General features: G+C 65.5%; 101 protein-coding genes, 1 tRNA gene and 3 pseudogenes (2 of these 105 only partly in view). 55 read left to right on the top strand and 50 right to left on the bottom strand.

What is annotated here, in order from left to right; all coding sequences use genetic code 11:
* Positions 1 to 2,163, top strand: partial view of an HWE histidine kinase domain-containing protein gene (locus JD971_RS09110; protein WP_236672020.1) — the 3' portion only. 372 nt of this gene lie to the left of the window's left edge; only the last 2,163 of its 2,535 coding nucleotides appear in the window; its start codon lies beyond the left edge, outside the window; its stop codon occupies positions 2,161 to 2,163.
* Positions 2,156 to 2,695, top strand: a complete 540-nt coding sequence (locus JD971_RS09105; protein WP_202082793.1) for a hypothetical protein — start codon at positions 2,156 to 2,158, stop codon at positions 2,693 to 2,695. The genes JD971_RS09110 and JD971_RS09105 overlap by 8 nt, the downstream gene beginning before the upstream one ends.
* Positions 2,696 to 2,722: 27 nt before the next feature.
* On the opposite strand, the gene JD971_RS09100 is transcribed toward JD971_RS09105, so the two are convergent.
* The 3 genes from JD971_RS09100 to JD971_RS09090 are packed head-to-tail and all read right to left on the bottom strand — an operon-like array spanning position 2,723 to position 6,248.
* Positions 2,723 to 3,592, bottom strand: a complete 870-nt coding sequence (locus JD971_RS09100; RefSeq protein ID WP_236672019.1) for a CoA ester lyase — start codon at positions 3,590 to 3,592, stop codon at positions 2,723 to 2,725.
* A gap of 32 nt (positions 3,593 to 3,624) precedes the next feature.
* The gene (locus JD971_RS09095) at positions 3,625 to 4,593 is read right to left on the bottom strand and encodes an agmatine deiminase family protein (protein WP_202082790.1); all 969 of its coding nucleotides are present in this window, start codon (positions 4,591 to 4,593) and stop codon (positions 3,625 to 3,627) included.
* A gap of 32 nt (positions 4,594 to 4,625) precedes the next feature.
* Positions 4,626 to 6,248: a M28 family metallopeptidase gene (locus JD971_RS09090; protein ID WP_236672388.1), complete on the bottom strand. Its 1,623-nt coding sequence runs from the start codon at positions 6,246 to 6,248 to the stop codon at positions 4,626 to 4,628.
* Between the two features lie 218 nt (positions 6,249 to 6,466).
* On the opposite strand from JD971_RS09090, the gene JD971_RS09085 reads away from it, so the two are divergent.
* Positions 6,467 to 6,928, top strand: coding sequence for a hypothetical protein (locus JD971_RS09085; protein ID WP_202082788.1), 462 nt, complete (start codon positions 6,467 to 6,469; stop codon positions 6,926 to 6,928).
* A gap of 401 nt (positions 6,929 to 7,329) precedes the next feature.
* Positions 7,330 to 9,640 (top strand): annotated as a pseudogene (locus JD971_RS09080) (CDC48 family AAA ATPase).
* A 44-nt stretch (positions 9,641 to 9,684) separates the two neighbouring features.
* Here the strand turns inward: JD971_RS09080 and JD971_RS16595 are convergent.
* Entirely contained in the window at positions 9,685 to 10,362 is a 678-nt protein-coding gene (locus JD971_RS16595; protein WP_236672018.1) for a mechanosensitive ion channel family protein, read from the bottom strand.
* 1 nt (position 10,363) lies between these two features.
* Here JD971_RS16595 and JD971_RS16590 point away from each other — a divergent pair, with 1 nt between their 5' ends.
* On the top strand, positions 10,364 to 10,546 hold the full coding sequence (locus JD971_RS16590; protein WP_236672017.1) for a hypothetical protein: 183 nt from the start codon (positions 10,364 to 10,366) through the stop codon (positions 10,544 to 10,546).
* 312 nt (positions 10,547 to 10,858) lie between these two features.
* Here JD971_RS16590 and JD971_RS09070 read toward each other — a convergent pair whose 3' ends face one another.
* Together JD971_RS09070 and polA are read right to left on the bottom strand one after the other, a co-directional pair.
* Positions 10,859 to 12,175, bottom strand: coding sequence for a sensor histidine kinase (locus tag JD971_RS09070; RefSeq protein ID WP_202082786.1), 1,317 nt, complete (start codon positions 12,173 to 12,175; stop codon positions 10,859 to 10,861).
* Between the two features lie 31 nt (positions 12,176 to 12,206).
* Entirely contained in the window at positions 12,207 to 15,089 is a 2,883-nt protein-coding gene (polA, locus tag JD971_RS09065; RefSeq protein WP_202082784.1) for a DNA polymerase I, read from the bottom strand.
* A 265-nt stretch (positions 15,090 to 15,354) separates the two neighbouring features.
* Between polA and JD971_RS09060 the strand changes: the two genes are divergently transcribed.
* The gene (locus JD971_RS09060) at positions 15,355 to 15,627 is read left to right on the top strand and encodes a hypothetical protein (RefSeq protein ID WP_202082782.1); all 273 of its coding nucleotides are present in this window, start codon (positions 15,355 to 15,357) and stop codon (positions 15,625 to 15,627) included.
* A gap of 115 nt (positions 15,628 to 15,742) precedes the next feature.
* Here JD971_RS09060 and JD971_RS09055 read toward each other — a convergent pair whose 3' ends face one another.
* From JD971_RS09055 to JD971_RS09040, 4 genes are all read right to left on the bottom strand, one after another.
* On the bottom strand, positions 15,743 to 16,237 hold the full coding sequence (locus tag JD971_RS09055; RefSeq protein ID WP_236672016.1) for a gluconokinase: 495 nt from the start codon (positions 16,235 to 16,237) through the stop codon (positions 15,743 to 15,745).
* Positions 16,234 to 17,184: a serine hydrolase gene (locus tag JD971_RS09050; protein ID WP_202082780.1), complete on the bottom strand. Its 951-nt coding sequence runs from the start codon at positions 17,182 to 17,184 to the stop codon at positions 16,234 to 16,236. Before JD971_RS09050 ends, JD971_RS09055 begins: the two co-directional genes overlap by 4 nt.
* Positions 17,185 to 17,386: 202 nt before the next feature.
* Entirely contained in the window at positions 17,387 to 19,288 is a 1,902-nt protein-coding gene (locus JD971_RS09045; RefSeq protein ID WP_202082778.1) for a M1 family metallopeptidase, read from the bottom strand.
* An 88-nt stretch (positions 19,289 to 19,376) separates the two neighbouring features.
* A complete protein-coding gene (locus tag JD971_RS09040; RefSeq protein ID WP_202082776.1) occupies positions 19,377 to 19,544 on the bottom strand; it encodes a hypothetical protein in 168 nt (55 codons plus the stop codon).
* 115 nt (positions 19,545 to 19,659) lie between these two features.
* Here JD971_RS09040 and JD971_RS09035 point away from each other — a divergent pair.
* Positions 19,660 to 19,734 (top strand) — tRNA-Thr (locus JD971_RS09035).
* A gap of 111 nt (positions 19,735 to 19,845) precedes the next feature.
* Here the strand turns inward: JD971_RS09035 and JD971_RS09030 are convergent.
* Both JD971_RS09030 and JD971_RS09025 read right to left on the bottom strand, forming a co-directional pair.
* Positions 19,846 to 20,139, bottom strand: a complete 294-nt coding sequence (locus tag JD971_RS09030) for a GNAT family N-acetyltransferase (RefSeq protein ID WP_202082774.1) — start codon at positions 20,137 to 20,139, stop codon at positions 19,846 to 19,848.
* Between the two features lie 70 nt (positions 20,140 to 20,209).
* The gene (locus JD971_RS09025) at positions 20,210 to 20,863 is read right to left on the bottom strand and encodes a YggS family pyridoxal phosphate-dependent enzyme (RefSeq protein WP_202082772.1); all 654 of its coding nucleotides are present in this window, start codon (positions 20,861 to 20,863) and stop codon (positions 20,210 to 20,212) included.
* A 40-nt stretch (positions 20,864 to 20,903) separates the two neighbouring features.
* On the opposite strand from JD971_RS09025, the gene JD971_RS09020 reads away from it, so the two are divergent.
* A complete protein-coding gene (locus JD971_RS09020; protein WP_371809519.1) occupies positions 20,904 to 21,488 on the top strand; it encodes a thiamine phosphate synthase in 585 nt (194 codons plus the stop codon).
* 67 nt (positions 21,489 to 21,555) lie between these two features.
* Positions 21,556 to 23,925, top strand: a pseudogene (locus JD971_RS09015) (DNA translocase FtsK 4TM domain-containing protein).
* On the opposite strand, the gene JD971_RS09010 reads toward JD971_RS09015, so the two are convergent.
* Complete coding sequence (locus JD971_RS09010; protein ID WP_202082768.1) at positions 23,922 to 24,392, bottom strand: Lrp/AsnC family transcriptional regulator; 471 nt, start codon at positions 24,390 to 24,392, stop codon at positions 23,922 to 23,924. The pseudogene JD971_RS09015 and the gene JD971_RS09010 overlap by 4 nt on opposite strands.
* A 139-nt stretch (positions 24,393 to 24,531) precedes the next feature.
* Between JD971_RS09010 and ald the strand changes: the two genes are divergently transcribed.
* Complete coding sequence (ald, locus tag JD971_RS09005; RefSeq protein ID WP_202082766.1) at positions 24,532 to 25,647, top strand: alanine dehydrogenase; 1,116 nt, start codon at positions 24,532 to 24,534, stop codon at positions 25,645 to 25,647.
* Between the two features lie 71 nt (positions 25,648 to 25,718).
* The gene (locus JD971_RS09000; protein ID WP_202082764.1) at positions 25,719 to 27,497 is read left to right on the top strand and encodes a diguanylate cyclase; all 1,779 of its coding nucleotides are present in this window, start codon (positions 25,719 to 25,721) and stop codon (positions 27,495 to 27,497) included.
* Here the strand turns inward: JD971_RS09000 and JD971_RS08995 are convergent.
* The 3 genes from JD971_RS08995 to JD971_RS08985 are packed head-to-tail and all read right to left on the bottom strand — an operon-like array spanning position 27,494 to position 30,503.
* A complete protein-coding gene (locus JD971_RS08995; RefSeq protein ID WP_236672015.1) occupies positions 27,494 to 27,916 on the bottom strand; it encodes a thioesterase family protein in 423 nt (140 codons plus the stop codon). The two genes, JD971_RS09000 and JD971_RS08995, sit on opposite strands and share 4 nt — an antisense overlap.
* On the bottom strand, positions 27,913 to 28,410 hold the full coding sequence (locus tag JD971_RS08990) for a DUF2939 domain-containing protein (protein WP_202082760.1): 498 nt from the start codon (positions 28,408 to 28,410) through the stop codon (positions 27,913 to 27,915). Before JD971_RS08990 ends, JD971_RS08995 begins: the two co-directional genes overlap by 4 nt.
* Positions 28,410 to 30,503, bottom strand: coding sequence for a S9 family peptidase (locus JD971_RS08985; protein ID WP_202082758.1), 2,094 nt, complete (start codon positions 30,501 to 30,503; stop codon positions 28,410 to 28,412). The genes JD971_RS08990 and JD971_RS08985 overlap by 1 nt, the downstream gene beginning before the upstream one ends.
* 198 nt (positions 30,504 to 30,701) lie before the next feature.
* Between JD971_RS08985 and JD971_RS08980 the strand changes: the two genes are divergently transcribed.
* The 8 genes from JD971_RS08980 to arfB all read left to right on the top strand — a co-directional run bounded on the left by JD971_RS08980 (position 30,702) and on the right by arfB (position 39,631).
* Positions 30,702 to 32,516, top strand: coding sequence for an aminopeptidase P family protein (locus JD971_RS08980; RefSeq protein ID WP_202082756.1), 1,815 nt, complete (start codon positions 30,702 to 30,704; stop codon positions 32,514 to 32,516).
* 222 nt (positions 32,517 to 32,738) lie between these two features.
* On the top strand, positions 32,739 to 33,272 hold the full coding sequence (locus JD971_RS08975; protein ID WP_202082754.1) for an EF-hand domain-containing protein: 534 nt from the start codon (positions 32,739 to 32,741) through the stop codon (positions 33,270 to 33,272).
* A 39-nt stretch (positions 33,273 to 33,311) separates the two neighbouring features.
* Positions 33,312 to 34,049: a response regulator gene (locus JD971_RS08970; protein ID WP_202082752.1), complete on the top strand. Its 738-nt coding sequence runs from the start codon at positions 33,312 to 33,314 to the stop codon at positions 34,047 to 34,049.
* A 4-nt stretch (positions 34,050 to 34,053) separates the two neighbouring features.
* Complete coding sequence (locus JD971_RS08965; RefSeq protein WP_236672014.1) at positions 34,054 to 35,478, top strand: ATP-binding protein; 1,425 nt, start codon at positions 34,054 to 34,056, stop codon at positions 35,476 to 35,478.
* Between the two features lie 55 nt (positions 35,479 to 35,533).
* Positions 35,534 to 37,315: an aminodeoxychorismate synthase component I gene (gene pabB, locus JD971_RS08960; protein WP_202082750.1), complete on the top strand. Its 1,782-nt coding sequence runs from the start codon at positions 35,534 to 35,536 to the stop codon at positions 37,313 to 37,315.
* The gene (locus JD971_RS08955; RefSeq protein ID WP_236672013.1) at positions 37,312 to 38,523 is read left to right on the top strand and encodes a pyridoxal phosphate-dependent aminotransferase; all 1,212 of its coding nucleotides are present in this window, start codon (positions 37,312 to 37,314) and stop codon (positions 38,521 to 38,523) included. The genes pabB and JD971_RS08955 overlap by 4 nt, the downstream gene beginning before the upstream one ends.
* Positions 38,520 to 39,218, top strand: a complete 699-nt coding sequence (locus JD971_RS08950; protein WP_202082748.1) for an RluA family pseudouridine synthase — start codon at positions 38,520 to 38,522, stop codon at positions 39,216 to 39,218. The genes JD971_RS08955 and JD971_RS08950 overlap by 4 nt, the downstream gene beginning before the upstream one ends.
* Positions 39,215 to 39,631 (top strand): alternative ribosome rescue aminoacyl-tRNA hydrolase ArfB, encoded by a 417-nt coding sequence (gene arfB, locus JD971_RS08945; RefSeq protein ID WP_202082746.1) that lies wholly within the window; start codon positions 39,215 to 39,217, stop codon positions 39,629 to 39,631. The genes JD971_RS08950 and arfB overlap by 4 nt, the downstream gene beginning before the upstream one ends.
* On the opposite strand, the gene JD971_RS08940 is transcribed toward arfB, so the two are convergent.
* Complete coding sequence (locus JD971_RS08940) at positions 39,628 to 39,834, bottom strand: hypothetical protein (protein ID WP_202082744.1); 207 nt, start codon at positions 39,832 to 39,834, stop codon at positions 39,628 to 39,630. The two genes, arfB and JD971_RS08940, sit on opposite strands and share 4 nt — an antisense overlap.
* 10 nt (positions 39,835 to 39,844) lie before the next feature.
* On the bottom strand, positions 39,845 to 40,156 hold the full coding sequence (locus JD971_RS08935) for a hypothetical protein (protein WP_202082742.1): 312 nt from the start codon (positions 40,154 to 40,156) through the stop codon (positions 39,845 to 39,847).
* A 108-nt stretch (positions 40,157 to 40,264) separates the two neighbouring features.
* Between JD971_RS08935 and JD971_RS08930 the strand changes: the two genes are divergently transcribed.
* Genes JD971_RS08930 through recQ form a run of 5 tightly spaced genes read left to right on the top strand, consistent with a single transcriptional unit; the run spans position 40,265 to position 47,752 of the window.
* A complete protein-coding gene (locus tag JD971_RS08930; protein WP_202082740.1) occupies positions 40,265 to 41,317 on the top strand; it encodes a metalloregulator ArsR/SmtB family transcription factor in 1,053 nt (350 codons plus the stop codon).
* Positions 41,314 to 42,261, top strand: a complete 948-nt coding sequence (metF, locus tag JD971_RS08925; protein ID WP_202082738.1) for a methylenetetrahydrofolate reductase [NAD(P)H] — start codon at positions 41,314 to 41,316, stop codon at positions 42,259 to 42,261. The genes JD971_RS08930 and metF overlap by 4 nt, the downstream gene beginning before the upstream one ends.
* Positions 42,258 to 43,319, top strand: a complete 1,062-nt coding sequence (locus JD971_RS08920) for a homocysteine S-methyltransferase family protein (protein WP_202082736.1) — start codon at positions 42,258 to 42,260, stop codon at positions 43,317 to 43,319. The genes metF and JD971_RS08920 overlap by 4 nt, the downstream gene beginning before the upstream one ends.
* Before the next feature lie 18 nt (positions 43,320 to 43,337).
* Positions 43,338 to 45,965 carry a methionine synthase gene (gene metH, locus JD971_RS08915; protein WP_202082733.1) on the top strand — a complete coding sequence of 876 codons (2,628 nt, stop codon included), beginning with the start codon at positions 43,338 to 43,340 and terminating at the stop codon, positions 45,963 to 45,965.
* A 5-nt stretch (positions 45,966 to 45,970) separates the two neighbouring features.
* On the top strand, positions 45,971 to 47,752 hold the full coding sequence (gene recQ / locus JD971_RS08910; RefSeq protein WP_236672012.1) for a DNA helicase RecQ: 1,782 nt from the start codon (positions 45,971 to 45,973) through the stop codon (positions 47,750 to 47,752).
* A gap of 6 nt (positions 47,753 to 47,758) precedes the next feature.
* Here the strand turns inward: recQ and ribA are convergent, their stop codons facing one another.
* The 8 genes and pseudogenes from ribA to JD971_RS08870 all read right to left on the bottom strand — a co-directional run bounded on the left by ribA (position 47,759) and on the right by JD971_RS08870 (position 56,045).
* A complete protein-coding gene (ribA, locus tag JD971_RS08905) occupies positions 47,759 to 48,838 on the bottom strand; it encodes a GTP cyclohydrolase II (protein WP_202082731.1) in 1,080 nt (359 codons plus the stop codon).
* A gap of 11 nt (positions 48,839 to 48,849) precedes the next feature.
* Positions 48,850 to 49,644: an exodeoxyribonuclease III gene (gene xth / locus JD971_RS08900; protein ID WP_202087502.1), complete on the bottom strand. Its 795-nt coding sequence runs from the start codon at positions 49,642 to 49,644 to the stop codon at positions 48,850 to 48,852.
* Positions 49,645 to 49,942: 298 nt separating this feature from the next.
* Positions 49,943 to 50,596 carry an outer membrane lipoprotein carrier protein LolA gene (locus JD971_RS08895; RefSeq protein WP_371809518.1) on the bottom strand — a complete coding sequence of 218 codons (654 nt, stop codon included), beginning with the start codon at positions 50,594 to 50,596 and terminating at the stop codon, positions 49,943 to 49,945.
* A gap of 102 nt (positions 50,597 to 50,698) precedes the next feature.
* On the bottom strand, positions 50,699 to 50,866 hold the full coding sequence (gene rpmG / locus JD971_RS08890; RefSeq protein ID WP_066764720.1) for a 50S ribosomal protein L33: 168 nt from the start codon (positions 50,864 to 50,866) through the stop codon (positions 50,699 to 50,701).
* Positions 50,867 to 51,052: 186 nt separating this feature from the next.
* Positions 51,053 to 51,367, bottom strand: coding sequence for a hypothetical protein (locus tag JD971_RS08885; RefSeq protein WP_202082727.1), 315 nt, complete (start codon positions 51,365 to 51,367; stop codon positions 51,053 to 51,055).
* A gap of 105 nt (positions 51,368 to 51,472) precedes the next feature.
* On the bottom strand, positions 51,473 to 51,724 hold the full coding sequence (locus tag JD971_RS08880; protein WP_202082725.1) for a GlsB/YeaQ/YmgE family stress response membrane protein: 252 nt from the start codon (positions 51,722 to 51,724) through the stop codon (positions 51,473 to 51,475).
* Between the two features lie 171 nt (positions 51,725 to 51,895).
* Positions 51,896 to 54,082 (bottom strand): M13 family metallopeptidase, encoded by a 2,187-nt coding sequence (locus JD971_RS08875; protein WP_202082723.1) that lies wholly within the window; start codon positions 54,080 to 54,082, stop codon positions 51,896 to 51,898.
* Positions 54,083 to 54,243: 161 nt separating this feature from the next.
* Positions 54,244 to 56,045, bottom strand: a pseudogene (locus tag JD971_RS08870) (ABC transporter transmembrane domain-containing protein).
* Between the two features lie 210 nt (positions 56,046 to 56,255).
* On the opposite strand from JD971_RS08870, the gene JD971_RS08865 reads away from it, so the two are divergent.
* From JD971_RS08865 to JD971_RS08850, 4 genes are all read left to right on the top strand, one after another.
* Positions 56,256 to 57,500 carry a polyhydroxyalkanoate depolymerase gene (locus JD971_RS08865; protein ID WP_202082721.1) on the top strand — a complete coding sequence of 415 codons (1,245 nt, stop codon included), beginning with the start codon at positions 56,256 to 56,258 and terminating at the stop codon, positions 57,498 to 57,500.
* 229 nt (positions 57,501 to 57,729) lie between these two features.
* Positions 57,730 to 62,376 (top strand): glutamate synthase large subunit, encoded by a 4,647-nt coding sequence (gene gltB / locus JD971_RS08860; RefSeq protein ID WP_202082719.1) that lies wholly within the window; start codon positions 57,730 to 57,732, stop codon positions 62,374 to 62,376.
* A gap of 13 nt (positions 62,377 to 62,389) precedes the next feature.
* Positions 62,390 to 63,826 (top strand): glutamate synthase subunit beta, encoded by a 1,437-nt coding sequence (locus JD971_RS08855; protein ID WP_202082717.1) that lies wholly within the window; start codon positions 62,390 to 62,392, stop codon positions 63,824 to 63,826.
* 8 nt (positions 63,827 to 63,834) lie between these two features.
* Entirely contained in the window at positions 63,835 to 64,305 is a 471-nt protein-coding gene (locus tag JD971_RS08850; protein WP_202082715.1) for a GNAT family N-acetyltransferase, read from the top strand.
* Here JD971_RS08850 and JD971_RS08845 read toward each other — a convergent pair.
* On the bottom strand, positions 64,274 to 64,735 hold the full coding sequence (locus JD971_RS08845; RefSeq protein ID WP_202082713.1) for an Lrp/AsnC family transcriptional regulator: 462 nt from the start codon (positions 64,733 to 64,735) through the stop codon (positions 64,274 to 64,276). The genes JD971_RS08850 and JD971_RS08845 overlap by 32 nt on opposite strands.
* A gap of 109 nt (positions 64,736 to 64,844) precedes the next feature.
* On the opposite strand from JD971_RS08845, the gene phhA reads away from it, so the two are divergent.
* Positions 64,845 to 65,729 carry a phenylalanine 4-monooxygenase gene (gene phhA, locus JD971_RS08840; protein WP_202082711.1) on the top strand — a complete coding sequence of 295 codons (885 nt, stop codon included), beginning with the start codon at positions 64,845 to 64,847 and terminating at the stop codon, positions 65,727 to 65,729.
* Positions 65,726 to 66,835: a 4-hydroxyphenylpyruvate dioxygenase gene (gene hppD / locus JD971_RS08835; protein WP_202082709.1), complete on the top strand. Its 1,110-nt coding sequence runs from the start codon at positions 65,726 to 65,728 to the stop codon at positions 66,833 to 66,835. Before phhA ends, hppD begins: the two co-directional genes overlap by 4 nt.
* 12 nt (positions 66,836 to 66,847) lie before the next feature.
* Here the strand turns inward: hppD and JD971_RS08830 are convergent, their stop codons facing one another.
* Complete coding sequence (locus tag JD971_RS08830) at positions 66,848 to 67,525, bottom strand: uracil-DNA glycosylase (RefSeq protein ID WP_202082707.1); 678 nt, start codon at positions 67,523 to 67,525, stop codon at positions 66,848 to 66,850.
* Between the two features lie 79 nt (positions 67,526 to 67,604).
* On the opposite strand from JD971_RS08830, the gene JD971_RS08825 reads away from it, so the two are divergent.
* The 10 genes from JD971_RS08825 to JD971_RS08780 all read left to right on the top strand — a co-directional run bounded on the left by JD971_RS08825 (position 67,605) and on the right by JD971_RS08780 (position 77,371).
* Positions 67,605 to 68,225 (top strand): ribonuclease D, encoded by a 621-nt coding sequence (locus tag JD971_RS08825; protein WP_202082705.1) that lies wholly within the window; start codon positions 67,605 to 67,607, stop codon positions 68,223 to 68,225.
* A gap of 69 nt (positions 68,226 to 68,294) precedes the next feature.
* Entirely contained in the window at positions 68,295 to 68,942 is a 648-nt protein-coding gene (locus JD971_RS08820) for an LPS export ABC transporter periplasmic protein LptC (RefSeq protein ID WP_202082703.1), read from the top strand.
* Positions 68,939 to 69,517, top strand: coding sequence for an LptA/OstA family protein (locus tag JD971_RS08815; RefSeq protein WP_202082701.1), 579 nt, complete (start codon positions 68,939 to 68,941; stop codon positions 69,515 to 69,517). Before JD971_RS08820 ends, JD971_RS08815 begins: the two co-directional genes overlap by 4 nt.
* Before the next feature lie 142 nt (positions 69,518 to 69,659).
* Positions 69,660 to 70,730, top strand: coding sequence for a GDP-mannose 4,6-dehydratase (gene gmd, locus JD971_RS08810; RefSeq protein WP_202082699.1), 1,071 nt, complete (start codon positions 69,660 to 69,662; stop codon positions 70,728 to 70,730).
* Between the two features lie 24 nt (positions 70,731 to 70,754).
* The gene (locus tag JD971_RS08805; RefSeq protein ID WP_202082697.1) at positions 70,755 to 71,888 is read left to right on the top strand and encodes a glycosyltransferase family 1 protein; all 1,134 of its coding nucleotides are present in this window, start codon (positions 70,755 to 70,757) and stop codon (positions 71,886 to 71,888) included.
* Complete coding sequence (locus JD971_RS08800) at positions 71,885 to 72,877, top strand: GDP-mannose 4,6-dehydratase (RefSeq protein ID WP_202082694.1); 993 nt, start codon at positions 71,885 to 71,887, stop codon at positions 72,875 to 72,877. The genes JD971_RS08805 and JD971_RS08800 overlap by 4 nt, the downstream gene beginning before the upstream one ends.
* Complete coding sequence (locus tag JD971_RS08795; RefSeq protein ID WP_202082692.1) at positions 72,874 to 73,680, top strand: glycosyltransferase family 2 protein; 807 nt, start codon at positions 72,874 to 72,876, stop codon at positions 73,678 to 73,680. The genes JD971_RS08800 and JD971_RS08795 overlap by 4 nt, the downstream gene beginning before the upstream one ends.
* An 85-nt stretch (positions 73,681 to 73,765) precedes the next feature.
* Complete coding sequence (locus JD971_RS08790) at positions 73,766 to 74,722, top strand: GDP-L-fucose synthase (RefSeq protein WP_202082690.1); 957 nt, start codon at positions 73,766 to 73,768, stop codon at positions 74,720 to 74,722.
* A gap of 27 nt (positions 74,723 to 74,749) precedes the next feature.
* On the top strand, positions 74,750 to 75,967 hold the full coding sequence (locus tag JD971_RS08785; protein ID WP_202082688.1) for a WcaI family glycosyltransferase: 1,218 nt from the start codon (positions 74,750 to 74,752) through the stop codon (positions 75,965 to 75,967).
* An 18-nt stretch (positions 75,968 to 75,985) separates the two neighbouring features.
* A complete protein-coding gene (locus tag JD971_RS08780; RefSeq protein ID WP_202082686.1) occupies positions 75,986 to 77,371 on the top strand; it encodes a lipopolysaccharide biosynthesis protein in 1,386 nt (461 codons plus the stop codon).
* A gap of 3 nt (positions 77,372 to 77,374) precedes the next feature.
* Here the strand turns inward: JD971_RS08780 and JD971_RS08775 are convergent, their stop codons facing one another.
* A complete protein-coding gene (locus JD971_RS08775) occupies positions 77,375 to 78,616 on the bottom strand; it encodes a glycosyltransferase family 4 protein (protein ID WP_202082684.1) in 1,242 nt (413 codons plus the stop codon).
* Positions 78,617 to 78,739: 123 nt separating this feature from the next.
* On the opposite strand from JD971_RS08775, the gene JD971_RS08770 reads away from it, so the two are divergent.
* From JD971_RS08770 to JD971_RS08735, 8 genes are all read left to right on the top strand, one after another.
* Positions 78,740 to 79,201 (top strand): hypothetical protein, encoded by a 462-nt coding sequence (locus tag JD971_RS08770; protein WP_202082682.1) that lies wholly within the window; start codon positions 78,740 to 78,742, stop codon positions 79,199 to 79,201.
* On the top strand, positions 79,198 to 81,450 hold the full coding sequence (locus JD971_RS08765) for a right-handed parallel beta-helix repeat-containing protein (RefSeq protein WP_202082680.1): 2,253 nt from the start codon (positions 79,198 to 79,200) through the stop codon (positions 81,448 to 81,450). Before JD971_RS08770 ends, JD971_RS08765 begins: the two co-directional genes overlap by 4 nt.
* Positions 81,451 to 81,608: 158 nt before the next feature.
* The gene (locus tag JD971_RS08760; RefSeq protein ID WP_202082678.1) at positions 81,609 to 82,145 is read left to right on the top strand and encodes a glycosyltransferase; all 537 of its coding nucleotides are present in this window, start codon (positions 81,609 to 81,611) and stop codon (positions 82,143 to 82,145) included.
* A gap of 9 nt (positions 82,146 to 82,154) precedes the next feature.
* Positions 82,155 to 82,814 carry a glycosyltransferase family 4 protein gene (locus tag JD971_RS08755; protein WP_202082676.1) on the top strand — a complete coding sequence of 220 codons (660 nt, stop codon included), beginning with the start codon at positions 82,155 to 82,157 and terminating at the stop codon, positions 82,812 to 82,814.
* Positions 82,815 to 82,948: 134 nt separating this feature from the next.
* On the top strand, positions 82,949 to 84,091 hold the full coding sequence (locus tag JD971_RS08750) for an acyltransferase (protein WP_202082674.1): 1,143 nt from the start codon (positions 82,949 to 82,951) through the stop codon (positions 84,089 to 84,091).
* Between the two features lie 77 nt (positions 84,092 to 84,168).
* Positions 84,169 to 85,599: an O-antigen polymerase gene (locus JD971_RS08745; RefSeq protein ID WP_202082672.1), complete on the top strand. Its 1,431-nt coding sequence runs from the start codon at positions 84,169 to 84,171 to the stop codon at positions 85,597 to 85,599.
* Positions 85,600 to 85,609: 10 nt separating this feature from the next.
* Positions 85,610 to 86,743: a glycosyltransferase gene (locus JD971_RS08740; RefSeq protein ID WP_202082670.1), complete on the top strand. Its 1,134-nt coding sequence runs from the start codon at positions 85,610 to 85,612 to the stop codon at positions 86,741 to 86,743.
* Positions 86,740 to 87,306 (top strand): putative colanic acid biosynthesis acetyltransferase, encoded by a 567-nt coding sequence (locus tag JD971_RS08735; RefSeq protein ID WP_202082668.1) that lies wholly within the window; start codon positions 86,740 to 86,742, stop codon positions 87,304 to 87,306. Before JD971_RS08740 ends, JD971_RS08735 begins: the two co-directional genes overlap by 4 nt.
* Positions 87,307 to 87,315: 9 nt before the next feature.
* Here JD971_RS08735 and JD971_RS08730 read toward each other — a convergent pair whose 3' ends face one another.
* From JD971_RS08730 to JD971_RS08680, 11 genes are all read right to left on the bottom strand, one after another.
* Positions 87,316 to 88,494, bottom strand: a complete 1,179-nt coding sequence (locus JD971_RS08730) for a hypothetical protein (protein ID WP_202082666.1) — start codon at positions 88,492 to 88,494, stop codon at positions 87,316 to 87,318.
* On the bottom strand, positions 88,478 to 90,682 hold the full coding sequence (locus JD971_RS08725) for a polysaccharide biosynthesis tyrosine autokinase (protein ID WP_202082664.1): 2,205 nt from the start codon (positions 90,680 to 90,682) through the stop codon (positions 88,478 to 88,480). The genes JD971_RS08730 and JD971_RS08725 overlap by 17 nt, the downstream gene beginning before the upstream one ends.
* 57 nt (positions 90,683 to 90,739) lie before the next feature.
* Positions 90,740 to 91,441: a polysaccharide biosynthesis/export family protein gene (locus JD971_RS08720; protein ID WP_202082662.1), complete on the bottom strand. Its 702-nt coding sequence runs from the start codon at positions 91,439 to 91,441 to the stop codon at positions 90,740 to 90,742.
* On the bottom strand, positions 91,438 to 91,707 hold the full coding sequence (locus JD971_RS08715) for a hypothetical protein (RefSeq protein WP_202082660.1): 270 nt from the start codon (positions 91,705 to 91,707) through the stop codon (positions 91,438 to 91,440). The genes JD971_RS08720 and JD971_RS08715 overlap by 4 nt, the downstream gene beginning before the upstream one ends.
* 33 nt (positions 91,708 to 91,740) lie before the next feature.
* Complete coding sequence (locus tag JD971_RS08710) at positions 91,741 to 92,799, bottom strand: O-antigen ligase family protein (RefSeq protein WP_202082658.1); 1,059 nt, start codon at positions 92,797 to 92,799, stop codon at positions 91,741 to 91,743.
* Between the two features lie 151 nt (positions 92,800 to 92,950).
* Entirely contained in the window at positions 92,951 to 93,208 is a 258-nt protein-coding gene (locus tag JD971_RS08705) for a hypothetical protein (protein WP_202082656.1), read from the bottom strand.
* A gap of 270 nt (positions 93,209 to 93,478) precedes the next feature.
* On the bottom strand, positions 93,479 to 94,927 hold the full coding sequence (locus tag JD971_RS08700; RefSeq protein ID WP_236672010.1) for a sugar transferase: 1,449 nt from the start codon (positions 94,925 to 94,927) through the stop codon (positions 93,479 to 93,481).
* Between the two features lie 135 nt (positions 94,928 to 95,062).
* Positions 95,063 to 96,097 carry a DNA polymerase III subunit delta gene (gene holA / locus JD971_RS08695; protein ID WP_202082654.1) on the bottom strand — a complete coding sequence of 345 codons (1,035 nt, stop codon included), beginning with the start codon at positions 96,095 to 96,097 and terminating at the stop codon, positions 95,063 to 95,065.
* 30 nt (positions 96,098 to 96,127) lie between these two features.
* Positions 96,128 to 96,643: an LPS assembly lipoprotein LptE gene (lptE, locus tag JD971_RS08690; RefSeq protein WP_371809748.1), complete on the bottom strand. Its 516-nt coding sequence runs from the start codon at positions 96,641 to 96,643 to the stop codon at positions 96,128 to 96,130.
* Entirely contained in the window at positions 96,643 to 99,168 is a 2,526-nt protein-coding gene (leuS, locus tag JD971_RS08685; protein ID WP_202082650.1) for a leucine--tRNA ligase, read from the bottom strand. The genes lptE and leuS overlap by 1 nt, the downstream gene beginning before the upstream one ends.
* Positions 99,169 to 99,187: 19 nt before the next feature.
* The gene (locus JD971_RS08680; protein ID WP_202082648.1) at positions 99,188 to 99,640 is read right to left on the bottom strand and encodes a DUF3576 domain-containing protein; all 453 of its coding nucleotides are present in this window, start codon (positions 99,638 to 99,640) and stop codon (positions 99,188 to 99,190) included.
* A 375-nt stretch (positions 99,641 to 100,015) separates the two neighbouring features.
* Here JD971_RS08680 and JD971_RS08675 point away from each other — a divergent pair, with 375 nt between their 5' ends.
* Both JD971_RS08675 and phbB read left to right on the top strand, forming a co-directional pair.
* On the top strand, positions 100,016 to 100,870 hold the full coding sequence (locus tag JD971_RS08675) for a hypothetical protein (RefSeq protein WP_236672009.1): 855 nt from the start codon (positions 100,016 to 100,018) through the stop codon (positions 100,868 to 100,870).
* 126 nt (positions 100,871 to 100,996) lie between these two features.
* Complete coding sequence (phbB, locus tag JD971_RS08670) at positions 100,997 to 101,719, top strand: acetoacetyl-CoA reductase (protein ID WP_202082646.1); 723 nt, start codon at positions 100,997 to 100,999, stop codon at positions 101,717 to 101,719.
* Between the two features lie 64 nt (positions 101,720 to 101,783).
* Here the strand turns inward: phbB and dut are convergent, their stop codons facing one another.
* From dut to rpsT, 8 genes are all read right to left on the bottom strand, one after another.
* Positions 101,784 to 102,230, bottom strand: coding sequence for a dUTP diphosphatase (gene dut, locus JD971_RS08665; protein WP_202082644.1), 447 nt, complete (start codon positions 102,228 to 102,230; stop codon positions 101,784 to 101,786).
* On the bottom strand, positions 102,227 to 103,465 hold the full coding sequence (coaBC, locus tag JD971_RS08660; protein ID WP_202082642.1) for a bifunctional phosphopantothenoylcysteine decarboxylase/phosphopantothenate--cysteine ligase CoaBC: 1,239 nt from the start codon (positions 103,463 to 103,465) through the stop codon (positions 102,227 to 102,229). Before coaBC ends, dut begins: the two co-directional genes overlap by 4 nt.
* Positions 103,466 to 103,486: 21 nt before the next feature.
* Positions 103,487 to 105,040 (bottom strand): 2-polyprenylphenol 6-hydroxylase, encoded by a 1,554-nt coding sequence (ubiB, locus tag JD971_RS08655; protein ID WP_202082640.1) that lies wholly within the window; start codon positions 105,038 to 105,040, stop codon positions 103,487 to 103,489.
* A 4-nt stretch (positions 105,041 to 105,044) separates the two neighbouring features.
* Positions 105,045 to 105,782, bottom strand: a complete 738-nt coding sequence (locus tag JD971_RS08650) for a class I SAM-dependent methyltransferase (RefSeq protein WP_202082638.1) — start codon at positions 105,780 to 105,782, stop codon at positions 105,045 to 105,047.
* 62 nt (positions 105,783 to 105,844) lie between these two features.
* Positions 105,845 to 106,657 (bottom strand): bifunctional DNA-formamidopyrimidine glycosylase/DNA-(apurinic or apyrimidinic site) lyase, encoded by an 813-nt coding sequence (gene mutM, locus JD971_RS08645; RefSeq protein ID WP_202082636.1) that lies wholly within the window; start codon positions 106,655 to 106,657, stop codon positions 105,845 to 105,847.
* A gap of 20 nt (positions 106,658 to 106,677) precedes the next feature.
* The gene (locus JD971_RS08640) at positions 106,678 to 107,133 is read right to left on the bottom strand and encodes a hypothetical protein (RefSeq protein ID WP_202082634.1); all 456 of its coding nucleotides are present in this window, start codon (positions 107,131 to 107,133) and stop codon (positions 106,678 to 106,680) included.
* 5 nt (positions 107,134 to 107,138) lie between these two features.
* The gene (dnaA, locus tag JD971_RS08635) at positions 107,139 to 108,698 is read right to left on the bottom strand and encodes a chromosomal replication initiator protein DnaA (RefSeq protein ID WP_236672008.1); all 1,560 of its coding nucleotides are present in this window, start codon (positions 108,696 to 108,698) and stop codon (positions 107,139 to 107,141) included.
* Between the two features lie 469 nt (positions 108,699 to 109,167).
* Entirely contained in the window at positions 109,168 to 109,428 is a 261-nt protein-coding gene (gene rpsT, locus JD971_RS08630) for a 30S ribosomal protein S20 (RefSeq protein ID WP_202082632.1), read from the bottom strand.
* A gap of 316 nt (positions 109,429 to 109,744) precedes the next feature.
* Between rpsT and JD971_RS08625 the strand changes: the two genes are divergently transcribed.
* From JD971_RS08625 to JD971_RS08610, 4 genes are all read left to right on the top strand, one after another.
* Complete coding sequence (locus JD971_RS08625) at positions 109,745 to 110,515, top strand: HesA/MoeB/ThiF family protein (RefSeq protein ID WP_202087493.1); 771 nt, start codon at positions 109,745 to 109,747, stop codon at positions 110,513 to 110,515.
* Positions 110,516 to 110,572: 57 nt separating this feature from the next.
* The gene (locus JD971_RS08620; protein ID WP_202082630.1) at positions 110,573 to 111,448 is read left to right on the top strand and encodes an MBL fold metallo-hydrolase; all 876 of its coding nucleotides are present in this window, start codon (positions 110,573 to 110,575) and stop codon (positions 111,446 to 111,448) included.
* 84 nt (positions 111,449 to 111,532) lie between these two features.
* On the top strand, positions 111,533 to 112,522 hold the full coding sequence (gene nadA, locus JD971_RS08615) for a quinolinate synthase NadA (RefSeq protein ID WP_202082628.1): 990 nt from the start codon (positions 111,533 to 111,535) through the stop codon (positions 112,520 to 112,522).
* 172 nt (positions 112,523 to 112,694) lie between these two features.
* The gene (locus JD971_RS08610; RefSeq protein WP_202082626.1) at positions 112,695 to 114,041 is read left to right on the top strand and encodes a DUF2254 domain-containing protein; all 1,347 of its coding nucleotides are present in this window, start codon (positions 112,695 to 112,697) and stop codon (positions 114,039 to 114,041) included.
* Here JD971_RS08610 and JD971_RS08605 read toward each other — a convergent pair.
* Positions 114,038 to 114,364, bottom strand: a complete 327-nt coding sequence (locus tag JD971_RS08605) for a hypothetical protein (protein ID WP_202082624.1) — start codon at positions 114,362 to 114,364, stop codon at positions 114,038 to 114,040. The two genes, JD971_RS08610 and JD971_RS08605, sit on opposite strands and share 4 nt — an antisense overlap.
* Positions 114,349 to 115,014, bottom strand: a complete 666-nt coding sequence (gene lipB, locus JD971_RS08600; RefSeq protein ID WP_236672387.1) for a lipoyl(octanoyl) transferase LipB — start codon at positions 115,012 to 115,014, stop codon at positions 114,349 to 114,351. The genes JD971_RS08605 and lipB overlap by 16 nt, the downstream gene beginning before the upstream one ends.
* A gap of 62 nt (positions 115,015 to 115,076) precedes the next feature.
* Here lipB and JD971_RS08595 point away from each other — a divergent pair, with 62 nt between their 5' ends.
* Positions 115,077 to 115,343 carry the 5' end (the start) of a glycerophosphoryl diester phosphodiesterase membrane domain-containing protein gene (locus tag JD971_RS08595; RefSeq protein ID WP_202082620.1) on the top strand. The gene runs 582 nt beyond the window's last position, so only the first 267 of its 849 coding nucleotides appear in the window; it begins with the start codon at positions 115,077 to 115,079; its stop codon lies off the right edge, out of view.

Genomic DNA, 115,343 nt, shown 5'->3' with positions numbered 1-115,343 from the left:
TCCTCCACCGTGCGCAGCATGATCCAGCGGATCGACGGGGCGCCGACGCTCAACGCCCTGCTGCGCGACGGCGCGCGGCAGTGCCGGATGCTGACCGGTTTCGACCGTGTCATGGTCTATCGCTTTGCCGAAAGCGGCAGCGGCGAGGTCGTGGCAGAAGCGCTCGAAAACGGGATCGACAGCTTCATGGGGCTGAATTTCCCGGCGACCGACATTCCCCAACAGGCCCGCCGCCTTTACGTGCGCAACACGTTCCGGATCATCTGCGACGTGAACGAGGCCTCCGTCGCCATCGAACCACGCAATCAGCCGCCGGTCGATCTTTCGCTGTCGCTGCTGCGTGCGGTGTCGCCGATCCACATCGAATATCTCAAGAACATGGGCGTGTCCGCCTCGCTGTCCATCTCGATCATCGTCGATGGCAGGCTATGGGGTCTGTTCGCCTGCCACCATCACGAACCGCGCCTGCCCAGCTTTGCCGAACGCAGCGCCGCGGAGCTGTTCGGACTGATGTTCTCCCTCGTGCTCGAACGCAAGCTGCGCGCCGAGGAAATGGCGTATGAGGACGAGGCCCGCAAGGTTTCCAACCGGTTGATGTCCGCCGCCGCGCGCGACAATGACCGGCTTTACGACGCCGACTGGATCGGGGAGATCATGCTGGACGCGATCCCCGCCGATGGCGTCGGCGTGATGGTCGACGGCGAAATCTCGCTGAGCGGGATGACGCCGAGCGAGGAGCAGTTCAGGACGCTGATCGGCGCGCTCAACCAGAAATCGAAGGGTGAGGTTCTCACCACCACGCGCATTTCCGAAATCCTCGACGAGGCGCGCGAATACGAAGGGCGCGCGGCCGGCCTGCTTGCCGTGCCGATCTCGCGCCGACCGCGCGATTACGTCGTGATGTTCCGGGCCGAGCAGCTGCGCTCGGTCCGCTGGGCCGGCAATGCGGAAAAAAGCGTCGAGTACGGACCCAACGGCCCGCGCCTTTCCCCGCGCAAGAGTTTCGAGGAATGGTCCGAACTCGTCCGGGGCGAGGCGCGCCCGTTTACCCCGGCGCAGATCCGCATCGCCAATTCGCTGCGCACGACATTGCTGGAAGTCGTGCTCCGCCTCACCGAGGCGGCGAGCGAGGAACGCCGGCAGGCGGGCGAGCAGAAGAACCTGCTCATCGCCGAACTCAACCACCGGGTGCGCAATATCCTCGCGCTCATCCGCGCGCTCGTCGGGCAGACCGGGCGCGAGGCGGACGATATTCACAGCTTCACCCGCACGCTCGATTCGCGGATTCAGTCGCTCGCCCGCGCGCACGATCAGCTGACCGCGGATCAGTGGGGCCCGGCCCATTTGCGCGACCTCATCACGACGGAGGCCTCGGCCTATCTCCACGGGCAGGCGGAGCGCATCGAGATGGTCGGCCCGGAGGTGACGATCACGCCGGACGGTTTTACGGTCATGGCGCTCGTCGTGCACGAGCTGACCACCAATTCGACGAAATATGGCGCGTTGAGCGACAGCGGCAAGGTGTGCGTCGAATGGCGCGTCGAGGATGACGGCGCGCTGCTCGTCGACTGGGTCGAAAAGGGCGGGCCGGCGGTCATGCCGCCCAAACGGCGCGGTTTCGGCACGACCATCATCCGCGATTCGATTCCGCACGAGCTCGGCGGCGAGGCCGAGGTGCATTATCGCACCGCCGGGCTGGAGGCGCAGTTCCGCATTCCCGCCCGCTACATCGACAATGCCGAACCCTCGCGCCAGGGTGCGGCCCGCCCATCCTATTCCAGCGATGCGGGCAAGGCGACTATCGCGGGCAAGCGTATCCTGCTGGTCGAGGATAGCGCGCTGATCGCGCTCGACGCGGAGGACAAGCTCATCGACCTCGGCGCAAGCGAGGTCGTCCTCGCCGCGAGCAACAAGGCCGCGTTGCGCGCGATCGAGGCGGATGGCATCGACATCGCCATGCTGGACTTCAACCTCGGGCGGGAAACCAGCACGCCGACGGCGGAACGCTTGCGCGATGCGAAGATTCCCTTCATCTTTGCATCGGGTTACGGCGGCGAGGACACCGTGCCGGTCGAGTTTCGCGGCGTTCCGATGGTCGTCAAACCCTACGCCGCCGATCAGATATTGCAGGGATTCGCACAGCTTGGTTCCAACGATGAATAGATTGCGCCGCGCATGGGCGGCGGCATTCGCCCTCTTGTTCGCCACGTTCGCCTTTCCGGCGTTCGCGGCGGTGACGGTCCATTTTCAAAGTTTCGACGGATCGGTGCTCTTCGGGCGCTATCCGCACACCTTCGTCGTCATGGAAGGCACGCTCGACGCGACGGGCGCGCGGATCAACGAGAATTACGGCTTCACCGCAAGATCGGTCACGCCGGCTGTCCTGCGCGGACCGGTCGAGCATATGATCTATGTCGAGAAGCAGAAATATGTCGAGGAGACGAACCGGCATATCTCCATCACGGTGGACGACGCGACCTATTGGCGCATCCGCCGCGAAGTCGATGCGTGGCGCAATATCGAGGGTGACGGATACGACCTCAACCGCCGCAATTGCATTCATTTCGTCGGTGCGATCGCGCGGATCGTAGGCGCGGAGGTGGACTACCCGTCCAGCCTCCTGCGCAAGCCAAGGGCGTGGCTCAACCGCGTGGTCGCGCGCAATCCGCAATTGCACGGGCGCCAGTTCGACTGATCCTCAACCGGGGTACGCGCGCGCCGCCTATCGCGGTCCGAAGGCGTCCCGCATGGCGATGATGTGCCGCGCCTGTTTCAGATGCGGCATGTCGAGCATCTTTCCATCGAGCGCGACGACGCCTGCATCCGGCTCCGCATCGAAGGCCGCCACGACCGCCTCGGCATGGGAGATTTCGTCGGCAGACGGGCTGTAGGCCTCGTTGATCGGCTCCACCTGCGCGGGATGGATCGCCATCCGGCCCGCAAACCCCTCCCGCCGGGAGGAGAGCGAATCGGCCCGCAACCCCTCCAGATCGCGAAAATCGGGCCAGATCGCATCGATCGCGGCGACCCCTGCTGCCTTCGCCGCGAGGAGCATCATCGCCCGCACGGTCCGATAGGTCAGCGCCAGCCGCCCGTCCTCGCCGCGATTGCCCGCCGCACCGAGATCCGCGCTCAAATCCTCCGCTCCCCAGGTCAGCCCGAAAAGACGCGGCACCGCCCGCTCCGCATAGAGCGGAAGACGCAGCGCAGCCCCGGCCGTTTCCGTCGCCACCGGCAGGGTCCGGATCGACCCCGGCGCCAGCGAATCGCGAAGCTCCAGCACGTCGAGGCAATGGGACAGGCGGACAAGGTCGTCCGGTCCCGCGGCCTTGGGCAACATGATGCCCGCCGGCCCGCCCCGCACCACGGCGGCCAGATCGGCGAGCGCGTGTTCGCTGTCGAACGGATTGATGCGCACCCAGACCGCCGCACCGCCGCCGCGCGCATCGCGGAGCACTTCGGCCGCCATGGCACGGGCCGTATCCTTGCGCGCGGGCGCAACCGAATCCTCAAGATCGAGGATGATCGCGTCGGCACCCACCGATTGCGACTTGGCGATCTTCTTCTCGCTGTCCGCGGGCACGAACAACATGGATCGAACCGGGCGTGGCATGGGCATATCCGTCATGGGGTGGGCATCTGCTGGCTGGCGCAGTGGAAACCACCCCCGCCCGAAAGGACCGCGCCGCCGGGCAGGCCGACCGTCGCGCGATCCGGGAACAGCGCGGCAACCGCGGCCACCCCGTCGCCATCGTGGACGCTGCCGAAGGTCGGCACGACGACGAGATGGGTGGTGATGCAGAAATTCATGTAGCTGGCCGGTTCGACGAAATCGCCGTCGCTGATCAGGCCCGGCGACGGGACGTCGGCAATGTCCAGCCCGAAGGCGCGGGCGCGGTCCCGCGCATCCTCGTAAATCGCGCGATTGGGATCGTCTGCCCCCGTCGGCACGGGCAAGGCCAGCCGCCCCGGCGCGACAAAGCGGGCCAGATTGTCCACATGCCCATCGGTATGATCGTTCAGCAGCCCGTCACCGAGCCAGAGCACACGCTCGAAACCGAGGTCGCGGTTCAGCCGGTCCTCTATGTCACCCCGCGACAATTGCGGATTGCGATTGGGGTTGAGCAGGCATTGCTCCGTCGTGACGACAAGCCCGGTGCCGTCGGTGTCGATGGCCCCTCCCTCCAGGATCCAGTCGGCCACAACCGGCTCCATCCCGGCGTCGCGCGCCAGCGCCGCGCCGATGGTTTCGTCGCCCGCCATGCGATATTTGCCGCCCCAGCCATTGAAGCCGAACCGCCGCGCCCCGCGCCCGCCGGCGCCGTCCGACACGATGAGCGGCCCCGTATCGCGCAGCCATATATCGCCATATTCGCGCCGCTCCAGCGTAACGGCGGCCGACACCAGACTGCGCGCGCGCGCGTCGTTCGCCGCGTCGCGCACGAGCAGGCGCACCGCCTGCCCGCTTTCGGCGACGGCATTGGCGAAGGCGGCGATTTCCTCCTGCGCGCGGGCGAAAGCGGTAGGCCACTCCCCCGCATCATGGGGAAAGCCGATCCACAACCAGTCCTGCGGATGCCATTCGGGGGGCATCCGGTGCGTGTCATCCCTCATCGCGGCGTGGCTCAGCAACCGGTATCCGACGCGGCGCAGCTTTCATCGCGGATGCGGCGAAACTCGTCCCCGTCGAGCCAGTTCGGCCACGCGCCGGTATTCGCCAGCGACCGACCGAGCCGGTAGAACAGGCGCAGATCCTGCTCCGCCCCGTCCCAGTTCCAGTCGGGATCATATTCGTCCTGCGGCCCGTGATACCGGTTCTCGGTATAATCGGCCGCGGCCGCCGCGCCCGCCGCGGTGCCACCCTCGATCAGGTCCTCGCCCGATTCGACGTAGAACATCGGCACGCCGCGCTTTGCGAGGCTGAAATGGTCGGAGCGATAGTAATAGCCCTTTTCCGGGGTGGGTTCGGGCGTCGCCGTCCGGCCCAGTTCGCCGAGCGCATCGTCCAGATACGCGTCGAGCTGCGACTTGCCCCCGCCGACGACCACCACATCGTTCGCCGGCCCGGCCAGCGACAGCGCATCCATGTTCACCCCGCCCACCGTATGGTCGAGCGGGAAGACAGGATTCGCCGCGTAATATTCGCTTCCCAAAAGGCCCGATTCCTCCGCCGTGACCGCGACGAAGGCGATGGAGCGTTCGGGCGCGCCCGCCTTCACATGCGCCTCGGCTAGCGCGACGAGCGCGGCGGTGCCGGTGGCATTGTCGATCGCCCCGTTGCAGATGTCGTCGCCCGTTTCATCCGCCTTGCACCGGCCCAGATGGTCCCAGTGCGCGGTATAGAGCACGACCTCGTCCGGGCGCTCGCTTCCCGGAAGGACGCCGATGACATTGTTCGATTCGAAGCGCCGGATCGCGCTGTCGAAACCGAAGCTGGTCGTGACGCCGAGCGGCACGGCGGCAAAGCCCTTGCGCTTGGCCGCGGCGGTCATCGCGGCGAGATCCTGCCCCGCCATGGTCATGATCCGCTCCGCCATGGGCTTCTGGACCCAGCCGTTCGCCCGGGTCTGGCTCGCGCCGTCGTCGGCGGTCTGCGCATAGGCCTGCGCACCGGTCCAGCTCGATTCGACCACGTTCCAGCCATAGGCCGCCGGGAACGTGTCGTGCACGATGAGCGCGGCGGTCGCGCCCTGCCGCGCGGCTTCCTCGAATTTATAGGTCCAGCGCCCGTAATAGGTCATCGCCCGCCCGCCGAACGGCCCGTCGAGCGTGTCCGCATCATAATCGGGATCGTTGACGAGAATCAGCGCGGTCTTCCCGGTCATGTCGATGCCGGCATAATCGTTCCACCCCTTTTCGGGCGCGTTGATGCCGTATCCCACGAACACGATCTCGCTATCCTCGATCCGCGTTTCGGGGGTTACGCGGTAGCTGACCGCGACGTAATCGTCGCCGGGGGCAAGCTGCATGGACTGCCCGCCGCGCTCCACGATCATCGGCGAATAATCGGCGCCGGTCATCTCGACGAGCGGCACTTTCTGAACCCAGCTGCCATTGTTACCGGGTTGCAAGCCGGCCTTTGCAAAGCGGTCCTCCAGCAGCGCGATGGTCTTGCGCTCCCCCTCGGTGCCGGGCGCGCGCCCCTCGAACGCATCGCTGGAGAGGGTGCGCGTGACCGCCTTCATCGTGTCGATCGAGATTTCGGGCGCGCCATTGCCGGCCATCGCGGGGGCCGATCCGCTTTCCATCGTGGCGCAGGCGGCGAGCGAGGCGGCAAGCGCAGTCGATGCCGCCCATCGCCCGGCGTGCCGGCCCAGTCGTGCCCACGCCGCACACCCGAAGTTCGTCCGCGAAATCATTGCCATGTCGATACCGATCCTCATAAATCCTCGGCCGAGAGTGGCAGAGCAGGCCGCACCGGGCAAGCATGTCGCGCCCCGTCATGCCCGGTGCTATATCGCGCATCATGAAAGCCACCGTCATTCGCCAGATTGCGATCCTCGCCGCAATCGTGCCCGCCGCGTCCCTGCTCTTTGCCTGCTCCGCGCCGGAGGAGGCCGCCACCGCGCCATCCGCCGCCGACCCCGCGCAGACCGCTGCGGACGAAAGCGCCGCGATCTTTGCCCGGAATTTCCGCGCGATCGGGACCGATCCCTACTGGGCCGCGCATGTGACGGACGGACGGTTGCGCTACGTCACGCCGGAGGACCAGGAGGGCGTGACCGTGGACGTGACGCAGATTTCGCCTGCGGACAAGCTCGACATGATCGAGCTCAGCGGGACGATCGGCGACATCCCCTTCACGCTCAGCGGGCGGATCGAACCGTGTAGCGACGGGCTTTCGGACCGCGAATACCCCTATGGCGTCACGTTGCAGACGGACGACGAAACCATGACCGGCTGCGCCCGCCCTACCGACAGCCTGTGACGCCCTATGACGCAATGCAGCAATTCGTGTCGCGCAAGCGAAGTCGGCAGAATGATGCGAGCGCGAATTCCATTATAACGCACTGTTTTGTTGGTAAGATGCATAATTTGCAACATCGCTCGATCATTTCGCATTTGCACAAAGAAACGCGCTGGCCTATCTCGAAATGGCCTTACAGGCATCCTCTCCCAAAACTTAATGGCCCGGTCGGCTTGTCCGCCCGGGCCTTTTTTTGTCCTGACGTCACGTCCGGCCCATGCGCCCCGGCGCCGTGATCGAACATCGATTCGTGGCCTCTGCGGATTGCAAGGGCGGAACCCATCCCCATCTGATCCTTTGAACCCCGTAACGGGTGCTGGGCGACGCCTGTGCGGCGCGCCCTCAACGACAAGGAGCCTTTCATGGCGGATGCAGACGCGGGCACCGATACCCGCGAAGTGAAATTACAGGTCGCGGCGGCACGGCAGGAGGAATCGGGCCATGGCATCGCCCGCATCCCGCGCGACGCGATGGCGACGCTCGGCGTGACCGAGGGCGACATCATCGAGATCACGGGCAAGCGCACGACCCCTGCGCGCGCGCTGCAACCTTACCCCGAGGATGAGGGGCTGAACGTCATTCGGCTCGACGGGCTGGAACGCGGCAATGCCGAGGCCGGTTCGGGTGAGCATGTCGTGGTGAAAAAGGCCGAATCGCGCCCCGCCACCCGCGTGGTGTTCGCCCCCGCGCAAAAGGAAATGCGCCTGCAGGGGCCGGGACAGGCGTTGAAGCGCAATTTCTTCGGCCGCCCGCTGGTTGCCGGCGATCTCGTCGCGACGCGCGGACAGAAGCGGGTGAAGGACATGCCGCCTGAAATCGCGCGCATGTTCAACGCGCCCGCCTTTGCCCTCACGCAGATCCGCCTCACCGTCGTCAGCACCACGCCCAAGGGGATCGTGCACATCGACGAGAATACCGAGGTCGAGCTGAAAGCCGAGTTCGAGGCCCCGCGCGATGGCCGCGCCGAGGTCAATTACGACGATGTCGGCGGCATGGAGGAAACCATTCGCCAGCTGCGCGAAATGGTCGAGCTGCCGCTGCGCTACCCCGAATTGTTCACGCGTCTTGGCGTCGATCCGCCCAAGGGCGTGTTGCTGCACGGCCCGCCGGGCACGGGCAAGACGCGGCTCGCCCGCGCGGTGGCCAGTGAAAGCGATGCGAATTTCTTCACCATCAACGGCCCCGAAATCATGGGCTCCGCCTATGGCGAGAGCGAGAAGCGCCTGCGCCAGGTGTTCGAGGAAGCGCAGAAGAACGCCCCCGCCATCGTCTTCATCGACGAGCTGGATTCCATCGCGCCCAAGCGGAACAACACGCCGGGCGAGGCGGAAAAGCGGCTCGTCGCGCAATTGCTGACGCTGATGGACGGGCTGGAGGCGCGCTCGAATCTCGTCGTGATCGCCGCCACCAATCGCCCCGACGCCTTGGACGAGGCGCTGCGCCGGCCGGGCCGGTTCGACCGCGAGATCATCGTCGGCGTGCCGGATCAGACCGGGCGCGAGGAAATCATCGTCATCCACACCCGCGGCATGCCGCTGGCCGAGGATGTCGACCTCAAGGAACTCGCCCGCACCACGCATGGCTTCGTCGGGGCCGATATCGCCGCCCTGGCGCGCGAAGCCGCGATCGAGGCGGTGCGCCGCATCATGCCGAAGCTCGACCTCGACGCGCGGACCATCCCGCCCGAGGTGCTGGACAATCTCTCGGTGGAGCGCCGCGATTTCTCCAATGCGCTCAAACGCGTGCAGCCCTCCGCCATGCGCGAAGTCATGGTGCAGGCGCCGACCGTGGGCTGGGCCGACATCGGCGGCGTCGACGAGGCGACGGAGAAACTGCGCGAAGGCGTGGAACTGCCGCTGAAAAACCCGCAGGCGTTCAAGCAGCTCGGCATCCGCCCGGCGCAGGGGTTCCTCCTCTACGGCCCGCCCGGCACCGGCAAGACCCTGCTGGCCAAGGCCGTCGCGAAGGAAGCGGAGGCGAATTTCATCTCGATGAAATCGTCGGACCTCCTCTCCAAATGGTTTGGCGAGAGCGAGCAGCAGATCAGCCGGCTCTTTGCCCGCGCGCGGCAGGTCGCCCCCTGCGTCGTGTTCATCGACGAGATCGACAGCCTCGTGCCCGCACGCGGATCCGGCGGCAGCGAGCCGCAGGTGACGAGCCGGGTGGTCAACACCATCCTCGCCGAAATGGACGGGCTGGAGGAATTGCAGTCGGTCGTCGTCATCGGCGCCACCAATCGCCCGACGCTGGTCGACCCGGCCCTGCTGCGTCCCGGCCGTTTCGACGAGCTTGTCTATGTCGGCGCGCCGAGCGAGGACGGCCGCCTGCATATCCTCAAGATCCACACCGCGAACATGCCTCTGGCCGATGATGTCGACCTCACCCATGTGGCGGCGGAAACCGAGCGGTTCACCGGCGCCGATCTGGAGGATGTGGTGCGGCGGGCCGGCCTCAACGCGATCTCGCCGCGACGGGGGCGAGGTGCGCGTCGTCGAAATGGAGGATTTCCGCGAGGCGCTGAAGGATTCGCGCGCCACGGTGACGCAGAAGATGGAGCAGGAATACGCCAAGATGCGCGGCGAATTGAAACGGCGCGCGGCGGAGACCGGACCCATCGGCTTTATCTCGCCCGGCATGCTGACCCCGACGCGGGAAAACAAGCACGAGGATTGACGGCAAGGGATGAGGGGCGGTCGCCGGCGGCTGCCCCTTTGCCCCTACCCCGCCGAGGGCATCGCCGCGGCAGAGGGCGGGCCGCTCGCGCCGTCGATGCGCAGCGGTTCGGCGGCGAGCAGGCGATTGCGCACGATCGCATCCGGCATTTCGGCAGCGATCCACTGGATGAGCGCCTCGCGTATGTCGCAGCGCAGGTCGAACAGGGTCGGCGAATCTTTCGCGGTCATCAAAAACCGCACCTCGATCGCGTCGCGGGTCAGTTCGGTCACCTGCATATGCCGGACGCGTTTGTCCCAGCGCGCGTTGCTTTCGACCAGCTCCATGAACTTTTCGCGGATCGGATCGAGCTTCGTCATCGGATCGACGTAGAACATCACCGTGCCCAGCAATTGGGAGGTGGTCTTGGTCCAGTTCTGAAAAATCTCGTCGAGGAACTTGGAGGTCGGCACGACGAGCCGCCGCTCGTCCCACACCTTCACCACCACATATGTCGTGCGGATCTCCTCGATCCAGCCCCACTCGCCGCCGATGATGACGGCATCGCCGATGCGGATCGGCTCGGTCAGGGCGAGTTGCAGCCCCCCGATCAGCGATTTGAGCGCCGGTTGCGCCGCCGCACCCACGGCCAGCCCGGCAAGGCCCGCCGACGCCACCAGCGTCACCCCGATGTCGCGCACGACGGGAATCGACAACAGTACCAGCCCAGCCGTGATGAACACGATGAGCGCGGTGCCCAGCCGCGAAAAAATCTGCAATCGCGTGCGCCGTGCGCCGGGCACTCAGATTGTCCTCCACCGAAATATCGGTGCGCAGGATCATCGCCGCGATCAGCGCATGAAACAGCGACAACGCGATCCAGCCGAGCAGCGCCGGCAACACGAATCCGGCGATCGCCTCCCATAAAAGCGCGAGTTCGGGAATTTCCCCCGCGACGAAGACCAGCGCCACCGCCACCGCGGCATAGCGCGTGGGCTTCCGCATTTTTTCGAGCACGAGATTGTCGGCGGCGCTCCGGCTGGAACGCACCACCTTGCCCAGCAGGCCGAACGCCAGCCGATGCAGGACCAGCACACCCGCCACGGCCAGAACCAGTATGATGAGGTCCTGCCCCCATTCGACGACATGGGGCGGCAGGTTTGCAAACGGTGCGCGCATGGTTTCGAAATCCATGCGGGCGATGCTACGCATGGCTTTGCTGCAATGCAATATGGCGGTTCAGCCGTGCGGGATCCGCATGTTCACCTCGGCGCCGCGTTCGTCGAAATCGCGCTTGATACTGCCGTTGAGCTGCCGGGCGCTGCTTTCCATCAGCATGCTGCCGAACCCGCGCCGCTCGCCCGGTTCGGCGGGATGCGGACAGATTTCGCGCCATTTGAGGTGCAGTTCGCGCGTGTCGGACCCGGCGCCCGTATCGTCCAGGGACCAGTCGATCTCGATCCGCCCGCCCTCCTGCGACCAGGCGCCATATTTGACCGCATTGGTGGCAAGTTCGTGCAGGACGAGCCCGATCGGCGTCGCCTGCCGCATGGTCAGCCGCACCGGCGGGCCGGTGACATCCACCGGATTCTCGTCGGAGCGATAGGGCGCCAGCACCTTCTCGATCAGCGTGACGAGCTCCGCCTCGCTGTCGTCGCCGCCCTGCGTCGCCTCATGCGCGTCGAGCAGGGCGCGGATGCGGGCGGCGATGATTTCGGCGGTCTGCTGCGCGCCGGTCTGGCCCCGCGCGCTCATCTGCACGATGGCGAGGATGACCGCGAACAGATTCTTGACCCGGTGGTTCAACTCGTGAGCGAGGAGGTCGGCGCGGTCCTTCGCCTCGGCCAGTTCCTCCGCGCGGGAGGCGCGCTCCTCGCTCTGCGCCGCGCGGATCGACTGCGCAAAGCCCAGCACCAGCGCCGCCACGATTCCCAGCATCAGCGCCGAAAGCAAAGGCAGGACGCGATCCTCGTTGACGGCGGCATCCTCGGTCGCCTGCGACAGGATGGCCTGCTCGGTCGCTTCCATCTCGCTCAGCGCCTGGCGGAGCGCCTTCATCTCCTGCATGCCCTCCCGCGACAGGATGACCTGCTGCGCGTCGAGAATGCGGCCCTCGCGAATCATGCCGACCGTCCGGTCGAGCTCGGCAAACTTGGCCGCGCCATGCGCCTCGATCCGGGCGAACAGGGCGCGCTGCTCCGCGCTGCCTTCGGCGCGCACGAGCCGGTTCAGCCTGCGTAGCGCGCGGGGATAGAGCGCCCGCCCCATTTCGTAGGAGGCGAGGTAATCCCGGTCGAGCGTGATGAAATAGCCGCGCTGCCCCGTTTCGGCGTTGAGCGCCGCCCGGTCGAGATCGCGCAGCGCGCTCATCACCTGCATCGTGCGTTCGGCCTGCGCGCGTTCCTCGCGCTCGCTCGTGATCGTGTTCCACACCAGGAACAGCGCGCCCATCAACCCGATCGCGACGAGCAGGAACACCACGCGCGACGCGATCTTTCCCCCGCGTGGCGAGGGCGGCGCGTCGCCTTGTTCCGCCGGCGCGGCCAGCCTGCTCATGGCGTCCCTCTCCTTCGCCGGCGCGGATGGATCAATGCGCCGCGCCCCAGCTCGTCCCCGATCCTATATCGACACCCAGCGGAACGTCCAGCGTGACGGACGGTCCCGCCGCCTCGGCCATGACACGCTCGATCACGGGCGCGGCGGCCGCCACGTCGCCTTCGGGCAATTCGAAGACCAGCTCGTCATGCACCTGCAGCAGCATGCGCACATGGGGAAGGCCCGCCTCGCGCAGCGCGGGCAGCATGCGCACCATCGCCCGCTTGATGATGTCGGCGCTGGTGCCCTGAATCGGGGCGTTGATGGCGGCGCGCTCGCTTCCCGAGCGTTCGGCCTGGTTCTTGGAATTGATCCGGGGGAACCACGTCTTGCGCCCGAACAATGTCTCGGAATAGCCGCGCGCCCGCACCTGCTCCAGCGTGTGGACGATATAGCGTTGGATGCCGGGGAAGCGCTCGAAATAGGTGTCGATCATCGCCTGCGCCTCGTCCTGTCCGACGCCGAGCCGCCCGGCCAGACCCCAGCGCGATATGCCGTAGAGAATGGCGAAATTGATCGTCTTGGCCCGTGCGCGCGTATCGCGGTCGACGGTCCCGAACATCTCCTCCGCCGTGCGGCTGTGGATGTCCTGCCCCTGCGCAAAGGCTTCCTTCAACGCGGGCACATCGGCCATATGCGCGGCGAGGCGCAATTCGATCTGGCTGTAATCGGCTGCGAGCAGGACATGCCCCTTCTCCGCGACGAAGGCATCCCGGATGCGGCGGCCGGTTTCGGTGCGGATGGGGATGTTCTGCAAATTGGGATCGGTGGACGACAGCCGCCCGGTCTGCGCACCGACGAGGCTGTAGCTGGTATGCACGCGCCCGGTGTCGGGGTTGATCGCCTGTTGCAGCGCCTCGGTATAGGTGGAGCGCAATTTCGACAATTGCCGCCAGTCGAGCACGCGCGCGGCCATGTCGACCCCCTCCCCGGCCAGCGATTCCAGCACCGACTGATCCGTGGAATATTGCCCGCTCTTGCCCTTTTTCCCGCCCTTCAAACCCATCTTGTCGAACAGGATCTCGCCCAGCTGTTTCGGGCTGCCGACGGCGAATTCCTCGCCGGCGAGCGTGTGGATCTGCGCCTCGAACGTGGCCATCTGTCCGGCGAATTCCTCCGACATGGCGGCGAGTTCGGCCCGGTCCACCTTGATGCCCTCGCGCTCCATCGCGGCGACCACGGGGACGAGCGGGCGATCGACGTTGTCGTAAATTTTCGTGCCGCCCTCATCGGCCAGACGGTGGCGCAACACGCGTTGCAGGCGCCAAGTCACATCGGCATCCTCGGCGGCATAGCGTGTCGCCTTGTCCAGCGGGACGGCGCCGAAGGGGATCTGCTTCTTCCCCGTGCCGCAGATGTCCTTGAACGTCAGAGTCGTGTGACCGAGATGCGTTTCGGACAGCGAATCCATCCCATGCGCATTGCCGATCCCGCCCCCGCCACGCCCGGCATCCAGCGCGAAGGACAGGATCATCGTGTCGTCGATGGGCGCCACCTCAACCCCGTGCCGCGCCAGCACGTTGAGATCATATTTGATGTTCTGCCCGATTTTCAGCACCGCATCGCTGATCAGCAGCGGGCGCAACCGGTCGAGCGCCACCTCGCGGTCGATCTGCTCGGGCCGTTCCTCGAACATGTCGTCGCTGCCGTGGCCGAGCGGGATGTAGCATGCATCATTGGGGCCCAGCGCCAGGCTGATCCCCGTCAGCTCCGCCCGCATCGCGTCGAGCGCGCTGGTTTCCGTATCGATGGCCACGGCGCGCGCGGCAAAGGCACGCTCGATCCACGCGTCGAGCCGTTCGACGCTCTGCACGCATTCATAGCTGTCGAGATCGGGCTTCGGCATGTCGGCGAGCGGCTGGCGCGTGCCGGCTTTCTCGCCCGCGGTCTGCGGTTTCGCCGGGTTGAGCTCGGTCGGGCGCGACGGGCTCCCCGCCCCGTTGCCCAGCCGTTTCAGCAGGCTGTGAAAGCCGTGGGTTTCGAGAAATTGCGCCAGCGGTTCGGGTGGAATGCCGTTAAGCGCGAAATCCTCGATCGGCGTCGGCAGGTCGCAATCCTCCCGCAAAGCCACGAGGCGGCGGGACAGGCGCGCCATCTCGCTATGCTCGATCAGGTTTTCGCGCATCTTGGACTTCTTCATGTCCGGCGCGGCGGCCAGCACGCTTTCGAGGTCGCCATATTCGTTGATCAGCTTCTCGGCGGTTTTCGGTCCGATCCCCTTCACGCCGGGAATATTGTCCACCGCATCGCCCATCAACGCGAGCACATCGCCCAGCTTTTCGGGCGGCACGCCGAATTTCTCGACCACCTCGGCGGTTTCGATCCGCGCGTTCTTCATCGTGTCGAGCATGTCGATGCATCCGCCCTCCACGCCGTCGTCCGCGTCGGAACACACGCCGACGAGCTGCATCAGATCCTTGTCCGACGACACGATCGTCACGTCCCAGCCGCGCCGCGTCGCCGCGCGGGCATAGGATGCGATAAGGTCGTCCGCCTCCAGATCGTCCTCCTCGATACAGGGGAGCGAAAAGGCCCGCGTGGCATCGCGGATGAGCGGGAATTGCGGCTTCAGATCCTCCGGCGGGGGTGGGCGATGCGCCTTGTAATCGGGATAGAGGTCGTTGCGGAACGAATGCGACGCCTTGTCGAGAATCACGGCCAGATGGGTCGGCCCGTCCGCCTCGTCGAGATCCTGCGCCAGCTTCCACAGCATGGTGGTATAGCCATAGACCGCACCGACCGGCGTGCCCTCCGGATTGGTCAGCGGCGGCAGGCGGTGATAGGCGCGAAAGATATAGGCCGAGCCATCGACCAGGTAGAGATGCGGTTTGCGGCCCGCCGCGTCATCGCCGGCCCTTTGGGAAAGATCGTTCATGCCCGCCCGAGTAGCACCGGGCGCGGGCAAGGTCATCCATTCTTGGCGAACCGCATTGCCGGGCGGGGCGCGCCCTGTGCGAAAAATGACGGCTCGCCCTATTCCCGTCACATTGTGGGGTTAAGAAAATCTGGCGTCTCGTGAAATATCGCTTGCGCTGCCTTATTTTCGCCCTTATTTACGGTTGCAGAGCCCGCCCGTGAAGGTCGGTTCGCATGCGGTCCGCCATCGCGGCCCATGTTCAACGAAATAAGGATGCATATCTATGCGTAAGATCATTCTCGCCGCTGCCATCGCCGGTTCCGCTCTGACCCTGACCGCTTGCTCGGAAGGCACGGAAGAGAACGCGGAAATGACCGCTGACTCGATGGCTGCTGACACCGAAGCCAACATGGACGCCGCTGGCGCCGAGATGGAAGAGCTGGGCACCGAGACCGAAATGATGGCTGACGATGTCGCCACCGACGTCGACCAGGCTGCTGCCGAAGCCGAAGCCGACATGCAGGACGAGACGGTTGCCGAAGCGCAGGCCGACTAATCCTTACGCATTCGCGTAAAGAATTGGGGCGCGAGGGATATCCTTCGCGCCCTTTTTCGTGCCTGCATTTCGGCCACGCACCGCCCCTGTCGCACGATTACGGCCTGTTCTCGCCCTATTCCGGCTCTGGGCCAAGCGCGCGCAGGACGGCCTCGACCTGCCGCTCCACTGGCATGTCGCCCTTGACCAGGATCGCGTTTTCGTCCGCATCGGGCCGTTCCAGCACCGCACATTGATCGGCCAGTAGCGCCGGCGGCATGAAATGCCCCTCGCGCCCGGTCATCCGCGCATGCAATTGCGCCATGGTCAGCTCGGGCAGGACGAACCGCACATCCGGGCAAGCCGCCCGCAACCCGTCCCGATAATCACGTTTGAGCGCGGAACAGCTCGCCACCGCGCCATCCGATGCGGCAAGCGCATGCCCCAGCGCGCGGAGCCACGGCATCCGGTCCGCATCGTCGAGCGCGTGACCCGCCGCCATTTTCGCCACATTGGTAGGCCCGTGCAGATCGTCCCCCTCGATGAAAGGGACCGCAAGCCTGTCGGCAAGCGCGCGGCCGAGCGTGGACTTACCGCACCCGCTCGGCCCCATGATGCACAGATGCGTCAAGGGGTACGGCGACCCGCCTCGTTCCCGGCATAGCGATTCTGGGCAAACCCGTTGTAGAGCGTGCGCGCGATGGACGCGATCTTCTGGCTGCGCTGTGCCCGGCCGCCCTGCCCGGTGACGTAGATCGCCATGACGATCACGCGCCCGTCGGGCATTTCGACAAAGCCGACGTCGCTCGCCGTATTGTTGAGCGTGCCTGTCTTGTGCCCGAATTCCACGCCGGAGGGCAGGCCCGCCTTGATCCGGCTGCGCCCGGTCACGGTGCGGGTCATCGCGCCGATGACCACGTCGCGGCTTCTGGGGCTGAGCCATTTGCCCTGATACAGGCCGGCGATAAGCTCGACCATTTCGGCGGGCGGCGTGCTGTCGCGCTCATCCACCACGAGGGCGGGATCGAACTCGCCATCGTCGCGCACCAATGTCGCGATGTCGCGGTCGATACGCTGCCGATCGATGCCGGCGCTGCGCAGCCAGGCGGTCACCGCCTTCGGCCCGCCGACCGCGGCCAGCATCGCATCGGTCGCGGTGTTGTCGCTGCGCGTGATCATCAGCTCGATCAGGCTTTGCGCGGTGAGCATCATGCCCGGCTTCACCGGGGCGACGGGCGTCGAAAATGCCTTCGACGCGACCGGGATCATCAACGGATATTTATGTTGAAGACTGTAACGCCCGGCATCCACACCGGCGAGGAACGTCGCCGCGATCGCGATTTTCGACGTGCTGGCCATGGGGAAGGCCTGCTCCCCCAGGATGGAAACCTCCGCCCCGGTATTAAGATCGAGCGCGGCGACACCGATGCGGCCATTGTCCGGCTGCGCCACGGCAAAGAGCGCCTGACGCAGCGCGGGCGGCACGTCGCGCACCCGTTCGCGCCCGTCGAGAACGGCGCCGTTCTCGCTCTTCAAGAATTCCTCGAAGCTCTGCGCCTGCGCGGCGCCGGCGGTCATCGCGAGACCGGCGGCGCCAAGGCCCATTGCGGCAAATGCGGACATCGCCGTCCGCCGGATGTTCGTAAGGTTCAGTCCCAGCATGTCTTCCCCGATAGCATGGTGAGCGTTGGCCAAAGATTAACGGGGCCAAAGATTAACGCGCCCAAAGATTAACGGGCACGACGAAATGGTAAAGCCCCGCCGTGCCCGTTCCATGCCATCATTCGGAGGCCAGGATCCCCTCCACCATATTGGCGGCGATGGGGTGGTAGCCGGACCGCGATTGCGCAAAGGCGGAGCGCGCGATTTCCATGCCCCAATCGCCCTGCTCCACAAGCCCCGCATAGATCGGCCGGATGAGCAGCATCCGCCCCACATTGTCGAGGAACGCGCGCATCGCCGGCACCGCCGGTTCGTAACGATTGGCAATGGCCAGTTCGAACCACGCCGATTGCACATAGGCGTTGCCGCTGTTCGACAGGGTCAGCGCATTGTCCAGCTCGGCAAGGCGCGCGGCATCCTGCGTCCGGTCGATCCCGCGCAGGAAGCGCAGCCATTGCTGCGTCGCCCAGCCCTCGGTGTCGACCGCAGAGGCCGGGCCGCCCGCGTTGAACGCGGCAAGCTGCGCATCGACGGCCTTCAATGTCTCCGATTCGGGATGCACCGCATTGCCGGGCAGGCCGGGCCCGTAGATCCAGTCCTCGACCCCGATGGCCGCGAATTCCGCATCGGTCAAAAGATTGGCGCGCATGTCCGCGATCAGCCCCGCGCTCGTCTGCGGCTGAAACGCGAAGCGGTCGAAATAGGACCGCAGCCACGCATCGAACCTGTCACGCCCCACCGCCTTTTCCACGGTGCGCAGGAAGGTGCTGCCCTTGAAATAATCGAGCTGCCCGGCGGTTTCGCCCGGTTCGCCATGCAGGCGGGTCGAGGGCGCATCCATGCCGCCCGCGTCGTCGATGTCCGCGATCATCGCACCCCAGTCGAGATCGGCATACATCGCCGCCCGCTCCGCACCATAGAGCGATTCCATGATGCGGTTTTCGAAATAGGTGGTGAACCCTTCGTTGAGCCAGCTGTCGCGCCAGCTCGCATTGGTGACCAGATTGCCCGACCAGCTATGCGCCAGCTCGTGCGCGACGACATCGGTATTGGACCGGTCGCCGGTGAGCAGCGTCGGCGTCAGGAACGTCATCACCGGGTTTTCCATCCCGCCATAGGGGAAGGACGGCGGCAGCAGCAGCATGTCGTACCGGCCCCAGCGATACGGCCCGTAAAGATCCTCCGCCGCGTCGATCATCGCCTCGACATCGCCGAATTCCTCGGCTGCGGCATCCACCATCGACGGCTCCGCCCACACGCCCGACCGTGGGCCGAGATCGCGATGGGTAAGATCGCCCACCGCCAGCGCGATGAGATAGGGCGGCACCGGGTTGTCCATGACGAAACCATAGCTGGTCCAGCCATTGCCCCATTCGTGCATGTCCCCGGCCTGCCGCACGCCGCTCATCACGGGGACGAGCCCCTCTGGCACCGTGATGCGCGCGTCCCAGCTTTGCCGGATGCCGGGACTGTCCTGCGTCGGGATCCAGCTGCGGTTGCTGATCGGCTGGCCCTGGCTGAAGAGGAACGGCTTCTCACCGCCGGCCGTGGCCTCGGGCGGGAGCCATTGGAGCGCGCTCGCATCGGGCGCGGACACATAGTCGATCCGCACCTGCCGCGCATCGCCGATGGCGATCGTGAGCGGACGCCCCAGCGCCTCGCCCATGGCATCGACATTCTTTGCCGCGCCGAGTTCGTAGGACAGCGGATTGCCCTCGCCATCGGTTACGGTGCCGATCTGCAGACCCGCATCGTCGAGCACCAGCGTATCGGCATCGTCGCCGGCGGTGATGTCGAGCGTGGCGGTGCCGTAAATGCGGCGATTGTCGAAATCGGTGACGAGGTCGAGCGAGACATGGCTCACCCGCGCCTCGGCCGGTTCGGCATAGGTCCACGCATCCTGCGCCTCCGGCGTGGTCAGCACGGGGGCGGGCGCCTGCCGGTCCTGTGCATGGGCGGAAAGGGCGGGCACCATCGCGATCGCGGCGACGGAAAGGGCAAGCGTTGCTTTACGGATCATCGAATTTCCTGAAATCATGGGCGCTGCAATTAAAGCATCCCGCATGTTGAAAAGCTGAACGATAACGCCAGCGGTGCGCGCGGCGCGGTCAGTCCGGCGGCGTCTGCGGCTTCGATGCGTCGATGGCGCGCGATTGCGCCTTTCTGCGCCGCAGATTGGCCCGCAATTGCGCGGCGAGGCGTTCTTCGCGCGAAAGGGTGTCGGGCCGGGGCTCGGCTTCGGGTTTTTCGCCATGGGAGACGGGAGCATCGTTCATGCGCATGTGATGGCAAGCCTGTCCGCACATCGCAAGCGCCTTGACAATGACGCAGCCGCCCGCCAATAGCGCGCCCTCGACACCGGGCGGACGCAAGGCCCGGCGGTCGGCACGTGCTGCTGTAGCTCAGTGGTAGAGCGCGTCATTGGTAATGACGAGGTCGGGAGTTCAATCCTCCCCAGCAGCACCATTTTCCCCGAAATCGCAATCCGGCGCCCCACCGACCCGCCCCGCCCCGCCCAAGCGGAACATGCGGAAGCGCGCCGCATCGTGTGCCCGGCGAGATCGTGCGTCCTGCGAATCAGGCGCGCAGATCGCTCCATTCGGGATGCTTGCGAAACGCCGCCTCGACATAGCTGCATTGGGGTACGATGCGAAAACCCTCTTCCTTCGCATCGGCGATCAGCGCCTCGACAAGCTGCGCGGCAACGCCCTGCCCGCCGATCGCCGGGGGGACCAGCGTGTGATCGGCAACGCGCACATCCGCCCCGCGCATCTTGTAGGTCAGGCGCCCGATCGCGTCGGCGCCTTCGACCGCGGCGTGATATTCGCCGCCATCGGCAGCCGCGTGGTGGGTAATCGTGGTCTTGGCCATGGTGCTATGCTCCTTTGCCCGATCAACCGACCGGGCGTGGCAGCGTTCCAGCATGCCTGCCGCGCATCCTTCAGTCGCGCGCCCCGAACAGCGCCGTCCCGACCCGCACATGCGTCGCGCCCAGCGTCACGGCCGTCTCGAAATCCGCGCTCATCCCCATGGACAGCGCATCGAGCCCGTGATCCTGTGCCAGCTTGGCCAGCAGCGCAAAGAACGGCGCGGGTTCGATCCCCTGCGGCGGGAGACACATCAGCCCTGCGACCGGCACGCCTTCGTCCCGCGCCATGGCGAGAAGCGCCGGCAGATCGGCAATCGCGCAGCCGCCCTTCTGATCCTCGTCGCCGATGTTCACCTGCACGAAACAGGGCACCGTGCGCTCCGCCTTTGCCATCGCCTTGCCCAGTGCCTTCACGAGGCTTTCCCGGTCGAGCGAATGGATCATGTCGAAAACCGCGACGGCATCGTCCGCCTTCTTCGATTGCAACTGTCCGACGAGATGCAGTTCCACGCCGTCGTATTCGCGGCGCAGCACGTCCCATTTCTCCGCCGCTTCCTGCACCCGGTTTTCGCCGAACACCCGCTGACCCGCGTCGAGGAGCGGGCGGATCGCATCGACGGGATGCGTCTTGGACACGGCGATGAGCGTGACATCGCCCGGTTCGCGGCGGGACAGTTCGGCGGCGGCGGCGATGCGCGCCTTCGTTTCGGTGAGTGGTGTCGTCATGCCGCAATGCTATAGCGGATGGGTGACATGGCGAAACCCTTTGCAACGCGGGATACTGCCGCGCGTCTGGCTGCTGTCCGATGCGCGCAACGATGCGGCGTTGCCCGACAGCCTGCGCCGCCTGCCGCGCGGCAGCGGGTTCGTGTTCCGGCACTACCATCTCGCACCCGAAGAACGCCGGCGGCGGTTCGGCGTGTTGCAGAAGCTGGCACGCACGCGGGGGCATGTCGTGGCGCTGTCGGGCGATGCGGCGCTGGCGCGGGCGTGGGGGGCGGATGCGATTTACGGGCCGCCGTCGGCCCTGCATGCGGCGCAGGGCCTGCTTCGGCTCGCGACGGTGCATTCGCTGCACGAACTGGGCATGGCGCGGCGGGCGGGCGCGGACATGGTATTCGTGTCCCCCGTGTTCGCCACTCGCTCGCATCCGGGCGGCGCGACGCTCGGCCCGGCGCGGGCGATGTTGCTGGCGCGGCGGGCGGCGATGCCGGTCGCGTTCCTCGGCGGGATGACGGCGGCGCGGGCGGGCCGGCTCGTCCCGCATGGCTGGGCCGCGATCGACGGGCTGAGCGGACAGGCGGCGGGGCGAGTTTTGCACATTCGTCGCAAGGGGGCGCCGCTTTCTTGACGCGGAGTCCCGGCGCGGCGCATAATCGCGGCGATTTCGTTCGATCGTTCGTTCAATGGGGGGCCGCATGGCGACCACGGCACGGGGCGCGCCCGACTGGCGCGCGGCATGGCAGCGCAGCGTAAGCCGCACTCTGGAAATGGCAGGGGCCGCCGCGCTCTTCGCGCTCGCGCTGTTCCTGGCGCTCGCGCTGCTCAGCTATAGCCAGACCGACCCCTCGCCCAGCACGGCGGCGGGCACCGATGTCGCCAACTGGATGGGGCAGGCCGGTGCCTTTGCCGCGGAACGGCTGCTCGTGCTGTTCGGGCCGGTCGCGGCGCTGCTGCTGCCGCTGATCTACGTGTTTGCGCGGCGGCTGTGGCAATTGGCGGACCCGGAGGATGATGGCGCGCGCCCGCGCTGGTGGCGGCCGCTCGGCCTTTTGCTGCTGTCGATGGTGCTGCTGTAGGCCGTGATGGCGCTGGTGTTCGACAATCCGGTCGGCGGACTTCCTGCGGGGATGGGCGGGATCGCGGGGCTGGGCGGCGCGATGCTGATCACCGGGGTCGCGGGATTGGCCGGCGCGGTGTATGCGGGGTGGATCATTCTGGCGCTGGCGATTGCGGCGCTGGCGGCGGGGGTGGTCCTTGCCGGGCGGGTGTTCGCGATCGACTGGCGCGGGCTGATGACGTTGCCCGCGATGCTGCACCGCCTGCGCCCAGCGCGCGATCATGCGCCACATCAGGATACCGCGCCCGAACCGAAGGCCGAACGCCGCCGCGCCGCGCCCGCCGCCCCGTCGGGCGACGATGATTTCGCCGGTGACGAGGCCGACGCCGCGCCGCGCCCGCCCCGCCGCGCGCCCGAAATCTCCGACCCCACGGCGCCGCCCAAACCCGCCGAGATGCGCACCCGGCCAAGCCAGGGCGATTTCTTCAACAGCAATTTCGCCCTCCCCAGCCCCGAACTCCTCGCCGAGCCGCCGGAACATAGCGCGCCGAAGCTCGACAAGATGGCGTTGGAGCGCAACGCCCGCCTGCTCGAAAACGTGCTCGACGATTTCAAGGTGAAGGGCGAGATCACCGCCGTGCGCACCGGCCCCGTCGTCACCATGTACGAGCTCGAACCCGCCCCCGGCGTGAAGGCCGCGCGCGTCATCGGCCTCGCCGACGACATCGCCCGGAACATGAGCGCGATTTCCGCCCGCGTGTCGCCCATTCCGGGCAAGACCGTCATGGGGATCGAGCTTCCCAATGCGGACCGGCAGATGGTCGCGTTTCGTGAATTGATCACCAGCGCCGCCTTTGCCGATCATTCGGGCATGCTGCCGATCATCCTGGGCAAGGATATCGCGGGCGAACCCATCGTCGCCGACCTCGCCGCGATGCCGCACCTGCTGGTCGCGGGCACGACCGGTTCGGGCAAGTCGGTGGGGCTGAACTGCATCCTGCTCTCGCTGCTCTATCGGCTGACGCCCGCCGAATGCCGGCTCATCCTGATCGATCCGAAGGTGCTGGAGCTCAAAAGCTACGACGATATTCCGCATCTTTTGTCGCCCGTGGTGACCGAGCCTGCCAAATCGGTCCGCGCCCTGAAATGGGCGGTGGAGGAGATGGAGCGCCGCTACCGGATGATGAGCAGCATCGGCGCGCGTAACCTCACCGGCTTCAACGAACGGGTGAAGGCCGCCGCCGCCAAGGGCAAGCCGCTCGGCCGCAGGGTGCAGACCGGCTTCGACCCCGAAACGGGCGAGGAACTGTTCGAGGAAGAGCAGCTCGATTACGAGGTGCTGCCGCAGATCGTGCTGATCGTGGACGAGCTTGCCGATCTCATGATCACGGTGGGCAAGGAGATCGAGGTGCTGATCCAGCGCCTGTCCCAGAAATCGCGCGCGGCGGGCATCCACCTCATCATGGCGACGCAGCGTCCCTCGGTCGATGTCATCACCGGCGTGATCAAGGCGAACATGCCGACCCGCATCTCGTTTCACGTCACCAGCCGCATCGACAGCCGCACGATCCTCGGCGATCAGGGCGCGGAACAGCTGCTCGGCAAGGGCGACATGCTGTACAAGGCGAGTTCGAAACCGCTGACCCGCGTGCACGGCCCGTTCGTCTCGGACGAGGAGGTCGAGGCGGTCGCCGACCACTGGCGCGCGCAGGGGGCACCTGAATATGTCGATTCGGTCACCGAGGAGCCGGAGGACGGCGGCGGGTTCAGCTTCGACGATCTCGACGGGGCGGCGGACAATCCCGACGACCGCAAATACATGCAGGTGTGCCAGATGGTGTTCGAGGCACAGAAAGTCTCCGCCAGCTGGATTCAGCGGCAGATGGGCGTCGGCTACAACACCGCGTCCAAATGGGTCGAGCGGATGGAGAAGGACGGTCTGGTCGGGCCGGCGAACCATGTGGGACGCCGCGAAATCTACCGCGACAAGGACGGGCAGGTGCTTTAACCGCCCGCCCCGTCCGGGACCGGATAGGCGCGCATCCGCTTGATCCGCCGGATGGAAAAGCTCGACCGCATCGACGATACACCGGGCAGGCGGGACAGGCATTCGCGGTGGATCCGGTCGTATTGGGACAGATCGGCCGCCGCCACGCGCAGCTGGTAATCATGCGCCCCGCTCATCAGATGGCATTCGAGAATATCGTCGAAATCGCCCACGGCCGTCTCGAACCGGTCCATCGTCTCGCGGCTCTGGCTGACCAGCGTGATTTCGACGAACGCCTCGATCGCGAGGCCGAGCGCGCGCGGATTCACCCGCGCGATATAGCCCGCGATCAATCCCCGCGATTCCAGCGCACGGATCCGCCGGTGACACGCCGAGGCGGACAGGCCGAGCGTTTCGGCAAGCTGCGCGATGGGCCGCGATGAATCGCGTTGCAGCGCTTCGATCAGGGCAACATCGTGACGGTCCATGCATGATCTTCCCGCAATTTGGATCCAGGCCGGGAATTATTCCCACCCATGCCCGCATGGCAAGGCGAAATAGGCGAAACATTACGCCCCATGCCGCGTATCATGGCCGGACAGGACAATTCATCGACAGGATACCCGCATGCGCATCGGCACCCCCCGCGAAATCAAGAACCACGAATATCGCGTCGGCCTGACGCCCGAGAGCGTGCACGAACTCGTCGCCGCGGGCCACGAGCTTTGGGTCGAAAGCGGGGCGGGCAACGGCATCGGTGCGGATGACCGGCAATATGTCGATGCGGGCGCGAAAATCGTCGACGGCCCGGATCCGATCTTTGCCGATTGCGACATGGTGGTGAAGGTCAAGGAACCGCAGGCGGAAGAACGCGCTAAGCTGCACGGCGACCAGATTCTCTACACCTATCTCCACCTCGCGCCCGATGCGGCGCAGACCGCCGATCTGGTGAAGTCGGGCGTGACCGCCATCGCGTATGAAACGGTGACGGGACCGAACGGACAGCTCCCCCTGCTCAAACCCATGAGCCAGGTCGCCGGCCGCATGTCGATCCAGGCTGGCGCGACCGCGCTTGAAAAGCGGCACGGCGGGCGCGGGACGCTGCTCGGCGGGGTGCCGGGCGTGATGCCGGGGAAGGTCGCGGTGATCGGCGGCGGCGTCGTCGGCTTCAACGCGGCGCAGATGGCGGTCGGCCTCGGCGCGGATGTCACCATCCTCGACCGCAGCCCGGAACAGCTCGAACGGCTGGGCAATCATTTCGAAAGCCGGGCCAAGACCCGTTTTTCGAACAAGGCGAACCTGTTCGAATCGGTGTGCGAGGCGGATCTCGTCATCGGCGCCGTGCTGATCCCCGGTGCGGCGGCGCCCAAGCTTGTGACGCGCGACATGCTGTCGTCGATGAAGACGGGCGCAGTGCTCGTCGATGTCGCCATCGACCAGGGCGGCTGTTTCGAAACCAGCCATGCCACCACCCATGACGACCCGACCTATATCGTGGACGGCATCGTGCATTACTGCGTCGCGAACATGCCCGGCGCGGTCGCCCGAACGAGCACCTATGCGCTCAACAACGTGACATTGCCCCATGCGCTCGCCATCGCGCGGGACGGGTGGCAGGCCGCGGCAAGGGCCGACCCGCATCTCGCGCAGGGTATTAACGTCCATAATGGACATGTTACCTATCGCGCCGTGGCCGAAGAACTGGGATACGAATATTTGCCGGTTTCACAGGCTATCGGCTGATCCCCCGCTAACGGTCTTTTCGGGGAATGCGTTAACTCGAAGGCTGTAAATTTGTCCTATACGCCCGTCCGATGTCGATTCGGCTGATATTCATTCTCTTTTCGTTTCTCGCTGCGGTAACCGGCGGGATCGGCGTCGTGGGTCTCGCGCTGGCACATCCGCTTCCGGTGGATTCGGTGAAGGCTTCGTGTTTTGCATTCGGCCCGGCCGATGCCGGGGTGGCGAATCCGGGCGGGGTCGAATGGGTGTGCGAACCCGTCGGTCACGGGTCGGTCACCGGGCCGGTCCGGATATTGTTCGATTCGGGCGACCTCGCCGCCGCGGCGCATGCCACCCATTTCGTCAGCCACGTCGCCCGTTTCGACACGCTGTCGATGGCGGTGCGGCGCGGCGATACGACGAAGGAGGTTGCGCGCTACACGCTCGACGATATCGACATGTTCGTGAACGGGCCGAATTTCGCCCTGCCGCTCCCCGATCTGCGCGGTGCGGACGCCTTGATCGTGACGGTCACCAAACCGTGGAACCGGGCCATCGCATCCGACGCGATGCTGGAACAGGCGCAAAACGACGGCGCGATGTCGCTCGGCCGGGGCCGTGGGTCCATGCTGCTGATGGCGTTTCTGTGCGGACTGATGCTCGTGCCGCTGATCTACAATCTCGCGTTCTACCGCGTGCTGCGCAAGATGTTCATCATCTGGCACAGTGCGGCCGTCATCAGCATGCTGATCTACATCAAGCTCGCGAGCGGGCTCGGCAATTATTTCGTCACGCCCAATATCCATGTGCTGTTGTTCCTCTACCCGTTCAGCTTCCTGACCGCCGCGTTTCTCGGCACGCAATTCACGGTCCGCTTTCTAGAGCCCGGGATGCTTGGCCCCGGCATGCGCCGCGCGCTCGTCGTCACGGGGTGGACCACGTTTGCCGTGCTGGGCACGATCCTCCTGCCGCTGCCCCTGTTCCGCACCGTCTCGCTCAGCATGTTCAGCGCGGGGTTCCTCCCCCTCACCTTCGTGTACGTCGCCGCCATGATACAGGCGCGCCGCCGCGGATCGCGCGCGGTATGGTTTCAGATCATCGGCTGGACCCCGTTGCTGCTGCTCGGCCTCGAACGCATCGCCAAGGGCGTCGGCCTTTCTGAAAGCCAGCCATGGGTCGGACAGCTGTTTTTCCTTACCCTCGCGTTCGAGGTGCTGATGACGTCGCTGGGCGTGGTCGATCGTTTCGACATCCTGCGCCGCGATCACGACCAGGCCCGCTCCCGGCTCGAAATGCTGTCCGGCCTCGTCGACCGCGATGCGCTCACCGGGATCTTCAACCGCCGCGCGCTGGAGCAGAAGTTCGCCGAACTCCGGGCCGAGGGGTTTACCGGCCTCGCGGTGGTGGACCTCGATTTCTTCAAGCAGGTCAATGACCGCTTCGGCCATTCCGCCGGCGACCGCGTCCTGCAGGAAGTCGCCAAGGTGTTGAGCAGCGACGACGAGGCCCTTCCCTTTCGCATGGGGGGCGAGGAATTCGTCCTGCTCGTGCGGGGCAATGCCATGCAGGAACGCTGCGAACGCATCCGCAGCGCCATTCCCATCCGCGTCGCCAATCAGATGCCCGGCATCGACCTCGTCGTCACCGCGAGCATGGGACTGGTCGATACGCCGCCGGGCACGAGGACGAGCATGCGGCAGCTCTACGCCCATGCCGACCGGCTTTTGTACGAAGCGAAGAACAGCGGTCGCAACCGGATGATCAGCGAACGCATGCAATTCTTCTCGGCGCCCGGCCGCACGGCGGACCGCCGCAATCCGCAGACAAGTCGCGGGCGCCGCGCGGAGGACAACGGCCCGACCGGCGCCTAATCCGCCGTCAGCACCCGGTCCGCGAGCGTGGCCGGCACGCGCATGGGACGGCGCGTTTCGCGGTCCAGCATGGCCCAGGTCGAGCGCGCCGACACGATGGGCCGCGCCAGTCCGGGTGCGCCATCGTCGTCCGCCTCGCGCCGGAATGCGACCATGCGGTCGAACCGCGCACCGGCGGGGCGATCCGGCACCCAGGTTTCGGCGATGACGCTCTCCCCTTGTGCGATATTGCCGCGATAGTCGATCTCGTGCCGCGTCACGAGCCAGATCGCCGCCGCGTTCTCCTCCGCCGTGGCGATTTCGTGCCAGTGCGCGCCCGCGATGTCCTGCACCCATTGCAGCCACACGGCATTGTTCACATGGCCCATGATGTCGATATGTTCGGCCCTTGCGGTAAAGCGCATGGTAAAACGGCTCACAAATCCACCCCGACCAATGTCCATCCCAGCCCGTCCCGCGCAAAGATCAGCGCCGGCGCACCCTGCGTCGCCGCCCCGGTCACGCGAAATTCGTCGAGACCGCGGCGAAGAATACGCAGGTCGGGCGTTTCCGCCTCGCGACCATCGTCGCCGCGCTCGGGACGGATCACGACCGGCCCGGCGCGCCCTTCGCGCAGGAGCCGGGCAACACCCTCCGGCGTGACCAGCCGGTCCACCACCGGCCCCGCCGCAACGCCGGCGATCCGCGCGCCCAAGCGTTCGAGCGGCGAGCCCCCACGTGCGCCGATCTCCTCATCGAGCTCGCTTACGAGCGAGCCGCGCAGCGCAGCGAAATCGACCCGCTCCTCCAACGCGGCGGCATCGCCATCGCGCGCCGCCTGCTCCAGCCGGTGCAGTGCGTAGCGCGGTGAGGCATAGTACCAGCCGCCGAAAAGCAGCCCGGCAAACAGCAGCAAGGCAAGAAGTTTTCGCATCACGCCGCCTTCGTCATGCCCATCTGCCACAGGATAAAGGCAAATTCCTCCGCCACTTCGCGCAGCGAATCGAACCGGCCCGACTTGCCCCCGTGCCCGGCGCCCATGTTCACCTTGAGCAGCAATTCATGGTCGTCGGTCTTGCGATCGCGCAGGCGGGCGACCCATTTGGTCGGCTCCCAGTATGTCACGCGCGGATCGTTCAGCCCGGCGGTGACCAGCATCGGCGGGTAATCCTGTGCCGTGACATTGTCATAGGGGCTGTAGCTGCGAATGAGTTCGAAGGCGGCCTTGTCCTCGATCGGGTTGCCCCATTCGGGCCATTCGCCCGGCGTCAGCGGCAGGGATGCGTCCAGCATGGTGTTGAGCACGTCGACGAAGGGCACATGCGCCACCACCGCGCCCCAGATATCGGGATCGGTATTGACGATCGCGCCCATCAGTTCGCCGCCCGCAGACCCGCCCGAGGCGGTCACCCGGCCCTTGCGCGTATAGCCGAGGTCGATCAGCCCGTTCGCCGCATCGACGAAATCGGTGAACGCATTGGTCCGCCGCTCCAGCTTTCCATCGAGATACCAGCGCCGCCCGAGATCGTCGCCGCCGCGGATATGCGCGATGGCATAGATGAAACCGCGATCGACGAGGCTGAGCCGCGTGGTCGAAAAACCGGGCGGGATCGCGATGCCATAGGCGCCATAGCCATAGAGATGCAGCGGCGCCGAACCGTCCTTCGGCGTATCGGCCCGCATCACCAGCGACACCGGCACCTCGGTCCCGTCGCGCGCGGTGATCGTGACGCGTTCGGTGCGATATTGCGCAGGGTCGTAGCCCGACGGGATCTCTTGCACCTTCAACACCTCCAGCCGCCGGTCGGCGAGGTGATAATCATAGGCGGTGCCCGGCGTGACCATCGAATTATACGACAGGCGGAGCGTATCGACCGCATATTCGGGATTGTTGCCGAGGCTGGCGACGAAGCTGGCCTCGGGAAAGGCGATGGGCCGCACGTCCGCCGGATCGTCGTAGGAGCGGATCTCGATCTGGTCGAGCCCGTCGCGGCGCCCCTCGATCACATAGAAATCGCGGAACAGTTCGAAACCGGTCAGGTAGAAATCGTCCGACCCCTCGATGCGCGTGGTCCATGCGGCGGGATCGGACAGCGGCGCGGTGGCGAGGCGGAAATTTTCGTGGGTGTCGTTGGTGTGGATGAAAATCGTATCGCCGCGCATGTCGATATCATATTCGACGCCCTTCTCCCGCGCGCGGATCAGCACGGGTTCGGCCTCCGGATCGTCGGCGGGCACGATCCACGCCTCGCTCGTTTCATGATCGCTCGTCGCAATGATCAGCCATTCCTCCGTCGCGGAGAGGCCCGAACCGACGCGGAAACCTTCGTCATCCTCATGAAACAGCTCGGTATCCTCCGCCACCGGTAGGCCCAGCCAGTGGAGCCGCGCATTGTCCGTGCGCCAGTTTTCATTGGCCAGTGAATAGACGATGCCGCTGTCGCCCTTCACCCACACCAGCGAGCCGAGCGTGCCGGGAATGACGTCGGGCAGATCCTTACCCGTGGTCAGGTTCCGAAACCGCGCCTCATAGCGTTCCGACCCGTCGGTATCGGTCGCATAGGCGAGCATCGTGCCATCCGCGCTCACCGAAAAGGCGCCGAGGCTGAAATATTCGTGCCCTTCGGCCAGCGCCGCCTCGTCGAGGATCAGCTGCTTTCCCTCCTCGCCGTCGCGGCCGCCGGCGGCAGGCTTGCGCCACCATTGCTTGTATTCCGCGCCGTCGAGATACTCGATCCAGTAGTACCAGTCGCCATCCTTCTGCGGGACGGAGGCGTCGGCTTCCTTGATCCGGGCGCGCATCTCCTTGAACAGGGTTTCGACCAGCGCTTCGTGCGGTTTCATGCGCGTTTCGAACCAGCGGTTCTCTTCGTTGAGATGCGCGAGGATGTCCGCGTTCTCCACCTTGGGATAGCCGGCATCGCGCAGCCAGGCATATTCGTCGGTAATCGCGATGCCGTGATGGGTCGTGCGATCGTCCTGTTTCCGGGCGATGGGGGGCTGCGTCGCGGGGGTCGTGTCGGTCAAGAAAATGCCCTTCCAATGGCGGTATCCGGCCCGGTGCGGCGTTCATGCGCACAGGCCGCGTGCCGACTGCGCTTTAAAGCGCGGGTCGGCGTGTCTATGTTGGGCATCTATGGTCGCGCCCCTGCCCCTGCAAGCGCGCCCGCCGATTAAACCGCCGATTGAACTTTGGCCCGATGATCCGATTGCAAGGTAACGCCCATGTTGATGCACACCCACGAAGCCCGCCTCTCCGCCCTGCGCGAGGAATTGAAACGCCGCGATCTCGACGGCTTCGTCGTGCCGATCAGCGATGAGCACATGAGCGAATATGTCGGCGATTATGCCCAGCGGCTCGCCTGGCTCACCGGGTTCGGCGGAAGCGCGGGCAGCGCCATCGTGCTGCGCGACAAGGCCGCGATGTTCGTCGACGGGCGCTATACGCTCCAGGTGCGCGAACAGGTCGATGGCAAGTTCTGGGACTATGAAAACGTGCCGGCGACCAGCCACGGGCAATGGCTGGCGAAGAATGTCGCGAAGGGTGCGCGCATCGGGTTCGATCCGTGGCTGCATGCGCGCGGCTGGGTTGCCGACACGCAAAAGGCGCTCGAGGCGGTCGGCGCCGAGCTCGTCCCGCTCGACAGCAATCCGATCGACGCGGTGTGGCAGGACCGGCCCGAACCGTCCCCGGCCAAGGCACAGCCCTACGCCAACGACCTCGCCGGCGAGACCAGCGCGAACAAGCGCGAGGCGGTTGCCCGCTGGCTCAAGGAGAATCGCTGCGATGCCGCGGTGATCGGCGCGCTCGATTCCATTGCATGGCTGCTCAACATTCGCGGCGCGGACGTCAGCCACACGCCGGTCGCGCTGTCCTATGTCATCGTCGCCGCCGACGGGACCGCGCAATGGTTCGTCGCGCCCGAAAAGGTCGATGGCGACCTGCGCGAACATCTCGGCAATCAGGTCACGCTGCGCGGCCGGGACGAGATCGAGGCCGGGCTCAACGAGCTTGGCGGCAAGCGTGTCGCGGTCGATCCCGACAGCGGCGTGGCGGCCATCTACGACGTGCTGGAGATTGCCGGCGCCACGCCCGTCACGCTCACCGATCCGATCATGCTTCCCAAGGCGATCAAGAACGCCGCCGAGGTCAAGGGCCACCGCGAGGCGCAGGCCCGCGATACGCGGGCGGTGTCCCGCTTCCTCAAATGGCTCGACGAAGAAGCGCCCAAGGGCGACATCGACGAGCTTGCCGCGGTGGAAAGGCTCTATAACGAACGCGCGCAGAGCGGCGACCTGCGCGATACAAGCTTCGACACCATATCGGGCGCCGGGCCGAACGGCGCCAGCCCGCATTACCGCGTGAATGCGGAGAGCAACCGCAAGCTGGAGCCCAACAGCGTCTATCTCGTCGACAGCGGCGGGCAATATCCGGGCGGCACCACCGACATCACCCGCACGATATGGGTCGGGCCGGACGCCCCGCATGACGAGGTACGCGACCGTTTCACCCGCGTGCTGAAGGGGCATATCGCCATCGACACCGCGCTCTTTCCGCAAGGCACCACCGGAGGCCAGCTCGACGGGTTCGCGCGGCAATATCTGTGGCAGGCGGGCGTCGATTACGCGCATGGCACGGGCCACGGCGTCGGCAGCTATCTCGGCGTGCACGAAGGGCCGCAGCGCATCGCAAAGCCCGGCGGCGGGCAGGCCGGCACGGCGCAGGAGATCCACGCGGGCATGATTCTCTCGAACGAGCCGGGCTATTACAAGGCCGGCGAATACGGCATCCGGATCGAGAACCTGATCCTGACCGTGAAAAAGGATGTGCCCGGCGCCGAACTCGATGTGCTGGGGTTCGAGACGCTGACCTTCGTGCCGATCGACCGGCGACTCATCGATGTCGCCATGCTGACCGAGGCGGAACGGCAATGGGTGGACGATTACCATGCCCGCACGCTGGAGATCGCGAAATCGGTGATGGACGACGAGGGCGATCTGGCCTGGGTCGCGGCGCAATGCGCGCCTCTGGAGGGGTGACGGGACGCCAGCCCTTGCGCGCCGATGAACACGGGCCGGTCCCTGATACCCGTTGCGACAATTATTCCCGATTGTGGCATAATCCTGCGACAGGCGGGCCGCTATAAGGGTTTCACGAAGTCGCGGACGGCGCATCATTCGGGTTTTCCCCTGATGTCCCCTCCCCCAAGGCCCGATGCGCTGGCCGCGGCTTCACCCTTTTTGCAAGTGGATGGATCGACCATGAAAAAGACCGTTCTTGCCGCGGGAATCGCCGTCATCGGCCTTGGCACCGTGGCCGTCGCCGCCCCCGATATCGCCCGCGCCGCGCCGCAGGACCGCGACCGTCCCGCGATGGAACCCATGACGCTCGCCACGGCGGAGGCCCGCGCTCTCGCCCTGTTCGACCGGATGGACCGCAATGGCGATGGCACGATTGACGCCGCCGACCGGCAGGCCCGCCAGGACGCCATGTTCGACCGGCTCGACGCCGACAAGGACGGGCAGATCAGCCGCACCGAATTCGCCGCACGCGGCCAGCGCGAAGAGCGCGGACCGATGGCGCATCGCGGCGCCGGCAGGGGTATGGGCATGGTGAAAATGGCCGATGCCAATGGCGACGACGCCATCACCCGCGCCGAAATGCGCGCCGCAGCGAAAAGCCATTTCACCCGCATGGACACGAATGGCGACGGCACCGTCACCGCAGCGGAGCGAAAGGCCGCCCGCGACGCGATGCGCGCCATGCACCGGCAGCGGAGCGGCGATGCAGGCTGACGCCCATCATCCCGCATACCGATCAGGGCGCGGCGGCTGATGGCCGACGCGCCCGAAACCGTGCCCGACCGGATCCTCGTCGTCGATGACGAGGAGGCGTTGCGCACGCCGCTTTGCCAATATCTGACCAAGCAGGGTTTCGCCGTGCGGCAGGCCGAAAGCGCCGCCGCCGCGCGCACCATGCTGAAATCCGAGGCGGCCGATCTCGTCCTGCTCGACATCATGATGCCGGGGGAGGACGGGCTGTCGCTCACCCGCCATCTCGTCGAGACGCAGCGCGTGCCGGTCATCCTCCTCACCGCGCGGGGGGAGGCGACCGATCGTATCGTGGGCCTCGAAATCGGGGCCGACGATTACGTGGTGAAACCGTTCGAGCCGCGCGAGCTCGTCGCGCGCATCCGGTCGGTTCTGCGCCGGGCGAGCCGGGCGGAGACACCGACCGGGACCGAGGCGGATTACTGTTTCGAGGGGTGGCGGCTCGATCCGCTGAAGCGGCGGCTGCTCGATCCCGAAGGGGCGGTGGTGGCCATATCCTCGGCCGAATTCCGCCTGCTCAAGGCGTTTTGCGACCGCCCGCGACAGGTGATCGACCGCGATCGCCTGCTCGACATGGTGCAGGGGCGCGAGGCGCATCTGTTCGACCGCGCCGTCGACAATGCGATCAGCCGCCTGCGCCGCAAGATCGAAATCGACCGCTCCGATCCGCAGCTCATCCTGACCGTGCGGGGCGGCGGCTACATGCTGGCCGCCGACGTGACGCGCGCGGCGTCTGGCTGAACGCTTGCGCCGCCGGCTGTCCATCCTGTCGCGCCGGATATTGCCGCGCAGCCTGCAGGGGCAGATGCTGCTCGCGGTCGCGCTCGCGCTGCTTTTGGGTCAGGCGATCAGTGCGGTCATCATCTACCGCGCGGAGGTTGCGCGGGCCGACAATTCGATCGCCCACACGCTGGCCTTCCGCCTGATCGGGGCGCAGGCGTTCGACGCGCGCGTCGGGCGCCGGGATGCGATGCACGGCATGCGGGGCAGAGGCGCGCGCCGCTCCATGGGGCTCGTTTCGGCCAATGTTTCGCCGCGCACGTCGCAGGACCGCATGCGCGGCAATCTGCAGGAGCGCCTCGCGCAGGTGCTGAGCGAGCAGGGCATTGCCTTTACCGCGCTCGATGTCTTCGAACGTCCGCTCGCCGACGACCCCCCGGCGCAGAATTTCCTTCGCCGCCGGTTCGGCGCCTCCCCCCCGCCCGACCGGTCGCAGGTGGTCGTCGCCGCGATGCGCCCCGCAGGTGCCAGCCACTGGATCGTGGCGCGCGATCTTCCGCCTGCGCGCACCGGGCGTTTCGTGCGCCTGCTGCTGCTACAGACGGTGTTGACCTATATCGTGCTCGTCGGCGCGATCGCGTTGCTGCTGCGCCGGATTACCGGACCGTTGAAAGCGTTGACCGGCAGGGTCGAGGATTTTTCGCGCGACCCCGCCATGTCGGCCGACGCGCGGGTGCAGCCCGCCGGCCCGACCGACACGCGCCGGCTGATCATCGCGCATAACCGGATGGAGCAGCGGATCGGCGCGCTTCTCGATGAAAAGAACGTGATGCTGGGCGCGATCGGCCATGATCTGAAGACGCCGCTCGCCGCGCTGCGCGTCCGCATCGAATCGGTGGAGGACGAGGACGAGCGCGCCCGCATGGCCGCCACGATCGAGGATATCGTCCGCACGCTCGACGACATCCTGTCGCTCGCGCGGGTGGGGCGGCCGTCCGACCCGCTCGAAACGACGGAACTGTCCGCCCTCGTCGTATCGGTCGTCGAAGAGTTCGAGGACATGGGCGACCCGGTCGAGCTGGGCGAGACGCAGCGGATCGTGCTCCCGCTACGCGCGACATGGCTGCGCCGGGCGCTGCGCAATCTGATCGGGAATGCGGTGCGCTATGCCGGCGGCGCCGACGTGTCGGTGGAACGGCGCGGCAATCGCGCCATCGTGCGCGTCATGGACCGGGGACCGGGCATTCCCGACGGCCAGATTTCCGCGATGATGGAGCCGTTCGCGCGGGGCGATCCGTCGCGCAATCGCGGCACCGGCGGCGCGGGCCTCGGCCTGACGCTGGCTCGCGCGATCGCGGAGCAGCACGGGGGCACGCTCATCCTCGCCAATCGCGATGCGGATGATGGCGGGGCGACGGGTTTGTGCGCGGAATTGTCGCTGCCGGTGTAGGCCGCGAGCGCTTCGCCCTTGCCGCCCGCAGCGACAGCCGCCATGCAGGGGCGGCATGAGCGAAGCTTTCATCCTTCTCGACGATGCGCGTCCGCTGGCGGAAAATCCCGCTCCGGCGCGGCTCTATCGCGAGCCGCGGGCGACGTTCGTCGCGCGGCGCGGGGACGAGGTCGCACCGGCGCTTGCCGCCGCGCGCGAGGCGCTTGCCGCCGGGCACCATGTCGCAGGCCAGATCGCCTACGATGCCGGGCTCGCGCTCGAACCGCGGCTGGCGCCACTTGCCCGCGCAGGTGATGCACCGCTCGTTTGGCTCGCCGCGTTCGATGGCTGCGAAACGATTTCGGCGGGCGACGTGCCGCAATGGCTGGCGGCGCGGATTGCGGAAAACGGATTGCCGCCGACGCATCTCTCGCCGCTTCGCCCTACGTGCAAATTCGACGAATACGCCCGCCGTTTCGCCGCGCTGCGCGACGCGATCGAGGCCGGCGATATCTATCAGGCGAATCTGACCTTTGCGCTGGCGGGGCGCTGGCGCGGCGATCCGCTCGCCATCTATGCCGCGATCCGGGGGCGCGCGGCGGCGGGCCACGGCGGCATCGTGTTCGATGGCACCGACTGGACGCTGTCCTTCTCGCCCGAGCTGTTCTTTGCGGTCATGGACGGCACCGTCACGATGAAACCGATGAAGGGCACCCGCCCGCGCGGGGCCACGCCGGAGGAGGACAGCGCGCTCGCCGATGCGCTTTTTCACAGCGCGAAGGACCGGGCCGAAAACCTGATGATCACCGACCTGATGCGCAACGACATCAGCCGCGTCGCCGTGCCGGGCAGCGTGCGGGTCGCGGCGCCCTTCGCCATCGAAACATACCCGACCGTGCATCAGATGGTGACGACGATCACCGCGGATCTGGCGCCGGGACGCGATGCCGGCGCCGTGCTGCGCGCACTCATGCCCTGCGGCTCGATCACCGGCGCGCCGAAGATCCGGGCGATGGAGCTGATCCACCGGGAGGAGGACGCGGCGCGGGGCGTGTATTGCGGGGCCGTCGGGCGGTTCGACCCGGATGGCGATGCGGCGTTCAACGTGGCGATCCGCACCTTGCGCCTCGATGCGGGGGGCGATGCGATATTGGGCGTGGGCTCGGCGATTACCGCGGGGTCCGACGCGCGGGCCGAATGGGACGAATGCCTGGTGAAGGGACGGTTCGCGTCGCCGGATCTCGCGCCCTTCCACCTCATCGAGACGATGCATTTCGATCCGCTGATCGGTGTGCCGATGGTCGAACGCCACCTCGAACGGTTGAAGCAGAGCGCGCATGCGCTCGGCTTTGCCTGCGACCGCCATGCCATTCGCAACGATATTCAGGCGTTCTGCTTTACCCACCGCGAACCGGCGCGTTTGCGCGTGATGCTGGCGCAGGACGGATCCTGGACACTGGAGGGGGGTGCCATGCCCGACCCGCTGACGCAGCCGGTGCCCTGCATGCCCCACGACTTGCCGGTGGAGGCAGATGACTGGCGCCTGTCGCACAAGACCAGCCTGCGCGATTTCTACGATGCGGCGCGGTTCGCGGCGGCGGGTCTCGGCGCGGAGGAGGCGGTTCTGGTCCGGCAGGACGGCCGCGTGACCGAGGGCAGCTTCACCAATATCTTTGTCGAACGCGATGGTGCATGGCTGACCCCGCCTGCATCGCTCGGGCTGTTGCCCGGCGTCATGCGGCAGAAATTGCTCGACGAAGGGGTGGCACGGGAGGCGGAATTGACGCTCGACGATCTGAAGGACGGTTTTCACATTGGCAACGCTCTTCGCGGCATGATGCGGGCACGGTTGATATGACGCAGGAGCAGGGTTCGGCGGACCGGATCTCCGCCGCACTGGCGCGTATCGCCCCGTCGCAGACCACCGCGATGACCGACCGCGCGACCGCATTGCGGGCCGAGGGGCGCGACATCGTGTCGCTCTCTGTCGGGGAGCCCGATTTCGCCACCCCGGCCCATGTGGTGGAGGCGGTGAAGGATGCGCTCGACCAAGGCGCCACGAAATATACGCCGGTCGGCGGCACCGCGGCGATGAAACGGGCCGCCGCGCTGCATTTCACGCGCGATCTCGGCATTGCCGCCACACCCGCCGACGTCACGGTCAGCGCGGGCGGAAAACAGGCGATCTTCCACGCGCTGCTCGCCACGATCGATCCGGGTGACGAGGTGCTCATTCCCGCGCCATGGTGGGTGAGCTATCCCGAAATCGCGCGGTTCGCGGGCGCGCAGGTGGTGCCATTGCCGACCACGGCCGCGGACGGTTTTCGCATTTCGGCAGAGCAGCTTGCCAAGGCGATCACGCCGGCGACACGCTGGCTCCTGCTCAACAGCCCCGGCAATCCGACGGGTGCGGTGTACACGGCGGACGATCTTCGCGCGCTGGCCGACGTGCTGGACCGGCACGCGCGTATCATGGTGATGAGCGACGATATTTACGCGCCGCTGCGCTATGGCGATACGCCGCATGCGACGCTCGCGGCGCTGCGTCCCGATCTGGCGGACCGCATCCTCACCGTGTCGGGCGTGTCGAAAAGCCATGCGATGACCGGCTTTCGCATCGGCGTCGCGACCGGGCCGGGATGGCTGATCCGGGCGATGGAACGGCTCCAGTCGCACAGCAGCGGCAATCCCTGCTCGATCAGCCAGGCCGGTGCGGTCGCCGCATTCGAAGGGCCGCAGGATTTCCTGTCCGACTGGCGCGCGATTTTCCGGGCGCGGCGCGACCGGGTGGTGGAGGCGATCCATGCGATCCCCGGCCTGTCGACCCCGGTGCCGGATGGGGCGTTTTACTGCTTCGTCGATGCCGCGCCGCTCATCGGCGAGGGTTGCGCCGATGACAATGCGCTCGCGCTGCACCTGCTCGAACACGGGGTTGCGGTGGTCGCGGCCTCGGCATTTGGCGGGGCGCATTGCGGGATACAGGGATTCCGGGTCAGCTTCGCCGCCGACGATGACAGCCTGACAGAGGCGCTCACCCGCATGGAAAGGGCCGTGGCCGCATTATGACCGACATTCCCATCCTGTTCGAGGATGCCGAGGCGCTGATCATCGACAAGCCGGCGGGGCTGCCGGTGGACCGGCCGCGCAATGGCGCGCCCTCGCTCGCGGACCGGCTCGGCGCGCTGACGCTGGGCTTCGCGCGGGAACCGGTGCCGGTGCACAGGCTCGACACCGATACGTCGGGCTGCCTGCTGCTCGCCCGCAATCCCAAGGCGTTGAAACGGCTGTCCCGCGCGTTTGAGGAACGGCTCGTGGAGAAGACCTATCTCGGCATCGTGAGCACCGAACTGGCCGAGGCGGAGGGCGAGATCGCGCTCTCGCTAAGCAAGGTCAGCAGCGAGAAAGACGGATGGCGAATGATCGCGGCGAAGAAGGGGAAGCCCGCGCTGACCCGGTGGCGCCGGATCGCGGTGCGCGGCGGGCTGAGCCTGGTCGAGTTCCGGCCCGAGACCGGCCGCACCCATCAGATCCGCATCCATGCACAACACGGCCTGGGCGCGGCATTGCTCGGCGATCCGGTCTATGGACGGCCGGACGCCCGCGCGCGCCGCACGATGCTGCATGCCGCCGCGCTGTGCGTGCCGCGCGATAACAAGCCCGCCCTCGCCGCGCGCGCGCCTTTTCCGCGCGCCTTCGCGGACCTTGGCTTCGACGATCCGGGACCGGCCCCCCGTGTCGAGGCGCGGCGAGAGGCCGAGTGACCGGCGGATCGATCATCGACCGCGCCCACGCTTTGGCCGAGGAACGCTTCGTCACGGCGTCGGGGCCGGGCGGGCAGAACGTGAACAAGGTCGCGACCGCGGTGCAGTTGCGGGTCAACATCTATGCGCTCGGCCTGCCGCCGCCGATCTTTCACCGGCTGAAGCAATTGGCGGGGAGCCGTCTGACGCAGTCGGGTGACCTGCTCATCGATGCGCGCCGTCACCGCACGCAGGACGCCAACCGCAGCGATGCGCGCCAGAGGCTGACCGATTTGCTGGAAGAGGCGCGCCGGCAGCCCAAGACCCGCGCCAAAACCCGCGTGAACCGCATCGGCAAGGTGCAGCGATTGAAGAAGAAGAAGGAACGCGGCGCGGTCAAGGAGAAACGCGGGCGCGTCACCGGCTGGGACTAGTCCGGCGCGTCGGAGCCGGTTTCATCGGCCGGAGCGGGGTCGGCGCGCGCGGCATCCTGCGTTTCATCGGCGGGCAGCATCGCCGCCGCATCGGCGAGGAACGCAGCCTCGTCCTGCGGCGGGGCGGGATCGGGGGCGGTGTCCTGCCCGCCGCACGATGCCAGCATCGCGGCGATCGTCACGGCGGGCAGGATGCGTCGCATGGCGCGGACCTTACTGTGCGTCCTGCGCATCCTCGTTCATCGCGGCGGTCAGGTCGTCGGCGGCCATGGCGGCATCGTCGGCGACGGCTTCGGCGGCGGGGGTTTCGACCGTTTCGGGCGTTTCGCGCGGTTCGGGGCCGGCCATGTCGCCGGCCATTGCGGGATCGACGGCGGGATCCGCGTCCATGCCGGGCTGCATCATCACCTCATCGGCGGGCATCTCGACATTGTCGGCCTCTGCCGGTGCGTCGGCATCGTCGGTCGATCCGCAGGCGGACAGGGCGAGGCTTGCTACGCCGGCGAAAAGAACAAGTTTCTTCATGGGTTCGATCCTTCACGGATAGGGGGTTGTGACGCAATTCCCCTAATGCGCGCGCCGTGTCTCCGCAATCGTTGCAAACATATAAAGCTTCCTTTATATGATGCCGCCATGACCATCGGCGATCTTCTTCGCGCACTCGACGATCCGACGCGGCTGCGGCTGCTGCGGCTATTGTCGCGCATGGAGCTTGCGGTGGGCGAACTGGCCGAGGTGCTGGATCAGAGCCAGCCGCGCATTTCGCGCCATGTCCGCATATTGACCGAGGCCGGCCTTGCCGAAAAGCGCAAGGAGGGAAGCTGGGTCTTCTTGCGCAGCCGCCTGCACGATCCGCTCGATGCGGCGCGCGGCGAATCGGCGGCGATGCGCGCGGCGGCGGACCGGCTGCTCGCCGCGGCGGAGCGTGAGGATAGCGCGTTCGCCGCCGAATGCGCGGCCGACCGCCAACGCCTCGACACGATCCGCACTGCGCGCGAGGCCAGCGCCGCCCGCTATTTCGAGCGTCATGCAGAGGAATGGGATTCGCTGCGCAGCCTGCACATTGCGGAGCGGGAAGTGGAGGCGGAGCTCGCCCGCCTGCTGCGCGTCGGCGCGAGGGACGATGCCGCATCCGGCGACGGGGCGAGCCTGGGCGAATTGCTCGACGTCGGCACGGGCACCGGGCGCATGGCCGAATTGTTCGCGCCCGCCGCCGCCCATGTCGCTGGCATCGACAAGAGCCCGGAGATGCTACGCCTCGCCCGGACGCGGCTGCAAAATCTTCCCCCGGCGCGGCTCACCCTGCTGCAAGGGGATTTTCGCGCGCTGCCTTTCGCCGATGCCCGGTTCGACACCGTGTTGTTCCATCTCGTCCTGCATTATGCGCAGGCGCCGGAGGATGTCCTGACCGAGGCGGCGCGCGTCACCCGGCCCGGCGGGCGCATCGCGATCGTCGATTTCGCCGCCCACCGGCACGAGGAATTGCGCGAAAGCCATGCCCATGCCCGGCTCGGCTTTACGGATACGCAGATGCACCAGCTCTTGACGCATGCGGGCTATACCCCTGCGGCCGACAGTACCCTTCCGGGCAAGGAGCTCACCGTCCGCATCTGGACGGGGCTTCGCGATGATATGCCCCTGATGACCCCGACCTCCGATTTTTCAGCGAAGGCCATGTCCCGATGACCGATCCCGTTTCCGCCTCCCCTGCCGATTGCATCACCGCCGATGGCGTGCCCCTGTTCGCCAGCCTGCCGGGCGATATTGGCGTGTCGTTCGAATTCTTCCCCCCGAAGAGCGAGAAGATGGAGGCGCAGCTGTGGGACGCGGTGGAAAAGCTGGCCCCGCTGGCGCCCGAATTCGTGTCGGTCACCTATGGCGCGGGCGGATCGACGCGCGAACGCACCCATGCGACGGTCGAACGCATCATCCGCGAGGCACGCATCCCCGCCGCCGCGCATCTGACCTGCGTGGAGGCGAGCAAGGACGACATTCGCCGCGTCGCCGAACAATATTGGGAGGCGGGCGTGCGCCACATCGTCGCGCTGCGCGGCGATCCGACCACGCCGGGCGGACGGTTCGAACCGCATCCCGACGGCTATGCCGGGGCGGCTGATCTTGTCGCCGGATTGAAGGCCATCGCCCCGTTCGAGATTTCGGTCGCCGCCTATCCCGAAACCCATCCCGAGGCGCAGAGCGCGCAAAGCGATCTCGACAATCTCAAACGAAAGCTCGACGCGGGCGCCGACCGGGCGATCACGCAATTCTTCTTCCGGCCCGAATGCTTCCTCGATTTCCGGGACAGGCTCGCGGCGGACGGCGTCGATGCGCCGCTGGTCCCCGGCATCCTGCCCGTCTCCAATGTCGCGCAGACGCGCAAGTTCGCGGCGCAGTGCGGGGCGCAGATCCCCGCATGGATGGATGGATTGTTCGAAGGGCTGGACGAACGGCCCGGCGCGCGCAAGCTGGTCGCCGCGACGCTGGCGGCGGAATTCTGCCGCCGACTTTACGCAGGCGGCGTGCGGGATTTCCATTTCTACACCTTGAACCGTGCGGACCTGTCCTACGCCATCTGCCACCTGCTGGGCCGCCGCCCGGTCGCTGCCGAGCAGACGGAGCAGGCCGCATGAGCATCACCCCATCCGCCGCCCGCCAAAGCTTCGAAGCCGAGGCGAAAAAGCGCATTCTCATCACCGACGGCGCCTTCGGCACGCAGATTCAGAACCGCAAGCTGGTCGAGACGGATTACATGGGCGATCTTGCCCTTGCGAAGGATGCGAAGGGCAATAACGACATCCTCGCCCTCACCCGTCCCGACGTGCCCGAATCCATCCACCGCGCCTATTTCGAGGCGGGCGCCGACATCGCCTGCACCAATACGTTCAGCGCGAACACCATCAGCCAGGCCGATTACGCGGCGGAACACCTCGTCGACGACATCAACCGGCAAAGCGCGATGCTGGCCCGCCGGGTCGCGGACGAATTCGCCGCCGCCGACGGGCGTCCCCGTTTCGTCGCCGGCGCGATCGGCCCGACGAACAAGACATTGTCCCTGTCGCCCGACGTCAACGACCCCGGTTTTCGGGAGATCGATTTCGACTATCTCACCGCTGTCTACGCGCAGCAGGTCGAGGCATTGATCGACGGGGGCGCGGATTTCATCCTGATCGAGACGATCTTCGACACGTTGAACGCCAAGGCGGGGATCATGGCGGTGCGCGAGGTGGAGCGGAAACTTAGCCGCGAAATCCCGATCATGCTGTCGATGACGCTGACCGATCTTTCGGGGCGCAATCTTTCGGGCCATACGGTGGAGGCGTTCTGGTACGCGGTGCGCCATGCCCGGCCGCTGACCGTCGGGCTGAATTGCAGCTTTGGCGCGACGCAGCTTCGCCCGCATGTCAAAACGCTCTCGCAAATCGCCGACACGCTCATCATGGTGTACCCCAATGCGGGCCTGCCGAACGAGCTTGGCGAATATGACGAGATGCCCGACACCACCGCCGCGCTCGTCCGCGAATGGGCGGATGGCGGGCAGGTCAACGTGCTGGGCGGGTGTTGCGGGTCCAGTCCGGAGCATATCGCCGCCATGGCGAAGGCGGTTGCCGGCCTGACGCCGCGCACACGCCCCACGCCGGAAACGAAAATGCGGCTTGCGGGCCTCGAACCCTTTGTGATGGCCGGTTGAGCCACGAGCGGAAAACACATGTCTCAGAACAATAGCGCGCGTTTCGTCAACATTGGCGAGCGCACAAATGTCACGGGTTCGGCCCGGTTCAAGAAGCTGGTCATGGCGGGCGATTACCCCGCCGCGGTCGAGGTCGCGCGCAGCCAGGTCGAAAACGGCGCGCAGGTAATCGACGTCAACATGGACGAAGGCCTGCTCGACGCGGTGGAGGCGATGACCACCTTCCTCAAACTGATCGCGGCGGAACCCGACATCGCCCGCGTGCCGATCATGGTGGACAGTTCCAAGTTCGAGGTGATCGAGGCCGGGCTGAAATGCGTTTCCGGCAAGCCCATCGTCAATTCGATCTCGATGAAGGAAGGCGAGGAGGCATTCCTCACCCATGCGCGCATCTGCATGGATTATGGCGCGGCGGTCGTCGTCATGGCGTTCGACGAGAAAGGCCAGGCCGATACGAAGGCACGCAAGGTCGAGATCTGCAAGCGCGCCTATGCCCTGCTCACCGGGATCGGTTTCCCGGCGGAGGACATCATTTTCGATCCCAACGTGTTCGCCGTGGCGACAGGGATCGAGGAGCATGACAATTACGGCGTCGATTTCATCGAGGCGACGCGCGAAATCGTCGCCGCCTGCCCGCATGTGCACATCAGCGGCGGATTGTCGAACCTCTCCTTCAGCTTTCGCGGGAACGAGACGGTGCGCCGGGCGATGCACTCGGTCTTCCTCTATCACGCGATCCCCGCCGGCATGGACATGGCGATCGTCAATGCGGGCCAGCTCGACGTCTACGATCAGATCGACCCCGTCCTGCGCGAGGCGTGCGAGGATGTGATCCTGAACCGCCCGGCCCGGGGCGACGAAACCCCGACCGAACGGCTCATCGCGCTGGCCGAAAGCTACAAGGGCAAATCGCCCGAGGCGGAGAAACAGGCGGCGGAATGGCGCGGCTGGCCGGTGGCGAAGCGGCTCGAACATGCGCTGGTCAAGGGGATCGACGCGCATATCGTCGACGATACGGAGGAAATGCGTAGCTCCACCGCCGAGGTAGGCGGCCGCCCGATCGAGGTGATCGAGGGGCCGTTGATGGACGGCATGAACGTGGTCGGCGATCTGTTCGGCAGCGGCAAGATGTTCTTGCCCCAGGTGGTCAAATCGGCCCGCGTGATGAAGAAGGCGGTCGCCCATCTCATCCCCTTCATCGAGGCGGAGAAGGAAGAAGGCGCCAAGGCGAAGGGCCGCATCATCATGGCGACGGTGAAGGGCGACGTGCACGATATCGGCAAGAATATCGTCGGCGTGGTCCTGCAATGCAACGGCTACGAAGTGATCGACATGGGCGTCATGGTGCCCTGGCCCGACATCATCGCCAGGGCGCAGGAAACGGGCGCGGACATGATCGGGCTGTCGGGCCTCATCACCCCCTCGCTGGACGAGATGGTGACCGTGGCGGAGGAGATGCAGCGCGCCGAAATGACCATGCCGCTGCTGATCGGCGGGGCGACGACGAGCAAGGTGCATACCGCCCTGCGCATCGACAATGCCTATGACGGGCCGGTGATCCACGTGCTCGACGCCAGCCGCGCGGTCGGCGTCGCATCGCAGCTTCTGTCCGATACGCAGCGCGATCCCTTCGTCAAAAAGACCGCGGACGATTACGAGGCGGTGCGCGTGACCCGCGCCAACAAGGGGCAGAGCGCGCTGCTCCCCATTGCCGAGGCGCGCGCCAACGGATTTTCCGCCGACATGGCGCAAAAGCCGCCCGCGCCGGCAAGGCCCGGCCTCCACGTCTTCGACAATTGGGACCTGTCCGACCTGATCGAGACGTTCGACTGGACCCCGTTCTTCCGCGCATGGGAGCTGGCCGGCAATTTCCCCGCCATTCTGGAAGACGAGATCGTCGGCGACAGCGCCAGCGCGCTGTATGACGATGCGCAGGCCATGCTGCGCCGCATTGTCGAGGAAGGCTGGCTCACCGCGCGGGGGGTGTGCAGCATCTGGCCCTGCCGCCGCGATGGCGACGACGTGCTGCTCGACGATGGCACGCGTCTCCCGTTCCTGCGCCAACAGGTGAAGAAGTCGCAAGGGCGCGACGGCAAGGGCCGGGCGAATTTCTGCCTCGCCGATTTCATTGCCGAGGATGGCGACTTCATCGGCGGTTTCGCGGTCGGCATCCACGGGATCGACGAACATTCCGCCCGGTTCAAGGCGGCGCATGACGATTATTCGGACATTCTTCTGAAAGCGCTGGCCGACCGGTTTGCCGAGGCGTTTGCCGAACGGCTGCATCAGCATGTCCGCACGACGCTCTGGGGCTATGCGACGGGTGAGCAGCTCACGAACGAGGCGCTGATCAAGGAGCAATATCGCGGCATTCGTCCCGCGCCCGGCTATCCCGCCTGTCCGGATCACAGCCTGAAGCCGATTCTGTTCGACCTTCTGAATGCGCAGGAAAACGCCGGTATCACCCTGACCGAGAGCCAGGCGATGTTGCCGACATCGGCCGTGTCGGGGTTCTACTTCGCCCATCCCGAGAGCCAGTATTTCGGCGTCGCCCGCGTCGGCCCGGATCAGCTTGAAGACTATGCGCGGCGGCGCGGCGTCGATATGGAGACCGCGACACGCTGGCTGCGTCCCAATCTGGACTGAACCCATTGCCGCATACGATTGACGATGCCCTTGCCCGATTGAAGGACGTCTTCGGCTTTTCTGCGTTTCGCGGGCGGCAGGAGGCGGTGGTGTCGCGCGTCCTGTCGGGACAGTCGACACTGGCCGTGATGCCGACGGGCGCGGGCAAGTCGCTGACCTATCAATTGCCCGCGATGATGCTGGAGGGCACATGCGTGGTGGTAAGCCCGCTCATCGCGCTGATGCACGATCAGCTGCGCAGCGCCGAAGCGGTCGGCATTCGGGCGGCCACGCTGACGAGCGCGGACGACAATCGCGCCGAAACCATCGCGCGGTTTCGCGATGGCGCGCTCGACCTGCTTTACGTCGCGCCCGAACGCGCGAGCCAGCCCTATTTCCGCGACATGCTGCGCAGCGCGCGCGTCTGCCTCTTCGCCATTGACGAGGCGCATTGCGTATCGGAATGGGGCCATGATTTCCGGCCCGATTACCGCTTGCTGCGCCCGCTTCTGGACGAATTCGGCGATGTGCCGCGGCTTGCGCTGACCGCGACGGCGGACGAACACACGCGAGAGGATATTCTCGCCCAGCTCGGCATTGCCGAGGATGGCATGATCGTCGCCGGGTTCGACCGGCCCAACATCCGCTATCACATTACGCCGCGCGACAGCCTGACGCGCCAGTTGCAGCAATTGCTGGCCGCAGAGCCGGGACCGGGCATCGTCTATGCACCGACGCGCGCCGCGACCGAACGGCTGGCGCAATCGCTGGCCACGCCGGGCCGCGAGGTGCGCGCCTATCACGCCGGCATGCCGCCCGAGGTGCGCAGCCGCAACCAGGCCGCCTTCGTCGCGTCGGAAAACATGGTGATGTGTGCGACCGTCGCGTTCGGCATGGGCATCGACAAGCCCGACGTACGCTTCGTCGCGCATGCCGGTCTTCCCAAGAGCATCGAGGGATATTACCAGGAGACCGGGCGCGCGGGCCGCGACGGCGATCCGTCCACTGCGCATCTGTTCTGGGGCGCCGACGATTTCGCCCGCGCCAATCAACGCATCATGGAGGTCGAGGAGAGCCGCCGGCAAAGCGAGCGGGCGCGGCTGTCGGCCTTGGGCGCGCTGGTCGAAACGGGGGGGTGCCGCCGCGCGATCTTGCTGCGCCATTTCGGTGAAAACCCGGCGCAGCATTGCGGCAATTGCGACAATTGCCTGAACCCGCCCAAATCGGTTGATGCGACGGTCACGGCACAGAAATACCTGTCCGCCGTGGCGCGCACGCGGCAAATGTATGGCGGCGGCTATATCGAGAGCGTGCTCACCGGACAGTCCAGCGACCGCAGCCGCCAGAACGCGCATGACACCCTGTCGGTCTTCGGCATTGTCGAGGGGGAGGAAGCCGCACTCCTGAAACCGGTACAGCGCGCGTTGCAGGTGCGCGGGGCGTTGCTGCCGACCGAGCATGGCGGGCTGATGCTCGGCCCCGATGCGCGGCCGTTTTTGAAAGGGGAGCAGACGCTCGAAATCGTGCTGCCGCCCAAGCGGGGGCGGGGCCGCCGGACGCGCGGCGCAGGGCAGGCGCTGAACCCGGTGGGCGATCCGCTGTTCGACGAATTGCGCACGCTGCGCCGCGAACTGGCCGAGGAGGCGGGCGTGCCGCCCTATGTGGTGTTCCACGATTCGGTGCTGCGCGACATGGCCGGGCTGAAACCCGCCAATCGCGGCGAACTGTCGCAATTGCCGGGCGTGGGTGCAAAAAAGCTCGACGCCTATGGCACCGCCTTTCTCAACGTGATCCGCCGGTTCGCGTAAACCGGCCTAGCGCAACAGGTGCCCCGTCCGGTCGCGCTTCGTATCGAGATAGCGGGCATTGTGCGGATTGGCGGGCAATTGGTGCGGCACGCGTTCAGTGACTGTCACGCCGACCTCCTCCAATGCCGCGACCTTGGCCGGATTATTGGTCATCAAGCGTACTGCATCGACGTTCAACAGATGCAACATGCGCGCCGCGACCGGAAAATCGCGGGCCTCCGTCGGCAGGCCCAGCCGGTTGTTCGCATCGACCGTATCAAACCCCTGATCCTGGAGCCGATAGGCGCGCAGCTTGTTGATCAGCCCGATGCCGCGCCCTTCCTGCCGCAGGTAGAGCAGGACGCCCCAGCCGCCCTTTTCCGCCTCCTCCGCCATGGCGGCAAGCGACGCGTCGAGCTGCGGCCCGCAATCGCATTTCAGGCTTCCGAGCACATCGCCGGTCAGGCATTCGGAATGCAGCCGGACGAGCGGCACGCGCCCGTCCCCCTGCCGCCCGATGACGAGTGCGACATGTTCGCGCAGATCGTCCGGCGCGCGGAAGGCGACGATCTCGGCATGGTCCGCCGCCTCGGTCGGCAAGGCGGCGCGGGCCTGCACGGTGAGCCGGGCGCTGTCCTGAAACTGCGCGAGATCGGCGAGCGACACGGGCACGGCCTCGTCACACAGGTCTTCGCCCGGGATCGCGGGATCCACCATGAAAGCCGGCAGCAAGCCCGCAATCCGCGCCAGCGTCATCGCCGCGACCGCGATCTCCTCCCAATCCCGAGGCTGCGCCCGAAACGGACCGGCCAGCGGATTGGCGAGGTCGCGCGCCGGGTCGGCCAGCTCGCGCGCATCGCGCAGCGCGAACGGTTCCGCCGCGCGGATTAGCGCCGGCGCATCGGGCGCCGCCGCGTCCTTCTGATTCGCGAGTTTCAACGTGACCGCCCGCGCCGCAGAGATCAGCAGCAGCCGGGAGGTCGCCCCCGCATCATAGCCGGTTTCGGCCGGCAGCAGCGTGACCCTGTCCTCGATCCGGATTGGCCAGCCGTGGCGCAATGCGTCGATCGCCTGCCCCGCCCGCCGGGATGACGCGGTGCCCTTCATGGTTCAGGCTCTCACAATTCGAAGCGGGTGACGAGCGGGATATGATCCGACGGCCGTTCCCAGTCCCGGCAGGCCAGGTGGACCTCGTGCCCGGTCGCCTGCTTCGCCAGTTCGGGGGACGCCCACATATGGTCGAGCCGCGCGCCCCGGTTCGATTTTTTCCAGTCGCGATTGCGATAGGACCACCAGCTGTAGCTTTTTTCATCGTGCGGCACATGCTCGCGCCCGATGTCGACCCATCCATGCGCATCCTTGAACCGGACCAGCGCCTCGCGCTCGACCGGGGTGTGCGACACCACCTTCTGCAGCGACTTGCTGCTCCACACGTCATGTTCCAGCGGTGCGATATTGAAATCGCCGACGATCATGCTCGGCCGATCGACCGTTTCGGCCCAGCGCGCCATCCGTTCGAGGAAATCGAGCTTCTGCCCGAACTTGTCGTTCACCGCCCGGTCGGGGACATCCCCGCCCGCCGGGATATAGACATTTTCGAGCAGCATCCCCTGTGCCGCGCCGCCGACCTCCACGCCGACATGGCGCGCCTCGCCATTGTCCTGCCAGTCGTGGCGCGACAATTCGCGCAAGGGCAGGCGGCTGATCGTGGCGACGCCGTGATAGCCTTTCTGGCCATGCACGGCGCGGTGGGTATATCCCAATTCCTCGAACGGGGCGTGGGGGAAGAGATTCTCGGCAACCTTGATCTCCTGAAGACACAGCACGTCGGGCTGTTCTTCGTTCAGGAAACGGGTGACCTGGTCGATGCGAAGGCGCACCGAATTGATGTTCCATGTGGCGATCTTTACCATGCGCACGGCCATAGGGCGGTCGCGCGCAATGTCCAGTTCACAGGGCCGCCCATCGATGGGAAACAGCAAAAAACCCTCGTCCCGGGGGCAATGGGACGAGGGTTCCTTTTCGCGTTCGTCACGCTTTGCCAAGACGATCCGGCGGACCTGGGCAACAGGGGGGAAACCCGGTGGACCGCCCGTCTTGTCTTTCCCGTTCTAGGGGGAATTCGCTGTCGGATTGCTGAACAAAAATTCCGCTCTTCTCGGTCCGGCGCCAGCGAGACACGGATTATCGCCGCATCCGGACCGAATCGGCTTAGCGGCCCCGGCGCGCGGCGGGGGTGACGTCCTTGTACCGGAACATCGAATCGCTGACCGCCATGCCGTAGCGGTGATTGTCGAGAAACACCTTGGTCACGTTGTTCTGCGCATCGACCGCGACCCAGCTGGCAAGCTCCATCCCGCCCGGCGCGCCGGACTTCTTGCGAAAGATCAGCGTGATCGCGCCATATTCGGGATGCTTGGGATCCTTCAACTTGACGCTGGTGACGTTGGGATTGCCGCTCGGCATGATCTGCCCATAACGCGCGACGTCCTTGCCGGGGTCGAGCAGCGCACCAAGCGGGCTGTTGGCGACGGGCCACACCTGCTTCTGGCGAACTTCGTAGTCGAGCATGGTCAGACGCGACCCGTCCGACACGATCAGCATGGGGACGCCCTTCTGATACTGAAACCGGATCTTGCCCGGACGTTTCAGGGTCATCGTCCCGCCGACGCTCTGTCCGCCGCGGCCCACCTGCGTGAAATCGGCCTGCATCGTCTGTATCGCGCGCAGGGCCGACACCGCCCGGTCGAGATCGCCGGTCGCGGCCATGGCCGGGGTCACGCCCGCCGTCATCGCGGCGGGCACCGAAAGCATGAGAGCGCCCGCACCGATGGCACGAGCGATCCCGGAGAGTTTTGTTTTCATGGTCATCATATCGGTCTTTTCACATTGCGGCATTGAACGCGCCGTGAACCGAAAACCATGCAGAGGACATGCGTTCCCGCAACTATTGCGGGAAAGCCGCGATCACTTGATCTTGGCTTCCTTGAACTCGACATGCTTGCGCACGACCGGGTCATACTTACGCTGAACCATCTTTTCGGTCATGTTGCGCGGGTTTTTCTTCGTGACGTAGAAAAAGCCGGTGTCGGCGGTGGAAACCAGCCGGATCTTGACGGTTGCGGGCTTCGCCATGGCGCTATCCTAAAAATTGCTTCGCGCGCCGGTCGGCCCGGATACGCTCAGTTTCGGTCTTCGATAAATGTCCCGCCATCCGATTCGCGTCGGATAAAGCAGGCGAGGCGGCACTGTATCTCAGCGCCGCCCCGAATGCCTGCGCCTTTGCGGCAGGCCGGTCGATAAGTCAAGCTTTGCTAAGGCTCAACGCCCGCGGCGCAGCAGCCAGGTCAGCAATCCGCCGATCACGGCCACCCCGCCGAGCCCGCCATAGAGCGCGCCCTTGCGCTGTGTCCGCAATTCGGCAAGCGCCGATTCGTCGAGGAAAAACCCGCCGCCCGACCCGCGAATCACGCCCTGCGCCCGCAGGCGGTCGAAACGGTCGGCCTCGACCGGGTCGGCCGGCACGATATCGACGGCGGTGGCAGGGTTGGTCGCGCCCATCGAGCGGAACCGTCCGACGACGACATCTTCCATGTCACGCTTGCCGGTGGCGATCTGGGCGGGGGTAGTGGTCATGGGAAAGGCTCCGGGACAAATGGGCAGATGGGCTTTGTCTCTATAGCGCGGGCGCGGCGTTTCGGTTCCTGATCCACCCGCGCCGGATGAGACGGCTCAGGCGGCTCACGCCGGATGGTGGCGAAAGATGCACACCGTCGACAACAGCACCAGCGCCCCCACCACGGCCAGAAGCAGGGTCGCCGCGCTCAACCGCGTGACGATGTCCGGCCCGGCGAACAGCAGCGCCGGAATCAATGCACCCGATACGCCCACCACCATGTTGAGGGCGGCGTCCTGTTTGGCGCCGGTGCGCACGACGATGCTGGCGAGCCAGCCGAGAATGGCACCGACGATGATCACGATTATGATACCCATCGTCGTTTCTTTCGATTGTACGTTCGTCTCCTACAACCGGGCAAGGCGCGCCATGGTTCCATCTTGCGCGATTCCGCACCACGACAAAACGCCGCCCGGCGCGAACCGGACGGCGTTTGCAGGCGTCCACCAAAAGGCGCGCACGCAACCACTCGCGCGCCGAACCGCGGATTACCAGATGCGGATGCGTTCCTCCGGCGGGAGATAGAGGTCATCCTGTGCCGTGACGCCGAACGCCTCGTACCATTCGTCGAAATTGCGGACGATGCCGTTCACCCGGTACTGATTCGGTGAGTGCGGGTCGGTGGCCATGCGGGTGCGGGCCGCTTCCTCCCGCATCAGCGTGCGCCACACCTGCGCCCAGGCGAGGAAGAACCGCTGATCCCCGGTGAGCCCGTCGATGACCGGCGCGTCCTTTCCGCCGAGCGACATCTTGTACGCACGATAGGCAAGGCTCAGCCCGCCCAGGTCGCCGATATTCTCGCCCAGCGTCAGGCTCCCGTTCACGCAGGTTTCGCCATCGTCGAACGGGCAGAACGCATTGTACTGCTCGGTCAGGGAGGAGGTCAGCGCCTCGAAATTGGCGAGATCCTCGTCGGTCCACCAGTTGCGCAGCACGCCCTCGCCATCCGACTTTGCGCCCTGATCGTCGAAGCCATGGCCCATTTCGTGGCCGATGACCGCGCCGATCGCGCCATAGTTCACCGCATCGTCGGCGCCCGCGTTGAAGAACGGCGGCTGCAGGATGGCGGCGGGGAAAACGATCTCGTTCATGGTGGGGTTGTAATAGGCGTTCACCGTCTGCGGCGTCATGTGCCATTCGCCGCGATCGACCGGCTGCCCCAGCTTCGACACCATGTCGTTCCAGTGCCAGCGATCCGACGCCATCGCATTGGCAAACGCATCGCCCTTAACGATGTCCATGCCGTCATAGGTTTCGAATTCGTCCGGGTAGCCGATCTTGGGCGTGAAGGCGTTGAGCTTGGCCACGGCCTCCTTACGCGTTTCGGCGCCCATCCAGTCGAGATCTTCGAGATTGACGGCCATCGCCTTGCGCAGGTTGGCGACGAGCTGGTCCATGCTCGCCTTGTTTTCCGGCGGGAAGTGGCGCGACACGAATTCCTTGCCGAGCGTCTCGCCCATCATCCCCTCGGTCGCGGACAGCGCACGCTTCCACCGGGCCTGCTGCTCGGGCGTGCCCTGAAGCGTCTTGCCGTAGAATTCGAAGCTCGCATTGTCGATCGCCTCGGGAAGGACGGAGGCGCGATTGTCGATGAGATGGAGCGCGGCCCATGCCTGCAACGTCGCCATGTCGGTTTCGGACAGGATTTCGAGCTGCTGCTCCACCCCGCCGCCAAGCTTGGCCAGATCGGCATCGGTGAGGCCGTATTGCGCGATTTCCTCCGCCGTGGGCGTCACGTGATAGACCCAGAACTGATCCGTATCGATGCCCGATGCATCCAGCATCGCGGCCAGCGGCGCATCGCCCGCCAGCGCCATCAATTCGTCGCGCGACAGGCGATTGTAGGTCAGGTTGCGGTTGCGCGACATCGCATTGTCCCAGTCCGCCATCGCGAACCGGCGCTCCAGCGCATAGACCGCATCGGCGGTGGCGCCGGGGTCGGCATAGCCGAGCTGGCTTGCGAGGAAGGTCAGATATTCGCGATATTTCGCCCGGATCTCGAGGTTCTTCTCGGTATCCTTGAGGTAGTAATCGCGATCGGGAAGCCCCTGCCCGCCCACGGCGAGGATGGGAATATACTGATCCGGGTTCTTGGAATCGGTCGTGACGCCGAGGCCCAGCGGCGCGGGATAACCCGGCGTCCCGAACAGCCGCATCAACCCCGCGAGATCGCCCGCGCCATAGATCGCGTCGAGATAGGGCCGCGCGGGCGCCAGCCCCTTCGCATTGATCGTGTCGGTATCGAGATAGGCCGCATAGGCCGCCGCCACGCGCCCCTCCGGCGTGTCGAGCGAGCCGCCCTGCGCCGCCATGTCGGTTACGATCGTGCGCAAATCCTTCTCCGCCTGCACGGCGAGGAGGTCGAACGAGCCGAAGCGCGAACGATCCGACGGTATCGTGTTCGCCTGCATCCATTTGCGATTCATGTAGGCGTAGAAATCGTCGCCCGGATCGATGGTGGTGTCGATCTCGCTCGGGTCGATGCCCCAGCTGCCGAAATTCATCGTCGGCGTATCGTAGGCCGCCCCTTCGCCCGTCGCGGCATCCTGCATGACATGCGCGTGGGCGCCGTGGCCATCCGCGTGATCGTGGCCGTCGATCCCGTGGGCAAACGCAGGCACATGCGCGGTCAGCGCGGCCGCGGCGGCGGACAGGGACAGTGCAAGTTTTGACATTCTCATGGAGATAAGATCCTCTTTCATCGGGCGGAAGCCCTGCGTTGCATCGGGCAAACGCCCTGTGCCGGACGCGGCGCATGATGCGCCGGCCTTACGAAATCCGGTTTCAAATGCTACCTTTAACAGGCGCGGAATGAAAGCCTGCTGAATTGCCGGTCTCAACTGTCGAATTGCAGGCCGGCGAGATGGGCGTAGAGCCCGCTCGACGCGCTGAGGCTGTCGTGCGTGCCTTCCTCGACGATGCGGCCCCCGTCCATGACGATGATGCGGTCGGCGGCGCGCACGGTCGCGAGCCGGTGCGCGATGACCAGCGTCGTACGCCCCTGCATCAGCTCGTCCAGCGCGCCCTGCACCAGCCGCTCGCTCTCGGCGTCGAGCGCGCTCGTCGCTTCGTCGAGGAGCAGGATCGGCGCATCGCGCAAAAGCGCGCGGGCAATCGCGATGCGCTGCCGCTGACCACCGGACAGGCGCGCCCCGCCTTCGCCCAGCTGCGTGTCCAGCCCCTGCGGCAGGGCGGCGAGGAACTCCGCGGCATTGGCGGCCTCGACCGCGTCGGCAATCTCCGCATCGCTCGCATCCCAGCGGCCATAGCGCAGATTGTCGCGTGCGCTGGCGGCAAACAGCGTGCTTTCCTGCGGGACCAGCGCGATGCGGCGGCGCACCTCCGCCGGGTCCGCACGGGTCAGCTCCACCCCGTCGACGCGCACGCTGCCCGCCTGCGGATCGTAGAAGCGCGCGACGAGCTGAAACAGGGTCGACTTGCCCGCGCCCGACGGGCCGACGATGGCGACCGTCTCGCCCGGCTCCACCACGAGCGAGAAATCCTCGAGCGCGGCGGCGTCGGGCCGGGTGGGATAGCGGAAGGTCACGTCGCGAAACGCGATCGCTCCGCGCGGCGGATCGGGGAGCGCCTGCGGACGGGCGGGCGCGGCGATGGCGGGACGCGCGGCCAGCAATTCGCCCAGCCGCTGCGTCGCGCCCGCCGCGCGCAGAAGGTTGCCGTACACCTCGGTCAGCGAGCCGAACGCGCCCGCCACCAGCCCGGCGGTGATGACGAAGGCGGCGATGGTGCCGCCGGTGATGCGCCCCGCCGCCACGTCGGAGGCGCCTTTCCACATGAGCAGCGTCAGCGCGGTGAAGATGAGGAAGATCACGAGGCCGGTCATGATCGACCGGATGATGATGCGGCGGCGCGCGGTCTGGAAACTGCGGTCGACGGCGGCGGCAAAACGCGCGCGTTCGCGGTCTTCCTGGTTGAAGCCCTGCACGATCTTCATCGCGCCCAGCACTTCGGACACCATGGCGCCGACATCGGCGATGCGGTCCTGGCTCGACCGGGAAAGATTGCGCACCCGCCGCCCGAACCACACGATCGGCACGATGACGATGGGAATGAGGATGAACAATCCCGCCGTCAGTTCCGGCGTCAGCGCGAACAGATAGATCGTGCCGCCCACCGCCATGAGCACGTTGCGCAGCGCGACCGATACGGTGCTGCCGACGACCTGCTCGATAATGGCGGTGTCCGACGTCATGCGCGACGAAATCTAGGCCGGGCTGTTTTCCTCGAAAAAGCCGGGCGGCAACGAGAGCAGATTGTCCTGCACCCGCACGCGCAGATCGGCGACGATCCGTTCGCCGAGCCATGACACGTAATAAAAGCGCAGCGCCGTGCCGATGGCCAGCACCACCACGATGACGAGCAGATATTCGAACCAGCGCGCAATGTCGCCATCGCCCGAAAAACCGCGGTCGATCACCAGCTTGAAACCCGAGGGGATAGCCAGCGTCGCCGCCGCCGTCACGCTCAGCGCGGCAATCGCGCCGCGAGCCGGCCGGGATATTGCCGCGCCATGCCGAGCAGCAGCGAAAGCGGAGACAGAGTATCCGCCGGCGGACGTTCGTTCGATGGTGTGGAACCGCCACGCAGGCGCGAGGCCCTGGTCTTTGAGCTTGCCATGCCGCCCCCTAGCCCAAGCGGGAGAGCGGGTGAAGCCGTATGCGCGCCTTATTCTTTCGTTGCGCGCCGCGGCGCATCATCGCCGCGTCATCCCGGCACACTTGTATATATCCCTTGCGGGAGCCAAATGGGCCGTGCTGCATTGCAATATCAAGAAGGCGCGCTGCTTTCCCCCGCGCCCTCGCCGCTTAATTTCAGGAGACTTTTACGGTGCTGTATCAATTCTACGAACTGCAACGCGCCTTTCTGTCCTCGGCGAGCGCGGCCGCGTCGGTCGCGGCGCAAATGCTCGGAAATCCGCGCAATCCTTGGGGGTATAACGGTTTCGGACCGTCCGCGGCCAGCGCGCTGGAGGTGTTTTCCCATGCCGCACGCTCGCGCGGGAAACCGGAATTCGGCCTCGACACCGTGGAAGTGGACGGCAAGGACTATCCGGTCGTCGAATCGGACGTGCTGCACAAGCCGTTCGGCAATCTGAAGCAGTTCCGCCGCGAGGGGCTGGCCAAGGACGCGCCCAAACTTCTCATCGTCGCGCCGATGAGCGGGCACTACGCAACGCTGCTGCGCGGGACGGTCGAACGCATGATCGAAAGCGCCGAGGTGTATATCACCGACTGGACCGATGCGAAGCTCGTGCCATTGTCCGAGGGGCGCTTCGATCTCGACGACTATATCGACTATGTCATCGAATTCCTCGAACATATCGGGCCGGGCACCCATGTCATGGCCGTGTGTCAGCCTTCGGTCCCCGCCTTTGCCGCGACCGCGATCATGGCCAAGGACGGCAACCCCGCCCGCCCCGCCACGCTGACCATGATGGGCGGCCCCATCGACACCCGCGAAGGCGTGACCGAGGTGAACGAAATGGCGACGAAACGCCCGCTCGCCTGGTTCCGTCAGAATTTGATTGCGACCGTCCCGGCCCAGTATGCGGGCGCCGGACGCAAGGTCTATCCCGGCTTTCTCCAGCTTGCCGGCTTCATGTCGATGAACCTCGGCAATCACATCATGAGCCATTACGGCATGTTCAAGCATCTGGTGGCGGGCGACGGCGAAAGCGCGGATGCGACCAAGGATTTCTACGACGAATATCTGTCGGTGTGCGACATGACGGCGGAATTCTACATCTCGACCGTCGACGCAGTGTTTCAGGAGCATCTGCTCCCGCGCGGCCTGCTCACCCATCGGGGCGAGCGAATCGATTTCGACGCGGTCACCGACACCGCCATCCTGTGCATCGAGGGCGAGCGCGACGATATTTCCGGCATCGGCCAGACGAAGGCCGCACTCGACATGGTGAACAACCTGCCGGAGGCGAAGCGCAAGTATCACATGCATCCCGGCGTCGGGCATTACGGCATCTTCAACGGCTCGAAATGGCGCGGCCAGATCGCACCCATCGTTGAGGAGTGGATCGCCGCGAACCGCCGCAAATCGTTGAAGGCGGTCGCCTGACGCCGGCGATTCGCACGCGTGTCACCCGGCAGATCGTGCCGCATCTGCGAAAAATTTGCCGCAGATGCGTCGCGTCTTGCCGAAAAACCCGCGTCGCATAGTTGCAAAAACAGTTTCCTTTCGCCAAAGGGGGCTGAACGCGCAACTTTTCGCTGCCTTTCGGGGTGGGTCGGTTTGTTGCGCCTGATTTCCGGGCAATCAGGCCCGGGTTCCGACAGGATAGGTGACTATGGGTTTTCCGCCGGTTCAAGGCCTCTACGATTCGCGTAACGAACATGACGCATGTGGCGTGGGCTTCGTTGCTCATATCAAAGGCGAAAAATCGAACGCGATCATCAAACAGGGCCTGACCATCCTGGAAAACCTGGACCATCGCGGTGCGGTCGGGGCCGACCCGCTGCTGGGCGATGGCGCGGGTCTGCTGATCCAGATGCCCGATGCGCTCTATCGCCGCTGGGCGGAGGGGGCGGGGCTGACGCTGCCGCCGCTTGGCCAATATGCGGTCGCGATGTGCTTCCTGCCGCGTGACGAACCGTCCCGCGATTTCACCATCGCCAATTTCGAGAAGTTCATCGCCAAGGAAGGCCAGACGCTGATCGGCTGGCGCGATGTGCCCACCACGCTCGACGGGCTGGGCAAGACGGTGCTCGAGGAAATGCCGGTCATCCGGCAGTGCTTCATCGCGATGGGCGACAATTGCGCCGATCAGGACGCGTTCGAGCGCAAGCTGCTGACCATTCGCAAGCAGGCGCAGAACCCGCTTGCCGCATTGGCGGAAAAGCATGACCTGCCCGGCCTGACCGAGCTTTACATGCCGAGCTTCTCCACCCGCACGGTGGTGTATAAAGGCCTGCTGCTCGCGAACCAGGTGGGTTCGTTCTACGACGATCTGCGCGATCCCGATTGCACGTCGGCACTGGCGCTCGTGCACCAGCGTTTCAGCACGAACACCTTCCCGAGCTGGCGGCTCGCCCAACCGTTCCGGTTCATCGCCCATAATGGCGAGATCAACACGGTGCGCGGCAACGTCAACTGGATGAACGCGCGCCGTCGCACCATGGAATCGGACCTGCTGGGTGCCGATCTCGACAAGATGTGGCCGATCATCCCGCACGGGCAATCGGACACCGCGTGCCTCGACAATGCGCTCGAACTGCTGCTGGCGGGCGGATACAGCCTTGCCCATGCGATGATGATGCTCATCCCCGAGGCATGGGCCAAGAACGAGGAAATGGACCCGGCCCGCCGCGCGTTCTACGAATATCACGCCGCGCTGATGGAGCCGTGGGACGGGCTTACCGCGGTCGCGTTCACCGACGGGCGGCAGATTGCTGGCACGCTCGACCGCAACGGGCTGCGGCCCGCGCGCTGGCTGGAGACGAAGGACAATCTCGTCTGCATGGCCTCGGAAAGCGGCGTGCTGCCGTTCGCCGAGGAAGACATCGTGCGCAAATGGCGGCTCCAGCCGGGCAAGATGCTGCTGATCGACCTTGAAGAAGGGCGCATCGTCGAGGACGAGGAGCTGAAGGCGAAGCTTTCGGCGGACGAACCCTATGCCGACTGGCTCAACCGGTCGCAGTACAAGCTCAAGGATCTCGACGCGGTGGAGCCGGAGGCGGGCGATACCCCGCAGGGCGACGAAACGACCCTGCTCGACCGGCAGCAGGCCTTCGGTTACAGCCAGGAGGACGTGACCAAGTTCCTCGAGCCGATGCTGAACACCGGCGAGGATCCGATCGGCTCGATGGGCACCGACACGCCGATTGCCGTGCTGTCGCAGCGTTCGCGCCTGCTCTACGATTATTTCAAGCAGAACTTCGCGCAGGTGACCAACCCGCCGATCGACCCGATCCGCGAGGAGCTGGTGATGAGCCTGGTGTCGATGATCGGCCCGCGCCCGAACCTGCTCGGCCACGATGCCGGCACGCACAAGCGGCTCGAAGTGACGCAGCCGATCCTGACCAATGCCGATGTCGCCAAGATCCGCTCGGTCGAGGAAGCGCTCGACGGCGCGTTCCGGACCGAGACGATCGACATCACCTGGGACGCCTCCACCGGCGCCGAGGGGCTGGAGATGGCGCTCAAGGAAATGTGCTGGGCCGCGACCGAGGCGGTCCTGCAGGATCGCAACATCCTCATCCTGTCCGACCGGGCGCAGGGCAAGGACCGGATCGCGATGCCCGCATTGCTGGCGACGGCGGCGGTGCATCACCACCTCGTGCGGCAGGGGCTGCGCATGCAGACGGGTCTTGTCGTGGAAACGGGCGAGGCGCGTGAGGTGCACCATTTCTGCGTGCTCGCAGGCTATGGCGCCGAAGCGGTAAACCCCTATCTCGCGTTCGAGACGCTCGAACAGATCCGCCGTGAGAACGACAGCCCGCTTTCGCGCGAGGAGGTCGAGAAGAACTACGTCAAGGCGATCGGCAAGGGCATTCGCAAGGTCATGTCCAAGATGGGCATCTCGACCTATCAGTCCTATTGCGGGGCGCAGATCTTCGACGCCGTCGGCCTGTCGAGCGCGTTCGTCGAGCGGTTCTTCACCGGCACCGCCACCACGATCGAGGGTGTCGGCCTGTCCGAAATCGCCACCGAAACCGTGCGCCGGCACGAGGCGGCCTATGGCGACGAGCAGATCTATTCGAAGATGCTCGACGTCGGCGGAATCTACCAATATCGCGTCCGGGGCGAGGATCATGCCTGGACTCCGTCGAACATTGCCGACCTGCAGCACGCGGTGCGCGGCAAGAATTTCGACACGTATGAACAATATGCCGCATCGGTGAACGAGCAATCGGAACGGCTGCTCACCATTCGCGGGCTGATGGACCTGAAAAAGGCCGACAGCGCCATCCCGATCGAGGAGGTCGAGCTTACCGCCGAAATCGTCAAGCGATTCAGCACCGGCGCGATGAGCTACGGCTCCATCAGCTGGGAGGCGCATACCACGCTGGCGGTCGCGATGAACCGCATTGGCGGGCGCTCGAACACCGGCGAGGGGGGCGAGGAACCGGCGCGTTTCAAGCCGCTCGACAATGGCGACACCATGCGCAGCCGGATCAAGCAGGTCGCATCGGGCCGGTTTGGCGTGACGACCGAATATCTCGTCAATTCCGACGATATCCAGATCAAGATGGCGCAGGGTGCAAAGCCCGGCGAAGGCGGGCAATTGCCCGGCCACAAGGTGGACAAGACCATTGCCAAGGTGCGCCATTCGACGCCGGGCGTGGGCCTGATCTCGCCGCCGCCGCATCACGACATCTATTCGATCGAGGATCTCGCGCAGCTGATCCACGACCTGAAGAACGTGAATTCGGATGCGCGCATTTCGGTAAAGCTGGTGTCCGAGGTCGGCGTCGGCACTGTCGCTGCGGGCGTGTCGAAGGCGCGCGCGGACCATGTCACCATTTCGGGATACGAAGGCGGGACCGGCGCGTCGCCGCTGACGTCGCTGACCCATGCGGGCAGCCCTTGGGAAATTGGCCTCGCCGAGACGCAGCAGACGCTGCTCCTCAACAATCTGCGCAGCCGGATCGCGGTGCAGGTCGATGGCGGCCTGCGCACCGGGCGCGACGTTGCCATCGGCGCATTGCTCGGCGCGGACGAGTTTGGCTTTGCCACCGCCCCGCTGATCGCGGCGGGCTGCATCATGATGCGCAAGTGCCACCTCAACACCTGCCCGGTCGGCGTCGCGACGCAGAACCCCGAATTGCGCAAGCGTTTCGTGGGAACGCCCGAGCATGTCATCAACTACTTCTTCTTCGTGGCCGAGGAACTGCGCAAGATCATGGCCGAGATGGGCTTCCGCACCGTCGAGGAAATGGTCGGCCGCGTCGATCGCATCGACATGAAGAAGGCGATTTCGCACTGGAAGGCGGATGGCGTCGACCTGTCGCGCCTGCTGCACGTGGTCGAACCGGCCGAAGGCACGAAGCTGTTCCAGACGGACGAGCAGGATCACGGGCTGGATGCCGCGCTCGACCGCACGTTGATCCGCGATGCGGCCCCTGCGCTCGACCGGCAGGAGGCGGTGCAGATCTCGCGCGAGATTCGCAACGTCAACCGCACGACCGGCGCGATGCTGTCGGGCGAGATTGCAAAGAAGTACGGCCATGCCGGGCTTCCCGATAATACGATCCGCATCGATTTCACCGGTGTCGCGGGGCAGAGCTTCGGCGCATGGCTGGCCCATGGCGTGACGATGCAGCTGACCGGCGATTGCAACGATTACGTCGGCAAGGGATTGTCGGGCGGGCGCCTGATCGTGAAGCAGCCCGATGGGCTGAGCCGCGATCCGGGCGAGAACATCATCGTCGGCAACACCGTGCTGTATGGCGCGATCGCGGGCGAGGCGTTCTTCAACGGGGTGGCCGGCGAACGCTTTGCCGTGCGCAATTCGGGCGCCATCGCGGTGGTCGAGGGGACCGGCGACCATGGCTGCGAATACATGACCGGCGGCGTGGTCTGCGTGCTGGGCCGGACCGGGCGCAATTTCGCGGCCGGGATGAGCGGCGGCATCGCCTATGTCTATGACGAGGACGGGCAGTTCGCGAAGCGGTGCAACACCGACATGGTCGACCTGCGCGAAATCGGGAGCGTGGGCCAGGACGACGACATGTCCGGCCACCGCCCGGAACAGCGCGGCCACGGGGTGGAGGATTTCGGCATGGGCGATCCGCTCTACCACGACGCCGAACGCATCCGCATCCTGCTCGAACGGCATCAGCTGCACACGGGGAGCCGCAAGGCCGCCGCATTGCTCGCCGATTTCGATACCACGCTGAAACGTTTCGTGAAGATCATGCCGCGCGATTATGAAAACGCATTGAAGATGCTGGAAGCCGAGGCTCAGCAGGCCGAAACGGTCGCGGCGGAATAAGGGAGCATTAGACATGGGCAAGGAAACGGGCTTCCTCGAACTCGACCGGCAGGACCGCAGCTATGCCGCACCCGAAGAGCGGTTGCAGCATTACAAGGAATTCACGATTCCGCACAGCGAGGGCGAGCTGAAAGGCCAGGCTTCGCGCTGCATGAATTGCGGGATTCCGTATTGTCACAACGGCTGTCCGGTGAACAACATCATCCCGGACTGGAACCATCTGGTCTATACCAACGAATGGCGCGAGGCGTTGATCAACCTCCATTCGACCAATAATTTTCCCGAGTTCACCTGCCGGATCTGCCCCGCCCCGTGCGAGGCGGCGTGCACGCTCAACATCACCGATGCACCGGTTACGATCAAGTCGATCGAATGCGCCATCGTGGACAAGGGATGGGAGGAAGGCTGGATCACGCCGCAGCCGCCGAAACAGCGCACGGGCAAGACCGTCGCCGTCGTCGGCTCCGGTCCCGCCGGCATGGCCTGCGCACAGCAGCTGGCCCGCGCGGGGCATTCCGTCACCCTGTTCGAGAAGAACGACCGGGTCGGCGGGCTGATGCGGTATGGCATTCCCGACTTCAAGATGGAGAAGCACCTCATCAATCGCCGCGCCGGGCAGATGGAGGCCGAGGGCGTGCATTTCCGCACCTCGACCGAGGTGGGCGTCGATATCTCGATGAAGACGCTGAAGGAGAATTTCGATGCCGTCGTCCTGTCGGGCGGTGCGGAGGAAGCGCGCCAGCTCGACATTCCGGGCGCCGAAATGTCCGGCGTGCGGCTGGCGATGGAATTCCTGACGCAGCAGAACAAGCGCAACGCCGGCGACGATGAACAGCGTGCGGCACCGCGCGGCACGCTGACCGCGACGGGCAAGGATGTCATCGTCATCGGCGGCGGCGATACCGGCTCCGACTGTGTCGGCACGTCCAACCGGCAGGGCGCGAAAAGCGTGACCCAGCTCGAAATCATGCCGCAGCCGCCGGAGAAGGAAGACAAGCTGCTGACCTGGCCGCACTGGCCGCTGAAAATGCGGACATCGTCGAGCCATGAGGAAGGGGTGGATCGCGATTTTTCCGTCCTGACCAAGCGTGTCGTCGGCGAAAACGGGAAAGTCACGGGCCTCGAATGCGTTCGCCTCGAATGGGAAGGGCGCGAGATGAAGGAAGTCGAGGGGAGCAATTTCACACTTCCCGCCGATCTCATCCTGCTCGCCATGGGCTTTACCGGCCCGCGCAAGACCGGGATGCTGGACCAGGCCGCGGTCGAGCATGACGCGCGCGGCAATGTGAAGGCGAACACCATCGATTACCGCACCAGCGACGAAAACGTGTGGGCATGCGGCGACATGCGCCGGGGACAGAGCCTGGTCGTATGGGCCATTCGCGAAGGCCGCCAGTGCGCGCGCAGCGTGGACGAGGCGCTAATGGGGCGGACCGACCTGCCCCGGTAACGAGGCCGGTGCCGGCCGCCCGCCTCGCGCGGATGGACGATCTTCCCGCGCTGCTGGCGCTCTTCGCGGCATGCGAAGTCAGCCCGGCAGCGCGGCCCCCTGCGCGGGCCGCGGCGATCTGGCAGGAGACGATGGACAGCCCTTTCGCGCATGTCTTCGTCGCGGTCGCAGGGCAGGAAATTGCCGCGACGTCCATGCTCGTCACCGCGCCCAATATCCTGCGCGAGGGACGCTCCCACGCCTTCCTCGAAAACGTGATGACGCATCCTGCATGGCGCGGGCGCGGTCTTGGCCGGTCGGTCGTGGCCGCGGCGCTCGCTCACGCATGGACGCTCGACTGCCATCAGGTGCTGTTGCAGAGCGGGCGGGCCGATCCGCGCATTCACCGGTTTTACGAAAGCGCCGGTTTCCGGCCCGGCCTGCGCACCGCCTATGCCGCGATGCGCCCTATTGCAGGGGCAGCGCCCGGGTCCGCTTGACTTCCTCCAAAGCGATGACCGATTTCACGTCCCGCACCCCCCTGATGCGGAGCAGGGTCTTTAGCGTGATCTGGCTGAGATGATCGACATCGCGCGCCACGACATGGAGGAGGTAATCCATGTCGCCGGTCACCGCGTGGCACGTGATGATATGCGGATTGGCGGCGATTTCCGCCTCGAAATGGGCGATGATCTCGTCCTCGTGCCGTTCGAGGTTCACCTGCACATAGGCTTCGAGCGCGAGGTCCAGCATCCGTCCGTCGAGCAACGCGGCATAGCCCGTGATGAGCCCGTCCTCTTCCAGCCGCTTGAGCCTGCGGCTGACCGGCGTGGGTGACAGGGCGACGGTTTCGGCCAGCTGCGCGATGGACATCCGCCCATCCTTTTGCAGGGCGGCGACGATCGCACGGTCGAAAGCGTCGAGTTCCAACGAAAACCCCCTCAAAAACCCATATTCTTGGTGAAATCCCCTACCGGACGCCTGCCCGCGTGGCAATTGCGCACGGAAACCCTTTGCCGTCCGTGTTAGTTTGAGGACCATGGAAACACCGTCGACAGCAAAGAGCACCAGCGACCTTCGCGGCGATTACAGCCAGGCGGCGGACGACTGGACCGTGCCGCAGGGTTGGGAAGATTACAGCGAGGCGGAGCATGACCGCTGGCGCCGTCTCTATGCCCGGCAGAGCGCGATCGTGCGCGAACATGCCGCGCCGGAATTTCTCGCCGGGCTGGACCGGCTGGACTGCGCCGGCGGCATTCCCCGGTTCGAGGATGCGAACGCGGTGATCGAGGCGGCGACGGGCTGGACCCTCGTCGGCGTGCCGGGGTTCATTCCCGATGCCAATTTCTTTGACCATCTCGCCCATCGCCGCTTTCCGGTGACCGTCTGGATCCGCGAGGAGAAGGAGCTCGATTACCTGGTCGAGCCCGACCTGTTTCACGATTTCTTCGGCCATGTCCCGATGCTGCTCGATCCCGTGTTCGCCGATTTCCTCGCCGCCTACGGACAGGCGGGCGAAAAGGCGATGGCGATGGACGCGCTCGACATGCTGGCGCGGATATACTGGTACACGGTTGAGTTCGGGCTGATGCAGACCGATGCGGGGCTGAAGGCGTTTGGCGCGGGCATCGTGTCGTCCTCGGGCGAAACGGTCTATTCGGTGCAGGATGAAAACGTGCTGCGCCTGCATTTCGATCCGGTGCGGGTCATGCGCACCGCCTATGCCATCGACGATTTTCAGAAGGTCTATTTCGTGCTCGACAGCACGCAGCAACTGATCGACGAGCTCGTCGGGCTGGATTTCGGACCCATCTACGAAACATACCGCGATGCCGCGCCCTTCCCGCCCGAACAGGTGCAGGACGGCGACCGCGTACATTCACCCCACCGCCATTCCATCGCTCACAAGGAGCAAGCCATATGACCGATCTTTTCGAAAATCCCATCGGCCTCGACGGGTTCGAATTCGTCGAGTTCTCCGCCCCTGAAAAAGGCATGCTGGAGCCGGTATTCGAGGCCATGGGCTTTACCAAGGTGGCCCGCCACCGGTCCAAGGATGTCGAGCTGTGGCGCCAGGGCGAAATCAACCTCGTCACCAATTACGAACCGCGCAGCCCGGCCTGGTTCTTCAGCCGGGAACACGGGCCGAGCGCATGCGGCATGGCATTCCGGGTCAAGGACGCGGGCAAGGCCTATGCCGAGCTGCTCGAACGCGGTGCGGAGCCTGTCGAGGTCGAGACCGGCCCGATGGAATTGCGCCTGCCTGCCATTCGCGGCATCGGCAATGCGATCATCTACCTCGTTGATCGCTATGACGATCCGGAGCAGGAAGGCGGCGAACGTGCGCTTTCGATCTACGACATCGATTTCGAATATCTGCCCGGCGTCGAACGGTTTCCGCGCGGGGCGGCGCTCGACCGGATCGATCACCTCACCCATAATGTCTATGGCGGGCGCATGGCGTTCTGGGCCGATTATTACGAGAAGCTCTTCAATTTCCGCGAGATCCGCTATTTCGACATCAAGGGCGAATATACCGGCCTCACGTCCAAGGCGCTGACCGCGCCCGATGGCAAGATCCGCATACCCCTCAACGAGGAAGGCGACGGCGGCAAGGGCCAGATCGAGGAATTCCTGCGCGAATATAATGGCGAGGGGATTCAGCACATCGCCTTCATCTCCGACAATCTGTTCGAGACGTGGGATCGTTTGAAGGAAACCGGCGTGCCGTTCATGAGCGCGCCGCCCGAAACCTATTACGAGATGCTGGAAGAACGCCTCCCCGGTCACGGCGTCGCGGTGGACGAATTGCGCAAGCGGGGCATCCTGCTCGACGGGTCGACCGAGGGCGGCCAGCCGCGCCTCCTGCTCCAGATTTTCGCCGAGGCCAGCATCGGCCCGGTGTTCTTCGAATTCATTCAGCGCAAGGGCGACGAAGGCTTTGGCGAAGGCAATTTCAAGGCGCTCTTCGAAAGCATGGAGCGCGACCAGGTGCGGCGCGGCACGTTGAAGGTCGACGAAACCGCCTGACCCCCCCGCCCTTTACCAATCGATCTTACCGCGCCCGTGTTCGGACAGGAACGCGTTGGCGCGGCTGAACGGTTTTGAGCCGAAAAAGCCGCGATGCGCGGAAAGCGGGCTGGGGTGCGGCGACCGGATCACGCAGTGCGGACCATCGTCCGACAGGCCGATCCGGTCCGCCTTGCCCTGCGCGTGGCTGCCCCACAGGATGAAGACGGTCGGCGCGCCCTGCGCCGCGACGGCGGCCACGACCGCATCGGTAATCGGCTCCCACCCGCGTTTCTGATGCGAGCCGGCGGCCCCTGCCTCCACCGTCAATGCATTGTTGAGCAGGAGCACGCCCTGCTCCGCCCAGCGCGTCAGATCGCCGCCGGGTGGCGGGGCCGTCCCGCAATCCGCCTCCAGCTCCTTGAAGATATTGCGGAGCGAGGGCGGCAACTTCTGCGCCCCTGCGACCGAGAACGCCAGCCCGTTCGCCTGCCCCGGCCCGTGATAGGGGTCCTGCCCCAGGATCACGACCCGCACCGCGTCGGGCGGGGTGAGTTCCAATGCGCGCAGCCGCTGCCCGCGCGGCGGGTAGATCGTGCGCCCGGCATCCTCCTCCGCCCGGAGCCAGCCGCCGAGTTGCCGCGCCTCCGGCCGGTCGAGAACGGGCGCGAGGATCGGGGCCCAGGCGGGCGGTACGGCATGGTCGGTCATGGCCTGTGTGCCTAGCCATGTGGCGCGGCGCTCGCCAGCCCCCTTCCCCTCTTTCGCCAATCGGCCTAAGGGCAGGGGCATGACAGTGCATTTTCATGAAGAAGACCTGCCCGAAGGCGTGCTCGCCCCCGGCCCGATCGCGGTGGACACCGAAACCATGGGGCTCGTCACCCGGCGCGACCGGCTCTGCGTCGTGCAGATCGCGGACGGCAATGGCGACGAACATCTGGTGCGGTTCGCGCCCGACAGCCGGTATGACGCGCCGAACCTCAAGGCGGTGCTGGCCGATCCGGCGCGGGAGAAATATTATCATTTCGCCCGCTTCGACCTCGCCGCGATCCAGTATTACCTCGGCGTGATGGCCGCGCCCGTATTCTGCACCAAGATCGCGAGCAAGCTGACCCGGACCTACACCGACCGGCACGGGCTGAAGAATTTGGTCAATGAATTGCTGAACAAGGATATTTCCAAGCAGCAGCAATCGAGCGACTGGGGCGCGCCGACACTCAACGATGCTCAGAAGGATTATGCCGCGTCCGACGTCCGGTTCCTGCACGCGATGGTCGAGATTTTCCGCGAAAGGCTGGAACGCGAAAACCGCACCGCCATGGCCGAGGCCTGCTTCGATTTCCTGCCGACGCGCGCGCTGCTCGACATCGCCGGGTGGGAAGACAAGGATATATTCAGCCACGAAGCCTGAGGATAGCCGGCGCCGCCCTCTCCCGGGTCGCAGGTTTCAATCCGGCGCCCCGCCCCCATATGGATCGTCATGACCGCACAGGCCGAACTCATCCGCGACAAACGCCGCCACGTGGCGCGTCCCGGTGGCGGGCATGACCGGCTGATCCGGGTTCTGTTGTTCGCGCTTCCCATCGCGATCGGCGTGGTGGCCGCGCTCATGGTGCTGGCCCCGCTCGCTCCGCGCAGCGAGATCAGCTTCCTGCTCGACCGCAACAAGGTGGCATTGACCGACAACCGCATGGCGGTGGAACGGGCGATGTACCGCGGCGCGGACGACAAGGGGCGCCCGTTCTCCATCAACGCGGGCGAGGCGGTGCAGCGCACGGAGGCAGTCCGCGAGGTGGAGCTCGATTCGCTCATCGCGCGCATCCTGCTCAACGAGGGGCCGGCGCAGCTCACGGCCAGCCGCGGCCTCTATGATTTCGGGGACGAGCGCATCGATGTCGGCGGCGTCGTGAATTTCACCGCGGCGGACGGCTATCGCTTGATGGCGCGCAACGTGTCGGTCGATCTCGCCTCGCAATCGCTCGTCGGCGAAGGGCGGATCGAGGGTACCATCCCGTCGGGCCGGTTCAGCGCCGACCGGCTCGAAGTGGATTTGCAGGACCGCACGGTTTCGCTTATCGGCGATGCACGCCTGCGCATGGTTCCGGGCGAATTGAGGCTTCCGCAATGATCCGATCGAAAACACCGTCCCGCATTCCGGCACCGGCAAAGGCGGGCGTGGCGGCCTTTGCCATCACCCTCGCAGGGGTCGGGGCGTTCATCGGTGCGCCTTTGTCCGCGCAGTCGATCGCCGGTTTCAATTCGAACCAGCCAGTCAATTATGCCGCCGATCGCATCGAATTGCAGGACCGTTCGAACCGCGTCGTCCTGTCGGGCGATGTCGTCGTCGATCAGGGGGACCTGCGGCTGACGGCGCAGCGTACCATCGTCAACTATTCCGACGCCGGCGCCCTGCGCATTCAGCGGATCGCGGCGACGGGCGGCGTGCGCGTCACCCGCGGCAACGAAATCGCGAGCGGGAATGTCGGCGTCTACGACTTCAACCGCCGTATCATCACCCTCACCGGCGGGGTCGCGCTGCGCCGCGGTTCGGACACGCTCAATGGCGGGCGGCTCACCATCGATCTCACCACCGGCGTATCGAGCGTCGACGGCAGCACACCGGCAAGCGCAGCCGCAGCGGGAAATAATGCTGCACGCTCCGACGGGCGCGTCACGGGCAGCTTTTCCGTGCCGCAAAACTGATCCTGTTTGCACGACGCCCCTTGTCCGCAAAGGGTCTCAACTCACGATTGTGCAATTTGGGACGTTAAATAATTTTGCATTGCAGCATAGGTGAAAAGCTCTAAAAGGGCGGCATTGTATCAATGGCTGCTTGGAGTTCGTCATGGCTGAACAGAAGAAAACTGCGCTTATCACCGGCGTCACAGGCCAGGACGGTGCATATCTGTCGCAATTGCTTCTGGAAAAGGGTTACGAGGTTCACGGCGTGAAGCGTCGTTCGTCCTCCTTCAATACCTACCGGATCGAGGATATCTACGAAGATCCGCATAACGAGAATCAGCGTTTCCACCTCCATTACGGCGACCTGACCGACAGCACGAACCTGATCCGCATCGTGCAGGAAACGCAGCCCGACGAAATCTACAACCTCGCGGCACAGAGCCATGTCGCCGTCAGCTTCGAGACGCCGGAATATACCGCGAATGCCGACGGTATCGGCACGCTGCGCCTGCTGGAGGCGATCCGCATTCTCGGCCGTGAGAAGGTCACGAAGTTCTACCAGGCATCGACCTCGGAACTGTACGGTCTGGTGCAGGAAGTCCCGCAGCGCGAGACCACCCCGTTCTATCCCCGCTCGCCCTATGGCGCGGCGAAGATGTATGCCTACTGGATCGTGGTGAACTATCGCGAGGCCTATGGCATTCACGCGTCGAACGGCATCCTGTTCAACCATGAAAGCCCCCTGCGCGGCGAAACCTTCGTCACGCGCAAGATCACGCGCGGCGCCGCGGCGATCAAGCTCGGCCGGCAGGAAAAGCTGTATCTCGGCAATCTCGATGCCAAGCGCGACTGGGGCCATGCCCGCGAATATGTCCGCGGCATGTGGCTCATGCTGCAGCAGGACGAGCCGGACGATTTCGTCCTCGCCACCGGCGTGACGACCGAAGTGCGCGAATTCGTGCGCTGGGCCTTCGAGGATGCGGGCATCCCGGTGGAGTTCAAGGGCGAGGGCGTCGACGAAAAGGGCTATTGCCAGAAGACCGGCAAGGTTCTCGTCGAGGTCGACCCCCGCTATTTCCGCCCGACCGAGGTTGACCTGCTGATCGGCGACCCGACGAAGGCCAAGGAAAAGCTTGGCTGGAGCCACGATACCTCGCCGCGCGATCTCGCCCGCGAAATGGTGCAGGCCGACCTCAAGGTCATGGAGAACGCGCCGATCGACAAAAGCGCCTGATTAGTGGCGGCGGGTAGCGGCGCAATGGCGAGTGCGAAGGCCGATCCCACCGGGCTGCGCGTGATGTTCAACGAGGACATCTTCATGCGGCAACGGTTCGGGGGGATTTCCCGCTTCTTTGTCGAACTCGTCCGCAACCTGCCGCGCTTTGCCATCGATCCGAAGGTGTTCGCGCCGTTTCATGCGAACGCCTACCTCGGCGACCTGCCCGCCCAACGTTTCGTGGGCGGCATCGGGCACCAGATCGACAATCGCCTTCAAAAGGCGGCGGCCATCCGGGTGCAACCCTTTGCCGCTCCGCTGGCCGCGCGGCTATGCGGGGCGCAGGTCGTGCACGAAACCTATTACGCGGCGCGGCGCCCCGCGCCCAGGGGCGTACCGATCGTGGTCACCATGTATGACATGATCCACGAACTCGACGACAGCTTCGCAGGCGATCCCGTGCTGAAATTGAAAGCAGACGCGATCGACCGGGCCGACTGGATCACCTGCATTTCGGAAAACACGCGGCAGGACATGATCCGCCTGTTTCCCCATTCGGCGGCGAAAAGCTCGACCATTCACCTGTCGGCACAGCTTCCCGACACGACCGGCGCGCCCTCGCCGCACGACCGGCCCTATGTCCTCTATATCGGGGAGCGGGCGCGCGATTATAAGAATTTCCGCAATCTGTTCGCGGCCTATCGCAACGATCCGGCGATCCACGGATCGTTCGATCTCATCTGCATCGGCGGCGGCGCATTTACCGGGGAGGAGCGTGCCGAGATCGAGGCCGCGAAGCTCGGCTCACGGGTGCATCAGCTGGGCGCGCACGACGCGCTGCTTGCGCGCTATTACCGGCATGCCGCCTGCATGGTCTATCCTTCCACCTATGAAGGCTTCGGAATTCCGCCGCTGGAGGCGATGATCGCAGGCTGCCCTGTCGTCGTGCTGCGCGCGGCCTCCCTGCCCGAGGTGTGCGGCGATGCGGCGGCCTATGCCGAGGACGGATCGCCCGATGCGCTGGGCGCGGCGATGCGTCGAATTCTCGATGACGAGACCACCGCCGAACGGTTCCGCCAGGCCGGTTTCGAACAGGCGGCACAGTTTTCGTGGGAGCGTTGCGCCCGCGAAACGGCCGAGGTCTATCACCGGCTTGCAGAAAAAGGGGTCGCATGAAACGCGCATTGATCTGCGGCATCGGCGGGCAGGACGGCGGCTATCTCGCGCGGCTGCTCCTTGAAAAGGGGTACCGCGTGGCGGGCACCTCGCGCGATATTCATCGCGGTCCGCTGGCCAATCTCGAAACGCTGGGCATCGCGAACGATGTCGAGCTGCTGTCGATGGCGCCCAACGATTTTCGTAGCGTGTTCACCGCGCTGGTGTCCGCCGAACCGGACGAGATCTATCACCTCGCCGGGCAAAGCTCGGTCGGGTTGTCCTTCGAAATGCCAGCCGAAACGCTCGATTCCATCGTGTTCGGCACGCTGAACCTGCTCGAGGCGATCAGGCTCACCGAACGGCCGATCAAGTTCTATCACGCGAGTTCGAGCGAGTGCTTCGGCGATCTCCATGGCGAGGCCGCGACCGAACACACGCCCTTCCGCCCGCGCAGCCCCTATGGCGTGGCGAAGGCGTCGGCCCATATGCTGGTGGCGAATTACCGGGAGGCCTACGGGCTGTTCGCGGCGAATGGCATTCTGTTCAACCACGAATCCCCGCTTCGCCCCGAACGTTTCGTCACGCGCAAGATTACCGCCGCCGCCGCGCGCATCGCGGCCGGTTCGCCAGAGACGTTGACGCTCGGGCGCACCGACATCATTCGCGACTGGGGCTGGGCGCCGGATTATGTCGATGCGATGTGGCGCATGCTGCAGATCGACGAGGCGCAGGATTTCGTCATCGCGACCGGCCGCTCGATCAGCCTTGCGCAATTTGCCGAGCTGGCTTTCGACGCAGTCGGGCTGAACTGGCGCGACCATGTGCGCAACGATGAAAGTTTCGCCCGCCCGTCGGACCTGTTGTGGAGCGGCGCCGACCCGTCGCACGCCATGCGCGAGCTTGGCTGGAAGGCGTCGGTCCCGATCGAGGAGGTCGCGCGCCGCATGGTCGAAGCCGATCGTGCAAAGGGCGAGGCCGCCACCAAATGCGAGGCAGACGCGACATGACCGATGCGAAGATCGCCGTCCTGATGACATGCTTCAACCGGCGTGCGCTGACGCTTGCGTGTCTTGCGACGCTCGCCGGACAGGACGGGTTCGATCCCTCCGCGCTGTTCCTCGTCGACGACGGGTCGAGCGACGGAACCGGCGACGCGGTGCGCGAGGCATTTCCCGAGGCGCAGGTGATCCAGGGCACCGGGTCGCTGTTCTGGAACGGCGGGATGCGGCTGGCCTGGGACACGGCGACGCGCGATCCGCGAAGCTTCGATTTCTATCTCTGGCTCAATGACGATGTCGCGCTGGCCGACGGGACGTTGGCGATGATGGTGGCGGACGCCGATGCCATGGTGCCGCGCGGCGGCCCGGTGATCGTCGCCGCGGCGGCGAACGAACCGGGCGAACCGGACACGATCACCTATGGCGCGCATCGCCGGCCCAGCGCGTCCAATCCCCTGCGGCTCAACATGGTCAAGCCGACCGGAAAGCCCGAACCCGTCGACACGATCAGCGGGAATATGGTGCTGGTGTCCGCCTCCGCGCAGGAGCGGCTCGGCAATATGGACCCGCGTTTCGTGCATATTTACGGCGATCTCGACTACGGATTCCGGGCGGGCGAGTCGGGCGTGCCGATGTATCTCGCCTCGCGAAGCGGCGGGACATGCGCCGCCAACCCGGTAACGGGATCGCTCGATTCCTCGCAGCCGCGCCTCGTCCGCCTGCGGCAGCGCTGGGCCGAGGAGGGCAAGCTGCATGCGCAGGATTGGCGCCGTTTCGTCGCGATCCATGCCGGCGGGCCCTCTCGCGCTTGAAGCATCTCGCCGCGCCCTACCTCCGCATCATCGCAGACCGACCCAATCGCAACCCATCGACGATCATCAATTCGGAAGACCCCCAATGAGCTATTCCCTTGCGAAAAAGCGCGTTTACGTAGCTTACCATCGCGGCATGGTGGGTTCCGCCATCGTGCGCCGGCTGGAGGCCATGGACTGCACGATCCTGACATCGGACCGCTCGACCGACCTGCGCGAGCAGGACAAGGTGCGCGCATGGTTCGAGGAGAATCGCCCCGACGCCGCCATCGTCGCTGCGGCGCGGGTCGGCGGTATCCTCGCCAATGACCGCTATCCGGCGCAATTTCTTTACGACAACCTGATGATCGAGGCGAATATCGTCGATGCCGCCCATCGCAACGGTGTCGAGAAGATGCTGATGCTCGGCTCGTCGTGCATCTATCCCAAGCTCGCACCGCAGCCGATCACCGAAGATTCGCTGCTGACCGGGCCGCTCGAACCGACGAACGAATGGTATGCCATCGCCAAGATCGCCGGGATCAAGCTGTGTCAGGCGTATCGCCGCGAATATGGCTCCGACTTCATCAGCGCCATGCCCACCAATCTCTACGGCCCCGGCGACAATTTCGATCTCGCGACGAGCCATGTGATGCCCGCCATGATCCGCAAGGCGCATGATGCGAAGAACGCGAGCGACGGTTCCATCCCGATCTGGGGCACGGGTACGCCGCGCCGCGAATTCCTCCACGTGGACGATCTGGCCGATGCCTGCGTTTTCTTGATGGAGAACTACTCGGACGAAAGCCACGTCAATGTCGGTTATGGCGACGACATCACCATCGCCGAACTGGCACAATTGGTGTGCGAGGTCGTCGGGTTCGAGGGCGATCTCGATTTCGACACGACGAAGCCCGATGGCACGCCGCGCAAGCTCATGGATTCGACCATGCTGCGGGACATGGGATGGTCGCCGAGCATCGCGCTGCGCGAGGGGATCGCGACGGCCTATGATGATTTCCTGAAGAGCGATGGCGGGCGCCGTGTCGTGATGAATGGCTGATCCGGCCGGCGCTGCGGAACGTTCGGCGTGAAACTCCTGCTCCTGGGCATCAATTACAGTCCCGAGCCGGTCGGCATCGGTCCCTATAGCGCCGGTTTCGCCGAAAGCATGGCGGCGCGCGGGCACGATGTCTCGGTCATCGCGGCACAGCCCTACTACCCGCAGTGGAAGGCCCATAGCGGGCACCACGGCTGGCAATCGGAGAAGCAAGGCGGCGTACGGATCACGCGCTGTCCGCATTACATCCCCGAAAATCCGAGCGGTGCGAAACGCCTGCTCCATCACAGCAGCTTTGCGCTCTCCGCCATCGCGCCCGCAATTTCACAGGCGGCCAAGCGCCCCGATATCGTGCTTGCCGTCGCGCCGGCGCTGCTTTCGGTGCCGGTCGCATGGCTGGCCGCGAAGCTGGGCGGGGCAAAGCTGTGGATCCACGTGCAGGATTTCGAGGTCGAGGCCGCGATCGCCACGGGCCTGATCGACGGCAAATCCGCGCTGGCCCGCATGGCCGACACGGTCGAGGGGCGCCTCCTGCAAAGCGCGGACCGGGTCTCCACCATCAGCCCGCAGATGCGCGACCGGCTGGCGGCGAAGGGCGTCGCACCGGAAAAGATCGTCGAGATGCGCAACTGGGCCAATCATCTGGTCGATCCGGCTGCCCCGCCGCTTGGCGATTATCGCCAGGAATGGGGGGTCGGACAGCGCAAGATCGCGCTCTATTCGGGCAATATCGCGAACAAGCAGGGGCTGGACATCGTGATCGAGGCGGCGCGGCGGCTCTCGCATCGCGACGATCTCGCCTTCGTGATTTGCGGCGAGGGGCCGAACCGCAAGCGGCTGCAAGCGCTGGCGAGCGGGCTCGACCATGTGCAGTTCCACGACCTTCAACCGGCGGAGCGGATGGGAGAGATGCTGTCGGGTGCGTTCGTGCATCTGTTGCCGCAGCTCGCCGATGCGCTCGATCTCGTGCTGCCGTCGAAACTCACGAACATGCTCGCATCGGGCCGGCCGGTCGTCGCGACCGCGGCGCGCGGCACCGGCCTTGCCGACGAGGTCGAGGGTTGCGGCATCGTCGTCCCGCCGGAAGACCCGGCCGCGCTGGCTGATGCGATCGCGGCGCTGGCCGACGATCCGGCGAGGGCCGACCGGCTCGGCGAAGAGGCACGAAAACGCGCCCGGGAACGGTGGGCGAGGGAATCGATCATCGACGCGGTAGAGCGCGAGATGCTAGATATGCTGGGTCGCTAGACCGAAAGTTTTCGCTGCATGATAAAGTTCAAGGAAATCTTCGGGTCGGGCCTCGTCGGCGCGATCAGCGCGAATGGCTCGAACCAGATCGTGAACCTCGTCGTGCAGCTCGTCACGGTGCCGGTTTTCACCGCGTACTGGGGGCTGGACACCTATGGCGTGTGGCTGATCCTCTTTACCATTCCGGCCTATCTCAACATGGCCGACCTCGGCTTCAGCGGCGCGGCGGCGAACGACATGACCGCCGATGTCGCCCGCGGGGACCGGGCCTCCGCGCTTTCCACCTATCAGGCGATCCGCGCGTTGATGGCGGCGATCGGTGTCCTGATCCTGGCGGTGAGCGCGGTGCTGATCTTCGGCCCCGCCGACCACATGCTGGAATTCGCGCAGGCGGCGAGCGACGGTCAGGCGCAGGAGGTGACCTTCGTGCTCATCCTGTTCGCGGTCACCTCGTTCAGCAACGGTATCCTCATGGCCGGGATGCGGGCAGCCGGCCTTTACGCACAAAGCCAGTATATCACCTCGATCACGACGCTGCTTTATACCCTCATGGCGCTGGCGACCGTGATGCTGGGCGGCACGCTGCTGCATGTTGCCATCGCCTATTTCGTCGGGCGGGTGATCGGCCTCGCTGCGATGTCCGCATTCCTGCACAGGCGCGCGGGCTGGCTGCTCTCGCTGCGCTGGCAATCGAACTTCGGGGAATTGCGGCGCCTGTTCCGCCCGGCGATGGCGTTGATGACGGTCCCCATCGCCTATCTCCTGTCGATTCAGGGGCTGGTTCTCGTCGTCGGGGCAGCGGCGGGACCGGCGGCGGTTCCGGTGTTCACCGTCGTGCGCACGCTGACCCGGACAGCGATTCAGCTTACCGGCGTGGTCAATCAGGCGACGATGCCGCATTTCACCGTCGCGGCGGCGACCGACCATACCGAACGCAAGGCCGATCTTTTCGCGCTCAGCCTCGTGGCGAGCCTTTTCATCCTGGTGCCGGCGTTCTTCGGGCTGCTGCTGCTCGGCCAGTGGGTGGTGGAGATCTGGACCTCCGGCACGGTCGAGCCCGACTGGCTGCTGATTGCGGTGATGTCGTGCGTGATGCTCGTAAACGGAATATGGCAGCCGATCTCGAACCTGATCATCGCGCTCAATCAGCATGGGCGGTTCAGCTATGTGTTCATGCTGCTCACGATCCTGATGCTGCCGGTCGCGTATCTGCTCACGCATGAGCTCGGCCCGCTCGGCGCCGCGATCGGGCTTCTCCTGCTCGACGTCGCGATGCTGGGCTGGGTCGGGTATCAGGCCGTGGTGCTCGAAATGGTCAACCGCTCCGCCTTGCGCGATGCGCCCTTTCGCGTGTGGCGACTGGTCGAGAAGCGCCTGCCCGAACGGTTTCGCGCCTCGCGCTGACCCTCAGGATTCGAGGTCGTCGAGCAGGGCGGCGATATTGCGGCGATAGTTTTCAAAGCTGTATTTGCGCGATTCGCCCACGGCGTTGCGGCGCATCGTGTCGAGCCGGTCGCGGTCCTCGATCACGGACAGCATCGCCTCGACAAGCAGGTCCGTATCGGGCCGGTCCAGCATGATGCCGGTATCCGGCGTCGCGCCATTGCCCGATTGCGGCGTCTGGATCAGCGCGAGCCCGGATGCCAGCCCCTCGATCAGCGAAAGCGCCGACCCCTCGAAATAGCTGGGAAAAAGGAGCGCGTGATGCTCGGCCATGATCTGCGGGATATGGGACCGCGGGACCGTGCTGCGGTAGGTGACCCGGTCGGCATAGCGGGCGAAGACCGAGGTCGGAATGTCCATGTTCCCGACGATGGTAAGCTGCGCCTGCGATGCGGGAATTCGGTCCATCGCCTCCAGCACATGCTGTATCCCCTTGCGCGGTGCGACGAGCCCGACGAAGAGAAAGCGGATGGGGCCGTCTCTCGGCACCGGCGCGACCGGGGTCGTGCGTGCGAAGAGCGTTTCGTCGAAGCAATAGGGCAGCACCCGCACCTTGTCCGCGACACCCGGAACCGGCGATTCGCGGCGCACCGTCTCCGCGGCGAACTCGCTCCCGCACAGGATCGTGTCGGCCAGCGCATATTCGCGGTCGTCCAGCGCGATCTTTGCCGCGTCGATCCGGCCCAGCCCGGCCGGAAACCAGTCGGCATGGGTTTCGCAGATCTTGTCGACCGCGCGGTTATAGGCCCGCCAGTCGCCGATGGTCCGGTCGAGGATGCAGGTGCGCGAATGCCGTTTCGCAATCTCGAAACTGGTCAGCGCAGAGCTGTTGAAACCCCATAGGTGAAACGGCGCGTCGGATGTCAGTGCCTTGCCGATCTGTCTTCCGAAACGGGCATTGCCCCAACGGTCGAACGTTTCGGCGACGCGGCGCGCCTTGAGCCGCGCGGCAATCCTTTCCAGCCATTCCAGCATGCCCGCCGTCCGCACGTTGGACGGATCGAGCGCGGGATGGTCGAAGCGTGAGAATTCGTGATGCATCATGCGGCCCAGCGCGCCGGGCGCATAGCGTTCCAGCCTGTAGGGGAACCGGTCTGGCCGGTAGAAGATGCTGGTCGCGAACCAGGCCAGCCGGTCCAGCTGCTGCAACGCGGTGGCGGTCTGCCAGCTGTGCTGCGTGCCGGGATGGAATACCGCTACGTCCATGAGGCCCCCTGTTCTCAAGCGCGCACTGACTGCCTGAATTCGCGGCCACAGGCAAAGTTTTATTTTCCTACATTGTCGCAAGTAAATAACCGCATTGGTTCACGACCCGAAGAAGGATGAACCATGGACGATCCCGTAAAAATCAAGATGCCTGCCAGCTATGCCGGTGCCCAGGCCATCGGCTTCAGCGATACCGAGGGGTATATCTCGCTGATCAATCCGCAAAACCCGCTTCCGGTGGTGATCGCGGGCGGCGGGCTTGCGCCCAGTCCGACCGGCTCCGTCCCCGCGCCACCGGCACTGCGCGGCGAGACGGCGCAATCGATGCAGAGCGCATCGTTCGAGCCGGCCCCCGACCGCCCGGTGGTGCTGACCCTGTCGGGCGAGTGGACGGGGTCCGTGACGATCCGCCGGTCGGGCGACGGCGGCGCGACGTTCCACAATCTCACCGCCGGCGGGAGCAGCTGGGGCGTGTATACCGCCAATGCCTGCGAACCGTTCTGGCAGGAGCCGGTGTCGGGCGCGCAGCTCGCGCTGTTCATTCAGATCGATAGCGGCACGCTGTCCTACGAGGTGGCACAATGACCCTGGATTTTACGGCACGCGCGCTCGCCAAGTCGTCGCTTCTGCGCAACCCGACGCTGTTTTCGAAGATGAGCAGCCGCGAGATTCCGGACAATACGCACCGGATCGAGACCACCGGCCATTCGCGTGAAGGGTTGGGCGTCGCCTCCTATCTTTGCGACGCGCTGTGCACGCCCGAATTGCTGGCCGCGCATCCGCGTTTCGTGTTCCGCTCCGCCAATGGGAAGATCTTTCGCCTGGTGGGCGAAATGGTGACGGTGGAACAGGGCGGCGCGCTCGGCGATAAGGATTGCACGGGCAAGATCAACGACCAGCCTGCGATTCAGGCCACGCTCGATTATGCAGCGGCGGTGCATATCGCCGATGTCGTGCTGACACAGCGGCGCTACACCCTGTTCAATCCGGTGCGCCATTCGCCGGTGGAGACGATCACCGCCCGCGACGGGCAGCCCATCGTCATCACCAGCAATGTCACCCTGCGCGGCAAGCAGATGTCGGACCTCTATTTCTACGGCCCGAACGGCGAGGATCTGGAAACGAACTGGCAGACGGTGCGCACCAACGCGGCATCGACGGAGCCCGACGCGATCTGGCGCGGGTGGGGCATCATGATCCTGGGCGATATGGGCGGCTTTCCCACCGACCTCAACGACCTGTCGATCGAGGAATTGCGGATCGAGAATATCCGGCTCATCGGCGGGCAGAAGAAGACCGACGCGCGCCCGCTCTATCCCGCCAGCGTGGAAACCGGCGATGGCTGGGACGTGACGGCAAAGGGCATCGGCCTGTGGGAGGTGGTCGTCAAACGCATCCACCTGCGCAATGTGGAGATCGAGGGATTCAAGGGCGAGCTGTTCTATTGCGGCGGCGAAGGGCCGAAGGAAACCGTCCTCGAAAACTGCCGCTTCCGCGAAACGAACGGGAGCGCGATCAACCCCGGCGGCAGCGGGGTCATCTCGGTCAGCAATTGCGAATTCGGCAACGCCCATGCGGGGTTGGAGCAATTCGGGCGGGCGGTTTACAAGAACACCGTGTTCCACGATTGCGACACGTTCACCGTGCATGCCTGGCCGGACAAGGGCGGGCGCTACAATCCCGGGATCGCATGGCGGAACAGCGACGGCACCGCCGCGACGAACCGCTTCATCAATTGCGAATTCGAACGCGTGCGCAGCATCTACCTTACGTCGTGGACGCGCGGTTCGATCCGCCTTGTCGACAGCAGCGTCATCCTGTCGAGCTATCTTGCGCATAATCTTCAGGATGTCGATCTCGCCATCGACGCGTGGATCGACCAGGATCCGGCCGAATTCGCCGCGTGGAAGGACATGCAGCGGATCACCGCCCCGCTGCATATCATCGGCCCCGACAGCCTGACGCAGCAGATCGGCAGCGCTCCCGATGGCACCTATATCGAACCGCCCTCGCATATCCATGTCCGTCTGCGCTGTCATCAGAGCCGCGCGGCCAAGGATGCGGGCCTGCAATGGATGCGCCCGGTCAGCTATTACGGCTATCTCGATCAGGATACGATCGTCGTCGAATTGCCCGATTGCGAAGCCGCGAACCAGCCGACCAACGAGGGTGTCCCCTTCGCCATGCCGCGGTTCATCACCGGACGGTTCCGCAATTCGCAGCCCGAAAGCGCGAATCCGGCCATGTTCGGCGGCGGCGTGCACGACACGACGTACGACGGGCCGTCCCTGCACCCTCGCTCGCCGGTGATCGCCCTGCGCACGCAGGATACCACCGTGCAGAATGTGACGATTCAGACGAAGTTCGTGCGTCCCTACGGCTATGCCGACGGGCAGGTGGTGCGGCTGGTCCATGATTCGGTGACCGGCGTGCATTCGTTTCGCATCGCGCCGGACAGCACGCTGAGGCTGATGGCGCCGCGCGTGTTGAAGCGCAAGGGCGACTTCCTCGACCTGTCGTACAATGCGCGGACCGATGCATGGTACGAAGTCGGGTTCCAGACCGGCGAACGCATGGCCATCGTGAAGGCGGCGGATCTCGCCATTCCCGCGATCCCGGCGGGCGGATCGGCACGTGTCCCGACCCCGGTTGCGGATGCGGTGCCCGGCTCGCTGGTGACGGCGGCGTTCCGCGATCCCCGTCCCGGGATCATGGCATCGGCCCAGGTCATCGAACCCGGCATGGTGGAAATCGTGCTGTTCAACGCCGGTGCGACCCAATTCGCGGGCGGACCCCACGTGATGAACATGAAAGTCGATCGGTTCCAGAGTTAGCATCGGTCAACGTCGATTAAGTTTCTGTATCAAATTGATATTCACGCAAAGAGTCGCGGTCGCCATTGGTGGCCGCGACTTGCTGCTCGTTAAAAAGTCGTTTATGCGAGGTTCAGAATTGATGATTGGCCGGGGAACCAATCGAGCAGGGGTAAACGATGCCGGGCGAAGCATATTCGCGCGACTTTTCCGTCGCCTTCGTGTCTCATGGTTTTGGCTATGGCGACGATCTTATGTATTTTGGCGAGATCTTTCGTGCGCTGCGCGAACGTTTCGCCAGGCTGTATGTCTGCGTCGAATCGAAACAATCGTTCCGAAATCCCTACCGGCTTGATCTGCGCCCTGCATTCCGGATGATCGCCCTTCCGGTCGCGCGGCAGACCGACGACGGCGAACGCTACGATACCGAGGTGCGGATCGTGTCCCCCGCCCTCCTCGCCCGCTTGCTCAAGGCGCGACCGGGCGTGATCGTAACCATCGAATTCACGACCGCGGCGATGTTGGGAACGATCGCGGCACGGATGCTGCCCGGCTGCGGGCACGTGGTGCTCATCGAATCCGATCCGTCGCGGCGGGGCGGGAGCCGGAACAAATGGGTGCTACGGGCGAAGCGATGGTTCGCCCGGCAGGCCCATGTCGTGCAGACCAATGACGAGGACGGCTTCCGCTACATCACCGAGGAATTGCGCGTGTAGGCCGAAAAGGTGCGCGTTTCGCCCTATCTCACCTCCCGGCCTCCGCTGACCGGGGAAACGCCGGTCGCGCGCGGGGACAAGGTCCGCCTCCTGTTCGCCAACTCCATCAATGAGCGCAAGGGATTGGGCCATTTGCTCGACGCGCTGGCGCTGCTCGACGCGGACACGCGTTCGCGGCTGCATCTGACGGTCGTCGGCGACGGGCCGCTTCGCGAGGCGATGGAGCGCAAGAGCGAGGCGCTTGGCCTCTCCGGCGATGTCTCCTTCGTCGGGCGGCGATCCTATGATGCGCTGGGGTCGTTCTATGCCGACGCCGACATCCTCGTCGTGCCCAGCCTCGTCGATTACCGCTCGCTCGCCAGTTTCGAGGGGCTCAACCACGGGCTTGCGCTGCTGATCTCCGAAAACGACGGCGCGTCGCATGAAACGGTGGTGGACGGGGAAACCGGTTTCATGATCGCCCCCGGCGACCACCGCGATTTTGCCGATAAGATCGAACGGATCGTGTGCGACGACGCGCTGCTACGCCGGCTGCAGACCGGCTCGGCGCGGCTTGCGCGCGACCGTTTCTCCATCGACCGGATCGCCGACAATATCGCCGACAGCATCGATCTGGCGAAGCAGCGTGCCACCGGACGCACGCCCATGCGTCCCGCCATATCGACCTGAACCGGGATCGCCCGCCGGTTGCCAGCCATGACGACCCTCTCTCTTTCACCTGCGGCGCGTTGCCGCATCTGTGAGTGAAACCCTGATCCATGCCATTGAAACACGCCAAGAACATCATCGCCACGGCGGCCCCTGTGCAGAGCATTCCAGCGGCCAGCCGGGCCTATGACTGGATGGACGCGCTTCGCATGCTTGCGGCGGTCGTCGTTCTGCTGAACCATGTGCGTGACCTTTTATGGGTCGATTACAATGGCGAGCGGATCTGGGCGCCTGTCTATTTCATGGCCGGTTACGGGCACGAGGCGGTCATGATCTTCTTCGTCCTCAGCGGGTTCTGGATCACGGGCTCGGTCATGCGGCGGATCGACCGGCCCGATTTCTGGCAACGCTACATGCTCGACCGGTTGTCGCGGCTTTATGTCGTCCTGATCCCCGCGCTGCTGCTGGGCGGGGTGCTCGATTACGTCGGGTCCGTGGTGATGAACTGGCCGCTCTATTCCGGCGAATCGGGCGCGCATACGGTGGAAATGGCCGTCCGGGACAGGCTCGGGCTCGGCACGTTGCTCATCAATCTCGCCTTTCTTCAGGGGCTCGTGGGGCCGACCTTCGGATCGAACGGTCCATTGTGGAGCCTCGCCTATGAATTCTGGTTCTATGCGTGGTTTCCGGCGATCGCGTTCGTCATCGTCCAACGGCGCTTTACGCTGATTGCCGTGTCCCTGCTGCTGGCGTGGTTCTATCCGCAGGTCACGCTCGGTTTCATGAGCTGGCTGATGGGCACCGCGCTTTATTTCGCGATCATCCGCTATCAATCGGTCATGGACCGGATCGGGGCGAAGCCGAAACGCTGGCTGGCCGGGATGTTGCTCCTCAACCTGGTGGTGCTTCTCTACACGCGCACGGTGGCGGGGGCGGCCTCCGATCTTTTGGTGGCCGTGTGCTTTACCGGTCTGCTTTTCGTGGCGATCTCGGCCACGCACTGGCTGCCGTCGGCGCCGCGCTTTCTCGTATTGCTGGGCAAGCAGGGCAGCTTCTCGCTCTACGCCATCCATTTTCCCATCGCGATCTTCGTGTGTTCGGCATTGCTGGCCATGCTGGGGGGGGAGCGTCTGCAACCCTCGTTCGCATCGCTTGGCGCCATGGTCGCGATCATGGTAACGATCGTGGGAATCGCATATTATTTTGCGAAGCTGACAGAGGCGCGAACCCCGCTCTACCGCGATCGGGCGACGCGATCCTTCGCACGTTTCTACCCCACGCGCAGCGATGGGGCGTGACAATGGCATAGCAGCGCAGCAAACGGGTCGATGGATGGAATGGTCGGCCCGCGCCGATCGCGAAGAACGGGATACCGATGTTTACCTATGACCTTCTTCTGGGCGTCAATGTCGCGGTCTTTGCCGTCGTCGCCATTCTCTACCTTCGCCATGCAAGCGCGTCGCTGCTGCATCCCGGCGCGATATATCTTGCCTTTCACGGCCTGATCTTCGTTGTCCGTCCGATCCTGTCCCGGATCTACGACTATAATTTCGTGTATAATCTCTACGAATACATGCCGAGCTGGTCCGACCGGATCACCGTCATACTCGCGGCCAATCTCGGTTTCTTCTGCTTCATGGGCACCTCGCTCAAGATCGCGGGACAACCGATGGAATTCCGGCAGGACCAGTTCGATTTCCGTCAGCGCGACCTGCTGATCCTACCGTTCCTGATCGTGGCCGCGCTCATCGGGCCGATCGCGCTCTATTCGACGCTGTCCACGTGGGGCACCGCCGCATCCGATGCATCGACCATGGTCCGCGACGCCACCACCAAGGTGATGATCAACACCGAGAGCAACGGCTATTTCTATCAGATTCAGACCGCGCTGGCGTCGCTCACGGCGATATTCGCGTGGTTGTTCCGGTTTCGTCTGTGGTCGCTCATCCCGTTCGGCATTTTCTTCTTGTTGAGCGCGGGCACCGGCGGTCGCGGCACGTTCGTGTTCGGCGCGATCCTGCTCACCATGCTGTTCCTGTACGACACGCACCGCCGCTGGCCCGAATGGCGCAGTGCCGTGCTCGCGATTCTGGTCGCCGCCGCCTTTGTCACCGTGGTCGCCGACCGCGGCAAGGCCGTGCGCTCGCTCTTCATCGACGATTCCGCCGAAGTCTATGAAGAGACGGACAATCTCGCCCCGCTCGAGGGGATGGATCTCGCGAACATGGAATATTTCGAGTTCATCGTCTGGGCCATTCCGCAGCGGACCGGAACCTACGATTACTTCCTCGGCAATCTGCAGCTGTTCACCGAACCGATCCCGCGCGTCCTGTGGGAAGGAAAGCCCGCCGGCGCCCCGGTCACGCTTTTCAACCTGTTCGATTACGGCAATCCCATCGGCATGACCGCGTCGCTGCCGGGCGGCGGCTGGTACTCGCTCGGCTATATCGGCGTCATCATTCAATGCGTCCTGTTCGCGCTGTTCTACGGGTGGCTCTATCGCATCCTGATGCGGGGGAAGCAGAGCAATCTCATGGTGCTGACCTATTGCGTGGTGCTCGCCAATACGATCGTGACCTATCGCGATGGCGGCCTTCTGACCATCGTGCGGCAGACCTCGTTCTACCTTTTGCCGGTCGCGGGGCTGTGGGTCATGGCCAAGGCCTACAACATCCCCTCGGCGCAGAAGCTGCGGCAGCGCTGGATCGACCGGATGCAGGCCCGAGAGAGCGGCATCGTTCCGGAGACGCAGATGTCCCCCGCCGACCGCCGCAAGGCGCGCGCGGCCTTGGCCGCGGGCAACTGAGGCGATGGCGATGCAGGGACCCCTTGCCGGTCGCACCATCGGCCTTCTCTCCCCTTGGGCCTCGCGGCTCGGCGGCGGCGTGTTCGAGGCGGTCGTCGCGCATTCCGAAATGCTGCGGGAGGCGGGTGCGCGCGTGCACGTCTTCGCGCTTGCGGACCGGCATAGCGAGGAAGATCGCGGCCGTTTCCACCCCGATACCATCGTCCACACCGTCGCCGGGCGCGGTCCGGGGGCCATCGGCTATGCCCCCACGCTCATCGATACGATGCTGTCCGCGCCGCTCGACCTGCTGCACCTCCACGGGATCTGGCAATATGCGTCCTATGCCGGGCAACGCTGGGCCGCGAAGACGGGGCGCCCCTATGTAATCTCGCCGCATGGCATGCTCGACCCGTGGATCGTGGCGCGCGGCAAGGCGAAGAAGGCGGCGGCCCGGCTGGTCTATGAACGGCGCAGCTGGAAGCGGGCCAGCGTGCTTCACGCGCTCACCGGGAGCGAAGCAGCCGACATCGCGCGGGAGGCGGGCCGGCGCGACAGCATCGTCATTCCCAATGCGGGCCCCGCCCCCGGCCCGATGCCGACGGAGGGGCGCGCGCCCGCAATCGGTTATATCGGGCGCATTCATCCCAAAAAGAACATCGCGGCGCTGGTCGAGGCGTGGCACCGGCTCGACGGCGAAGGGCGGCTGCCGTCCGATGCGCGGCTCACCATTGCCGGCTGGGGCGCGGAGGAGGATGTCGCCGCGTTGAAGAGCTTGCTCAAAAAAGGAAGTGACACGGCGCAATTCGTCGGTCCCGTCTTCGGGGCGGAGAAGGAAAGGATCCTCCACGGCTCCCGCTTCATCGCCCTGCCATCGCATAGCGAAGGTTTGCCGATGGCCATGCTCGAAGCGTGGGCCGTCCCGACCCCCACGATCATGACCACGAATTGCAACCTTCCCGAAGGATTCGCCGCCGGTGCCGCGCTCGATTGCGGGGTCGCGGTGGACACGATCGCGGCGACGCTGTATCGCGCGCTCACCATGGACGACAGCGCCTGGCTGGCGATGGCGGGCGCCGCGCGTGACTTGATGGAGGGGGCGTTTTCCGCCGCCACCGTCCGCGCGCGCTGGTCCGACGCCTATCTGGAGCTGATCGAAGCATGACCCCACTCGACGCGGGCACGGCCAAGCCGATGGAGGGGGGGCCGAGTTTCTCGCTCGGCAACCGGATCTTCCGCGTGCTGTGGGGGCTGAGCTGGCTTCTGCTCGCGCGCTGGACCCCGCCGCCGCTGCACAAATGGCGCCGGCTCGTCCTGCGCGCATTCGGCGCCGACATCAGCGGCAACGCCCGCATCTATGGCAGCGTGTCGATCTGGCATCCCGGCAATCTTTCCATCGGCGGACATGCCGTCATCGGACCCGGCGTGCGCCTCTATAATCAGGGGCATATCCGCATCGGCGAACGCTCGATCATTTCACAGCGCAGCCATATCTGCGCCAGCACGCACGACGTCCGCGACCCGGAATTTCAGCTTCAGCTGCGCCCCATCACGATCGGGCGCGAATGCTGGGTCGCGGCGGAAGCCTTCGTCGGTCCCGGCGTCACCATGGGCGACGAGGCCGTTCTGGGCGCGCGCGGCGTGTTGATGCGGGATGCCGAGCCGAACATGATCTATCGCGGCAACCCCGCCGAACCGGTGCGCACACGCGATCTTCGCCGCGCCTGATCGCGCCGCTCAATCGGCAATCGCGACGGATTTCAAGGTCACCGGCCCATTGCCCGGCGCGAGCCAGACATTCAGATTGCCGAATGCGCATTGCGGCGACAGAGTGACACGCGTCCCCCCGATTGCCGGACGCGACGGTCCGCCACAATCATAGCTGATGCCGATGCGGTCGCTCGCGTCGCCGTCGGCGTCGGTCGCGGTCCAGCGTATGGTGGCCTGCGGTTCCGCAATCCGGATCGGCTGGAACAGGACGCGTTTCGTATTCGGGCCGGACAATTCGATACGCAGCCCGGCATCGGCGCCATCCTTCGCCAATCGGACATTGCCATCGGGCACCGCACGCCAGCCGAGCGGATCCCGCTGGCTCGACAGGTCGAATTGCCGGAACTGCGAATCCTGGACCCGGTTGGCGGCGTCGGCACGCTCGCAATGCGCGAACCAGACCGCCTGCGCGTCATCGAACAGCGATTCCCGCACGAGCCTGTCGGTCATGGCGGTCACGGTCCCACAACCGAGCGGCTTCAGCCCGGCATCCGGCATCGCGGCGAGCAGACGCGCACGCGAACGCACGACCTCCGTATCGGTCGTCTCCCCGGGCTGAAGATAGGTGCGGGTCCAGTCCGGCCGAAACGCGAGCCGCTCCGCCAGCGCCGCACGCCCGGTCGCGTTCTCCTCGAACGGACCGAGGATGCGGGACATGAGCGGCAGGCTCGGATGCGCGCGGAGCAGGGCATCGGCGCGGAGCGAGGCAAGATCCCAATCCCCCGTCAGGCGGGCATATTCGAGCCAGTAGATCTGCGTCGCCTCGTCGCGCCAGCCGAATTGCGCCGCGACGCGAAACGCCGAACTTGCCGCCTCGGCCTGTCCGTCGACATAAAGCGCACTGCCCAGCAAGGACGACGCATCGGGGTCGATCGGGTCGGTCGCCACCGCGCGCCGCGCGGCTGCGATGGCAGCAGGCAAATTCTCCTGCGCCAGTGCCAGCCGCGCGGCTGCCGCATGGGCGTGGGCGCGAAACGGACCGGGGACGAGACGCTCTGCCACCGCGGTTTTCGCGGCGGCGCGGTCGAACGCGCTCCCCCATGCCGCAACGCCGTAGACGAGCAGACCCGCGACCGCGGCCCAGGCCGCGATCCGGCCCGAAACGCTCGCCCCGCGTTGAGCCGTGCGATCAGGCCGGGCTGGCATTTTCGTCGGAGGTGTATCGATAATAATCGTACCCGTAATAGGCCGAATAGCCGTGGCCTGCCTGGCTGGGATCGAACTTGGTCATCACCGCGCCGAGGATGTGGGGGTGATATTGCTGAAGCCGGCGGAGCGCCACCTTCATCATGCCGCGACGGCTGCGCGCCGATTCGACGACGAAGATGACCCCATCGGCCAGCGCGGCCATGGTCGGCGCATCGGCGAGACCGAGGACCGGCGGGCTGTCGATGATCATGCAATCATATTGCGCCGACAGCTCCTCGAGGATCGAGGCGAAGCGATTGGAGGCCAGCAGCTCGGTCGGGCTGGGCGGTGTCGGCCCGGAGGCGATCACGGAAAATTCCTCGTTCGCCGCGCGCTGTACCACCGATTGGGCCGGCGCATTCGAGGTCAGCAGATCGGACAGGCCGCGGTCGTTGGCGATGCCATAGCGGCGGTGCGCCGTCGGGCGGCGCATGTCGCCGTCGATGAGCAGGGCGCGCTTGCCCATTTTGGCGATCGCGCGGGCGATGGCATAGCTCGTCGTCGACTTGCCTTCCGAGGTCTGCGTCGAGGTGACGAGCACGACTTTCGGCAAACCTTGCGGCGTGGCGTAGAGCAGCGACCCGCGAAGCGAGTTATACGCCTCCGAAACCGCGGATTTGGGATCGGCCAGTTCCTCCATCGGATTGTCGTCTTCGGAATAGGGAATGACGCCGAGCAGCGGCATCCCGATCTTCTCGCTCACATCTTCGGGGACGCGGATCACGTCGTCGAGCTGATCGCGCAGGAAGACCACCGCGAACGCCAGCACCAGACCGAGCACGAGCCCGATCAGGATATTGTGAATGAGATTGGGCGCGGACGGCGATTGCGGCGTTTCGGCCCGGTCGATGATCGACAGATTGCTCGCCGCGATGCCGGCCGACGCGTTGAGCTCGCGATAACGCTGCAGCAGCCCGTCGTAGATCGAGCGGTTCGTGTCCGCCTCCCGCGCGAGCGTGTTGTACCGCACCGAACGGTCCTGCTCCGCCAGCGTATCGCCGGTCAGGCCCGCGACCTGCGATTCAAGTTCGTTCTGCGCGGCCACGGCGGCCTGATAATCGGAGCGGAGCGAGTTGCGGACCGAGTTCGCGGTCTGCGTCAGCTGCGTCTCGGTCGCGCTCAACTGCCCTTTCAGCTCGCGCACCACCGGGTGATCGGCGAGGTAGCGCGACTGCGCTGCGGCAAGCTCGGTCTGCAGGCGCGAACGCTGCGTCATGAGCGATTGCACGGTCGGATTGGCGAGCACCGTCGGCGAGGACAGCAAGGGCTGCGCCTGCTCGGCCTGCCACGCGGCCTCGGCCTGCGCGCGATTGGCACGCGCGGCATTGGCCGCCTCGTTGAGCTGCGAAAGGCTTGCGGAGGTCACCGACCCGTCCGAGGTGGAGCCGCCCCCCTCGCCGCTGCTCGAACTGTCGCGCGTGCGGATGAGACCGGCCTCGCGCGCATAGGCGTTCAACTCGCGCTCCGAACTTTCGAGCCGGGCGCGGGCATCCTGCAGCTGCTCCTCGATGAAATTGCGCGCATAGGACGAGCTGTCGTAGCGCCGCTGCAGGTTGGCCTGGATGAATTCCTCGGCATAGGCGTTGGCGACCTGCGCGGAGATTTCGGGATCCGTGCTGGTGAAGGTAATCTCCGCGATCCGCGTCTGGCGCGGCAGGCTGCTCCTCATGTTCCCCTGAAGCAGGGCGACGACGAGGTTCTCACGCTGCTGCTCGGTGGCGCCTTCGCCGATCGACTCGACTTCCATCGCATTGTAGAAACGCTCGTCCGCAAACAGGTTCAGCCGGCGTCCGACCCGAAGCGCAAGACCGCGGCTGCGCAGGATTTCGAGCTGGGTATTCAGGAAACGGTCGACGTCCCACCCGGTATTGGCGGTGCTGTCGCTGTCCATTTCCTCGCCGAGCACGCTCTCGCTCTGATCGTTGATCTGCACCGTGGAGGTCGCGGTGTAGCTCGGCGTCTGCAGCAAGGTGACGAGGACCGCCGCCGCGATCGAGATCGCGAGAAGCGCGACGATGAACCACAGCCGCCGGCGCACCAGCGCAAAGATATAGCGCATGCTCTGATCGAGGCTGGAACGCTCGTCACTGGACGGCGGCATCGAATCATACTGGCGATCGGTCGTGGGCAGCGCGGTTGTAGCCAATGTTATTACCTTGATCCTAGCGTTGGTTGCAGGCGCGCGAACGGGCGAAGGCGTCCGTTAAAGGAATGTGAAGACGTTGAAGAGCGGCGCGGCGCGCAGGATATCCTGATACGCCTGACGTGTGCGGGACAGGCCGACCACGATGACGTCGCCGGGCAGGACCTGCGGATCGGCGGCCTTGCCGGCCCGGATCTGCGCGAGGTCGAACCGGCCCGCGGCGCGGCGCCCGTCAATGTCGCGGAAGATCAGGATCTCGTCGAGCTTGGCCGTCTCGCTCGGGCTCTGTGCCAGCGCGATCGCGGACAGGAGCGTGTAGTTCGGCCGGATTTCATAGACGCCCGGCTGCTCCACATCGCCTTCGACCGACACCGTGCGGGCAATCGCCTCGCGCAGCGTCACGGTCACCTGCGGATCGCGCAAATAGCGGCGACCGAGCATCTGCGTGACCTGATCGCTCAGCGTGGCGGGCGAAACGCCGGCGGCGCGCACCTCCCCGACGAGCGGAAGGGCGATATTGCCGGACGCATCGACGAGGATGTTCTGCGTGCTGAATTCCTCTTCGCGGAACACGCGAATGTCGATCCGGTCACCGGGCTGCAGCACGTAGGAGGGCGGATACGCCTCCGCCGCGGACACGGCGATCGCCTCGTAGGCGGCCGGGCCGGCGGGGGCATCGCTCGAAACCGTTTTCTGACACCCCGCGACCGCCAGTGAACACAGGAGCAGGAAACTCGCGGCGGCGCGATGCAGCATATTCATTCCTCGGTCTCATTTACGCCGGATGCGGACCGATGACCAGCCGGCGGCAGCAAGATCGCGATTGCAAAGGAGAAAAGGCATGCAATCGAAAGTGTGCGAAGGGGATAGTCCACGATGGAATGCAGGGCAACGACTATAATAGTCAGCGCGGCAAAGGTGGAATGCGAGCCAGGGATTGCCGAATCGGATCGTGCGCGAAGGAAAAGCGCCACGACGATCGCGGCAAAGGCGGCCAGCACGATCAATCCGGGCAGCCCCGCCTCCATCGCGAGTTCGAGATAGTCGTTATGCGCGCGATCTTACCGGGTCCGGTCCACGAACTCCAGCCGTTCCACCGCGATCAGCAGCGGCACGAAGCTGCCCTGCCCGCCGCCCCATGGCCAGACCTGCCCGATGGCGAACCAGCTGTCGGCCCAGATGTTGAAGCGTTGCTCACCCGCGAAATCGAACCGGTCCGCCACGCGCGACAGGCCGCCAAGCGTGCTCGTGAACGCGGCCACGATGGCGAGCACGCCGACACCGGCCAAGGCCATGACCCGGCCCCGCACCGAAAAGCCGCTGCGTGCCGTTGTCTTGCGCGACATTCCGGAACGCCGCCGGGCCGCCGCGGTCACGGCGAGGATCAGCGCCACGAGCAGCGCAATGGCGAGCCCTGCGCGCGACCCGGTCATGGCCACGGCCACAAGGATGACGAACGCGACAATCCCCACGAACCATGCGCGCAGCGGCGGTTCGATCCCCTCGATGCGGCGCGCGATCGGCGAACGTCCCATCGCAAACGCCACCCAGCTTACCAGCAGGATGGTAAGGACATCGGCCTGCGCGTTACGATTGGCCTGAAACCCGACGAGCCAGCCCGAATTGCTTTCCGCGTAGAGGCGAAATGCATCGGATCCGGAACCCGCGGCGACCTGCGCCACACCGACAAGCAGCGAGATCATGCCGATGACGACGATCGTCACGCCGCCATACACACGCTTTTCGGGCGGCAGCGACGACACCATCAGCAGGACCATCGCAGGCGGCAGCAGCGAAAGCAGCGACGCCAGGGTCCGTGCCGGGCTGAGCGCGACGGGGCGCCAGCTTTCTTCGAGCCCGACCAGCGTCAGCGCGTCGATCTGCGACTGTCGCCCCGGCAGCATGTGCCAGATCGCGGGCGGAAGCGGGATGAGATAAAGGACGGGAATCGCGGCGGTCAGTGCGACGAGAACCCACGCCATGCGCGGCGGCCTCTTGCCCGTGGGAAGCTGCAGGAAGAATACGATGCCTTCCACCGCAGCGGTCAATTGCACCAGCAACCCGGTCAGGGGCGCGGGCGCCCCGCCACCGCCGAACACGATAGCCACGGCAATGAGCACGCAAGCCGCAATGGCCAGCCTGCTTCGCAGCGCCCTTTCCGTAATTGTGCCTCGATCCCTGCTCATACCGATTCGCCGTCCGGACCGCGTATCAAAAAAGGCCCCATCACCAAGATGGGGCCTTTCATGTCATTCAACGACGTCGCTGAAATCAGCCGTCGCTGTCGTTGTCATCATCGTCGGCAATGACGACGACAGTCGCGATGATCGCAGCCGCGCCGAGGAGAATCGGCAGAAGGCCGAGGCCGATCAGCTCGTTGTCGTCATCGCTCTTCTGCGACGAACGGGTCACGCTTTCCGATGCTGCGGGCATGGCGGCACCCGAACGGGTCGCCTGCGCCTGAGCAACGCCGGAGAGCGAAAGACTGGCTACTGCTGCGGTTGCGAGCGCCTTTTTCACAAAGTTCATGGTTAATCTCCTAATTAATGTCCTACGCAATTAAACTTAGGAGCGCAGTTCCTACTTCTTGTTCCTTTTACGGCATCACGAGCACGACCACAAGGGTATTTTTGCACTTGCGAAGACGCATGGAGCGAACCTGGTATTCTCGATGGGTCCGGAATATCGAGCGCCGCACCACTCCCTTAAGGAGGGAATGAGCGCGGGCGCCCTGTGTTCCTATAATTGCATCATTTCCGGAAAAAGCTTTAGCCTAAGCAGCTTATGGCCCGATCTGGATCAGAATGCGCGATCGTGGACCAGCACGCGCAGTGTCGCGAAGGCAATGGAAATATCGCGCCAAAGTGACCAGCCATCGACATATTGCAGGTCGGATTGCAGGCGATTCGTCAAATCGCCCTCGGTATCCGTTGCACCGCGAAAACCACGAACCTGCGCCAGCCCGGTCAACCCGGGCTTCAGCGCGTGCCGCTGCCAGTAACGCGAATCGACTTCCCAGAACAGCTTCTCGCCCGCCTGCGAGCCCAGCGCGTGTGGACGCGGGCCGACGATGCTCATGCTCCCGCCGAGCACGTTGAAAAGCTGCGGCACCTCGTCGAGCGAGGTCCGGCGCAGGATGCGACCCACGCGCGTGATGCGATCGTCGTCCTTCGACGCGGACCGGTTGCCGTCATTGTCCGTGCGTTCGACCCGCATCGAGCGGAACTTGTAGATCGAGAACAGCTGGTTGGCGCAGCCCATCCGCTTCTGCAGAAAGAAAATCGGCCCCCGATCCTCGATCCAGATGGCAAGCGCGATCATGAGAAGAAGCGGCGAGAGCAGGACCACCGCCGGCCCGGCAATGGCAAGATCGAGGGCGCGCTTCATCGTCTGCGATCGCACGCCGAGCGGGCGCCGGGCGACATGGAGAACGCCGTGCTGATCGCGGCTATACGCCCCGATCGCGCCGAGCTTGCGCACCGCGTCATCGAGAATTTCGCCCTCCACCGAAAGGCATTTGAGCGCGAGGGCCCAATCCCCGCAGCGATCCGGCGCGCAGGAAATCAGCACGCGGTCCATATTGCGGAACATGCGGCCGATGCGCTCGATCGCCTCCGGATTGCTCAGATCCGGGCGCAGGCCAAAGCGCCCGGCGTCGAAATAGAATGCGTTTTCATCCTCGATCGTCGGCCCGCCATCGTAAACGATCAGGAAATTCTCGGCCACCGGCCCGCAGATCCTGGTCGCCAGAATGCGGATCTGGTCACGCATGAACAGAATGCCCACGATCGAGAAGGCGAGCGCAAGCCCCATCACCGCGCGGGAGAATTGCGCCCCCGATTTGGTCAGGAAGGCCACGAACGCAATGATCGCCGCCGCAACCAGCAGCGCCCCGATCGCGCGCGTCACGGAAAACGCGGGCCGGCGCAGCGCATTGATGGAATAGCTGCTGTTATAGAGACCGATGGTGAGGAAAACCGGGATGATGAGTTGCAACTGCATCATCGCTTCGGGCGAAACGAAGGAACCGAGATAGACGAACCCCGCCGTCATGTAACCGAACACGACCGCGGCAATATCGCCGAGCACGAACATCAGGTAGCACTGGAGGCGCCGCTTTTCGAGCGAGGGGATGCGCGCCAGACGTGCCGGCGTCATCGGCTCGCGCCTGCGGCTGGACACCGTCGCCTTGGTCGCATCGCCATCCGCGCCAAGCTCGGCGCCCTGTACTGTGGAATCGAGCATCATGGCATGATCCCGTCCTGGGTTCGTCGTCTCGCGGATCGACCCGAGACGCTTGGGTCATTTATGTTGCATAGCAGCATATAGGCCGCGAACCCCAAAGTGGCAAACATTTAGCTAACGCAGCATGCGTGAAATTATTTATGTTCTATTTTGAAACGCGGCGCGGGCGATGTTTGTGCATGCGATCCGGAAATTAAGTTCCGCAGCGGCGCTATCTTTCAACAATTGCCGATGCAGATCGACCAGCCGCGTACAGAGCCGCGCCAGCCGAGGCCCGCGCCAACGCGCCAGCTGGTCCGCGATCGCGGGCTTGTCGCGAAAGAAAACATCCGGTTGCTGCCCGACGAACGCCGCGGCGTCGGGCCGGTTCCCCATGCGCGCCGACAGGGTGCTGAGCTGCGAAGCGCGGCGCTCCATCGCCAGCACCGCGCCGACCGGGTTCAGCGAAAGCTGCACGAAGCGCGACAACTCATCGGGCAATCGGCGCAGATCGCCCGACAGCACCGCATCGACCAGCGGGTTAAGATTATCGTCCTCGGTTTCCGCGCCGATCGCGTCGATGTCCGCCGCTTCGACCGTGCGCGGCGCTTCCGGCGCGGCATCGAGATAGAGCGCCAGCTTCGCGATCTCCGAGCCCGCCATGCGCGTGTCGAGACCGACCGACCCCGCAATCCGCTGCGCCAGGTCCGAGCCCATCCGCAGGCCGGCGGCATCGGCCATCTGCCGCACGTCCGTCGTTACCGAGCGCAGGTCGGGCGGATAGAACATCGCGACCAGCGCATCGTCCCGCTTTTCCAGCAATTTGGCACTGCGCGATTTGTCCGTCGCCCCCGATGCCAGGATCAGGACGGGCCAGCCATCGGCGACAGCCTCGCTCTCGGTCAGGATTTTCAGCGCGTCGAGCGCCTCTTCCCCCTGCGCACGCACGACGATATGCCGCGCATCGCCGAACAGCGACGTCGAGCGAGTCTCATCCGCCAGCCGCACCGGATCGCGGCGCAATTCGGCGCCGCCGATTTCGACACGCTCCCCCGCCCTTTCACCCAGCAGGGTGACGATCCGGGTTGCCGCGGCATGCGCGCCGGATTCGTCCGGTCCGCAGAAAAAGAAGATTTTCGCCGCCTGCGCCGCCCGCGGGGCGATTTGCCCGAAATTGCTGTTCTTCGCCTTCATGTCGGTGGGGCCTTCACCGCGCCGTCTCCGTCACCGGGTCGCGGCGCCGCGACCACCGCGCAATTTGAGCGCGAGCGTCGCCACGATCCGGTCCGCCACCACCTGCGTCAGGTTTTCGAGCGCGCTCTGCTCCGCCGCGATGGTGGCATATTCGCTCGACACGACATCGACGCCCGCGTCGGAACCGGAGGTGGTGTCGAGCACGACTTCGCCGCTGGCAATGTCGACCAGCCGGTACCGCGCGCGCAAGGTGCGGCGCTCGCGGCCGATGGTGTCATCCTTCAACAGCCCCAACCCTTCGAGCCGGTTGTCGAGCCGCACGTCGAGCCGATAGCGCGCCGCGCCGCCGCGATCCGCCCCCGCACCCAGCCGCTCGATCAGGGCGTCGCGCATCAGCCAGCCGGATTGCCCCTCGATCGGGGCGACGGCGATGTCGGACAGGCCGGACGCGACCGCCCCGTTGCCGCCGCCGGCATAGACCGGCTGCAACCCGCATCCGCTCAGCGAGCCCGCCGCCAGCGCGAGGAGAAGAGCCGCCGCGCGCATCATACGACCAGATTGACCAGCCGGTCGGGCACCACGATCACCTTGCGGATTTCCGCCCCGTCGAGATTGCGCTGCACCTTCTCGCTTTCGAGCGCGAGCCGCTCCAGCTCGTGCTTGGGCAAGCCCTTCGCCACGGTCAGCGTATCGCGCAGCTTGCCCTTGATCTGCACGGCGATGGTGACCTCGTCCTCGATCAGCAGGCTCTCGTCCACATCCGGCCAGGGCGCATCGGCGATCAGCCCGTCGGCGCCGCTGCGCGACCAGGCTTCCTCGCACAGATGGGGCATCATCGGGCTGGCGAGATGCATCAGGGCGCGAATGGCATCGTTGCGGCTGGCCGATGGCGCCGCCTTTTCGGTCGCATTGGTCAGCTCGTAAATCCGCGCCACCGCCTTGTTGAAGGACAAGGCCTCGATATCCTCGCCAACCGCGGCGATGGCCTGGTGCGTCTTGCGGGCGAGCGGCTTGTCCTCGCCCGTGGCGGCATCGTCGATCTGTCCGAACAGGCGCCACAGACGCTGTACGAAGCGGCCACAGCCCTCGATGCCCGCCTCGCTCCACGGCAGGTCGCGTTCGGGCGGGCTGTCGGAGAGCATGAACCAGCGCACCGCATCGGCGCCATATTGCGCGATGATCTCGTCCGGGTCGACGACGTTCTTCTTCGACTTCGACATCTTGATGACGCGGCCGATGTCGACCGTGCCGCCGTCGTCCTTCAACGTGGCGCTCTCTGCCGCACGGCTGATTTCCGACGGCGCGTAATAGACCGGCTGCCCGTTGGGACCGGTGCGCGAGTAGGTCTCGTGCGTCACCATGCCTTGCGTGAACAATTGCCGGAACGGTTCGGCGACGTCGATCATGCCGATATGTTTCAGTGCCCGCGTCCAGAACCGCGCATAGAGCAGGTGCAGGATCGCATGCTCGATCCCGCCGATATACTGATCGACCGGCAACCATGCGGAAATTTCCGCCGGATCGAACGGCCGGTCGGCAGGCTGGCTCGCAAAGCGCAGGAAATACCAGCTGGAATCGACGAAAGTGTCGAGCGTGTCGGTCTCCCGCTCCGCCTTGCCGCCGCATTTCGGGCAATCGGCATGCTTCCACGTCGCGTGCCGTTCGAGCGGATTGCCCGGCGTCTGAAAATCGACATCCTCGGGGAGCGTGATCGGCAGGCTGTCCAATGGCGCAGGCACCACGCCGCAATCCGCGCAATGGATGAACGGGATCGGCGTGCCCCAGTAACGCTGACGGCTCACGCCCCAGTCGCGCAGGCGCCACACGGTCTTGCCTTCGCCCCACGTGCCTTTTTGCGCGCGGGCGATCACCTCTGCCTTGGCATCGGCGACGCTCATGCCGTCGAGGAAATCGGAATGGACGATGACGCCCTCGCCCGCCTCGGCCTCCCCGGCGAAAGGCTTGTCCGCCTCCTCCGCGCTGGCGGCGACGACACGCCGGATCGGCAGGCCGTATTTGGTCGCGAATTCGAAGTCGCGGCTGTCATGGCCGGGCACGCCCATCACCGCGCCGGTGCCGTAATCCATCAACACGAAATTGGCGATATAGACCGGCAATTCCTCACCCGTGAACGGGTGAGCGGAGCGAAGGCCCGTATCGTATCCCAGCTTCTCCGCCGTCTCCAGCTCCGCCGCGGTGGTGCCGCCGGCGCGGCACGTCTCGATAAAGGCGGCCGCCTCGCCCGACGTGTCGGCAAGTGCGCGGGCAATCGGATGCTCGGCCGCGATGGCGATGAAGCTGGCGCCGAAGATCGTGTCGGGCCGGGTCGAGTAGACCTCGATCTCCTCGTCGAAATTGCTGCCCTTGAAATGGAATTGCAGGCCCTGCGACTTGCCGATCCAGTTCTCCTGCATCAGCCGCACCTTGTCCGGCCACATGTCGAGATTGCCAAGACCGTCGAGCAATTCGTCGGCAAATTGCGTGATCTTCAAGAACCACTGCGACAGCTTGCGCTTTTCCACCAAGGCGCCCGAACGCCAGCCGCGCCCGTCGATCACCTGCTCATTCGCGAGCACGGTCATGTCGACCGGATCCCAGTTGACCGCGCTTTCCTTGCGATAGACCAGCCCCGCCTCGTAAAGCGCGAGGAACAGCGCCTGCTCATGCCCGTAATATTCGGGATCGCAGGTGGCGAATTCGCGCGTCCAGTCGAGCGCGAAGCCCAGCCGTTTGAGCTGCGCCTTCATGTTGGAGATATTCTCGCGGGTCCATCCGCCGGGGTGCACGCCCTTTTCCATGGCGGCGTTCTCGGCCGGCATGCCGAACGCGTCCCAGCCCATCGGGTGCAGCACTTCGTGCCCCGTCGCTTTTTTATACCGCGCGAGCACGTCGCCCATCGTGTAATTGCGGACATGCCCGATATGGATGCGCCCGGACGGGTAGGGAAACATCTCCAGCACATAGCTTTTGGGCTTCGCGCTCGCCGAATCGGCGCGGAAGGTTTCCGCATCGTCCCACGCGCGCTGCCAGCGCCCGTCAGCCTGCGACGGATCGAAACGCTCTTCGCTCATGCCTCGCGTATCCCCCGGATCAGCCGATCACCGCGTTGCGGCGCAATTCGCGGGCGCGGGTGAGGATGATGTCCTCCAGCTTCTGCACCGTGGCGGCCTGTACCGGCGCATCGACCCATCCGCCGCCCTGCGCGACCTGCCGGCTGGCCGCGACGCGCAGCGCATCGGCGCGCAAGTCGGTGTCGAGGATGCTGACCGTCATCTTCATGCGTTCTACCGGATTTTCGGGATTGCTGAACCAGTCGGTCACGATGACCCCGCCCGCGCTGTCGGCCTGCACCAACGGCATGAAGGACAGCGTGTCGAGGCTGGCGCGCCACAGATAGCTGTTGACGCCGATGGTCGCGACCTGCGCGGCGGCGGCTTCGGTCTGCACGCGTTCGGACCCGCCGCACCCGGACAATCCGGACAGGGCGGCCAGCCCTGCGATAGCGGCAGAAACAGTGGAAAAGCGGGGGCGTTGACCGGTCATTGCGGGACTTTCGTTCGTCGATTCGCCCGCCGGGGCGAACGCATCTGGCACAAGGGATCGGCCCGCGCCGCGATGGGCGGGCCACATGTTTCGCGCGCTCTATCACCGTGCGCGCCTCGGCGGCAAGTTTTTGCACGCACGCCATCGATGCCCGATCCGGCGTGAACGAAGGCCGAACCGCGTGCCCCATGACGACGCGGCTGTCGATTCGATGCAACAGTCGGTCAGGGAACTGTCATCCAACTTACGCATTCGGTTGGCAGTGCGCCCTTCGACAGGTTATGCATGCATGTCGCCGTACCCTGCAATCGGGTCATGACGGCGAAAGCTTTCCAGTGTATAAGGAAGGCGTGTGAGATTCAGGGGATCACGACTGTGGCGTCGCAAGGTACGAAATTCGGCACGAAACGGTGGGGCATTGCCCTGCTGGCGGGTGCTGCGTTCGTCGCGGCCCTGCCCAGTGCGGTCGCCGCCGCCAGCAATGGCCTGATCGATACGGCGGACGCAGAATCGATGGCCGGGCGCATTCTTTCGGTGGGCTCCGACGGGCTTGCCGCTTTCACCCCGTCTTCCGCGGATCCCCGCCTGCTCGCACGGTTGAGCAGCGCGCAGGGCGACGCGCAGGACAACAGCGGCATTTTCCGTTTCACCCCCGCCGGCGCGAAGAAAACGGGCAAGCGCGCCGTGACGGTCGCCGTACGGGTCAACACCGATACGGTCCGCGCCATTTCCATGCGCGCCGGTGCGGTCGGCGGATCGGACGCCGGTCGCGGCGCGTCGATACCCAGCATTTCGCCTGTCGCCTTCAACTTGGGCATGGCGCGCGGTTATCAGGGTTTTGGCGTCGAGCGCGGCGAATCGAACACGATCGGCCGTGCCGGATCGGGCGCGGGCATTGCGGGAAGCGCGAACCGCACGCTGACCCTGCCGGGCGAGGTTCGCAAGCTCGACATGCCCGACCTGTCCAGCTTTACCCCGTCGAAGGCAAAGCCCAGCCGGTTCAGCGCCACGGTCAATCTCGACGAGAGGCAGTTCCCGGTCGATACGGTCCGGGGCGGCGAAACCGGGTCCGACGTGTCTGTCGATGTCGGCGGCGCCTATCGCGTGGCCCGCAATTTGAAGGTTACCGCCGGCCTTCGCTACTCCGCCGACCGCAACCGGATCGCCCCGCTCACGGATGAGGAGCAGGACGCGCAGGCCGTCTATGTCGGGACGCAGTTCCGCTTCTGATTCCTGCCGCAGATGCGTGGCCGAATTGCTGCATTGCCATAGTTTCGATCCGACCGAATAAGAGGTTGTGACCGTCCGCCGCTATCCCTAACCTTTTGAAGAGGAGAGCAGGCGGAAAGGATGTTCATGTCGAAAATTGCAGTGGTTACGGGCGGAACACGTGGCATTGGCGAAGGGATCAGCCTCGCCCTGCGCGAGATGGGATGCACGGTTGTCGCCAACTACGCCGGCAATGACGAAAAGGCGAAAGCGTTCAGCGAGCGCACCGGAATCAAGACGGCCAAGTTCGACGTCGGCGATCACCACGCGGTGATGGAAGGTTGCGGCCAGATCGCCGAGGATGTCGGCCCCATCGACATTGTCGTCAACAATGCCGGCATCACCCGCGACGGGGTCCTGCACAAGATGACGTGGGACGACTGGAACGAGGTGATGCGGATCAATCTCGGCGGTTGCTTCAACATGGCGAAGGCCACGTTCCCCGGCATGCGCGAACGCAAATGGGGCCGCATCGTGAATATCGGGTCGGTCAATGGCCAGGCCGGACAATACGGGCAGGTCAACTATGCCGCGGCGAAATCCGGCATTCACGGCTTTACCAAGGCGCTGGCGCAGGAAGGCGCGAAATATGGCGTGACGGTCAACGCCATCGCGCCGGGTTATATCGACACCGACATGGTGGCGGCGGTGCCGGAACCCGTGCTGGAAAAGATCATCGCGAAAATCCCGGTCGGACGGCTGGGCCATGCGGACGAAATCGCGCGCGGCGTCGCGTTCTTCTGTTCCGAGGATGCGACCTTCGTGACCGGCTCCACGCTCAGCATCAATGGCGGGCAACACATGTATTGATCGAATCGCCTGCGATTCGCATCGGGCGGTCCGTTCTCTTGCGAACGGGCCGCCCTTTTTCGTATCAATCCCGCCCGGTCGATCCGAAGCCGGCCGCACCGCGAAGGGTGTCCGACAATGCGTCGGCTTCCTCGATTCCGACGCGGCGCACGTCGGCGATGACCGCCTGGGCGATCCGGTCGCCATGCGCGATCGTGAATGCCGCATCGCCGAGATTGTGCAGTCCCACCATCACCACGCCGCGATAATCCTCGTCGACCGTGCCGGGGCTGTTGGGCACGATGATCCGGTGCTTGAGCGCCATGCCCGACCGCGGGCGGATCTGCATTTCCGTCCCGCGTGGCAGTTCCACGCGAAACCCGGTCGACACCAAAGCCAGTTCGCCGGGCGCCAGCGTCACCGCACCGTCGGGCAAAAACGCGCGCAGATCCATGCCCGCCGCCCCCGCACTCGCATAATGGGGGAGCGGGAGATCATTGCCCTCCACCCGGCTGAAACGCACCGTGGTCATGGCCTGTCCTTCTTGTCGAGCGTGTCCGCCATGCGCGTCACCAGCGCGCGGGCGACCGCATCCTTCGCCATGGCATTCCAGCTTTCGGTGCCGTGGGCGTCGATGACATGCACGGCATTCGCATCGCCGCCCATCACGTCGCCCGACACGTCGTTGGCCACGATCCAGTCCACCTGTTTTGCGCGGCGTTTCGCCTCCGCATGGGCGAGCACGTCCTGCGTTTCGGCGGCAAACCCGACGAGCAGCGCGGGCCGCCGATCCGACTGGGCGAGCATGCGCAGAATATCGGGATTCTGTTCGAGCGCGAGGGGAGGAATCTGCCCCGACCCGTCCTTCTTGATCTTCTGATCGCGCACATCGGCGGCGCGCCAGTCGGCGACCGCGGCGACCATCACCGCGACATCGGCGGGCAGCGCGTCGTCCACCGCGGCCTGCATCTCCCGCGCGCTTTCCACGTCGATCCGGTCCACGCCCGGCGGCGTCGCCAGCGTGACCGGCCCGGCGACCAGCGTGACGCGCGCGCCCATCGCGGCGGCGGCGGCGGCAATGGCAAAGCCCTGCTTTCCGCTCGACCGGTTGGCGATGTAGCGGACCGGGTCGATCGCCTCGTGCGTCGGACCTGCCGTGACGAGCACATGGCGCCCGAACAGCCGGCGATGTGCCGTGGCGGAAAAATCGGGCTGTCCGGCAAGCGGATCGGTGCCGTTGTCGAGCGTTTCGCGAATCGCCCCGAATATCGCATCCGGCTCGGGCAGGCGCCCCGGCCCGTATTCGCCGCAGGCCATCGCGCCCTCGTCCGGCTCCATCACGGCGATGCCATCGGCGCGCAGCCGGGCGACATTGCGCTGCGTCGCGGGATGCTGCCACATGCGCACGTTCATCGCCGGCGCGATCAGCACCGGTTTATCCGTGGCAAGCAGCAGCGTCGTTGCCAGATCGTCGGCGATGCCCGCCGCCATCTTCGCCATGAGATCGGCGGTGGCGGGGCACACCACGACGAGATCGGCCTGCCGCGAAAGCTGGATATGCCCCATCTCGGTCTCGTTCTTGAGATCCCAGAGCGTGGTGTGCACCACATTTTCGCTCAAGGCCGCGAGCGTCATCGCGGTGACGAAATGCGCGCCCCCCTCGGTCAGCACGCAGGTCACCTCGCCCCCGCCCTTGCGGATGAGCCGGACGAGTTCGCACGATTTATAGGCCGCGATCCCGCCGCCGATGATCAGCAATATCTTCATGCCGCCCCGTCCATGCCCGCGTCAGAACAACCCGGCCGCCAGCGCCCCATAGGCCGCCGCCGCGCCGACGCCCGCCGACAGCACATAGGGCCAGAACCCGCCGCCCTTGCGCTCCCGCCGTTCCCAGATCAGCTCTATATGCGGCAGGGGCGGTGCCTCCGGCGCGCCGCCCTTGGCCGGGAACATGTCCTCGATCCGGCGGATGAGGCCGGGCAGGCGCAGCAGCGTATCCGTATCCTCGCGAATGCGGTCGGCAATCGCCGCCTCCGGGCCCAGCTCGTCGCGGATCCATTCGCGGACATAGGGGGCCGCCGTGTCCCAAAGGTTGATGCCAGGGTCGAGCGAGGTCGCGATCCCCTCCACCATGACCATCGTTTTTTGAAGAAGCAGCAGATGCGGCTGCGTCATCATGTCGAAATCGCGGGTGATGGCGAACAACCCGTCGAGCATCTGTCCCACGGACAATTCGCTGACCGGCTTGCCGCGCATGGGTTCGCCCACCGCGCGCAGGGCCGTGGCGAATTCCTCGACCGAATGGTAGCTCGGCACATATTGCGCCTCGAAATGGATTTCGGCGACGCGGCGGTAATCGCCGGTGGTCAAGCCGTAGAGAATCTCGGCAAGCCAGCTTCGCGCCTGCCTGTCGATGCGGCCCATGATGCCGAAATCAATGGCGACGATGGTGCCGTCCGCCGTCACGAACAGGTTTCCCTGATGCATGTCGGCGTGGAAGAACCCGGCGCTGATCGCCTGTCGCAGGAAACCCAGCACCAGCCGGTTGGCGATGTCGGGCAAATCGTGCCCCGCCTCGATCAGGCGGTCCCGGTCGGCGATTTTCACCCCGTCGATCCATTCCATCGTCAGGACGCGGCCATTGGTCCGGTCCCAGTCGATGTCGGGCACGCGGAAACCGGGCACCGCGCTCATCCCCTGCGCCAGTTCGGACGCCGACGCCGCCTCGCGCCGCAAGTCCAGCTCCCGCAGGGTCCAGCGTTTGAAATTGGCGATGGTGAGGCGCGGGCGCAGCCGCGTCGCCTCCCCGCCGAACGCCTCGAGATGGGCGGCGGCCCATTCGAACGTGTCGATGTCGCGCGCGAACTGCGCACGGACGTCGGGCCGCTGCACCTTGACCGCGACGGTGCGGCCTTCGGTCGTGACCGCCTTATGCACCTGCGCGATGGAGGCCGCGCCGATCGGCGTTTCCTCGATACTGGAATAGAGCGCGGCGATCGGGCGCTCGAAGCTTTCCTCGATCACCCGGCAGATGCGTTCGAACGGCACCGGAGGGAGCGAATCCTGCAACGACAGCAGGTTGCGCGCCGCTTCCTCGCCCACGAGGTCGGGCCGCGTGGCGAGCGTCTGCCCCAGCTTGATCGCGGCGGGGCCGATCTCCTGAAACGCGGCGGCGTAATCGGGGATGCGCGGCTGGCGCGTGCCGAACCGTGCAATCCGGCACAGCCGGCGCACCGGCGCGGGCGTCGCGGGGTTTTCCTCCACGATGCGCAACGCACCATGCCGGGCGAGCGTGCGGCCCCATCGCAGAAGCCGCATCACATGGATCGCAGGGCGCGTCATGAACTCAGATTTTCCAGCCCGAATGGATCGCGACCAGCCCGCCCATGATCGGCTCCACCTTCGTCATGGCGAACCCTGCATCGCGGATCATGCCCTCGAATTCGGGCATGGTGGGAAAGCGGCGGATCGATTCGACGAGATAGCGATAGCTGTCCGCGTCGCCCGCGATCCGCTTGCCGATTTCGGGCACGAGCCGGTGCGAATAGGCGTCGTAGATATCCTTGAACCCGGCCCATTCGGTGGTCGAGAATTCGAGGCAGAAGAACCGCCCGCCATGTTTGAGGACGCGGTGCGCCTCGGCCAGAGCACGGTCGATATGGGTGACGTTCCGGATGCCGAATGCGATGGTATAGGCATCGAAGCTCTTGTCCTCGAAGCTCAGATCCTCCGCGTCCTGCCGCGACCAGACGAGGCTGTCGATGCCGCGTTTCACCGCGCGGTCGAGCCCCACGTCCAGCATGTCCTGATTGATGTCGGACACGGTGACGTCGGCGCCGCGCGCCTCCATGCGAAAGGCGATGTCGCCAGTCCCGCCCGCCATGTCGAGAATGCGCTCGTGCGGCTGCGGCTTGACCCTGCGGACGAAGCGGTCCTTCCACAATCGGTGCATGCCGCCCGACATCGCATCGTTCATGATGTCGTATTTGCGCGCCACATTGGTGAACACCGCGCCGACGCGGTCCGCCTTCTCGTGCGCGGCGACCTGTTCGTAGCCGAAGGAAACTGTCTCGCTGTCTGTCATGGCACAAGCGTTTAGGGCGTTATGCGCCCCACGCAAAGCAATTGTGTCGCGTTTTGCCTCGCTCAACGCTGACACTTCGGACACCAGAACGTGCTGCGCCCGCCCTGCACGAAACGCTGCACCGTCCCCCCGCAATGGCATGGTTTCCCCTCGCGGCCATAGACCTGCCACGACGTCGCGAAATAGCCCAGCTCACCATCGGGCTTTGCATAATCCCGCATCGAGGAACCGCCCGCCGCAATCGATTCGTTCAGCACGTCGCGAATGGCCGGGACCAGCAGCTTCAGCTTCGCCAGGGACACCGCGCCCGCCGCCTTGTCCGGGCGGATGCGCGCACGGTGCAGCGCCTCGCACACGTAGATATTGCCCAGCCCCGCCACGATCCGCTGATCGAGCAGCATGATCTTGATCGGCGAAATCCGCCCCGACAACGCTTCGCGCAGATAGTGCGGGGTCAGCTCCGCCCCCAGAGGCTCCGGCCCCATCGCCGCGAACGGGCCGAACGCATCGATTCCATCGGCATCGACCAGATCGACCGATCCGAATCGCCTTGCATCGTTCAATGCCAGCACATGGCCGCTGCCGGTTTCGAGCACGAGATGGTCGTGCCTGCCCATTTCCTCGGGGTCGATGCGCCAGCGTCCGCTCATGCCCAGGTGAAACACCATCACCTGCGGGCGGGAAAGGTGGATCAGCCCGTATTTCGCCCGCCGCGACAGGCCGGTGACCTGCGCCCCGGTCATCGCCTGCACCAGCCCGTCGGGAAACGGTCGGCGCAGGTCGGGCCGGTTCACGCGCACGCGGGCGATGGTTTCCCCATCGAGAAAGGCGGACAGCCCGCGCACGGTGGTTTCGACTTCGGGAAGCTCTGGCATGAGCGCACAGATAGGAACGATCAGCCGATGAGGGAATAGCGGCAGGCCGGCGGCGGCGGTTCGACAAGAGCGGCGTACCCATCCGGCCCGCGCATGGCCCCGCCGCGCGACAGGGTTTCGCCGAACGGATGCGCGGTTCCCGCAATAATGACGCGATCGGGTTGCACGATCACCGATGTTTCCGCGGAAAACATGGGCAACGCCGCATCGCCGCCCGCCATGACGAAGAGGAGGCAATCGTCTCGCACCGCATAAGCCCCGTGGAACAGCGCGAGCGGCCTGGCGATCGGCGGGGTTCCCGGTCTCGCAACCGGTTCCGGGTCGCGCGCGATATAGATGCTGCGCGTTTCGGCGGCCGGCGTCGCGGCGGTGCCGGCGGTTTGGTCGGTGCGCCTCGCGCCCGCGTCCGCCGCCGGCGCGCCGCATCCCGTAAGCAGGACCGCCACGCTCGCCGGCAGGAGCCGCGCGGACTGCACCGCGGTCAGCTCTCCAGTTGCCGCAGCAGACTACGCACGTCGCCGTCCATGTCGGCATCGCGGGTGCGCAGATCCTCGATCAGGCGGACGGCGTGGATCACGGTCGAATGGTCGCGCCCGCCGAACTTGCGCCCAATTTCGGGATAGCTGCGCGGGGTCAGCACTTTGGCCAGATACATCGCGACCTGCCGCGGGCGGACCACCGTGCGGGTCCGGCGCTTCGACGCCATTTCGGATCGGTCGAGCCGGTAGAACTGGCACACCGTGCGCTGAATCTCGTCGATGGTGATGCGGCGGCGATTGGCGGACAGGATATCGGTAAGCTGTTCCTCGGCCAGTTGCAGGCTGACCGGCTGGCCCGTCAGTTGCGCATAGGCGATCAGCTTGTTGAGACCGCCGACCAGCTCGCGCACGTTGCGGCTGATGGTGCGAGCGAGGAATTCGATCACGTCGGCAGGCACGTCGCTCGCGGTAAAGCGGGCGAGGCGGTGATTGAGAATCTTGCGGCGCAGGTCGATATCGGCGGGCTGAATATCCGCGACCAGCCCCATCGACAGGCGCGACAGCAGCCGCGGCTCCACCCCGTCGAGCGCCTGCGGCGCGCGATCGGCGGCAAAGGCGAGGCGCTTGCCCTCCGCCAGCAGCGCATCGATGGTGTAGAGCAATTCCTCCTGCGCCGAGGCCTTGCCGATGATGAACTGAATATCGTCGACCAGCAGCATGTCGAACCCGCGCAGCCGCGACTTGAACTCCATCATCTGATTATGGCGGAGCGCCTGCACGAATTCGACCATGAAGCGTTCGGCGGAACAGTAGAAGATGCACGCGCCCGGACGCGCCGCGGCAAACTGATGGCCCAGCGCATGGAGCAGATGCGTCTTGCCCTGCCCGGTCGCGGCCTTGAGATAGAGCGGCGAGAATTGCGGCGTTTCGATCGCGGCCATGCGCTGCGCCGCGTTATAGGCGAGCACATTGCCCTCGCCCGTGACGAAGCTCGCAAAGGTCAGCGACGGGTCCAGCCCGGCCGAGCCGAGATCGGTCAGCGCGCCTGCGGGATCGGCCATCGCCGCCGGTTCCGCAGCGGCGGACCCGACGCGCAATTCGGGCAGCTTGCGACGGTTCGGATGCACGCAGATGCGGACATTGCGCACGTCGCTGCTCGCGATCTTCCACGCCAGCGAAAGCCGGTCGGCAAAGCGGTCCGTGACCCAGTTGGCGGAAAATTCGGTCGGCAGATACAGGTCGAGCGTGCCCGTCTCGCGGCAGAACGGCCCGAGTTCGACCGGGCGAATCCATTGATTGTAGAGCTGCTGCCCCAAATCCTTTTTCAGCCCGATGCAGATATCGGCCCAGTCGGCCTGCAGATCCTCGGCGCGGCGGCGCGCCTCGTCGCTGTGCGCCGAATCGCCAGCCCCCGAAGCGCCGGCACCCGAAACATTGGACGCCACTGCGCCCCCGCCGCGCCCATCGCGTCGATCCGCGGTGCCGCTCGCGATGCGCGAGGACGAAAGGGGCGCGGCACTGCCATGTCCTGCATCATTCGTATCATCCGATTCGCGCATCATAGCCGTCATCAAATCCTGCCCCAAAACCTTCGTCCACCCGTCCTGTCACCGGCAATATCCGCCCATCGGCGCCGCATCATAATACGGCGCCGTCCGCCGGAGCGATCCGGTGGGCGAGCGATCTTCGCGATGTTCAATAATGCCGGTTGCGGGTCACCGCCCGGCCCTCATTTTGTAGGGCTGTGGATGGTCCACCGGCAAGGGTTGCAGCGTAAAAAAACTGAAATAATGCGCCTTGACTCAATCAAGCCCGCACAACTCCAACAGTGCGGTTTCAAGCCATTGGTTTGGAACGTTTTATTGGTCACACCGCCATCCGAATCAACGCATTTCCGCCGATTCGAGGGCGATCGTATCCGAGCCTGAGGCCCCGGATCGCAGGCACGAAAAAGGCCGCCGGATCATGCCCGGCGGCCCTTTCATGGCCCGATCCGCCGGCGGTCCGGCGAATCGTCCTGCGATGTCGGCGTCAGAGCGCGGCGACGCGCTTCGACAGGCGCGACATCTTGCGCGAAGCGGTGTTCTTGTGGATCGCACCCCGCGCCACGCCGCGCGCCAGTTCGGGCTGCGCATCGTGCAGGGCGGTCTTGGCCGCGTTGCTGTCGCCCGATTCGATGGCGGTCTCGACCTTTTTCAGGAAGGTGCGGATGCGCGCCATGCGGTTGCCGTTCACTTCGGCGCGGCGCTCGTTGCGACGGATGCGCTTGCGCGCCTGGGGGGTATTGGCCATGTCGATCCTTTATGCGGCCGCCGGCGCGGCGGCCCTGTTCAAACGGGGTACTTGCGAGTTGCTCCGGGTCCGGCCCGCACAAATGCGCGATACCCGACCGATACGAAATCATGCGCGAAAGGGCATGCCCCTCACGTGAAAGCGCGGCGCATATCCCCGCAGCGGCGAATCGTCAAGCTTTTCGGGCGTTCCGGCCCGCCGTGTCGCGCCGATCCGAACGAGTGCTTGCCCCCGCCGCCCCCGCCGGGGCAAGGGACAGCTCATGCCCCACGATACCACGCCCCGCCATCCCGACGCGCCATCGCCCCGTTCCGCCATGCTGGACGGCGACGAACGCATGGAGCGCTATGCCCGCCATATCGTCCTGCCCGAAATCGGCGGCGTGGGGCAGGTCCGGCTCGCCGCGTGCCACGTGGTGGTCGTGGGGGCGGGCGGTATCGGTTCGCCCGCGATTCAGTATCTCGCCGCCGCCGGGGTGGGCCGCATGACGATCGTGGACAGCGATGTCGTCGATGTGAGCAATCTGCAGCGGCAGACGATCTTCACCCCCGGCGATACCGGCGCGGGAAAGGCCGGGCGCGCCGCCGACTGGGTCCGCCGGTTCGATCCCGCCATCGCCGTGACGGCACGCGACATGCGAATCGATGCGGATAATGCCGGTGCGATCGTCGCAGGGGCCGATCTCGTGCTCGACGGGTGCGACAATTTCGCCACCCGCCTCGCCGTATCGGATGCCTGCGTCGCGGCGCGCGTCCCGCTGAGCAGTGCGGCGATCGGACGGTTCCAGGGGCAGATCGCCAATTTCGCCGGGCACCTTGGGGATCAGCCCTGCTATCGCTGCTATGTCGGCGATGCCTTCGATGCGGACGATTGCGACACCTGTGCGGAGCAGGGCGTGCTCGGCGCCTTTGCCGGGATGGCGGGATGCTTTGGCGCGATGCACGGGTTGCGCGTGTTGCTGAATGGAGTCTCCGCGCTGGGCGATCCGCAATTCGGACGGCTGCACTTGCTGGACGGGCTGGGGCCGGGCCTGCGCACGATCCGGATTGCGCCCGACCCGCAATGCCGGGCTTGCGGCGGGCGGTAAGGGGCGGGGCTGGTCTCCACCTCGACAGCCGCGCCCGGCCTGCCCATATTGGCACCCATGCCCGCCAAGACACAGCCCGCCCCGCCCATCGGCACCCCGCAGCAGCTCGAGCAGCGGGTGCAGCGCGTGCTGGCCGGCAATCCCAGCGCGTTTACCCTGCACGGGACGCAGACCTATATCGTCGGCGCGGGCCATGATGTCGCGGTGATCGACCCCGGCCCCGACGATGCCGCGCATATCGACGCGCTGATCGCCGCCATCGGGGATCGCACAGTCACGGCCATCTGCTGTACCCACACCCATCGCGACCATTCGCCCGCCGCCGCGCCGCTTGCGGCCCGCACCGGGGCGAGAATCGTGGGCTGCGCTGCGCTCGCGCTCGAATCCATCGGGCCGCGCGGCGATGCGCCGTTCGATACAGGCTACGCGCCCGACCGCGTGCTCAATGATGGGGAGAGCATTTCGGGCGATGGCTGGACCCTGACGGCGGTGGCGACGCCGGGGCATACGTCGAATCACCTGTGCTTTGCATTGGAGGAAAGCGGCGCGCTGTTTACCGGCGATCACGTCATGGGCTGGTCCACCACCGTGGTCATCCCGCCCGATGGCGACATGGCGGATTACATGGCCAGCATGGAATTGCTGCATGGCCGCGAGGATCGCATCTACTACCCCGCCCATGGCGCGCCGGTCGAAAATACGCGGCAACTGGTGCGGGGCATGATCGGCCATCGCCGGCAACGCGAACGGCAGATCCTAAAAACGCTCGACAAGGGGGCGCGCGCCATCCCGGCGCTGGTCGACACGATGTATGTCGGGCTCGATTCGCGGCTGGTCGGGGCGGCGGGGCAATCGGTGCTGGCGCATCTGATCGACCTCGAACGAAGGGGCGTGGTGGGCCGCGATGGCGAAGAATGGGCGCTTGCCGGCTGAATGCCCTGTAAAAGCCGGGGGTTTGTCCCTAGATGAAGGGCAAGCACGCCCGCCACGGGCCACGACAATACGGGGACACGACGCATGACCGCCCAACCGCGAGAGAATCTGACCGGCATGGACCTGCGCGAAGAGATCGAGAAGCTGCGCAAGGAGCGCAACGCCGTGATCCTCGCCCATTATTACCAGAAGCCCGAAATTCAGGACATCGCCGATTTCGTGGGCGACAGCCTCGAACTGTCGAAAAAGGCAGCGGCCACCGATGCCGAGGTGATCGCGTTCTGCGGCGTGAAGTTCATGGCGGACACGGCCAAGATCCTGAGCCCGGAAAAGATCGTCGTGCTGCCCGACCTCGACGCCGGGTGCAGTCTTGAGGACAGCTGCCCGCCGGACAAGTTCCGCGCATTCCGGGAGGCGCATCCCGACCATATCGCGCTGACCTACATCAATTGCTCGACCGAGGTGAAGGCGCTGTCCGACGTCATCGTCACCTCGTCCAGCGCGGAGACGATTCTTCAGCAGATCCCGGAAGACCAGAAGATCATCTTCGGCCCCGACCGCCATCTCGGCGGCTATCTCAATCGCAAGTTCGGGCGCGACATGCTGCTCTGGCCCGGCGTGTGCATCGTGCACGAGGCGTTCAGCGAAACCGAGCTCCTGAAATTGCAGCAGCAGTATCCCGACGCGCCCATCGCCGCGCATCCGGAATGCCCGCCGCAGATCGTCGACCACGCCGATTACGTCGGCTCGACCAGCGGCATCCTGCAATTTGCGAAAACGACCGAGAGCGACACGCTCATCGTCGCGACCGAGCCGCACATCATCCACCAGATGGAGCTCGCGCTGCCGGAGAAGAATTTCATCGGCGCGCCGGGGGCGGACGGCAATTGCAACTGCAACATATGCCCGTACATGGCGCTCAACACGATGGAGAAGCTCTATATCGCGCTGCGCGACCTCGAACCCCGGATCGAGATCGAGGAAGGCTTGCGGCTGAAGGCGAAGCAGAGCCTCGACAAGATGATCGAAATGGCGGCCGGCACCATCGGCAAGGGCGATCTGGGCCGGGTGTGAGCGGACCCGGCCCCGCGCCCGATCCGCGCCGCACCCCGAACGGGCGGCAACGAAACGGCGCGTGCCGCGTTGTGTTCTCCGGTCGCACGACAGGAGGGCACGCCATTCGCATCGACACATCGCCGCATGGAGCCGCGTATCGCGCCCCCGCCCGCCATCGCGCGGGTAAGCCGTGACCGCGCATCTCCGCTCCTTTCTGGCCGCGATCAATGCCAGCTACTGGTTCTATCCGGCGCTGTTCTCGATCCTCGCCTTCGTGCTGGCGCTGGTGACGATCATGCTCGATCGCAGCTTTGCGGCCGAGATGATCTCGAACACCAAATATCTCGTGCCCGCCCGCCCCGACGGCGCCAGCACCATGCTCCAGGTGATCGCCAGCACGACGATCGGCGTCGCCGCGACGGTGTTTTCGATCACCATCGCCGCCGTCGCCTATGCCAGCGGAACCTACGGCCCCCGCCTTCTCACCAATTTCATGGAGGACAAGGGCAATCAGCTTTCGCTTGCCACCTTCATCGGCACCTTCGTCTATTCGGTGATGGTGCTGCGCGTGGTCCGGGCGGAGGACGAGGCCGCCGCCTCGGCGCAGGCCGCCGCGTCCGATGGCCTGCCGGGTTTCGTGCCGCAATTGTCCCTGCTGGTCGCGACCGGACTGATGCTGGCATCGATTGCGGTGCTGGTGTTCTTCCTCAACCATATTCCCGATTCGATCCGCATCAACACCGTGCTGAAACAGATCGGCGAGCGGCTCATCCGGCAGATCAAGCATCGCTTTCCCCACAACGGCTCGGACATCGAACAGCCCGAACCGCCCGATGGCAAGATCGTGTCGGTCACTTCGGCCGGCTATATCGAGATCATCGATTTTTCCGGGCTGGAGGACATTGCGAAGCGCACCGATTCGGTCATCGTGCTGAAGGCGGAAGCAGGCGATTTCGTGCACCCGCCGATGGCGCTGGTGCAGATTGCCGCCGACGACCCGGACGATACGCTGATCGAGGAGATTCTTGGCTGTTTTGTGCTGTCGGGCCTGCGCACGCCGACGCAGGATCTGGGCTTTCTGCTCGACGAGCTGGTCGAGATTGCCCTGCGCGCGCTGTCGCCGGGGATCAACGACCCGTTCACCGCGATGACGGCGCTGCACTGGATCGGGGCGGCCACGGCGGAGCTGGGCGGGCGGGTGCTCGCCGATTCGCCCAATGACGACCGTGCGCAGTCGACCGACCGGCGCGTCATCCCGATCATGACCGGGTTCGACGGCTATGTCGCGGCGGGGTTCGGCGCGGCGCGGTCCGTCGTCGCGACCAGCCGGAAGGCGACCTTCGCCATGTTCGACGCGATGCAGAATTGCGCCAGCGCGCTCAACAATCGCGACCGCGTGCAGGTCCTGTTGAAGGAAGGCGACCTGTTGATGAGCCAGGCCGCCGATGCGTTGAGCGGGCCGGACCTTGCCGAGGTGCACGACCGGCACCTCGCCTTCCGCGCGAACCTCAGCAACAATCGGCAGGCCGCGGACTAGTCTTCGGGTTCGGCGTCCGGCGTCGCGGCGTCGGTTTCGGTATCCGCATCGACATCGGCATCGGCATCATCCGCGCCTTCGCCGGCGTTCTCGTCTTCCCCTTCCGCTTCGCTGACCGGCATGCCCTGCGATTGGAGCTGATCGAGCGGGATCATCGCATCGTCGATCGTGCCGGGAAGCACCTCGCCCTGCGCCGCCGCGCCCTCGGCCTCGGCCGGAGCGTCCGCCGTGTCGTTACAGCCGGACAGGAGCGGCAGCAGCGCCGCCATCGTGAGGGTGAGGATCGTTTTCGCCATGGCGTCGCTGATTACTCCGTCGGGCATTTGCGGTCCAGCGCGGAGAGAAACGTTTCGCTGTGCCGCCCCATCGCCTCGTCCCATTCGCGCGCCGACACCGCGCGGCCGAGCCGTTCGAGGCTGGTCACGCCGAATTCGCTGATGCCGCAGGGCACGATGCCGGTGAAATGGGTAAGATCGGGCGACAGGTTCACGCTGAACCCGTGCATCGTCACCCATTTGCGCACGCGCACGCCGATCGCGCCGATCTTCGCCTCGCGCCCGTCGATGTCGCGGGTCCAGATGCCGATGCGTCCCTCCGCCCGCCAGCTTTCGACATCGAAATCGGCCAGCGTGTCGATCACCCACCCTTCGAGCGCATGCACGAAACCGCGCACGTCGCGCGCCCGGCGGCTGAGGTCGAGCAGGACGTATCCGATCCGCTGCCCCGGCCCGTGATAGGTGAATTGCCCGCCGCGCCCGGCCTTCACCACGTCGAATCGCGGGTCGAGCAGATCGGCATCCTTCGCGCTGGTCCCCGCGGTATAGACGGGCGGATGTTCGAGCATCCAGATCAGCTCGCGCGCGCCGTCGCGAATCGCGGCATTGCGGACCTCCATCTCGGCCAGCGCATCGCGATAGGCGACCTGCTCATAGCTATGGCGCCATTCGATCCCGTCCTGTGCGGAGGCGGGCATATCCCTCGTTTCATCGGTCATCGCGCGTTGCGTGGCGGCAAATGCCGTGCCAATCAAGACCCATGGCATTACCTTCATGGAAACCGGCGCCCAAGGGGCCGCCGCCTGCAAAACTCGACATCGGCCGGGCATGGTCGCGCGCCGCGGCGATGATCGCGGCGAACCGGCAATTGCTGCTCATCGTGGCGGGGGTGTTCTTTCTCCTGCCGCAGCTGCTCGTGAATTTCGTCCTCCCCTCGCCGCAGGACGGGCTGGAGGGGGATGCCGCGACGCAGGCGATGCTCGACCTTTTCGCCGGCTGGTGGCCGGTCCTGCTCGCCTCGCTGTTG

The organism is Croceicoccus sp. YJ47, from assembly GCF_016745095.1.
In the GTDB taxonomy this organism is placed as follows: domain Bacteria; phylum Pseudomonadota; class Alphaproteobacteria; order Sphingomonadales; family Sphingomonadaceae; genus Croceicoccus.
The sequence above is the reverse complement of the archived record's forward strand: the minus strand, read 5'-3'. Positions and strand labels throughout refer to the sequence as shown.

Coding starts and splice junctions, on each gene's coding strand:
- JD971_RS09105 (WP_202082793.1), top strand. CDS start 2,156: ATGAATAGATTGCGCCGCGCATGGGCGGCGGCATTCGCCCTCTTGTTC.
- JD971_RS09100 (WP_236672019.1), bottom strand. CDS start 3,592: ATGTTGTTCGTGCCCGCGGACAGCGAGAAGAAGATCGCCAAGTCGCAA.
- JD971_RS09095 (WP_202082790.1), bottom strand. CDS start 4,593: ATGCCCCCCGAATGGCATCCGCAGGACTGGTTGTGGATCGGCTTTCCC.
- JD971_RS09090 (WP_236672388.1), bottom strand. CDS start 6,248: ATGGAAAGCGGATCGGCCCCCGCGATGGCCGGCAATGGCGCGCCCGAA.
- JD971_RS09085 (WP_202082788.1), top strand. CDS start 6,467: ATGAAAGCCACCGTCATTCGCCAGATTGCGATCCTCGCCGCAATCGTG.
- JD971_RS16590 (WP_236672017.1), top strand. CDS start 10,364: ATGAGCGCGGTGCCCAGCCGCGAAAAAATCTGCAATCGCGTGCGCCGT.
- JD971_RS09070 (WP_202082786.1), bottom strand. CDS start 12,175: ATGAGCAGGCTGGCCGCGCCGGCGGAACAAGGCGACGCGCCGCCCTCG.
- polA (WP_202082784.1), bottom strand. CDS start 15,089: ATGAACGATCTTTCCCAAAGGGCCGGCGATGACGCGGCGGGCCGCAAA.
- JD971_RS09060 (WP_202082782.1), top strand. CDS start 15,355: ATGCGTAAGATCATTCTCGCCGCTGCCATCGCCGGTTCCGCTCTGACC.
- JD971_RS09050 (WP_202082780.1), bottom strand. CDS start 17,184: ATGACCGCCGGCGCCGCGCAGGCGCAGAGCTTCGAGGAATTCTTGAAG.
- JD971_RS09045 (WP_202082778.1), bottom strand. CDS start 19,288: ATGATCCGTAAAGCAACGCTTGCCCTTTCCGTCGCCGCGATCGCGATG.
- JD971_RS09040 (WP_202082776.1), bottom strand. CDS start 19,544: ATGAACGATGCTCCCGTCTCCCATGGCGAAAAACCCGAAGCCGAGCCC.
- JD971_RS09030 (WP_202082774.1), bottom strand. CDS start 20,139: ATGGCCAAGACCACGATTACCCACCACGCGGCTGCCGATGGCGGCGAA.
- JD971_RS09025 (WP_202082772.1), bottom strand. CDS start 20,863: ATGACGACACCACTCACCGAAACGAAGGCGCGCATCGCCGCCGCCGCC.
- JD971_RS09010 (WP_202082768.1), bottom strand. CDS start 24,392: ATGGACCGTCACGATGTTGCCCTGATCGAAGCGCTGCAACGCGATTCA.
- ald (WP_202082766.1), top strand. CDS start 24,532: ATGCGCATCGGCACCCCCCGCGAAATCAAGAACCACGAATATCGCGTC.
- JD971_RS09000 (WP_202082764.1), top strand. CDS start 25,719: ATGTCGATTCGGCTGATATTCATTCTCTTTTCGTTTCTCGCTGCGGTA.
- JD971_RS08990 (WP_202082760.1), bottom strand. CDS start 28,410: ATGCGAAAACTTCTTGCCTTGCTGCTGTTTGCCGGGCTGCTTTTCGGC.
- JD971_RS08980 (WP_202082756.1), top strand. CDS start 30,702: ATGTTGATGCACACCCACGAAGCCCGCCTCTCCGCCCTGCGCGAGGAA.
- JD971_RS08975 (WP_202082754.1), top strand. CDS start 32,739: ATGAAAAAGACCGTTCTTGCCGCGGGAATCGCCGTCATCGGCCTTGGC.
- JD971_RS08970 (WP_202082752.1), top strand. CDS start 33,312: ATGGCCGACGCGCCCGAAACCGTGCCCGACCGGATCCTCGTCGTCGAT.
- pabB (WP_202082750.1), top strand. CDS start 35,534: ATGAGCGAAGCTTTCATCCTTCTCGACGATGCGCGTCCGCTGGCGGAA.
- JD971_RS08955 (WP_236672013.1), top strand. CDS start 37,312: ATGACGCAGGAGCAGGGTTCGGCGGACCGGATCTCCGCCGCACTGGCG.
- JD971_RS08950 (WP_202082748.1), top strand. CDS start 38,520: ATGACCGACATTCCCATCCTGTTCGAGGATGCCGAGGCGCTGATCATC.
- JD971_RS08940 (WP_202082744.1), bottom strand. CDS start 39,834: ATGCGACGCATCCTGCCCGCCGTGACGATCGCCGCGATGCTGGCATCG.
- JD971_RS08935 (WP_202082742.1), bottom strand. CDS start 40,156: ATGAAGAAACTTGTTCTTTTCGCCGGCGTAGCAAGCCTCGCCCTGTCC.
- JD971_RS08930 (WP_202082740.1), top strand. CDS start 40,265: ATGACCATCGGCGATCTTCTTCGCGCACTCGACGATCCGACGCGGCTG.
- metF (WP_202082738.1), top strand. CDS start 41,314: ATGACCGATCCCGTTTCCGCCTCCCCTGCCGATTGCATCACCGCCGAT.
- JD971_RS08920 (WP_202082736.1), top strand. CDS start 42,258: ATGAGCATCACCCCATCCGCCGCCCGCCAAAGCTTCGAAGCCGAGGCG.
- metH (WP_202082733.1), top strand. CDS start 43,338: ATGTCTCAGAACAATAGCGCGCGTTTCGTCAACATTGGCGAGCGCACA.
- ribA (WP_202082731.1), bottom strand. CDS start 48,838: ATGAAGGGCACCGCGTCATCCCGGCGGGCGGGGCAGGCGATCGACGCA.
- xth (WP_202087502.1), bottom strand. CDS start 49,644: ATGGTAAAGATCGCCACATGGAACATCAATTCGGTGCGCCTTCGCATC.
- JD971_RS08895 (WP_371809518.1), bottom strand. CDS start 50,596: ATGAAAACAAAACTCTCCGGGATCGCTCGTGCCATCGGTGCGGGCGCT.
- rpmG (WP_066764720.1), bottom strand. CDS start 50,866: ATGGCGAAGCCCGCAACCGTCAAGATCCGGCTGGTTTCCACCGCCGAC.
- JD971_RS08885 (WP_202082727.1), bottom strand. CDS start 51,367: ATGACCACTACCCCCGCCCAGATCGCCACCGGCAAGCGTGACATGGAA.
- JD971_RS08880 (WP_202082725.1), bottom strand. CDS start 51,724: ATGGGTATCATAATCGTGATCATCGTCGGTGCCATTCTCGGCTGGCTC.
- JD971_RS08875 (WP_202082723.1), bottom strand. CDS start 54,082: ATGTCAAAACTTGCACTGTCCCTGTCCGCCGCCGCGGCCGCGCTGACC.
- gltB (WP_202082719.1), top strand. CDS start 57,730: ATGGGTTTTCCGCCGGTTCAAGGCCTCTACGATTCGCGTAACGAACAT.
- JD971_RS08855 (WP_202082717.1), top strand. CDS start 62,390: ATGGGCAAGGAAACGGGCTTCCTCGAACTCGACCGGCAGGACCGCAGC.
- phhA (WP_202082711.1), top strand. CDS start 64,845: ATGGAAACACCGTCGACAGCAAAGAGCACCAGCGACCTTCGCGGCGAT.
- hppD (WP_202082709.1), top strand. CDS start 65,726: ATGACCGATCTTTTCGAAAATCCCATCGGCCTCGACGGGTTCGAATTC.
- JD971_RS08830 (WP_202082707.1), bottom strand. CDS start 67,525: ATGACCGACCATGCCGTACCGCCCGCCTGGGCCCCGATCCTCGCGCCC.
- JD971_RS08825 (WP_202082705.1), top strand. CDS start 67,605: ATGACAGTGCATTTTCATGAAGAAGACCTGCCCGAAGGCGTGCTCGCC.
- JD971_RS08820 (WP_202082703.1), top strand. CDS start 68,295: ATGACCGCACAGGCCGAACTCATCCGCGACAAACGCCGCCACGTGGCG.
- JD971_RS08815 (WP_202082701.1), top strand. CDS start 68,939: ATGATCCGATCGAAAACACCGTCCCGCATTCCGGCACCGGCAAAGGCG.
- gmd (WP_202082699.1), top strand. CDS start 69,660: ATGGCTGAACAGAAGAAAACTGCGCTTATCACCGGCGTCACAGGCCAG.
- JD971_RS08805 (WP_202082697.1), top strand. CDS start 70,755: ATGGCGAGTGCGAAGGCCGATCCCACCGGGCTGCGCGTGATGTTCAAC.
- JD971_RS08800 (WP_202082694.1), top strand. CDS start 71,885: ATGAAACGCGCATTGATCTGCGGCATCGGCGGGCAGGACGGCGGCTAT.
- JD971_RS08795 (WP_202082692.1), top strand. CDS start 72,874: ATGACCGATGCGAAGATCGCCGTCCTGATGACATGCTTCAACCGGCGT.
- JD971_RS08790 (WP_202082690.1), top strand. CDS start 73,766: ATGAGCTATTCCCTTGCGAAAAAGCGCGTTTACGTAGCTTACCATCGC.
- JD971_RS08780 (WP_202082686.1), top strand. CDS start 75,986: ATGATAAAGTTCAAGGAAATCTTCGGGTCGGGCCTCGTCGGCGCGATC.
- JD971_RS08775 (WP_202082684.1), bottom strand. CDS start 78,616: ATGGACGTAGCGGTATTCCATCCCGGCACGCAGCACAGCTGGCAGACC.
- JD971_RS08770 (WP_202082682.1), top strand. CDS start 78,740: ATGGACGATCCCGTAAAAATCAAGATGCCTGCCAGCTATGCCGGTGCC.
- JD971_RS08765 (WP_202082680.1), top strand. CDS start 79,198: ATGACCCTGGATTTTACGGCACGCGCGCTCGCCAAGTCGTCGCTTCTG.
- JD971_RS08760 (WP_202082678.1), top strand. CDS start 81,609: ATGCCGGGCGAAGCATATTCGCGCGACTTTTCCGTCGCCTTCGTGTCT.
- JD971_RS08745 (WP_202082672.1), top strand. CDS start 84,169: ATGTTTACCTATGACCTTCTTCTGGGCGTCAATGTCGCGGTCTTTGCC.
- JD971_RS08740 (WP_202082670.1), top strand. CDS start 85,610: ATGCAGGGACCCCTTGCCGGTCGCACCATCGGCCTTCTCTCCCCTTGG.
- JD971_RS08735 (WP_202082668.1), top strand. CDS start 86,740: ATGACCCCACTCGACGCGGGCACGGCCAAGCCGATGGAGGGGGGGCCG.
- JD971_RS08730 (WP_202082666.1), bottom strand. CDS start 88,494: ATGCCAGCCCGGCCTGATCGCACGGCTCAACGCGGGGCGAGCGTTTCG.
- JD971_RS08720 (WP_202082662.1), bottom strand. CDS start 91,441: ATGAATATGCTGCATCGCGCCGCCGCGAGTTTCCTGCTCCTGTGTTCA.
- JD971_RS08715 (WP_202082660.1), bottom strand. CDS start 91,707: ATGGAGGCGGGGCTGCCCGGATTGATCGTGCTGGCCGCCTTTGCCGCG.
- JD971_RS08705 (WP_202082656.1), bottom strand. CDS start 93,208: ATGAACTTTGTGAAAAAGGCGCTCGCAACCGCAGCAGTAGCCAGTCTT.
- JD971_RS08700 (WP_236672010.1), bottom strand. CDS start 94,927: ATGATGCTCGATTCCACAGTACAGGGCGCCGAGCTTGGCGCGGATGGC.
- holA (WP_202082654.1), bottom strand. CDS start 96,097: ATGAAGGCGAAGAACAGCAATTTCGGGCAAATCGCCCCGCGGGCGGCG.
- lptE (WP_371809748.1), bottom strand. CDS start 96,643: ATGCGCGCGGCGGCTCTTCTCCTCGCGCTGGCGGCGGGCTCGCTGAGC.
- leuS (WP_202082650.1), bottom strand. CDS start 99,168: ATGAGCGAAGAGCGTTTCGATCCGTCGCAGGCTGACGGGCGCTGGCAG.
- JD971_RS08680 (WP_202082648.1), bottom strand. CDS start 99,640: ATGACCGGTCAACGCCCCCGCTTTTCCACTGTTTCTGCCGCTATCGCA.
- phbB (WP_202082646.1), top strand. CDS start 100,997: ATGTCGAAAATTGCAGTGGTTACGGGCGGAACACGTGGCATTGGCGAA.
- dut (WP_202082644.1), bottom strand. CDS start 102,230: ATGACCACGGTGCGTTTCAGCCGGGTGGAGGGCAATGATCTCCCGCTC.
- coaBC (WP_202082642.1), bottom strand. CDS start 103,465: ATGAAGATATTGCTGATCATCGGCGGCGGGATCGCGGCCTATAAATCG.
- ubiB (WP_202082640.1), bottom strand. CDS start 105,040: ATGACGCGCCCTGCGATCCATGTGATGCGGCTTCTGCGATGGGGCCGC.
- JD971_RS08650 (WP_202082638.1), bottom strand. CDS start 105,782: ATGACAGACAGCGAGACAGTTTCCTTCGGCTACGAACAGGTCGCCGCG.
- mutM (WP_202082636.1), bottom strand. CDS start 106,657: ATGCCAGAGCTTCCCGAAGTCGAAACCACCGTGCGCGGGCTGTCCGCC.
- dnaA (WP_236672008.1), bottom strand. CDS start 108,698: ATGATGCGCGAATCGGATGATACGAATGATGCAGGACATGGCAGTGCC.
- rpsT (WP_202082632.1), bottom strand. CDS start 109,428: ATGGCCAATACCCCCCAGGCGCGCAAGCGCATCCGTCGCAACGAGCGC.
- JD971_RS08625 (WP_202087493.1), top strand. CDS start 109,745: ATGCTGGACGGCGACGAACGCATGGAGCGCTATGCCCGCCATATCGTC.
- JD971_RS08620 (WP_202082630.1), top strand. CDS start 110,573: ATGCCCGCCAAGACACAGCCCGCCCCGCCCATCGGCACCCCGCAGCAG.
- nadA (WP_202082628.1), top strand. CDS start 111,533: ATGACCGCCCAACCGCGAGAGAATCTGACCGGCATGGACCTGCGCGAA.
- JD971_RS08605 (WP_202082624.1), bottom strand. CDS start 114,364: ATGCCCGACGGAGTAATCAGCGACGCCATGGCGAAAACGATCCTCACC.
- lipB (WP_236672387.1), bottom strand. CDS start 115,014: ATGCCCGCCTCCGCACAGGACGGGATCGAATGGCGCCATAGCTATGAG.